The sequence below is a fragment of the Streptomyces sp. YIM 130001 genome (assembly GCF_003574445.1).
GTDB lineage: Bacteria > Actinomycetota > Actinomycetes > Streptomycetales > Streptomycetaceae > Streptomyces.
On the sequence record NZ_KZ984554.1, the window covers coordinates 165,498 to 277,369 of the forward strand.

At 71.5% G+C, this 111,872-nt stretch carries 101 protein-coding genes, 1 other RNA gene, 1 pseudogene and 1 riboswitch (1 of these 104 only partly in view); of the genes and pseudogenes, 47 read left to right on the forward strand and 56 right to left on the reverse strand.

The features are described 5' to 3' along the window. The 5 genes from DSC45_RS14465 to DSC45_RS14490 all read right to left on the reverse strand — a co-directional run. Positions 1–150 (reverse strand): mobile element transfer protein (locus DSC45_RS14465; RefSeq protein WP_119290854.1); only part of this gene is annotated, 150 nt, incomplete at its 3' end. Positions 151–171: 21 nt separating this feature from the next. Further along, on the reverse strand, positions 172–810 hold the full coding sequence (locus DSC45_RS14470) for a DUF2637 domain-containing protein (protein WP_119291237.1): 639 nt from the start codon (positions 808–810) through the stop codon (positions 172–174). A gap of 259 nt (positions 811–1,069) precedes the next feature. Then, positions 1,070–1,258: a hypothetical protein gene (locus DSC45_RS14480; protein ID WP_119290858.1), complete on the reverse strand. Its 189-nt coding sequence runs from the start codon at positions 1,256–1,258 to the stop codon at positions 1,070–1,072. Positions 1,259–1,345: 87 nt separating this feature from the next. Then, entirely contained in the window at positions 1,346–2,701 is a 1,356-nt protein-coding gene (locus tag DSC45_RS14485; protein ID WP_119291239.1) for an FtsK/SpoIIIE domain-containing protein, read from the reverse strand. Between the two features lie 2 nt (positions 2,702–2,703). Further along, positions 2,704–3,063, reverse strand: coding sequence for an SCO3933 family regulatory protein (locus DSC45_RS14490; protein ID WP_119290860.1), 360 nt, complete (start codon positions 3,061–3,063; stop codon positions 2,704–2,706). A gap of 167 nt (positions 3,064–3,230) precedes the next feature. Between DSC45_RS14490 and DSC45_RS14495 the strand changes: the two genes are divergently transcribed. Both DSC45_RS14495 and DSC45_RS14500 read left to right on the forward strand, forming a co-directional pair. Beyond that, positions 3,231–3,962 (forward strand): XRE family transcriptional regulator, encoded by a 732-nt coding sequence (locus tag DSC45_RS14495; RefSeq protein ID WP_119290862.1) that lies wholly within the window; start codon positions 3,231–3,233, stop codon positions 3,960–3,962. Positions 3,963–3,996: 34 nt separating this feature from the next. After that, positions 3,997–4,467 carry an NUDIX hydrolase gene (locus tag DSC45_RS14500; protein WP_119290863.1) on the forward strand — a complete coding sequence of 157 codons (471 nt, stop codon included), beginning with the start codon at positions 3,997–3,999 and terminating at the stop codon, positions 4,465–4,467. Here DSC45_RS14500 and DSC45_RS14505 read toward each other — a convergent pair whose 3' ends face one another. Beyond that, a complete protein-coding gene (locus DSC45_RS14505; RefSeq protein WP_119290865.1) occupies positions 4,468–5,019 on the reverse strand; it encodes an HD domain-containing protein in 552 nt (183 codons plus the stop codon). 404 nt (positions 5,020–5,423) lie between these two features. Continuing rightward, positions 5,424–6,113 (reverse strand): response regulator, encoded by a 690-nt coding sequence (locus DSC45_RS14510; protein ID WP_240434635.1) that lies wholly within the window; start codon positions 6,111–6,113, stop codon positions 5,424–5,426. A gap of 806 nt (positions 6,114–6,919) precedes the next feature. Between DSC45_RS14510 and DSC45_RS14515 the strand changes: the two genes are divergently transcribed. Next, positions 6,920–7,312, forward strand: coding sequence for a hypothetical protein (locus DSC45_RS14515; protein ID WP_119290866.1), 393 nt, complete (start codon positions 6,920–6,922; stop codon positions 7,310–7,312). Positions 7,313–7,731: 419 nt separating this feature from the next. Here DSC45_RS14515 and DSC45_RS14520 read toward each other — a convergent pair whose 3' ends face one another. Further along, positions 7,732–8,301 (reverse strand): hypothetical protein, encoded by a 570-nt coding sequence (locus DSC45_RS14520; RefSeq protein WP_162929223.1) that lies wholly within the window; start codon positions 8,299–8,301, stop codon positions 7,732–7,734. Positions 8,302–8,427: 126 nt separating this feature from the next. Between DSC45_RS14520 and DSC45_RS14525 the strand changes: the two genes are divergently transcribed. Both DSC45_RS14525 and DSC45_RS14530 read left to right on the forward strand, forming a co-directional pair. After that, positions 8,428–8,982: an SET domain-containing protein gene (locus tag DSC45_RS14525; protein ID WP_346426661.1), complete on the forward strand. Its 555-nt coding sequence runs from the start codon at positions 8,428–8,430 to the stop codon at positions 8,980–8,982. A 108-nt stretch (positions 8,983–9,090) separates the two neighbouring features. After that, positions 9,091–9,555 carry a hypothetical protein gene (locus DSC45_RS14530; RefSeq protein ID WP_119290873.1) on the forward strand — a complete coding sequence of 155 codons (465 nt, stop codon included), beginning with the start codon at positions 9,091–9,093 and terminating at the stop codon, positions 9,553–9,555. Between the two features lie 24 nt (positions 9,556–9,579). On the opposite strand, the gene DSC45_RS14535 is transcribed toward DSC45_RS14530, so the two are convergent. Continuing rightward, positions 9,580–9,963 carry a hypothetical protein gene (locus tag DSC45_RS14535; protein WP_119290875.1) on the reverse strand — a complete coding sequence of 128 codons (384 nt, stop codon included), beginning with the start codon at positions 9,961–9,963 and terminating at the stop codon, positions 9,580–9,582. 186 nt (positions 9,964–10,149) lie between these two features. On the opposite strand from DSC45_RS14535, the gene DSC45_RS14540 reads away from it, so the two are divergent. Together DSC45_RS14540 and DSC45_RS14545 are read left to right on the forward strand one after the other, a co-directional pair. Beyond that, complete coding sequence (locus DSC45_RS14540; RefSeq protein ID WP_119290877.1) at positions 10,150–12,207, forward strand: oxidoreductase; 2,058 nt, start codon at positions 10,150–10,152, stop codon at positions 12,205–12,207. 75 nt (positions 12,208–12,282) lie between these two features. Further along, positions 12,283–12,855: a PadR family transcriptional regulator gene (locus DSC45_RS14545; protein ID WP_119290878.1), complete on the forward strand. Its 573-nt coding sequence runs from the start codon at positions 12,283–12,285 to the stop codon at positions 12,853–12,855. Between the two features lie 54 nt (positions 12,856–12,909). Here the strand turns inward: DSC45_RS14545 and DSC45_RS14550 are convergent, their stop codons facing one another. Both DSC45_RS14550 and DSC45_RS14555 read right to left on the reverse strand, forming a co-directional pair. Then, entirely contained in the window at positions 12,910–13,539 is a 630-nt protein-coding gene (locus DSC45_RS14550; RefSeq protein WP_119290880.1) for a histidine phosphatase family protein, read from the reverse strand. A 55-nt stretch (positions 13,540–13,594) separates the two neighbouring features. After that, positions 13,595–13,939, reverse strand: coding sequence for a hypothetical protein (locus tag DSC45_RS14555; RefSeq protein ID WP_119290882.1), 345 nt, complete (start codon positions 13,937–13,939; stop codon positions 13,595–13,597). 179 nt (positions 13,940–14,118) lie between these two features. Between DSC45_RS14555 and DSC45_RS14560 the strand changes: the two genes are divergently transcribed. Continuing rightward, on the forward strand, positions 14,119–14,364 hold the full coding sequence (locus tag DSC45_RS14560) for a DUF2277 domain-containing protein (RefSeq protein ID WP_119290885.1): 246 nt from the start codon (positions 14,119–14,121) through the stop codon (positions 14,362–14,364). On the opposite strand, the gene DSC45_RS14565 is transcribed toward DSC45_RS14560, so the two are convergent. Then, positions 14,333–14,950, reverse strand: coding sequence for a DedA family protein (locus DSC45_RS14565; protein ID WP_119290886.1), 618 nt, complete (start codon positions 14,948–14,950; stop codon positions 14,333–14,335). The two genes, DSC45_RS14560 and DSC45_RS14565, sit on opposite strands and share 32 nt — an antisense overlap. Positions 14,951–15,214: 264 nt before the next feature. Here DSC45_RS14565 and DSC45_RS14570 point away from each other — a divergent pair, with 264 nt between their 5' ends. Continuing rightward, entirely contained in the window at positions 15,215–15,769 is a 555-nt protein-coding gene (locus DSC45_RS14570; protein ID WP_119290888.1) for a superoxide dismutase family protein, read from the forward strand. Here DSC45_RS14570 and DSC45_RS14575 read toward each other — a convergent pair. From DSC45_RS14575 to DSC45_RS14585, 3 genes are all read right to left on the reverse strand, one after another. After that, positions 15,738–16,202 (reverse strand): DoxX family protein, encoded by a 465-nt coding sequence (locus tag DSC45_RS14575; RefSeq protein WP_119290890.1) that lies wholly within the window; start codon positions 16,200–16,202, stop codon positions 15,738–15,740. The two genes, DSC45_RS14570 and DSC45_RS14575, sit on opposite strands and share 32 nt — an antisense overlap. A 214-nt stretch (positions 16,203–16,416) precedes the next feature. Next, on the reverse strand, positions 16,417–18,054 hold the full coding sequence (locus DSC45_RS14580; protein WP_119291242.1) for an alkaline phosphatase D family protein: 1,638 nt from the start codon (positions 18,052–18,054) through the stop codon (positions 16,417–16,419). 145 nt (positions 18,055–18,199) lie between these two features. Beyond that, a complete protein-coding gene (locus DSC45_RS14585) occupies positions 18,200–18,859 on the reverse strand; it encodes an HNH endonuclease family protein (protein ID WP_119290892.1) in 660 nt (219 codons plus the stop codon). Between the two features lie 429 nt (positions 18,860–19,288). Here DSC45_RS14585 and DSC45_RS14590 point away from each other — a divergent pair, with 429 nt between their 5' ends. The 3 genes from DSC45_RS14590 (at position 19,289) to DSC45_RS14600 (ending at position 22,631) form a co-directional block, all read left to right on the forward strand. Beyond that, a complete protein-coding gene (locus tag DSC45_RS14590) occupies positions 19,289–19,945 on the forward strand; it encodes an HAD-IA family hydrolase (RefSeq protein WP_119290894.1) in 657 nt (218 codons plus the stop codon). Positions 19,946–20,196: 251 nt separating this feature from the next. Continuing rightward, a complete protein-coding gene (locus tag DSC45_RS14595) occupies positions 20,197–20,886 on the forward strand; it encodes a TetR/AcrR family transcriptional regulator (protein ID WP_119290896.1) in 690 nt (229 codons plus the stop codon). A 203-nt stretch (positions 20,887–21,089) separates the two neighbouring features. After that, positions 21,090–22,631, forward strand: coding sequence for an MDR family MFS transporter (locus DSC45_RS14600; protein WP_119290898.1), 1,542 nt, complete (start codon positions 21,090–21,092; stop codon positions 22,629–22,631). A gap of 58 nt (positions 22,632–22,689) precedes the next feature. Here the strand turns inward: DSC45_RS14600 and DSC45_RS14605 are convergent, their stop codons facing one another. Continuing rightward, a complete protein-coding gene (locus DSC45_RS14605; RefSeq protein ID WP_162929224.1) occupies positions 22,690–23,655 on the reverse strand; it encodes a peptidoglycan-binding domain-containing protein in 966 nt (321 codons plus the stop codon). 451 nt (positions 23,656–24,106) lie between these two features. On the opposite strand from DSC45_RS14605, the gene DSC45_RS14610 reads away from it, so the two are divergent. Further along, positions 24,107–26,158 carry an MDR family MFS transporter gene (locus DSC45_RS14610; protein WP_119290901.1) on the forward strand — a complete coding sequence of 684 codons (2,052 nt, stop codon included), beginning with the start codon at positions 24,107–24,109 and terminating at the stop codon, positions 26,156–26,158. A gap of 205 nt (positions 26,159–26,363) precedes the next feature. Continuing rightward, positions 26,364–26,873, forward strand: a complete 510-nt coding sequence (locus DSC45_RS14615) for a DinB family protein (RefSeq protein WP_119290903.1) — start codon at positions 26,364–26,366, stop codon at positions 26,871–26,873. Between the two features lie 79 nt (positions 26,874–26,952). Here DSC45_RS14615 and DSC45_RS14620 read toward each other — a convergent pair whose 3' ends face one another. Beyond that, positions 26,953–27,270, reverse strand: coding sequence for an antibiotic biosynthesis monooxygenase family protein (locus DSC45_RS14620; protein ID WP_119290905.1), 318 nt, complete (start codon positions 27,268–27,270; stop codon positions 26,953–26,955). Positions 27,271–27,321: 51 nt separating this feature from the next. After that, positions 27,322–27,726, reverse strand: coding sequence for a DnaJ family domain-containing protein (locus tag DSC45_RS14625; protein WP_119290907.1), 405 nt, complete (start codon positions 27,724–27,726; stop codon positions 27,322–27,324). A gap of 148 nt (positions 27,727–27,874) precedes the next feature. Here DSC45_RS14625 and DSC45_RS14630 point away from each other — a divergent pair, with 148 nt between their 5' ends. The 3 genes from DSC45_RS14630 (at position 27,875) to DSC45_RS14640 (ending at position 32,211) form a co-directional block, all read left to right on the forward strand. Continuing rightward, the gene (locus DSC45_RS14630; RefSeq protein ID WP_119290909.1) at positions 27,875–28,267 is read left to right on the forward strand and encodes an FHA domain-containing protein; all 393 of its coding nucleotides are present in this window, start codon (positions 27,875–27,877) and stop codon (positions 28,265–28,267) included. Positions 28,268–28,571: 304 nt separating this feature from the next. Beyond that, positions 28,572–29,645: a serpin family protein gene (locus tag DSC45_RS14635; RefSeq protein ID WP_119291243.1), complete on the forward strand. Its 1,074-nt coding sequence runs from the start codon at positions 28,572–28,574 to the stop codon at positions 29,643–29,645. Between the two features lie 475 nt (positions 29,646–30,120). Beyond that, a complete protein-coding gene (locus tag DSC45_RS14640; protein WP_119291245.1) occupies positions 30,121–32,211 on the forward strand; it encodes a bifunctional glycosyltransferase 87/phosphatase PAP2 family protein in 2,091 nt (696 codons plus the stop codon). Here the strand turns inward: DSC45_RS14640 and DSC45_RS14645 are convergent. Both DSC45_RS14645 and DSC45_RS14650 read right to left on the reverse strand, forming a co-directional pair. Continuing rightward, positions 32,177–33,778, reverse strand: a complete 1,602-nt coding sequence (locus DSC45_RS14645; protein WP_119291247.1) for a glycosyltransferase family 87 protein — start codon at positions 33,776–33,778, stop codon at positions 32,177–32,179. The two genes, DSC45_RS14640 and DSC45_RS14645, sit on opposite strands and share 35 nt — an antisense overlap. Positions 33,779–33,938: 160 nt before the next feature. Beyond that, on the reverse strand, positions 33,939–35,177 hold the full coding sequence (locus DSC45_RS14650) for a cytochrome P450 (protein WP_119291249.1): 1,239 nt from the start codon (positions 35,175–35,177) through the stop codon (positions 33,939–33,941). Positions 35,178–35,518: 341 nt separating this feature from the next. Between DSC45_RS14650 and DSC45_RS14655 the strand changes: the two genes are divergently transcribed. Both DSC45_RS14655 and DSC45_RS14660 read left to right on the forward strand, forming a co-directional pair. Continuing rightward, entirely contained in the window at positions 35,519–36,688 is a 1,170-nt protein-coding gene (locus tag DSC45_RS14655) for a steroid 3-ketoacyl-CoA thiolase (protein WP_119290911.1), read from the forward strand. 157 nt (positions 36,689–36,845) lie between these two features. Then, complete coding sequence (locus DSC45_RS14660) at positions 36,846–38,207, forward strand: alpha/beta hydrolase (RefSeq protein ID WP_240434636.1); 1,362 nt, start codon at positions 36,846–36,848, stop codon at positions 38,205–38,207. A 109-nt stretch (positions 38,208–38,316) separates the two neighbouring features. On the opposite strand, the gene DSC45_RS14665 is transcribed toward DSC45_RS14660, so the two are convergent. The 7 genes from DSC45_RS14665 to DSC45_RS14695 all read right to left on the reverse strand — a co-directional run bounded on the left by DSC45_RS14665 (position 38,317) and on the right by DSC45_RS14695 (position 46,435). After that, on the reverse strand, positions 38,317–38,769 hold the full coding sequence (locus tag DSC45_RS14665) for an aggregation-promoting factor C-terminal-like domain-containing protein (protein WP_119290913.1): 453 nt from the start codon (positions 38,767–38,769) through the stop codon (positions 38,317–38,319). A gap of 434 nt (positions 38,770–39,203) precedes the next feature. Further along, entirely contained in the window at positions 39,204–40,121 is a 918-nt protein-coding gene (locus tag DSC45_RS14670; protein WP_119290915.1) for an ECF transporter S component, read from the reverse strand. After that, positions 40,118–41,860, reverse strand: coding sequence for an ABC transporter ATP-binding protein (locus tag DSC45_RS14675; protein WP_119291253.1), 1,743 nt, complete (start codon positions 41,858–41,860; stop codon positions 40,118–40,120). The genes DSC45_RS14670 and DSC45_RS14675 overlap by 4 nt, the downstream gene beginning before the upstream one ends. Further along, entirely contained in the window at positions 41,857–43,098 is a 1,242-nt protein-coding gene (locus tag DSC45_RS14680; protein ID WP_119290917.1) for an energy-coupling factor transporter transmembrane component T, read from the reverse strand. Before DSC45_RS14680 ends, DSC45_RS14675 begins: the two co-directional genes overlap by 4 nt. A 16-nt stretch (positions 43,099–43,114) precedes the next feature. After that, positions 43,115–43,804: an SCO2322 family protein gene (locus DSC45_RS14685; RefSeq protein ID WP_119290919.1), complete on the reverse strand. Its 690-nt coding sequence runs from the start codon at positions 43,802–43,804 to the stop codon at positions 43,115–43,117. 5 nt (positions 43,805–43,809) lie between these two features. Then, entirely contained in the window at positions 43,810–45,021 is a 1,212-nt protein-coding gene (locus DSC45_RS14690; protein WP_119290921.1) for an SCO2321 family membrane protein, read from the reverse strand. Positions 45,022–45,147: 126 nt separating this feature from the next. Continuing rightward, positions 45,148–45,238: riboswitch (cobalamin riboswitch) on the reverse strand. Positions 45,239–45,394: 156 nt separating this feature from the next. Then, entirely contained in the window at positions 45,395–46,435 is a 1,041-nt protein-coding gene (locus tag DSC45_RS14695; RefSeq protein WP_119290923.1) for a Strvi_7410 family MBL fold metallo-hydrolase, read from the reverse strand. 394 nt (positions 46,436–46,829) lie between these two features. Here DSC45_RS14695 and DSC45_RS14705 point away from each other — a divergent pair, with 394 nt between their 5' ends. Next, positions 46,830–48,287 carry an aldehyde dehydrogenase gene (locus tag DSC45_RS14705; protein ID WP_119290925.1) on the forward strand — a complete coding sequence of 486 codons (1,458 nt, stop codon included), beginning with the start codon at positions 46,830–46,832 and terminating at the stop codon, positions 48,285–48,287. A 10-nt stretch (positions 48,288–48,297) separates the two neighbouring features. After that, entirely contained in the window at positions 48,298–48,531 is a 234-nt protein-coding gene (locus DSC45_RS14710; protein ID WP_119290927.1) for a ferredoxin, read from the forward strand. Positions 48,532–48,771: 240 nt separating this feature from the next. Here the strand turns inward: DSC45_RS14710 and DSC45_RS14715 are convergent, their stop codons facing one another. Further along, entirely contained in the window at positions 48,772–49,398 is a 627-nt protein-coding gene (locus DSC45_RS14715) for a TetR family transcriptional regulator (RefSeq protein ID WP_119290928.1), read from the reverse strand. A 274-nt stretch (positions 49,399–49,672) separates the two neighbouring features. On the opposite strand from DSC45_RS14715, the gene DSC45_RS14720 reads away from it, so the two are divergent. The 3 genes from DSC45_RS14720 to DSC45_RS14730 are packed head-to-tail and all read left to right on the forward strand — an operon-like array spanning position 49,673 to position 52,868. After that, entirely contained in the window at positions 49,673–51,025 is a 1,353-nt protein-coding gene (locus tag DSC45_RS14720; protein WP_119290930.1) for a glycosyltransferase family 4 protein, read from the forward strand. Next, the gene (locus DSC45_RS14725; RefSeq protein ID WP_119290932.1) at positions 51,025–51,798 is read left to right on the forward strand and encodes a class I SAM-dependent methyltransferase; all 774 of its coding nucleotides are present in this window, start codon (positions 51,025–51,027) and stop codon (positions 51,796–51,798) included. The genes DSC45_RS14720 and DSC45_RS14725 overlap by 1 nt, the downstream gene beginning before the upstream one ends. Beyond that, positions 51,795–52,868 (forward strand): prenyltransferase/squalene oxidase repeat-containing protein, encoded by a 1,074-nt coding sequence (locus DSC45_RS14730; protein WP_119290934.1) that lies wholly within the window; start codon positions 51,795–51,797, stop codon positions 52,866–52,868. The genes DSC45_RS14725 and DSC45_RS14730 overlap by 4 nt, the downstream gene beginning before the upstream one ends. A gap of 21 nt (positions 52,869–52,889) precedes the next feature. Here DSC45_RS14730 and DSC45_RS14735 read toward each other — a convergent pair whose 3' ends face one another. Then, positions 52,890–53,180, reverse strand: coding sequence for a hypothetical protein (locus DSC45_RS14735; RefSeq protein WP_119290936.1), 291 nt, complete (start codon positions 53,178–53,180; stop codon positions 52,890–52,892). Between the two features lie 200 nt (positions 53,181–53,380). Between DSC45_RS14735 and DSC45_RS14740 the strand changes: the two genes are divergently transcribed. Next, complete coding sequence (locus tag DSC45_RS14740) at positions 53,381–53,965, forward strand: hypothetical protein (protein WP_119290938.1); 585 nt, start codon at positions 53,381–53,383, stop codon at positions 53,963–53,965. A 34-nt stretch (positions 53,966–53,999) separates the two neighbouring features. On the opposite strand, the gene DSC45_RS14745 is transcribed toward DSC45_RS14740, so the two are convergent. The 4 genes from DSC45_RS14745 to DSC45_RS14760 all read right to left on the reverse strand — a co-directional run bounded on the left by DSC45_RS14745 (position 54,000) and on the right by DSC45_RS14760 (position 57,881). Next, a complete protein-coding gene (locus DSC45_RS14745) occupies positions 54,000–55,010 on the reverse strand; it encodes an LLM class F420-dependent oxidoreductase (RefSeq protein WP_119290940.1) in 1,011 nt (336 codons plus the stop codon). 174 nt (positions 55,011–55,184) lie between these two features. Beyond that, entirely contained in the window at positions 55,185–56,063 is an 879-nt protein-coding gene (locus DSC45_RS14750; RefSeq protein WP_119290941.1) for a hypothetical protein, read from the reverse strand. A 147-nt stretch (positions 56,064–56,210) separates the two neighbouring features. Next, a complete protein-coding gene (locus tag DSC45_RS14755; protein ID WP_119290943.1) occupies positions 56,211–57,191 on the reverse strand; it encodes an N-acetylmuramoyl-L-alanine amidase in 981 nt (326 codons plus the stop codon). Positions 57,192–57,236: 45 nt separating this feature from the next. Then, positions 57,237–57,881 carry a class I SAM-dependent methyltransferase gene (locus DSC45_RS14760; protein ID WP_119290945.1) on the reverse strand — a complete coding sequence of 215 codons (645 nt, stop codon included), beginning with the start codon at positions 57,879–57,881 and terminating at the stop codon, positions 57,237–57,239. Positions 57,882–58,016: 135 nt separating this feature from the next. Between DSC45_RS14760 and DSC45_RS14765 the strand changes: the two genes are divergently transcribed. From DSC45_RS14765 to DSC45_RS14775, 3 genes are all read left to right on the forward strand, one after another. Then, on the forward strand, positions 58,017–60,170 hold the full coding sequence (locus DSC45_RS14765) for an acyl-CoA dehydrogenase family protein (protein ID WP_119290947.1): 2,154 nt from the start codon (positions 58,017–58,019) through the stop codon (positions 60,168–60,170). A 5-nt stretch (positions 60,171–60,175) separates the two neighbouring features. Next, positions 60,176–61,363 carry a lipid-transfer protein gene (locus DSC45_RS14770; RefSeq protein ID WP_119290948.1) on the forward strand — a complete coding sequence of 396 codons (1,188 nt, stop codon included), beginning with the start codon at positions 60,176–60,178 and terminating at the stop codon, positions 61,361–61,363. A 97-nt stretch (positions 61,364–61,460) separates the two neighbouring features. Continuing rightward, on the forward strand, positions 61,461–62,900 hold the full coding sequence (locus DSC45_RS14775; protein ID WP_119291255.1) for an MFS transporter: 1,440 nt from the start codon (positions 61,461–61,463) through the stop codon (positions 62,898–62,900). A gap of 20 nt (positions 62,901–62,920) precedes the next feature. Here the strand turns inward: DSC45_RS14775 and DSC45_RS14780 are convergent, their stop codons facing one another. Both DSC45_RS14780 and DSC45_RS14785 read right to left on the reverse strand, forming a co-directional pair. Beyond that, complete coding sequence (locus DSC45_RS14780; protein WP_119291257.1) at positions 62,921–63,553, reverse strand: response regulator transcription factor; 633 nt, start codon at positions 63,551–63,553, stop codon at positions 62,921–62,923. 45 nt (positions 63,554–63,598) lie between these two features. Further along, positions 63,599–64,771 carry a sensor histidine kinase gene (locus DSC45_RS14785; RefSeq protein WP_119291259.1) on the reverse strand — a complete coding sequence of 391 codons (1,173 nt, stop codon included), beginning with the start codon at positions 64,769–64,771 and terminating at the stop codon, positions 63,599–63,601. Positions 64,772–65,362: 591 nt separating this feature from the next. Between DSC45_RS14785 and DSC45_RS14790 the strand changes: the two genes are divergently transcribed. The 3 genes from DSC45_RS14790 to DSC45_RS14800 all read left to right on the forward strand — a co-directional run bounded on the left by DSC45_RS14790 (position 65,363) and on the right by DSC45_RS14800 (position 68,377). Then, positions 65,363–66,217 carry a MaoC family dehydratase gene (locus DSC45_RS14790; RefSeq protein WP_119290949.1) on the forward strand — a complete coding sequence of 285 codons (855 nt, stop codon included), beginning with the start codon at positions 65,363–65,365 and terminating at the stop codon, positions 66,215–66,217. A 76-nt stretch (positions 66,218–66,293) separates the two neighbouring features. Further along, entirely contained in the window at positions 66,294–67,370 is a 1,077-nt protein-coding gene (locus DSC45_RS14795) for a Zn-dependent alcohol dehydrogenase (protein ID WP_119290951.1), read from the forward strand. Positions 67,371–67,426: 56 nt separating this feature from the next. Next, positions 67,427–68,377 carry a 3-oxoacyl-ACP reductase gene (locus DSC45_RS14800; RefSeq protein ID WP_119290953.1) on the forward strand — a complete coding sequence of 317 codons (951 nt, stop codon included), beginning with the start codon at positions 67,427–67,429 and terminating at the stop codon, positions 68,375–68,377. A 135-nt stretch (positions 68,378–68,512) separates the two neighbouring features. Here DSC45_RS14800 and DSC45_RS35725 read toward each other — a convergent pair whose 3' ends face one another. Then, entirely contained in the window at positions 68,513–68,674 is a 162-nt protein-coding gene (locus DSC45_RS35725; protein ID WP_162929226.1) for a hypothetical protein, read from the reverse strand. 47 nt (positions 68,675–68,721) lie between these two features. Continuing rightward, positions 68,722–70,014 carry a hypothetical protein gene (locus DSC45_RS14805; RefSeq protein WP_119290955.1) on the reverse strand — a complete coding sequence of 431 codons (1,293 nt, stop codon included), beginning with the start codon at positions 70,012–70,014 and terminating at the stop codon, positions 68,722–68,724. A 251-nt stretch (positions 70,015–70,265) separates the two neighbouring features. Between DSC45_RS14805 and DSC45_RS14810 the strand changes: the two genes are divergently transcribed. From DSC45_RS14810 to DSC45_RS14820, 3 genes are read left to right on the forward strand one after another with little or no spacing between them, the layout of a single operon-like run. Continuing rightward, positions 70,266–71,174: a Nif3-like dinuclear metal center hexameric protein gene (locus DSC45_RS14810; protein WP_119290957.1), complete on the forward strand. Its 909-nt coding sequence runs from the start codon at positions 70,266–70,268 to the stop codon at positions 71,172–71,174. Further along, a complete protein-coding gene (locus DSC45_RS35730) occupies positions 71,171–71,914 on the forward strand; it encodes a zinc ribbon domain-containing protein (protein WP_205571338.1) in 744 nt (247 codons plus the stop codon). Before DSC45_RS14810 ends, DSC45_RS35730 begins: the two co-directional genes overlap by 4 nt. A gap of 11 nt (positions 71,915–71,925) precedes the next feature. Further along, the gene (locus DSC45_RS14820) at positions 71,926–73,197 is read left to right on the forward strand and encodes a bifunctional RNase H/acid phosphatase (protein WP_119290961.1); all 1,272 of its coding nucleotides are present in this window, start codon (positions 71,926–71,928) and stop codon (positions 73,195–73,197) included. A gap of 13 nt (positions 73,198–73,210) precedes the next feature. Here DSC45_RS14820 and eda read toward each other — a convergent pair whose 3' ends face one another. The 3 genes from eda to yaaA form a co-directional block, all read right to left on the reverse strand. Beyond that, positions 73,211–73,834 (reverse strand): bifunctional 4-hydroxy-2-oxoglutarate aldolase/2-dehydro-3-deoxy-phosphogluconate aldolase, encoded by a 624-nt coding sequence (eda, locus tag DSC45_RS14825; RefSeq protein WP_119290962.1) that lies wholly within the window; start codon positions 73,832–73,834, stop codon positions 73,211–73,213. 78 nt (positions 73,835–73,912) lie between these two features. Further along, positions 73,913–74,920, reverse strand: a complete 1,008-nt coding sequence (locus tag DSC45_RS14830) for an alpha/beta fold hydrolase (protein ID WP_119290964.1) — start codon at positions 74,918–74,920, stop codon at positions 73,913–73,915. 159 nt (positions 74,921–75,079) lie between these two features. Next, positions 75,080–75,880, reverse strand: coding sequence for a peroxide stress protein YaaA (gene yaaA, locus DSC45_RS14835; RefSeq protein WP_119290966.1), 801 nt, complete (start codon positions 75,878–75,880; stop codon positions 75,080–75,082). A 199-nt stretch (positions 75,881–76,079) separates the two neighbouring features. Between yaaA and DSC45_RS14840 the strand changes: the two are divergent. Next, positions 76,080–77,520 (forward strand): annotated as a pseudogene (locus tag DSC45_RS14840) (RNB domain-containing ribonuclease). 636 nt (positions 77,521–78,156) lie between these two features. Here DSC45_RS14840 and DSC45_RS14845 read toward each other — a convergent pair. Further along, positions 78,157–78,927 (reverse strand): MerR family transcriptional regulator, encoded by a 771-nt coding sequence (locus tag DSC45_RS14845; RefSeq protein WP_119290970.1) that lies wholly within the window; start codon positions 78,925–78,927, stop codon positions 78,157–78,159. Between the two features lie 188 nt (positions 78,928–79,115). Here DSC45_RS14845 and rnpB point away from each other — a divergent pair. Beyond that, an RNA gene (gene rnpB / locus DSC45_RS14850) (RNase P RNA component class A) lies at positions 79,116–79,527 on the forward strand. Positions 79,528–79,732: 205 nt separating this feature from the next. Here rnpB and DSC45_RS14855 read toward each other — a convergent pair. Further along, on the reverse strand, positions 79,733–80,656 hold the full coding sequence (locus tag DSC45_RS14855; RefSeq protein ID WP_119290971.1) for a S41 family peptidase: 924 nt from the start codon (positions 80,654–80,656) through the stop codon (positions 79,733–79,735). A gap of 57 nt (positions 80,657–80,713) precedes the next feature. Here DSC45_RS14855 and DSC45_RS14860 point away from each other — a divergent pair, with 57 nt between their 5' ends. Then, on the forward strand, positions 80,714–81,256 hold the full coding sequence (locus tag DSC45_RS14860; protein ID WP_119290973.1) for an ArsR/SmtB family transcription factor: 543 nt from the start codon (positions 80,714–80,716) through the stop codon (positions 81,254–81,256). Positions 81,257–81,913: 657 nt separating this feature from the next. Here DSC45_RS14860 and DSC45_RS14870 read toward each other — a convergent pair. Beyond that, positions 81,914–82,363: a GNAT family N-acetyltransferase gene (locus DSC45_RS14870; RefSeq protein ID WP_119290975.1), complete on the reverse strand. Its 450-nt coding sequence runs from the start codon at positions 82,361–82,363 to the stop codon at positions 81,914–81,916. A gap of 193 nt (positions 82,364–82,556) precedes the next feature. Here DSC45_RS14870 and DSC45_RS36815 point away from each other — a divergent pair, with 193 nt between their 5' ends. Together DSC45_RS36815 and DSC45_RS14880 are read left to right on the forward strand one after the other, a co-directional pair. Further along, positions 82,557–85,640: a helix-turn-helix transcriptional regulator gene (locus DSC45_RS36815; protein ID WP_276145460.1), complete on the forward strand. Its 3,084-nt coding sequence runs from the start codon at positions 82,557–82,559 to the stop codon at positions 85,638–85,640. Positions 85,641–85,937: 297 nt separating this feature from the next. Continuing rightward, entirely contained in the window at positions 85,938–87,188 is a 1,251-nt protein-coding gene (locus DSC45_RS14880) for an MFS transporter (protein WP_240434637.1), read from the forward strand. 75 nt (positions 87,189–87,263) lie between these two features. Here DSC45_RS14880 and DSC45_RS14885 read toward each other — a convergent pair whose 3' ends face one another. From DSC45_RS14885 to DSC45_RS14910, 6 genes are all read right to left on the reverse strand, one after another. Beyond that, on the reverse strand, positions 87,264–88,166 hold the full coding sequence (locus DSC45_RS14885) for an ABC transporter ATP-binding protein (RefSeq protein ID WP_119290979.1): 903 nt from the start codon (positions 88,164–88,166) through the stop codon (positions 87,264–87,266). Continuing rightward, positions 88,163–89,215: a FecCD family ABC transporter permease gene (locus tag DSC45_RS14890; protein WP_119290981.1), complete on the reverse strand. Its 1,053-nt coding sequence runs from the start codon at positions 89,213–89,215 to the stop codon at positions 88,163–88,165. The genes DSC45_RS14885 and DSC45_RS14890 overlap by 4 nt, the downstream gene beginning before the upstream one ends. Further along, positions 89,212–90,255, reverse strand: a complete 1,044-nt coding sequence (locus tag DSC45_RS14895; RefSeq protein WP_119290983.1) for a FecCD family ABC transporter permease — start codon at positions 90,253–90,255, stop codon at positions 89,212–89,214. The genes DSC45_RS14890 and DSC45_RS14895 overlap by 4 nt, the downstream gene beginning before the upstream one ends. After that, positions 90,252–91,307, reverse strand: a complete 1,056-nt coding sequence (locus DSC45_RS14900; RefSeq protein ID WP_119290985.1) for an iron-siderophore ABC transporter substrate-binding protein — start codon at positions 91,305–91,307, stop codon at positions 90,252–90,254. Before DSC45_RS14900 ends, DSC45_RS14895 begins: the two co-directional genes overlap by 4 nt. A 228-nt stretch (positions 91,308–91,535) precedes the next feature. Beyond that, complete coding sequence (locus DSC45_RS14905; protein ID WP_119290987.1) at positions 91,536–92,306, reverse strand: helix-turn-helix transcriptional regulator; 771 nt, start codon at positions 92,304–92,306, stop codon at positions 91,536–91,538. 20 nt (positions 92,307–92,326) lie between these two features. Further along, complete coding sequence (locus DSC45_RS14910) at positions 92,327–94,240, reverse strand: serine hydrolase domain-containing protein (protein ID WP_119290989.1); 1,914 nt, start codon at positions 94,238–94,240, stop codon at positions 92,327–92,329. Positions 94,241–94,416: 176 nt separating this feature from the next. Here DSC45_RS14910 and DSC45_RS14915 point away from each other — a divergent pair, with 176 nt between their 5' ends. The 3 genes from DSC45_RS14915 (at position 94,417) to DSC45_RS14925 (ending at position 97,098) form a co-directional block, all read left to right on the forward strand. Further along, positions 94,417–95,661 (forward strand): sensor histidine kinase, encoded by a 1,245-nt coding sequence (locus tag DSC45_RS14915; RefSeq protein ID WP_119290991.1) that lies wholly within the window; start codon positions 94,417–94,419, stop codon positions 95,659–95,661. Continuing rightward, positions 95,646–96,290, forward strand: a complete 645-nt coding sequence (locus DSC45_RS14920) for a LuxR C-terminal-related transcriptional regulator (protein WP_119290993.1) — start codon at positions 95,646–95,648, stop codon at positions 96,288–96,290. Before DSC45_RS14915 ends, DSC45_RS14920 begins: the two co-directional genes overlap by 16 nt. Before the next feature lie 76 nt (positions 96,291–96,366). Continuing rightward, positions 96,367–97,098 (forward strand): DUF7873 family protein, encoded by a 732-nt coding sequence (locus tag DSC45_RS14925; protein ID WP_119290995.1) that lies wholly within the window; start codon positions 96,367–96,369, stop codon positions 97,096–97,098. 386 nt (positions 97,099–97,484) lie between these two features. Here the strand turns inward: DSC45_RS14925 and DSC45_RS14930 are convergent, their stop codons facing one another. Beyond that, positions 97,485–98,483 (reverse strand): DUF4436 family protein, encoded by a 999-nt coding sequence (locus DSC45_RS14930; RefSeq protein WP_162929229.1) that lies wholly within the window; start codon positions 98,481–98,483, stop codon positions 97,485–97,487. A gap of 248 nt (positions 98,484–98,731) precedes the next feature. Between DSC45_RS14930 and DSC45_RS14935 the strand changes: the two genes are divergently transcribed. After that, positions 98,732–100,759 (forward strand): elongation factor G, encoded by a 2,028-nt coding sequence (locus DSC45_RS14935; RefSeq protein ID WP_119290999.1) that lies wholly within the window; start codon positions 98,732–98,734, stop codon positions 100,757–100,759. A 7-nt stretch (positions 100,760–100,766) separates the two neighbouring features. Here DSC45_RS14935 and DSC45_RS14940 read toward each other — a convergent pair whose 3' ends face one another. The 3 genes from DSC45_RS14940 to DSC45_RS14950 form a co-directional block, all read right to left on the reverse strand. Next, complete coding sequence (locus DSC45_RS14940) at positions 100,767–101,684, reverse strand: PhzF family phenazine biosynthesis protein (RefSeq protein ID WP_119291001.1); 918 nt, start codon at positions 101,682–101,684, stop codon at positions 100,767–100,769. Between the two features lie 105 nt (positions 101,685–101,789). Further along, positions 101,790–102,272 (reverse strand): lamin tail domain-containing protein, encoded by a 483-nt coding sequence (locus DSC45_RS14945; RefSeq protein WP_119291002.1) that lies wholly within the window; start codon positions 102,270–102,272, stop codon positions 101,790–101,792. Positions 102,273–102,401: 129 nt separating this feature from the next. Then, positions 102,402–103,172, reverse strand: a complete 771-nt coding sequence (locus DSC45_RS14950; protein WP_119291004.1) for an SDR family oxidoreductase — start codon at positions 103,170–103,172, stop codon at positions 102,402–102,404. A 133-nt stretch (positions 103,173–103,305) separates the two neighbouring features. Between DSC45_RS14950 and DSC45_RS14955 the strand changes: the two genes are divergently transcribed. After that, on the forward strand, positions 103,306–104,949 hold the full coding sequence (locus DSC45_RS14955; RefSeq protein WP_119291006.1) for an alkaline phosphatase D family protein: 1,644 nt from the start codon (positions 103,306–103,308) through the stop codon (positions 104,947–104,949). Positions 104,950–105,034: 85 nt separating this feature from the next. On the opposite strand, the gene DSC45_RS14960 is transcribed toward DSC45_RS14955, so the two are convergent. After that, the gene (locus tag DSC45_RS14960) at positions 105,035–106,048 is read right to left on the reverse strand and encodes a Gfo/Idh/MocA family protein (RefSeq protein WP_119291008.1); all 1,014 of its coding nucleotides are present in this window, start codon (positions 106,046–106,048) and stop codon (positions 105,035–105,037) included. 220 nt (positions 106,049–106,268) lie between these two features. On the opposite strand from DSC45_RS14960, the gene DSC45_RS14965 reads away from it, so the two are divergent. Both DSC45_RS14965 and DSC45_RS14970 read left to right on the forward strand, forming a co-directional pair. Next, positions 106,269–107,492 carry a multidrug effflux MFS transporter gene (locus DSC45_RS14965; RefSeq protein WP_240434651.1) on the forward strand — a complete coding sequence of 408 codons (1,224 nt, stop codon included), beginning with the start codon at positions 106,269–106,271 and terminating at the stop codon, positions 107,490–107,492. Next, positions 107,447–108,586, forward strand: a complete 1,140-nt coding sequence (locus DSC45_RS14970) for a serine hydrolase domain-containing protein (RefSeq protein WP_240434638.1) — start codon at positions 107,447–107,449, stop codon at positions 108,584–108,586. The genes DSC45_RS14965 and DSC45_RS14970 overlap by 46 nt, the downstream gene beginning before the upstream one ends. Positions 108,587–108,620: 34 nt before the next feature. Here the strand turns inward: DSC45_RS14970 and DSC45_RS14975 are convergent, their stop codons facing one another. Then, positions 108,621–109,940: a hypothetical protein gene (locus tag DSC45_RS14975; protein WP_119291011.1), complete on the reverse strand. Its 1,320-nt coding sequence runs from the start codon at positions 109,938–109,940 to the stop codon at positions 108,621–108,623. Positions 109,941–110,200: 260 nt separating this feature from the next. Between DSC45_RS14975 and DSC45_RS14980 the strand changes: the two genes are divergently transcribed. Continuing rightward, on the forward strand, positions 110,201–111,214 hold the full coding sequence (locus DSC45_RS14980; RefSeq protein ID WP_119291013.1) for a small ribosomal subunit Rsm22 family protein: 1,014 nt from the start codon (positions 110,201–110,203) through the stop codon (positions 111,212–111,214). On the opposite strand, the gene ddaH is transcribed toward DSC45_RS14980, so the two are convergent. Beyond that, positions 111,211–111,872, reverse strand: partial view of a dimethylargininase gene (ddaH, locus tag DSC45_RS14985; protein WP_346426662.1) — the 3' portion only. It continues 229 nt past the right edge of the window; 662 of the gene's 891 nt are visible here — the last part of the coding sequence; the start codon falls outside the window, past its right edge — the gene reads right to left on this strand; its stop codon occupies positions 111,211–111,213. The two genes, DSC45_RS14980 and ddaH, sit on opposite strands and share 4 nt — an antisense overlap.

The window sequence follows — 111,872 nt, forward strand, 5'->3', positions numbered from 1 at the left end:
GGCCGACGACGAGGAGTAGTCGGCGGACCAGCCACAGCGGTCGGATGTGCAGACGGCGGAGTGTTTGGTGTGGCCGTGGCGGTCGCGACGGATGCCGATCTGGACCGGGCCGATGCGCATCACGGAGTGGAAGTGATCGCGAGCAGGCATAGCGGTATCTCCCTTTGCTGGTCAGGTGAGTTGGGCGGCGATGGCGTCGGCCATCGGGGCAGGGACGCCGAGGCGGGCGCGCAGGGTGTCGGTGTCGATCCGTGTGCCGGTGCGGGTGTGGTGGTCGTCGGCGACCTTGCGGGCGTGCGTCACCAACGCTTCCGGGACCGCGACCGGCGCAGCGGCCGGGGGCAGTTCCGGAGCGGGATCAGGCGCAGGAGCCGATTCCGGCATGACGGCTGGTGCGGGGTCATCCGCAGTGGGCGCCGTCGTTTCGGCCGGCATAACGGGTTCCCGGTCGGGGGTGGTGTGGGCGAGGAGGGTTCCGCCGAGGAAGGCGAGGGCGGGCCATCCTGCGACGCCGAACCGGAGCCAGGCGGGCGGGTGTTGGAGGTCGAGGAATCCGGCGGTCGCGACGTTCGCACCGAGCGAGGCGACCAGGGCGATCACGAACCAGCACCACGCCAGACGGTTCGGACCGCCGTGGCGGAGTCGGCGCCAGGCGACGACGAGGAGCAGGTCAACGCTGATCGGATACGCCCAGGCTTTCCATCCGTTCTGCCCCGCAGCGGCGGCGACTTCCTGGAGGTGGGCGAAGGAGAGGGCACCGGCGATCACGGCCTGAACGAGTACGGCGTCGAGACGGAACCTGCGGACCATGACGGTCACCTCCTTGATCGGGGTGTGGGGGCCGGGACGGGGCGGGGATGCGATGTCCGGCCGCCCGGTCCCGGCGAGTGGGATCACTCGGGGGCGTGGCCGGTGCCGAGGCAGGCCAGGCACATGCCGGTCTGCTCACCGACGACGCGCCGGAGGGGGCCGGTGCGGATGAGGCGGGAAGCCTCTCCGGTGCCCTTGCACGTCGGGCACGGCGTGGGCTGCGGGCGACGGGTCCGGGGCTTCTTCGCGGTGGCCACGGTCACCACCCGCCCAGGTAGTCGGGACCGTCAGCCGGGTCGTTGCCGGTCGGAGGCTCGGGCAGGGATGCGGCCAGGGCCGGGGCGACGGTGATGATGAACGCGTCGTCGCAGTCGTGGCGGTCGCTGTAGAGAGCCAGGTCGGCGAGCAGTGCCACGGTGCGGGCGAAGTCCGCGCAGTCCTCACACATCACGCAGTCCTTTCCAGGGATTCAGGCATGGCAGGGGTAGGGACCCGGCGCGAAACGGTCACGCCAACCGGTGGGAACAGAGGCGACTCAGGCGGCGGCGGGGGTCTTCTCGACCGCCGGGGCAGGCACCGGTGTCAGATGCGGCACCACGGGCCGGAACTCGGCGAGTGCGGGAACGTCAGGGGTGCGGTGCGCGTGCCGGTTGCAGGCGTTCACGGCCTGCCGCAGCGTCGTATGCGGAGCCCGTATACGAGACCAGCCACCCGCCATATCCGCCGCCACAGCCACCCCCGGCGTCTCGGTAGCAATCTGGATCGCAGCCAAGACCGCGTCGGGGGCGATGTCACCGAACGCCATGTTCGCCGACGTTTCATCGTTCACGCGGTGGGCGGTACGGCCGGTGAGCTGGGCCCGCAGCATCGTGATGCCCTTACCGAGTTCGGAGCCGAAGCGCTGACCACAGATCTCCAGATACACCCCCGCAGCCCTGCCGAGCTGAGCCAGCCGGACCAGGCTCGTGATGATCCGGTCCCGGCGCTTCTCCTCATCCCGCGAGGCATACAGGGCAAGTTCGGCGACCTCATCCACGATCACCACCACCGGCACCGGACGGATGTCGTCGGGCAGGTCCCAGATGTCAGCGGCGATCTCCGCATCCGGGATGTCGGCGCTGATCCGCTGGTGCGCCCGGATCAGTTGGTACACGTCCTGCATGTGCCCCACCAACGCCGCCAGCAGATCATGCGCCGTATCCGGATCATCGGCCAGCGCGGTGAAGCGACGGGCCATCGGAGCTTGCTCGACCCCTTGCTTGCAGTCGATCCCGACCAACGCCACCTCGTGTGGGGCGAGTTCGGTGATCAAGTTGCGCTGATACACGGACTTGCCGGACTCCGTGGCACCCAAGGTCAACGCGTGGGGAACACGGCGGTAGTCGCGGTAGTGCACGCCACCGTCTTCCCGCATCGCGACCGGCACACGCACCGCAGACCGTTCCGCCTTCGCGGGCATCTGGACACGCTTCAGCACGTCGTAGCCGGTCATCGCGATCTCCACGACACCCGACCGCAGCTCACGCGACGACACCCCATACATCCCGAACGAATGCCGCAACCGGTCCGTCGAAGCTGACACATCGAAAGCATCCTGACCAGCACGAAGCTTGATCCGCAGCACCAGCCCGGTCCGCGTCGGCCGCAGCCGCAGGATGCGCGGGGATCGCGGGCCAGGCATGCCATGGTTCGCCGCACGAGCCAGGGTCAGCCGCCACCGAGCAGGCGGCACGGTCAGCCCACAGGCATCCATCACCGAGCGGTAGCGAACCAGCGTCCGCAGCCCGGCGAACGTGACCCCGAAGCTCATCCAGTACCAAGCCGGACGCCGCCACCGAAGCACCACCGCGACCACGACCACGAACCCGACGACGATCACTAACCGGCCCATGATCAAGCCGCCTTGGACTTGGCGGCGCTCGCGGACTCCGCCAGCGAGGTGACGGCGACCGCGCGGAACGCGATGCCGTGCCGCTTCTGCCCGTTGAACTCGTTCTCCCAGGGGGCTGCCACAAGCCCTGTCAGCGCGACCGGGGTGCCCATGGTCATCTCGCCGGAGAGACCAGGCTGCGGAACAGTGACCTTCAGAATCTCGACCTCGTCATTGGACGAGAACATGACCTCGACCGTCATCAACGTGACGCCCTCAGCATCCGTCGCGATCTCGCCGGTCCTGCGGTCCTTCACCTTGGGCTGCGGAGCCTTGGCCGCCATCACGGTGGCCGTCGACACGTCTACGGGAATCTGACGCATTGTCTGTTCTCCTGATTCTGCGGGGAGTTGCGCGCCGTTGTTCGGCGGTGAGATCAGGAGACCGCGAGAGGGGGTGGACGTAGTACGGTCCGCAGGGACGTTTAGGGACGTCTTTGGTTGGGGTAAAACGTCCTCAGCCGTCCACGGGTCCAAGAGAGGCACACGCCATGGCCAACGAACGCTTACGCGCAGCGATTTCAGCCCAGGGCAAGACGGTCCAAGCCGTCGCCGAACATGTCGAGGTGGACCCGAAGAGCGTGGAGCGCTGGATAACTCTCGACCGCACTCCGCACCGACGTCATCGGTGGGTGACCGCCACGTTCCTCGGAGTCGACGAGGTCTACCTCTGGCCCACCGTCGAGAAGCAGGTCGAGACCGCTAGCGCTTCCGAACTCGTCACGTACTACCCGCACCGTGGCGCCGTTCCCGCTTCCCTGTGGTCGTCGTTGATCGACCAGGCGACGAACCACGTCGAGATCCTCGTCTACGCCGGGCTGTTCTTGTTCGACGGACACCCCGACCTGCCAGACCAGTTGGCCGACAAGGCACGGGCAGGCGCTCAGGTGCGAATCCTGCTGGGCGACCCCGATTCTGAGATGGTCCGTCAGCGCGGGGTGGAGGAAGGAATCGGCGACGACTTGGCCGCGCGTGCCCGAATCACCCGGCGCTACCTCGAACCAGCCGCCGACGTGCCGGGGGTTGAGGTCCGGCTACACGACACGATCCTCTACAACTCGATCTATCGGTTCGACGACGACATCTTGGTGAACCCGCACGTCCTCGGGGCCCCGGCTGGACAGAACCCGGTCCTGCACTTCCGCTACCTCCCGGGCGCCCGCACCTTCCGTCACTACATGCGGAGCTTCGACTACGCCTGGGAGCGCGGCACGGCGTCGTAGTCGATTCGGCCGGCATACGTGCGACGCTGGAGTCATGGCCCGCGTCGACTACTTCAACGACCCGAACGCCCCCCAGGCGAACAGCATCGTCCCGTCCGTGACAGCCGTCGCCCTCAATCAGGCGGGGGAAGTCCTGCTGATCCACAAGACCGACAACGACCTGTGGGCACTGCCCGGCGGCGGGGTCGACGTCGGCGAAGCCGTCGCGGACGCGGCAGTACGGGAGACGAAGGAAGAGACCGGATTCGACGTCGAGATCACCGGCCTGGTCGGCCTCTACACGAACCCGGGTCACGTGATGGCGTACGACGACGGAGAGGTCCGGCAACAGTTCTCGATCTGCTTCACGGCACGGATCACCGGCGGTGAACTCCGTACGAGCAGCGAGAGCAAGGAAGTCGCGTTCGTGGCGCCCGCCGAGCTGGACGGACTGAACATCCACCCGTCCATGCGCATGCGGATCGATCACGGGTTGGCCAACCGGCCTCAGCCGTACATCGGTTGATCAGGAGTCGAGGCGAGCACGCGTCCGCCCCACGGCGCCACCGAGGTAGGGACGAGCTTTGCTGATCGCGGTGTGCACTTCGCTGCCCTCCTCGTAGCGGTCGAGGATCTCGTCAATCCGACGGTCGAAGTCGAAGGACTGCCCGGCGGGACCAGTCGTCATATCCGCGTAGATCAACGCGTCCAAGAGTGGCGAGTCCTCCCGCTCGTACACCGCCAACTCAACCGAGAGCCCACGCTGTTCTGCCTCGTACGTGGCGCCGGAGTGATGAGCGACCAGGCGCACCAGACGATCCGAGGCGCCCTGCTGGACCAAGTACCGCGCGCCGTCCAACGGATGAAAGCCGGTTTGCCGAAGCTCGGGTGCGTACCCGATGTCATGCAGCCAAGCCGCGGCCACGAGGAGATCCCGTTCGGCCTCAGGCACAGCGGTGACCGCTTCGCGGGCACGGGCCGCAACGGCCTGTGTGTGCAACCAGCGATTACCGAGCGGCGGCAACAGGGACTCAGCCAGTTCGGCCGCTCCCTGGGGCGTATCAACAGCAGAGGGCATACACAGCACGGTAGCCGAGTCGTCCGACGAGTCGACAGCCCAGACCGCCAGGGCAAGCCAGAGCGCGGACAGACTTTCTCTACTTCATCAAGACCCCCGCGCACGGCGCGGGGGGCGCGCCGCCTTGCGGCGCGGCCGGCCTCCATGTCTTCGCCACCGGCAGGCCGCGCCCGTCGACGCGCCAGCGTGCTCGGGGAGAGGGAAGAATAAAGACCCGCGTGGCTGGGACGGTCGGCTCCACGGCTTTAGGCAGCCACTTTGGGGCGAGCCTCGAAGATCATGGCCCCGACGTCGAGCTACAACGGGCAGGTCCACAAGACTGCCCGACGCGCAGCCAGCTTAAGGGGCCATGATCACTCGCCCCAAAGCAGCTCCAGCCCAAACCCGCTCCACCGACCGCGTTGTTACAACGCCCCCATACGGGCCCGTTCCATAAGATCAATGACGTAGTGAACGAGCTCGACGGGTGCCGTAGTGGCGGCAAAGATCCTGCGATCGACGCCTCTCTCTGGGTCGAAGCGGCCTGTATAGATCAGGACCGGAACATCGATCCCGTGGCGCTCAATGATTCGGAGCATCTTGATTCCAGCTTGAGGGTCACCGTCCCGGTTTAGATCGCTCACAATGATGTCGTATGGCCTTCGTCGAAACAGGGGCGTGGCCTGCTCGGTCGACAGAGCGAGATCGATGTGCATTCCGGCGGCGCGAAAGAGTTCGACAAGAGGGGCGTTGCCCTCCGGGAGATCATCGACCCACAGGACTCTTCCCCCTTGCAGTACGTCCGCAGCGTGCTCGAGCCTTCCCAGCGCCGTGCGCCTGGCGGTGGCAGTGACCAACGTTTGGCTTTCGTCCTGGGCTCGGTCGAGCAACTCCCCAGCTAGCTCAACTTCAACGCCCAGTGCTCTCAGGGCAGTTAACCGCGGAACCATGCGTTGGATGAGCGTTCCTCGCAAAGTGAAATACACGATGGCCGCAAACACGACCCAAAGCGTGGCAGGTACGGTCCCTATGATCTTGTTCCAAACGGCATCGGACATCTCGCCATCATCCGAGTTCTGGTCGAACTGTGCGGCCCCTTCATGGAAGAACGGCACCCGAGATGGAGCTGAGGACCGATGGAGTCTGACATCCACAGCTGACATCAACGGCGGTGGATTTCCACGGTCGTTGGGGTACCTCCCCGGAACTCAAGCGGCAGGAAGGGGCGCCCGCAGCAGGCCCCCGAGGGAACTTACAAGGCAGATGTCGGCGGTTCGAAACCGTCCGCGCCCACGAGTGCAAAGACCCCCAGTCGATCTTGGCTGGGGGTCTTTGACATGAGCAGACGGCGTGCACAACACGGTAGTCGAGTCGTTCGTCGGGTCGGCGGCCACGGACGACCAGGGCAAGCCTGAGCGCGGACAGACTTTCCCTACTTCATCAAGACCCCCGCGCACGGCGCGGCCCCGCCTCCATGTCTTCGCCGCCGGCAGGCGTGCTCGTCGACGCGCCAGCGTGCGTGCGGGCGAAGGGGGGAGATGTTGTCGGCGGTCACAAGATGATGCCTCCGGCGGGGGATCGGCCGGCACCGGGGTGGAGAAGAGGCGCCGTCGTCGGCTACCGGCTCGTAGTGGGGTGCGTGGGGAGGTTTCCAACCCGTCCGCCGTCGACTCAGGCGGAGCCGAGCAAATGTGGCCGTTGGCGTCCAGGTCGTTCGTACGGTGGCGCGCTCCACCTGGACGCCATGGACCAGGCCCGCTCCACGGTGTGGGTCGACGGCGGGCGGGATGCAATCTGAGGTAGGTGGTCGGCGAGGCTGGGAGCGCAAGCGCGGATCCGACTCCGGGGCATGGAAGGGTACTCAGCGGCGGGGAGCAGGCCGTGCGCTCCTGCAGCGATCAAGACACTGGAGAGGCTCTGTATGGCAACGCCGCTCTTTGTGCGGTTCCAGAGCACGACGCGTGGCCCAAGAGGCCGCTTTAGCGGCGTATTCGGCCTTGCGAACGGCTTGGCGCGAGCGGGCAAACTCGACGAGGCTCAGCACTGTTTCTGGAGGACCAGTAACGACTGGTACGACGCCAACTTCACCAACCCGGCAGATGTCGACCCCACCGTGTACGACGCACGCATCAACCCTGGCGCCACTGCATGGTTCAAAGCGACAGCGGTTCACCTCATCGAGCGCGTGACCGGCTATCTGGACCTGTTGGAAGCACATGGCGTGGGATGTGAACGAGTTGAGTCGTCGAATCCCGGCAGGATCATCTACGAGGACGAGGAGCAGATTGTTGTCATCCCCTGGCCGGCAGAATGACGCGGCAATTCCCGCCCTCTGCCTTGCGGGCCTCGCTTCACTGGGCTGACGATGCACGTTTCGTGCGGGTGCGTGACTGCACGATGGTGGGTTATGGCGCGGCCGCCTGCCTGATGCACTCCGCCGCGAAGCTTGAGCCACGTCGTTGACATTTACAGCTGACATCAGCGGCGGTGGATGTCGAGGGTCGTCGGGGACCTGTCCGACGCTCAAGCTGTCAGAAAAGGCCCAGGTCATCCGTTACGAAGCCGGAAGCCTGGGCCTTGGGCTTGTGGGGTGGGCTGCGGTGTCGTGCCACTTGCGTGCCTGGTGGGCAGCAGGTGTATGGGGCCGTCGGCCGGTGCTGGGTGTCGGGCGAGGCAACGGGAGTACGCGTCCCGAACTCGCTCCGGTTCGCAGTTGTTTCGCCGGTGGTGTGGCTAGGCCGTGGACTGTTTCCGGGTGGCCAGTACTCGGGATGCTGCGAACTCGAATTCCTTCTGCCTGTGCATCGCGGCGTCCCGGTGCTGGTTCACTTCGGCCTGGTGGGTGTCGGCGGGCTCGCCGAGGTTCAGTGCGTAGAGGTATTGGGTGACGGACAGGGCGTATTGCGTCAACGATCTCTGTGCCTCTGTCGCCGCCAGTGCGATCTCGGTGGGGCCTTCGATGATGACGAGCGCCTGATGGGGCTCCAGTGCCCGATGGAGCCTGTTCGCCTCCTCTTGCTCGGCCGTGATCTGTTCCTGTGACTCCTGCCGCCTCGTTTCCCCGGCGGCGTGGTAGGCGCGGACACTGAAATCGCACTGCCGGGTTGCCTGCATGGCTCTGGTCAGAGCCTCGACCAGGGCTGCGTATGCGATGCGTCGGGAGTCTCGAAGGACGCGCTCGTGCTCGGCATCCACTTGAAATCGGACTTGGGACCGGCTGAGGAGTGCGGTGATGGCGGCTGCACCGCCGGTGCCGACAGCGCCGACCGTGGCACCGAGTACAGCTGAGAGTCCTGCGTCCATGGACCGGAGTCTCACGGATCATCGTGGCTTGCGTCAGGAGTTCGGCGGCTCCCGTGCTCGTATCCGCATGACACGTGACATACGAGACGGGTGACCGGACCGTCGGTGGCGCCGCACGATGGACGTATGGAGCCCACCCCGGACCCGTGTTGCCGGCTGTATCCGCTCGCCGAGGTTCGTCCGTCTCCGCTTGCGGGGGCGGGGCTGTTCGCACGTGCGTCCATCGCTGCCGGAACGGTCGTGGCTCGGTTGGGCGGGCGGGTTGTGTCCGACTGGGAGCTGCACGGTCTGTTCGCCGCAGCTGCGCTCGAGCCGGAACATCCCTACCCGGAACATCCCTACATCGACAGCATCGCCCTGACCGAGACCGCGCATCTCGTCCTTCCGCCGCGCGACCAGCAGTCGATCGGCTACAGCAACCACCACTGTGACCCGACCCTGTGGTGGGAGGGCCCGTTCACGCTGCTCGCCCGTCGCGACATCTCGGCGGACGAGGAGTTGACCAGCGACTACGCCACCAGCACCTGGGACCCGCAGTTCGTCCTGGAATGCGCTTGCGGCCCGTCCGCCGACTGTCGGGGGACCGTCACCGGCAACGACTGGCGGCTGCCGGAGCTGCAGGCGCGGTACGGCGAGCACTGGGTACCGGCGTTGCTCTCGCGTATCGCCTCACCTGCGTAGCCAGTCGTCGAGTGCGGTGGACGCGAGTGACCCGGTGGCGGCCCGGGGTGAAGTCGTATGCCGGGAGGGGCACTTACCGCGGTGGTGAGCCTGTGGTCAGGTGGTGGGATGGAAGCGATCATTGCGAGTGCGGTGGCTGTTGCGGGGACGCTCCTGGGGTCCGCGGTCACCCTCATGGTTCAGCGGCGGATCGCGGAGCAGGCGCATCGCTTTGCGCGGGACGAGCGGCTTCGGCAGGAGCGTCTCGATGCGTACTCCGCCTATGCCGGGGCGTTGGTCGACTACCGCCGCAGCCTGGTGCATCTGTGGTTCTGTCTGCATGGTCAGCCGCCGCCGGAGGACGCGAGCGGGGCGCGGATTCGTACCTTCGAGCTTCGCTCACAGGCGCAGGAGGCGTTGTTCCGGGCGCAGATGCTGACGGATGACGTCGCGTTGGGCGGGGCTGCGGCGGATGTGCTCGATCTGGTCGCCGATCTCTACAAGGTCGAGTCCCGGGCCCTGCTCGACGGGCGCAGGTCGGCCAGTCGGGATGCGATACAGCAGCTCGTCATGGACGCGAAGCGTGTCCTGTGACAGGCGCCCGCGGCGGGTGGCGGGTCAGGCCGCGCTACGGCGTTGTTGGTTGCGGCAGGTGGGGTCGTGGTCGGTGCCGAGGGCGGTCCACCAGCGTTCGCAGCAGGCCGTGTTGAGTTCGGTGACCGTGCGGTCGACGGATGCCGTGTCGGCGGGGTGCAGCCGGCGCGGCAGGGGTGCCTTGGACCGGTCGCCGGGCCGGACGGGTTTCGCGTGGGTGTGCGTGCCGGCAGGCCGTTCCGTCCGTTCCGTCTCGCGTACGGCGGCGTCGATGGGGGCGAGGGAGGCGAGCCCGAAGAGTACGGCGATCGGCCAGGGGCCGTAGAGGACGTACTGGACGGCGACGAACGCGAGGCACGTGGTGGCCGTGCCGTGCAGGGCGATGCGGGCGCGCTGGGTGTGGGTCATGAGGTCTCCGTGTCGTGCGAGCGGCTGGCCGCGCTGTGCACAACGACGCAGACCCCCGAGACGAACGGGGTGAGACAGGGTGATTCCGGAACGCGGTGCGGGTCCTTGTGCAACCAGTTGCACAACACGCCCCGAGTGGTCTACAAACAGACTTGGCACCCCTCAGGACCGCATCAGGAGATTCCGATGACCTCCCACCCGTACCCCCGGCTCATGGCCCCCCTCGACCTGGGGTTCACCACGCTGCCCAACCGGGTCGTGATGGGCTCGATGCACGTAGGTCTGGAGGAGGCGGAGCGCGGCTTCGAGCGGATGGCGGCGTTCTACGCGGAGCGGGCGCGCGGTGGCGTCGGCCTGATCGTGACGGGCGGTATCGCGCCGAACGAGCAGGGCAGGCCCTATCCCGGAGGCGCGATGCTCACCACCTCCGAGGAAGCGGCGCGCCACCGCGTCGTCACCGATGCGGTGCACCGCGAAGGCGGGCGGATCGCGATGCAGATCCTGCACTTCGGGCGGTACGCCTACCACCCCGACCTGGTGGCGCCGAGCGCGCTGCAGGCGCCGATCAGCCCGCACGTGCCCCGCCAACTCACCGACGACGAGATCGAGTCGACGATCCAGGACTTCGTCAGGGCGGCTGCTCTCGCCCAGGAGGCCGGCTACGACGGGGTCGAGATCATGGGCTCCGAGGGCTATCTGATCAACGAGTTCATCGTCTCCGCCACCAACCGCCGCGAGGACCGCTGGGGCGGCTCGTACGAGAACCGGATGCGCTTCCCGGTGGAGATCGTCCGCCGCGTGCGTGAGCGGGTCGGGCCGGACTTCATCCTCGTCTACCGGCTGTCCATGCTCGACCTGGTGCCCGGCGGTTCGACGCTCGACGAGGTGGTGACGCTGGCCCGCGCGATCGAGGCGGCCGGTGCGACGATCATCAATACGGGCGTCGGCTGGCACGAGGCGCGGATCCCGACCATCGCGACCTCCGTCCCACGCGGCGCCTACACCTGGGTCACCCGGAAGCTGATGGGTGCGGTCTCGGTACCGCTGGTGACCACGAATCGCATCAACACCCCCGAACTCGCCGAGCAGGTCCTCGAAGACGGCGCGGCCGATCTGGTGTCGATGGCGCGGCCCTTCCTGGCGGATCCCGAGTTCGTCGCGAAGGCGCGGCAGGGCAGGGCGGATGCCATCAATACCTGTATCGGCTGCAATCAGGCCTGCCTCGACCACACCTTCAGCGGCAAGATCACGTCCTGCCTGGTCAATCCGCGGGCCTGCCACGAGACCGAACTGGTCCTGGTGCCGCTGGCGGACATGCGGCGCCGCAAGCGGGTGGCCGTGGTCGGGGCCGGGCCCGCGGGACTGGCGTTCGCGGTGTCGGCGGCCGAGCGGGGGCATCGGGTGACGCTCTTCGAATCCGCCGGCGAGATCGGCGGGCAGTTGAACGTGGCCCGGCGCGTACCGGGCAAGCAGGAGTTCGACGAGACGGTCCGCTACTTCCGTACGCAACTCGAACTGCACGGCGTGGACGTGCGGTTGAACACACGCGTCACCGCCGAGGATCTCCTCGCGGAGGACGCAAGCCTCGGAGCCTTCGACGAGTACGTGATCGCCGGCGGCGTCACACCGCGGATACCGGAGATCCCCGTCGCGGGTGAGGGCGGCCCGCGGGTGCTCACCTATCTCGACGTGCTGCGTGACGGCGCGGCGGTGGGGGACCGGGTGGCGATCGTGGGTGCCGGCGGGATCGGGTTCGATGTTGCGGAGTTCCTCACGGACGCCGGGGACAAGGCATCGCTCGACCCGGAGGTCTACTTCCGGCACTGGGGCGTCGACATGGCCTACGAGGGACGGGGCGGTCTCGGCACGCCGCAGCGTCCCGCACCGCCGCGCGCCGTCCACCTGCTGCAGCGCAAGGCGAGCAAGGTCGGCGCGGGGCTCGGCAAGACCACGGGCTGGATCCACCGCACCGAACTGCGGCACCGCGGCGTCAGCATGCGCGCGGGAGTCGGATATGACCGGATCGACGCCGAGGGCCTGCACATCACCGTCGACGGGCAGACCGAGGTGCTGGACGTCGACACCGTGGTGCTGTGCGCGGGCCAGGAGCCGGAACGAGGGCTGTACGACGCGCTGTCGGCGTCCGGCCGGACCGTGCACGTCATCGGTGGCGCCGACGTCGCGGCCGAGCTCGACGCGAAGCGGGCCGTACGCCAGGGGACGGAACTGGCGGCAGCGGTCTGAGCCGAGGGCCGCGCGGAGCGGCGCCTGTGGCCGGTGAGCCGAGAGCCCCACGGTCCACGTACTTAGGATGCCGACATGTCCCTGCCGCACGCCATCCTCACCGCCCTGCTCGAGCGGCCTTCGTCGGGGCTCGAACTGACGCGTCGTTTCGACAAGTCGATCGGCTACTTCTGGTCGGCGACGCATCAGCAGATCTACCGGGAGCTCGGCCGACTCGAGGAGTCCGGACTGATCCGCGTACTGCCTGCGGAACGTCCCGCCCGCGGGCAGAAGAAGGAGTACGAGGTGCTGCCCGCCGGCCGGGACGAACTGACCGAGTGGGTGGGCAGGGCGGAGGATCCCAAGCCGGTGCGCGACCCGCTGTTGCTGCGGTTGCGCGCGGCCGGGGTGGTCGGGACGGCCGGCCTCGTCGTCGAGATGCGACGTCACCTTGGCCTCCACCGGGCGCAGTTGGCGGAGTACACGGCCATCGAGGAGCGGGACTTCTCGCCCGGCCCGTCCAGTACGGAGGACCGGCTGCGCCATCTCGTGCTGCGCGGCGGGATCGAGCTGGAGACCTTCTGGATCACCTGGCTGACCGAGGCGCTGGACGATGTGCAGAGCGGCGCGCAGCCGCGGAGGGCCGGCGAACTCACGGGCGACGGCTGAGCGGTGGGGCAGGGCGGGCGGTCACACCCCCGGCCCGGCTCGAAAGCTGCCCGGTCAGGTGTCGAGGTGGCGAGTGCCACCGAGTTCCACGACCTGGCGGTTGTGGAAGTAGTCGTCCTCGTGCAGCACGGTGATGCTGCCGGGCGCGGCACGGAAGGCGGCCCGGCCGGTCGACTCGACGGGCATCCCGATCCAGGACGCCACCACGACCGTCAGTGATCCGCCGTGCGTCACCACGATCTGGTGCCCGCACGGCCGAGCCAGGATGTCGTCCATCGCGGCGTAGACCCGACGTACCCAGGCCGCCTTCGTCTCGGCGCCCGCTATGCCCTCGTCGTGGTCGAGGCGCTCGCCGACGGCCGGTGGCGGTACGAAGCGTTCGTCCAGCCACGCCTGCGGCCGGCCCTCGGCCTCGCCGTAGGACTTCTCCCGCAGCCGGGGGTCGAGGACGGGATCCACGCCGAACAGTGCGCCTGTCTCCTCGGCCGTCTGCCGGGTGCGGCGCAGGTCGGATGAGAACAGTTCGACCTCCGTCCCCTCGGGTATCCGGTCCCGCAGCGCGCGGGCCGCGCGGCGGGCCGCCCCTTCGCCCGCGGCGGTGAGCGACGAATCGTGCCATCCGCCGACCACGCCATCGATGTGATGGGTCGCCTCCGGGTGCGTGACGACGTACAGACTGCGCATCAGCGTCTGCCCCCTCCGCAGTGCGAGGCCCGTGCGCCCGCACCACTCGGCCCTGTCATCCCGCCTCCTGTTGCTCGTCCGGGCCCGCGCGCTTCAGGCGCATCCGGGCGTCCACCAGCTCGCCGGCGTCGAACTCACGCCAGTGCCGATGGCAGGTGATGAACACCGCCAACTCCCGCTCCCGCTCTCGTAATTTCTCCACCTCCGCCTGCTCGTCCTCGGTCCAGCCCGGCGAGGCCGGGCGCTCGATCCTGCGCCAGCCCGTCGTGTCACTGAATCCGTCCAGCGGCTCGACGGACCAGGGGAGCCGCTTCAACAGGCCCAGGAGCTCCGCCCGGACCTGGTGCAGCTCCTCCTGCCCCGCGAGGAGGTCGCTCGGAAATTCTCGGGTCGCTGCCACACGGCAATGCTACGCCTGTTCGAATTTCAAACGCGAGGTTCAACCGTCCCCGTCACCCGAAAGTGGCGTACGCGAGTTCGAAGTGGACGCCCGGCCGGGAGCTGCGGGGCCGGAGGTCCGGTCGGCGGCCAGGCTCCTCGGGCATGGGCAACAGGCGTCCCGCGCGGCACACTGGAGGTATGTGCCGCAGTATCAAGACCCTTCGCCCGCCCGTGATTCCCGAGGAAGCCACCGAGGAGGAGATGCGCGCCGCCGCCCTGCAGTACGTACGCAAGGTCTCCGGCTTCCGGCAGCCCGCAGCGCACAACCGCGAGGTCTTCGACCGCGCCGTCGACGCCGTGACCGCCGCGACCCGGGACCTGCTCAGCGAACTGGAGGTGCGCGGATCGGCCGCTAGCGCGTCGCGGCAGCAGGGCGCCGCATGACATAGGCGGCGCCGGCGCCGGCGATGACCAGGGCGGCGAGTGAGACCGCCGTCGCCAGCCAGGTGGCGCCCAGCCAGTGGCCGCCGAAGTATCCGAGGCCCACGCTGTATCCCGCCCAGACCAGACCGGCGAGCGCCGACCACGGCAGGAACTCGCGGCTGGTGCGACGGGCCGCGCCCGCTCCGATGGAGACCACCGAGCGTCCGGCGGGAGCGAAGCGGGCGATGACGACGAGCGCGCCGCCGCCCCGTGCGACGGCGACGCCGAGTCGTTCCTGCGCCGATGTCAGGCGGCGGGAGCGGGCGATGGCCCGGTCGAATCTGCCGCCGTCGCGGCGTGCCAACCGGTAGGCGACGAAGTCGCCGAGTACCGAGGCGGTCGTGGCGCACAGGATCAGCACGAGGATGTCCGGTACGTCCTGCACGTGGCGTGTGGCACCGGTGCCCGCGGCGGCCGCCGCAGTGGCTGCCATGATCACCAGAAGTCCGCTGGGCAGTACGGGCAGGAAGACGTCGAACAGGACCGAGACCGCGACGATCGCGTAGATCCAGGGGCTGCCGATCAGCGACCCCAAACTCTCCAGCACCGAAAACTCCCCGTTCCTCACTCACAACGCCGCGACGTCGCAGGGGAGCGGCAGGGGCGGCCATGACTGTCAGCCATACAGCGTACGCGGATGGTGCGGCCGCCGGGACGCAGGGGGTGCAAGTGTTCGCCGATTCACGTTCATCCACGCGTCTTGTCCCGTGTGCCGTACGGCTTCACCCGCATGCCGCGTCCCGTGCGGCGGCCGCCGCCGTTGTCCCGTACGAACGAGAAAGACTCAGGCGGGACCGAGAGGAGCGGGACGATGGTGGCAGCGATGGTGGCGGGTGCGGTGGCGGGTGCACTGCTGGCGACGGGCAGTGCGGGAGCAGGTGCGGCGGACGTGTACGCGACGCAGGTGAGCGGGGTGTTCGCGCCGCCGTCCGCGCTGGTGGCATCGTCGGCCAAGACGTACGACCTCGAGAAGGTCCCGGCGGGCGCGCGGATCACGGTCGGTGAGACCAGCACGCCGGCGGGCACCAGGGTGACCCTCGGCGTCTCGGGTCTGCAGGCGGGCTACGCGTACGGCGCCCACGTGCACCAGAAGCCGTGCGGCGCCCTGCCGGAGGCGGCGGGCGGGCACTACCAGAACCGGGTGGACCCGGTGCAGCCCTCGACGGACCCGGCGTACGTGAACCCGCGCAACGAGGTCTGGCTCGACTTCACGACCGACGCACAGGGTCGTGGTCACGCCGAGGCGCAGCACGACTGGGGCTTCCGCAAGGGCGGTGCGCGCTCGGTCGTCCTGCACCGCGAACAGGGCGGTGCAGGCGACCGGCTGGCGTGCTTCAGCGTGCCGTTCGGACCTCGTCAGGGGTGACGGCCGCGGTGGGTCGGGCCGGCTGTTCGTCGCTGCGCGAGGAGAACAGTCGGTCCACCCCCAGGGCTCCGGAGCCGGTGAAGGCGAGCAGCAGGAACGCCCAGCAGAACATCGCCGAGGCCTCCCCGCCGTTCTCCATCGGCCACAGTGCCTCCGGCTGGTGGACCTTGAAGTAGGCGTACGCCATGGAGCCGGAGGCGACGAGCGCCGCGACGCGGGTGCCGAGCCCGAGCGCCACGAGGCCGCCGCCGACCAGCTGGATCACCGCCGCGTACCAACCCGGCCAGGTGCCGGTGTCCACGGTGCCGCCGCCCATCGCTCCGCCGAGCACGCCGAAGAGCGAGGCGGCGCCGTGGCAGGCGAAGAGCAGGCCGACGACGATGCGGAACAGGCCGATCGCGTAAGGCTGGGCGTTGTTGAGACGTCCAGTCATGGGGGGTCTCCTTCGGTTCGTGTGGGGACGGGAAACCGATCGGGAAGCCCCCAGGTTAGGCAGGCCTAACCTGTACTTGCAAGTTCAACATTTAGTTGTTGTCCGGATTCCGCTTGTCTGTCCGAAGCGTGCCCTCGTTCGGTCCGGGGCGTGATCCGGGTGCTCGGACTGCCCGCCTGCACGCCCGCCCGGCAGCGGGCGTGCAAGTGCGAGTTCAGCGCGTGACCGTCGACTCCTCGACCGTTTTCAGGCGCGCCTTTCCGCCTCGCAGGGCTTGCGCCCGGTCCATCCGCAATTGCGCGGAGCGGCCCCGCAGGGTCAGGGTCATCAGGTGGTTCCCGAACCAGGGCCCGCCGGTGCGGCGCCAGTCGACCCGGGCCCGGCGGGTGCGGCCGTGCCGGGCCAGACCCCGGCCGAGCCGCCGGCCGAACCGGCTCCAGCCGAAGCGGAATCCGAGCTTGATCACCGCCGGGATCGAGTTGTGCATCGGTGAGCAGGTCAGTTGGAGCACCCGGGAGTTCGGGCCCGTGCCCGCCGGCCAGCTGGGCTCGGCGACGTAGGCGTGGTGCACGTCACCGGACAGGACGCAGACGGCGGCCGGGGCGTCCGGTCCCGTGCCCACCTCCTCGATCAAAGCGGTCAGTTCGTCGAACGAGTCGGCGAAGGCCGGCCAGTGCTCCAGGTCGCTGCGGCGCCGTATGTTCTCCGCGAACCTGGCCCAGCGCGGGCCGCGTTCGCCTGCCGCGAGGGCTGCGTTCCAGCCCTCGGCGTCGTGGATGAGGTGCGGCAGCAGCCAGGGCAGCGAGGTGCCGATCAGCAGGTGGTCGCAGGGGCCGTCGAGGGCCTGGGCACGGATCCAGGCCGCCTCCTGCGGGTCCACCATCGCGCGTCCGGACTCGTCGAGTACGCGGGCCGCGCGGGTGTCGATCATCAGCAGCCGGACGCCGCCGAAGTCGCGCCGGTAGCTCCAGCGGACGCCGTCCGGATCCTCGTCCGCCGTCGCGGCGAAGGTGCGCAGCGCGTCCGTGCCGTCCGGCTTGTCCCGCACGGCCGCGTAGACCTCGTCCTCCTCCAGCTGGGCCGGGCTCAGGTTGCCGAGGTGCTGGTACACCCAGTACGACATCAGCCCGCTGAGTATCCGCTCGCGCCACCAGGGGGTCGCGCGCATCTCGTTGACCCAGGCCTCGCTGGTGTTCCAGTCGTCGATCACGTCGTGGTCGTCGAAGATCATCAGGCTGGGCACGGTGGAGAGCAGCCAGCGGACCTCGGGGTCCAGCCAGGACTCGTAATAGAGGTGGGTGTATTCCTCGTAGTCCGCGACCTGGTCGCCCGGTGGTTCGGAGAGGTCCCGGCGGGCGGCGAGCCAGCTGCGGGTCGCCGGGGACGTCATGTCCGCGTAGATCTGGTCGCCGAGCAGCAGCAGGACGTCCGGCCGCTCGGCCTCCGGGTTCGCGGCCAGGCGTACGGCCAGGGTGTCCAGGGCGTCCGGGCCCATCGGGTCCTTCTCGCCGGTCGGTGAGATCGCCCAGCGGCAGGAACCGAAGGAGACCCGCAGTTCGGCCGGTGGATCGGCCGGGGTGCGGATCGTCGAGGGCGGGAAGCGTGCGTCCGCCTGCGGCCAGACGCGGTGGCCGTCGAGCAGTACCTCGTACGCCGTCTCCGTGCCCGGAGTCAGTCCTTCGACCGGGATCAGGGCGTAGTGGTGACCGGCGACCTGGAATGTGCGGGTCCGGCCCGAGGAGCCGTCCGCGCAGCGCACCTCGGCGGTGCTCGGCCGGTCGGACTCGACCCAGATGGTCGCCGCCCCGGCGTCCACGTGGCGCAGCAGCGGTCCCAGGCGGAGCCTGGTCATGGTGATCACTTCCCTCCGTCGCCCCGTACGGTACGGAACGACGGAGGGCAGTGGACAGGTTCCGGCCGACCGGTGGTCGCCGGCGCCGGGAGGACCTGCTCCCCGACCTGCTGTTCGGACCCGGTGCGGCGCCCGGGGCCCGGACTCAGCAGCCCTTCAGGACGCCCTCGAGGGCGGTCTTCTCCGCGGGGTCGACGGTCAGCTCGTAGTGGTGCTTCACCTCGACCCACATCCGCGCGTACACGCAGTTGTACGAGGCCAGCGGGGGCAGCCAGTCGGCCGGGTCCTTGTCGCCCTTGGACTGGTTGACGTTGTCCGTGACGGCTATGAGCTGGGGGCGCGTGAGGTCGTTGGCGAATCCCTCGCGTGCGTCGTCGGTCCAGGACGAGGCGCCCGAGCGCCAGGCCTCGGCGAGCGGGACGACATGGTCGATGTCGACATCGCCGGACGCGCTCCAGGTCTCCCCGTCGTACTCGGAGAACCAGCTGCCGGCTGTCGCGGCGCAGCTGTCGTCCTGCTCGACGTCGGTGCCGTCGCGCTCCAGGACGACCTCGCGGGTGTTGCAGGCGCCCTCCTGGGTGCTCCAGTGCGGGAACTTCTCGCGGTCGTACCCGTCGGACGAACCCTCGGCCTGCTCGGTCAGCTCCCCGAGATAGGTACGGGCGGTTTCGGCGCTGACGGGGTCCGGGGGCGAGGCCTCGGCCGTGCCGCCGGTGAGCAGGGCGGCGACCGAGACGCAGCCGGTGACGGCGGCGAGGGCGGCGAGCCGGCGGGGGGACCGGCGACGCGCGTAGACACCTGACATGCGAACTCCCTTGATGTGGGGGGATGTTGGCCTCGGGAGGCCAGGTCATGTTGGCGCCCCGGGGTTTCCGTGGGGTGAGCGCCAGATGACAGGGTCGCGTCATTGGCGCGCGCACATCAAGAGGCTGGCGGGTTGTCATGTGGGGGCGGGGGAGCGGGAGTTGGGTGCGCGGGCGCAGCAAAGGGGCATTCGGTGCGGTTTGTCCCGGTGTCGTTCGTCGCGCGGTCGACTCTTCGGTCGCGGAGGTCGAGCGTCTGGCGTGGGGTCCGGTGGTGGCCGCGCGGGGGGATCTCGGGTGTGCCCGGATCCGGGCAGGCGGGTGGCGGCGGGTGCTCTCGGTTTTGTATCGTATTGGAACAAAGTGGCCCTGCTCGTTCACCCTGACCGGCGGGCGGGGCCACTTATCACGTCTCTGTCTGGAGTCCGCCGATGACGGCCACGCCCGCCGCCCTGTCCGCCCGTGCCCTCCTGCTCGACATGGACGGCACGCTCGTCAACTCCGATGCCGTGGTGGAACGCTGCTGGCGTCGCTGGTCCGCGCGGTACGGCCTCGACTTCGACGAGGTCATCAAGGTCGTGCACGGCCGCCAGGGGTACGCGTCCATGGCTGTACTCCTGCCGGACCGCCCCATGGCCGAGAACTACGCGGAGAACCGGCAGATGCTCGCCGAGGAGACCGCGGACATGGAGGGCGTCGTACCGGTACCGGGTGCGCCCGCCTTCATGGACGCGATCGCGGATCTGCCGCATGCCCTGGTCACTTCGGCGGACCGTGCGCTCTCGGACGGCCGGATGGCGGCCGCGGGTCTGCGGATGCCGCTGACGCGGATCTCGGCGGAGTCGGTGGGAGCGAGCAAGCCCGACCCCGAGGGGTTCCTCAAGGGGGCCGCGGAATTGGGCATCGACCCGGCGGACTGCCTGGTCTTCGAGGACTCGGCCGCCGGGATCGCGGCAGGGCTGGCCGCGGGGATGCGGGTCGTGGGTGTGGGGGAGCGCGCCCCGGCGTACGAGCCCACGGTGTGCGTGCCCGATCTGCTCCGGGTGCGTGTCGTGCGGGACGGGGACGGGATCCGCGTTTCGTTCTGACGGCCGGACGACGGCCGGACGACGGCAGGGCGATGTCGGGTCGGGCCGGCTCTCACGCGGCAGTCCGTGGCTGGTTCCGGGATGCCCCGTGCGGCTTCGCGGACCTGCTGCTGAGGCACTGCCGAGGCGCCCCGGCCGCGGTCGACGACGCCCGATGGACCGCTGGGCACCGGAGGGGGTCTGGCTCCTCGGGGCCGGGTCGCGCCACGGCGCCCTCCGGTCGGTGTGCACGCGCTCGGTAGGGTCGTGGCATGACTGCCCGCCCTCAGCCCGTCAGCCGCCGCGAGCGCCCCGCCAAGCCGGCCCTGACCCGTGCCGGAATCATCTCGAGTGCGGTCCGCGTGATGCGCGCCGAGGGTCTGCAGCGGGTCACGATGCGGCGCCTGGCCAGGGAGCTCGACACCGGCCCGGCGTCGCTGTACGTCTACGTGGCCAACACCGCCGAGTTGCACGCGGCGATCCTGGACGAACTGCTCGGCGAGGTCGACCTGCAGTCGGCCGCCGGCGACGGGGACTGGCGCGAGCGGATCGAGGCCGTTCTGACGTCCTACAGCGGCCTTCTGTACCAGCACCCGAGCCTCGCGCAGTCGGCACTGGTGGCCCGCCCTTCGGGCCCCAACTACCTCAAGCTCCTCGAGGCGTTGCTCGCCCTGCTCAGCCTGGGTGGGGTGCCGGACGACCAGGCGGCCTGGGGAGTGGACGTACTGCTTCAGGTCGCCACCGCGGGTGCGGCCGAGCACGCCGGACGGGAGGGCTCGCCGGATTCCGAGGGTGAGTGGGACGCGGTGGCCGAGGCCGTGACGAACGTATCGGCGCGCGAGGCGCCCCATGTCGCCGCGCTCGGTACGGAGTTGGTGTCCGGGACTCCGCGGGGGCGGGAGTCGTGGCGGATCCGCGTGCTCCTCAACGGCATCCTGCGTACGCCGCGCGTCACGTCCTGATCGCCGAGGTGCGCAGGCGGTAGGTGCGACGCCCGCCGTCGGTGGCACTCAGCTGTTGCTCGCCGGCTGTGACCGGCTCCTTTCGTCGACCTCATCGATGCAGGTCAGCGCCGTGTGCGATGCTGCGAACTTGTTCGTAGCGAACATGTTCGTTACCGTGGATGAAGTCCACCTGCCACGTGTCCCGAAAGGGGTGAGCTGCCATGTCCGCACCCACCACACCCACGGCCGACGACCCGCCCGTCGTGCCGAAGAACATCCGCTGGGTCCTGCTCGGCGTCCTGCTGGCGATGTTGCTGTCGATGCTGGACGGCCTCATCGTCGGCACCGCGATGCCCACGGTCGTCGCGGACATCGGCGGCATCGACCACATCTCCTGGGTGGTCACCGCGTACACCCTGGCCACCGCCTGCTCGACTCCGGTGTGGGGCAAGCTCGGTGACCTGTTCAACCGCAAGCACATGTTCCTGGGCTCGATCGTGATCTTCATGATCGGATCGCTGCTGGCCGGGCAGGCGTCCTCGATGGGGGAGCTGATCGGCTTCCGTGCTCTGCAGGGCATCGGGGCCGGCGGCCTGATGGCCGGGGCCTTCGCCCTCATCGGCGTCCTGCTGCCGCCTCGCGAACGCGGCAGGTACCAGGGCATGGTGGCGATCATCCAGGCCGTCGGCAGCATCGGCGGCCCGCTGGTCGGCGGCTTCATCACCGGCCACCTCGGCTGGCGCTGGGCCTTCTACGTCAACCTCCCCCTCGGTCTGATCTGTCTGGTGTGGTGCGGATTGCTGCTGCACGTGCCCGCCGCACGCCGCGGCAAGGTCGCCATCGACTGGCTCGGCATCACCTTGATGACCGCGATGATCAGCGCCGTCGTCATGGCCGCGACCTGGGCCGGCAGCACCTACGCCTGGACCTCCTGGCAGATCCTGTCGCTGGGCGCCGTTGCCGCGCTGCTCCTGGTGGCCTTCGTCGCCTCGCAGAAGCGGGCCGCCGAACCGCTGCTCCCGCCGCGGATCTTCACCGGGCACCGCAATTTCCCGCTGGCCGCCGTGCTGCTGCTGGTCGCCGGTGTGGCCATGTTCGGCGGGACGCTGTATCTGCCGCTGTTCCAGCAGAGCGTGCAGGGTGCTTCCGCCGCCGACTCCGGGCTTCTGCTGCTGCCGATGATGGCGGGCACCGTCGTCGCGTCCACGGTCGCGGGCAAGGTGATGGCGAAGACCGGCAGGTACAAGGTCTTCCCGGTGGTCGGTGCCGCTTCGCTCGCGATCGGCATGGGGCTGCTGTCGACCATGGACATCACCACGTCCCGCTTCACCACCAGCGCCTACATGGTCCTGGTCGGTATCGGCACCGGATTCACCATCCAGATGGCCAACACCATCGCCCAGAACGCCGTAGGCCTGCGCGACATGGGTGCGGCCTCCGCGGCCACCAGCCTCTTCCGTACCCTCGGCGGTTCGCTCGGTGTCGCGGTCTTCGGTTCGCTGTTCACGCGCGCCGTCCAGGGGCACGCGGGGGCTCCGGCCGAGGGCGGCCGACCGGACGCCCCGACGGGCGAGGCCATGTCGCGGGCCGGTGACGCCTACCTGCACGCGGTGGCTCACGGCACCCAGCAGATCTTCCTGGTCGGCGCCTGCTGTGCCGCGGTCGCCTTCGTCGCTGCGCTGTTCATCCGCGAGGTCCCCCTGCGCGGCAAGCCCGGCAGCGCGCCGGCCGAGCGCAAGGCCGAGCCGGCCGAGACCGCGTGACCCGGCAACTCCCTGTCGGCCCGCACCAGTTGGGGTTCCGGAGCGGAGATCCGTACCGCTAGCCCTCCAGCGCTCGCCGGGTGGCCGGCCCGTACACCCCCCACGGGTCGTCCGTGACCCCCGTGTACTGCTGGAAGCGTCCCACCGCGTCGGCGACCCGCCAGTCGTAGTCGCCGTCGATCCGTCCGTCGTAGAGGCCGATCTGCCGCAGGCGCCCCTGGAGTTCGCGCACTTCGGAGCCGCTGTCGCCCTGGCGCAGTGTCCCGGTGTCCTCCGCCTCGACCGGGTCGTCGTCGGGCGTGGGTGGCGGTGGCGCGGGACGCTCGGTCCGCGAGGGCCGTTCGCTCGGCGTCGACGACCTGCTCGCGCGCTCGGACGGGCGGGTCGGCGAGGCCTCGGCCGAGGCCGAACCGGTGGCGGAGGCCGATGGTGAGGGCGGCGCCGACGACGTCGTGGACGCGGAGGGTGACGGGGACGCGCTCGACGTCGACGGCGACGGGGCGGGCGCCACCGTGGCCGGCCCGCGCGTCCGGTCCGGCAGCGCGCTCTCGTCCTCGGTGCCGGAGGAGAAGAGACCGGACGAGAGCGCGGCGACGGCCACGACGGCCCCTGCCGCGCCGGCGATGGCGAGTACGGCACGGCGCCGCCCCGAACCCCGCGAAGCACCCCGGCCCCTGCGATGCGTCCGCGCCGTTCCGCCCGCAGCGGTGTCGTCCGGGAACGCGGAGGCGTCGTCGAAAGTGTCGAAGTGGCGGGCGGCGCCGGAACCGTACGACCCGCCGCCGGAGCGCGAACCGGCACCCGGAACCGGGGAGACGTACGGCTCTGGTTCTGCGGTGCTCTCCGGGTACCAGGCCCCGGGGGCCGCGGCAGGCAGTTCAGCGGTGTCCGTCAGGCCGTATCCGGGCGATACGGGCCCGGCATCCGGTGCGTGGCCAGGAGCTGCGGCCGGCCGCCCGGCCTCGGCGTCGTCCGGCAGCGGCAGCGACACGTACGGCCGAATCCGCAGGCGCAGCGGATCCACGTCCTCGTCCCCGGGGCCGGGCCCCGCCGCGGCGTTCCCGGACCCCGGGGAACCCGCCGTGCCGCACCCGCAGGCCGCGGCCCCCGAGGCGCCGGGCACCGGCCATGGCGCACCGCAGTCAGGACATATCCGTCCGCTCACCTTTCGGGTCCCCTCCCTCGAGCCTGGAGCGATTATGCCGTCGGGCCCCAGGGCGTCCCGAAGCGGGCCCGAGGCTACTCGACAGGCCATACCCGCCCGTACCTACCAGGATGGACAGGGACGGACCACGCCCTGCGAGGGCCGCCCGGGCCGTACTGCCCGAGCGACAGCGCGACCGCGTAGCGGCACAGGACGGCGGAAGCGGCGGGGTCGGCGGCGACGGGCCACGAGGTCGCCACCGGCAGCCCCGTGGCACCAGACAACACAACACCCCAGCGCCCACCCCCAGGAGGGCGTCGAGGAGGCCTCGATGGCGCAGGATGTGAGCGACCGGCCGGTCGCGCCGGGAGAGGGGCAGTCCCAGCGGGCCGTGCTCGTCTCGATCGGAGCGCTGCTCCTCGGGATGCTGCTCGCCGCACTCGACCAGACGATCGTCTCCACCGCACTGCCGACGATCGTCAGCGAGCTCGGTGGTATGAAACACCTGTCGTGGGTGGTCACTGCCTACCTGCTCGCCTCGACGGCCGCCACCCCGCTCTGGGGCAAGCTCGGCGACCAGTACGGGCGCAAGAAGCTCTTCCAGGCCGCCATCGTGATCTTCCTGATCGGCTCCGCGCTCTGCGGCATGGCACAGAACATGCCGCAGCTCATCGGCTTCCGGGCGCTCCAGGGGCTCGGCGGTGGCGGCCTGATGGTGCTGTCGATGGCCATCGTCGGCGACCTCGTGCCGCCGCGGGACCGCGGCAAGTACCAGGGCCTGTTCGGCGCCGTGTTCGGTGCGACCAGTGTGCTCGGGCCGCTGCTCGGGGGTCTCTTCGTCGACCACCTGAGCTGGCGCTGGGTCTTCTACGTCAACCTGCCGCTCGGCGTCATCGCGCTCGCCGTGATCGCCGGAGCGCTGCACATTCCGGTGCGCCGGCAGAAGCACAGGATCGACTACCTGGGCACGTTCCTGATCGCCTCCGTGGCGACCTGTCTGATCCTCGTCACCTCGCTCGGCGGCACCACCTGGGCCTGGGCGTCGTTCCAGATCATCGGTCTCGCGGTACTCGCCGTGGTGCTCCTTCTCGCCTTCGTGGCGGCGGAGCGGCGGGCCGCGGAGCCCGTGATTCCGCTGAAGCTGTTCCGGATCCGCACCTTCTCGCTGTCCGCGGTGATCAGTTTCGTCATCGGGTTCGCGATGTTCGGCGCGATGACGTATCTGCCGACGTTCCTGCAGGTCGTGCACGGCATCTCGCCGACCATGTCCGGCGTCCACATGCTGCCGATGGTGCTCGGACTGCTGCTCTCCACGACGACGTCCGGGCAGATCGTCAGCCGGACCGGGCGCTGGAAGGTGTTCCCGATTCTCGGCACGGCCGTCACCGCACTCGGCCTCCTGCTCCTCCATCAACTGACCGAGCACAGCAGCACCCTGGAGATGAGCGCCTTCTTGTTCGTCTTCGGTCTCGGTCTGGGCCTGGTCATGCAGGTCCTGGTGCTGATCGTGCAGAACGCCGTCTCGTACGAGGATCTGGGCGTCGCCACCTCGGGGGCCACGTTCTTCCGGTCGATCGGCTCCGCCTTCGGCGTCGCGATCTTCGGCACGATCTTCGCGAACCGGCTCGACGGAGCCCTCACGGATGCCCTTGCCGGTCAGAACCTGCCGCCCGGTGTCACCGCCGCCGCCCTCGAGGCCGACCCGCGTCTGATGGCCCAACTCCCCCCGCAGGCACGGCCCGACGCCCTGCACGCGTACTCGGAGTCGATCACCGACATGTTCCTGTACGCGGCGCCGGTGGTGCTCGTCGCGTTCGTCCTGTCGTGGCTGCTGCACGAGGACAAGCTGCGCGGGTCGGTGACCGCGCCGGAACTCACCGAGACGCTGGCCAGCAACCCCGTGGAGCGTTCCTCGGACGACGAGGCGCTCAGAGCCCTGTCCGTGCTGGGCAGCCGGGAGGGACGCCGCGAGGTCTACCGCAGCATCACCGAGCGGGCGGGGTACGACCTGCTGCCTGCGGCCAGTTGGATGCTGCTCAGGATCCGGCACCGGGGTTCGGTGGAACCGGCCGTCCTCGCGGAGCGCAGCACGGTGCCGCTGCACGTCGTCCAGGCGGCGGCCATCCAGGTCGAGGAGCGGCACCTGGCCACACGTGAAGGACTCGGTCTGACCCTCACCGACCAGGGACGGAAGGTCGCCGACAAGCTCTTCAAGGCTCGCGAGGAGTCCCTCGCCGACCTCCTCGGCGACTGGTGGGGACCGAACCGTCCGCGCAACCTGATCGCCCTGGTCCAGGAACTCAACGCCGAACTGTGCGGCTCTGACGACGAACGCCCCCACGAAGACGCCCCACGTGAGAGGGGCGGCCGGGCGAGGGCGTAGCTGTCGGCCCGCTGTGTGCGGCCTCCACGCGCGCGTGAAGGCCGCACACAGCGGACCACCCCGGACCACCCCGGAACTGAACCGCCCGCTACGCGCGCGTGCCCGTCGCTTCGACCCGGAGGTCGAGCCGCGGCCGGCCGTAGACTCCGGCGCCTGATGCCCGCGTGCGGGGCAGGCGCGGACGACGAGCGAAGGAGTGTGGCCGGTGACCGGGGACGAACGCACGGGACCGCCCAAGTGCGGCAGCGAGCGGGAGACGTTGCGCGCATTCCTCGACTACCACCGGGCCACCCTCGCCCTGAAGTGCGCAGGCCTGGACGACGAGGAGCTGCGACGGCAGTCGATGCCGCCGTCGACGCTGTCCCTGCTCGGTCTTGTGCGGCACATGGCGGAGGTCGAGCGGACCTGGTTCCGCCGCGTCTTCGAGGACCACGACGTGCCCCTGGTCTGGTCCGACAGGATCGACTTCCAGGCGGCGTACGACGCGAGCAGGTCCACGAGGGGCGAGGCCTTCGCCGCCTGGGAGGCCGAGGTGGAGCACGCGCGCCGCATCGAGCGGGAGGCGGATTCGCTGGACCTGACCGGCTATCAGCCGAGGTGGGACGAGCGCGTCTCGCTGCGCATGGTGATGGTCCACGTGCTCCTGGAGTACGGCCGCCACAACGGCCACGCGGACTTCCTGCGCGAGGGAATCGACGGAACCGTCGGCGCCTGAGCGGGGCTCGTCATCCGGCCGCTGCGGCCCCACCGGGGGCCATGCAGCGGCCACATGACACGACTCCTGCGGTGAGCTGTCAGGCGCCCTTCGGCGCCGCCTGCTGCGCGACCTCGAAGGACCAGACCGTGGATCCGCTCGCGGCGGGCTTCGGGCGGTCGGCGCCGCCCTGGTGGGCCGACTTCATCGGACCCTCCATCCAGGCCTGGAACGACTCCTCGTCACGCCACCGCGTGTACACCAGGTAGTCGTCCGTGCCCTCGACCGGGCGGAGAAGCTCGAACCACTCGAATCCGTCCGAGTTCTCCACCGCGCCCGCGCGGGCGCCGAAGCGCTGCTCCAGAGTTTCCCGCTGCTCGGCGGGGACGGACAGGACGTTGATCTTCACGATGCTCATGCGTCCCATCGTCCCCCATGAGATGGGCGAGCGGGCGGGCGGTGGGGTCCTTCAGCGTTCGTCGCGGGACTCGTGCCAGCGGGCGACGATCTCGTCCGCGTCGTACGGGGTGAGGCCGAGGGGCGGGCCGGCCGGGGGCCTGCGGAGGTTGGCGGAGATCTTCGCGTTGAGGTCGGCGATCGCCTCGCGCACCGCGCGTTCCGAGGGGGCGTCCGGGACCGCCGCGAGGGTGTCCTCGGCCTCCTTGCGCAGGGCCAGCGTGGGCGGCAGCTGGGAGTAGCCCTCGCGGGCCATCTTCTGCTTGATCCACCACAATTCGTCGTAGGGCTGGTCAAGACTGGGCAAGGGCTTGCCCGCGCCGGTCAGATGCGCGAAGTCGCCGCGTTCCTCGGCTTCGCGGATCTGCCGGTCGACCCAGGTCTCGACGTCGATTCCAGGGGGCTTCCGCTCGGTCATGGGGTCATTGTCGCAAAGCGGTCGGCCTGGCGGGCGGGGGTCTGTCGGGCTGCGTCCTGTGCCGGTGTGTGCGGTCGAACTATCATGCGGCGGCGTGTGTCCACGCGCGCGTACTCGTCGGCGGAACCCGTGACTTGAAGGAGCCCACGTGCTCGAGCTCACCATGGCCACTGTCTCGGAGGTGAACGCCGGTGCCACGGCGGGCATGCTCATGGCCGACCACGACAGCGAGCCCGGAGCGGTGCTCCGGGTGGGCCGCGACCGCAGTGTCTGCCGGCTCTCGGCGCCGGACGACTGGCTGTTCGTCTCGCGTACGCATCTGGAGTTTCGCTGCGAGCCGGACCGGGCCTGGTCGGTGACCTGGGTGCGGGGTTCGCAGGCCGCGCCGTCGTCCGAGGTACGACTGATCACCGGCGGGCAGACCTACCCGCTGCAGTACGGCGGCACGGTCCGGCTGCCCGCCGGTGGATCGGGCGAGCTGGTCATCCAGGACCGTTCGGCGCCCCGCACCGTCAACGTGGGCTTCTACCACGAGGCGTGACCTGACCGCCGCGTGCGTGTGGCCGGCCGGCGGTTCCACCGGGCGGTGGCGGGCGCCGACGCCGATTGTCAGTGACGGCTTGCATACTGGCCGGGCTGCTGGGGGTACGGGCGTGCGGTCGGAACGGAGGGCCGGGCTGACGGCACCCGGGGGACCGACGGAGCGGCAGGGACGACGGGGGATTCGGGGGATGGACATGGCGAGGGAGCAGGGGCGCGAGGCGACCGGAGCGAGCGGCACCACCGCACCGGCACGCGGCGGAGGCGGAGTATCGGGGTCCGGCGGAGCGCCGGACGACGGCGCCATGGCGACCTGGCCGCGCGGGGCCGTGCGGACGCTCGCGGAGCGCTGGCTGCCCGGCGTCGCCGAAGGGGAGGACGACTTCGTCTGCTCGCCGGCCGGACTCTGGCTCGCGCTCGCGGCGGTCGCGGCGGGATCCGGCGGGGAAACGGCCACGGAGTTCGAGCAGTTGCTCGGTGTGGCCGGTGACGGGGCGGCGCAGGGCGTCACGGCAGGAGCGCGAGCGCTGGCGGCGACCGACGCCCTGGAGGTCGCCACCGGCGTCTGGAGTTCGGTGCCGGTGTACCGCGCGTACCGAGAGGCGCTGCCCGACGTCGGATTCGGGCCGCTCGACCCGGCACGGATCGACGCCTGGGTGCGGGAGTCGACGGGTGGGCTCGTCGAGCGCCTCCCGGTGGAGCTCTCCGCGGAGACCCTTTTGGTGCTGGTCAACGCTCTGGCGCTGAAGGCCCGTTGGGATGAACCGTTCACCGGCCTGTCCACGCGCTCCCGGCCGTTCACCGACGTACGCGGGCAGGTCCGTCGCGTACCGACGATGCACCGGTCCGTGCCACTCGCCGACGCCTGGCGCATCGGCGCGACACGGGTCGTGGAACTGCGCTGCCGAGGCGCGGCTCCCGCGCGCGTGCGCTTCATCCTCGGCCCGCCGGGACAGCCGCCGCACGAGGTGCTGCCGGCGGCCTGGGCGCCGGACGCGCAGCGCGTGGCGCTCGATGCCGAGCAGGTCGTGATGGCGCTGCCCCGGCTGGCGCTGCGTACCCGTATCGAGGCGGCCGGCCAGATCCGCGCTCTCGGGATCCGCACCGCGTTCCAGGGACGCGCGGATCTCTCCGGCATCTCGCCCGAGCCGCTCGCGATATCGGACGTGGTGCAGGAGTCGGTGCTCAGGATCGCCGAGGAGGGCGTGGAAGCCGCAGCGGTCACCGCGGTTCCCACCCGCGCCGGGTCCGCGTACCGGCCGGCGCGGGTGGAACGGATCGAGTACGACCGGCCGTTCGGTGTGGTCGTACTCTCCGACGCCGTCGACGACGTTCCGCTCTTCGTGGCTTGGCAGGCGCTGGCTCCGGACGGCGGTTGAGTCGCGCGGCGGGGTGCCGGCCGTCGCCGAGAGCCGGCCGCGGACCTCCCGGGGGCTTTGGCCGTCCCGAAGGGGGCCGAAACCCCGCAGGGACAAGACGCCGGCCGCGCAGCACGATGGAGAGGGAACGGGGCCCGCACAGGCGCCCGGGGCGGAGCGGCGGCTCGTGGTGGAGCCGCCGGATGTGACCGATCTCGCGCCGCCGCGGAGCAACGCTTGCGCGGGAACACGCGTCCTTGTGCGCAGGCACCGGCGTCATCCGGTGGAAGAGCCGCGGGCGAGCAGGTGAAGCAGGGGTTGCCTGCGTCTTGGGGACGGGGGGCTGCGAGCCTCATAGGATCCGTGGACGACTCCGGGACGCACACCGGGTCGGACAACGGGGATGAACATTGGGACGGGCGGAGGGCCGCGAGGCGTGGCGAATGCGGAGCACGGTGGACCGGGTGGTGCCTTCGGCACCAGCCCGGGCACCAAGATGGCGGCAGTCAGGGTGGGGCTGTGGCTGATCGCCGCTGCACTGGCGGTACGGCAGGTCGCGGCGGTACTCACCACACCGCGCGGCGAGCGACTGACCGATCTGGAGACATGGATCGGTGAGAACGGCGTGCTGCACGTGCGGGGTTCGTTCTACGACACGGACACCTTCACCGGCACCCCGCTGGCCGGACTCGTCCTGCGGCCACTGACCCGCTCCGCCGAGCAGGCGCTCGGTGTGGGCTGGACGTTCGGGACGCTGCTGCTCGTCGTCGCGCTCGGTATCGTCGCCGCACGCTCCCTGCCGAGCCCCGTCTCCCGGCGCACCGCCCTGCTCGCGGCGCCGGTGGCCGTCTCGCTCCTGATCCTGTCGCTGCCCGTGCGCAACACCCTTGACCTGGGCCAGACCAGCATCATCCCGGTCCTGCTCGTCCTCGTCGGATGCCTGGCCGCGCGCGGAGAGCGCACCAGCGGTGTGCTGATCGGAGTCGCCGCGGCGCTGCAGCCCACGGTGCTGCTCTTCGCGCCCCTGCTGTGGCTGACCGGACGCAAGCGGGCGGCCGTGTCCACGGGCGTGACCTTCGCGGCCTGTACGGCGCTCGCCTGGGCCGCCATGCCCAAGGACTCCTGGACGTTCTGGGTGCACCACTTCGCCGGCACCGGTCTCGGCGACCGGCCCGACGGGGTGGGGAACCAGTCGCTGCACGGCGCACTGCTGCGCCTCGGCCTCGAGGGCACGGCGGAGAAGGCCCTGTTCTTCGCCCTGGGCGCGGCCGTCGTGTACGTCGGCCTGCGCCGTGCCGTGCGCTACGCCCGCGACGGCCAGCTGCTGCTCGCCGTGGCCGTCACCGGCTGTGTGTCCGCCGTGGTGTCGCCGACCGCCTGGCAGCACCAGCTCCTGTGGGTGCTGCTCGCGGTGGTCGGCCGGGTCGGCAAGCGCCGCTCGGACCGCCTGGTGTGGCCGGTCGCCGTGGTCATCGTGATGACCCTGCCGGCCAAGATGATGCTGCCGAACATGTCCGCCCTGTACCCGGTCCGGGACAACGCCCTGCTGATCGCCGCGCTCGCGGCGGCCTGTGTGGTGCCGTTCGTGCTGCGTACCGCGCCGCACTTCGACGACCCGGTGCCGACGGAGTACGGGGCCCCGGTGCCCGCGCGCTTCAAGTGGGTTCCGCTGCTGCCGTTCTGGAAGCGTGCGCTGAGCCGGCCGAACCTGCTGCTCGAGCTGCTGCTGATCCGGGTGGGGTACTCGATCTACCAGCAGACCCGGCTCGTCGCGGCAGGCAGCCGCGCCACCGCCGAGGAGCACGGCAGCCAGATCCACGCGATCGAGCAGGCCCTGTTCATCGACATCGAGCACTGGGCGAACCACGCCACCGCGAAGCTGCCCTGGCTCGAGGAGTTCCTGAACTTCTACTACACGTCCTTCCACTTCGTGGTGCCGCTGACGGTGCTCGCCGTGCTCTACATCCGGCGCCCGGTGGACTTCCGTTGGGCGCGCGGTGCGCTCGGCTTCGCCACCGTTCTCGCCCTGCTCGGTTTCTGGCTGTACCCGCTGGCTCCGCCCAGACTGATGCCGGACCTCGGGTTCATCGACACCGTGCACGGCGTCCAGGACTTCAGCCAGCCCGACTACGGCACGCTGACCGCGGTCACCAACCAGTACGCCGCGATGCCGTCGCTGCACTTCGGCTGGTCCCTGTGGTGCGGGGTGGTCATCGCGATCCTGGCGCCGAAGGGCTGGATGAAGCTGCTCGGTCTGCTGCACCCGGCCTTCACTCTGTGCGCGATCGTCGGCACCGGCAATCACTGGATCCTCGACGCGGTGGGCGGCGCGGCCGTCGTCGGAGCGGGCTTCGGCCTGGTCTACGTCCTGGCCGGCCCGCGGCCGAAGAGCAGCGCGGCCCAGGAGACGGACCCCGGGACCGCGAAGCCACCGACGCCCCCCGAACCTGAAGCAAGCGATCCGGACGGCTCGCACGCTTCCGGCGGCGATGACGCCTCGGGCGTCCCGCACGCCGCGGACGGCGACCACGACCGCGACAAGGCCGAGGCCCTCAGCAGCGCGAAGCCGACACCTCGGCAGGGTTGAACGAGGACCCGATCCGGTACGTGCCGGGTTCGGTCACCGTGAGCCGGGTGAAGTCCCCGTCCCGGCTCAGGCAGCCACCGTCCGCCCGCAGCCACGGCGAATAGGCGATCCGCACGGTGGCCGACCCGGACTCGGGCACGCGCACCACGACCGAGGAGTCGTCGGACCGTGACACCGACGCCGGCGCCTCGACCAGCGGCGTCGGGTCCTTGACGCGGTAGATCCGCCAGTGCTCGTCGCTCCACACCGGCTCGAGCCAGTCGGGCCGGCTGCGGATCAGATCCCGCTCGTGCCAGGCGGGCGAGTCGGGCACGGCGTCGGGTACGACGACGAGCCCGACCGCCCAACGGTCGAGCCAGGCGCGGTAGGCGGTGGGCGTGAAGGAGCCGCGAGGGACGTCGGTGCCGTCGTATCCGTCGTAGAAGAGGCGGCCGCGTTCGACGTCGGCCTGCCGGTTCCAGCCGCGGGCGAGGGTGACATGGGGCGCGAGGACCGCGGCCTCGCGGTGGTCGCGCGAGGGCACCACCTCGACGCGGGTGCGGTCGGCGTCGAGCCGGTCGAGCGCCTCGACCACGCCGTCCGTGTGCCGGGCCCAGGCAGGGACCTTGGTGTACACGACGATGTCGTCGAGGGTCTTGTCGGTGACCCAGCCGAGCGACAGGACCAGCGCGAGAGCCAGCGCCGTCCGCCGCGCACGCCGCAGGCCCTGGGCGAGGAGAGCCGCCAGCAGGGCCGCCGGTGCGAGGAGTTGGGCGAGGCGTTCCACATTGGTGCCGATCGGCGACGCGATCAGGTACGTGAGCGCGCAGCCGAGGGCGTAGACCGCGGCGCCGATCCTGAGCACCCGCCACTCGCGGGGCGCGAGCACCGCCACCGCGAGGGCGAGCAGCGCGGGCGCCCAGATCCGCCCGAACTGCATGGGCTGTTCACCCGAGAACGGGAACAGCAAGGTGGTCGCGCCGACGACGAGCACCGGAGGCAGCAGCAGTGCGGCGGCCCGGCCCCGGTCGCGTACCAGCAGATACCCGGCACCGGCGACGACGAGGAACAGGCCGGCGAGCGGACTCGCCAGTGTGGCGAGCGCGTTGAGCAGGCCCGCCCACCACGGCCGGTGCCGGCCGACGAGCAGCAGGCAGGTGCCGAGCCCGAGGGCGGCGCCGAGCGCGAAGGTGGTGCGCCCCGACACGACGTTGCACCACAGGGCGAACGCCGCGAGCAGCGCCGGCCACAGCGGCCGTGCCAGTCCGCTGCGCACGCACAGCGCCGCCGCGGCCCATGTCCCCGCGATTCCGGACGCCGCGGTCACGGCGACCACCCCGAACGCGGCCATCAAATAGGGCGAGATCAGGCTGTAGTTGGCGGTGTGCAGGCCGCCGTACCAGGAGAGGTTGTACGGGGACCCCGGGTGGCGCGAGACGAACCCGGACCAGGCCTGCTGCGCGGCCAGATCGCCGCCGCCGGTGGCCAGGAACGCCGCCCACAGCGCGTAGAGCGGCAGGGCCACGACGGTGGCGACGAGCGGGACGCGATGCCGCAGGTGCCACGGTTCGGCGGGGGCCGGCGACACGGCGTCCGGGCGCAGCGGGACGGACAGCTCGGGGGAGTGCACGGGTGGCGCTTTCCGGTCGGCGTACGGCGGACAAGTCCGGGTCCGGCGGCGCGCCCGTACCGGCGCTCCGCCGTGTCATTGTCCTCGACATGCGGCCCCGCGACCAGGGGTGATCAGGTCAGGCGGGGGCGACTCGGAGCTCCTTGATGCCGTTGATCCAGGCCGAGCGCAGTCGGCGGGGGTCGCTGACCAGACGGAGGTCGGGCAGCGTGTCGGCGAGCGCGTTGAAGATCAGGTCGATCTCCTTGACGGCCAGCGATTTGCCGAGGCAGAAGTGCGGGCCCCCGCCGCCGAATCCGATGTGCGGATTGGGATCGCGGGTGATGTCGAAACGCTCGGGGTGCTCGAAGACCTCGGGGTCGTTGTTCGCGGAGGAGTAGAACATGCCGACCCGGTCGCCCTGCCGAATCGTCACGCCGCCGATCTCGGTGTCCTGGGTGGCGGTGCGCTGGAAGGCGGTCACCGGGGTCGCCCAGCGGACGATCTCCTCGGCGGTCGTCGCGGGCCGTTCGCGTTTGTAGAGCTCCCACTGCTCGGGGTGGGTGAGGAAGGCGTACATGCCGTGGCTGATGGCGTTCCGGGTGGTCTCGTTGCCGGCGACGGCGAGCAGCAGGACGAAGAAGCCGAACTCGTCGGTGGACAGGTTGCCTTCGTCCTCGGCCGCCACGAGCTGGCTGACGATGTCCTTGGCCGGGCACTCCTTGCGGGCCGCCGCCATGTTCATGGAGTAGCCGATGAGTTCCATCGCGGCCTCGGCGCCGACCTCCTCGGTGATCGCGTACTCCGGGTCGTCGTAGGCGACCATCTTGTTCGACCAGTCGAAGATGCGCGAGCGGTCCTCCTGCGGGACGCCGATGAGCTCGGCGATCGCCTGCAGCGGAAGCTCGACGGCGATGTCGGTGACGAAGTCGAAGTCTGAGCCGGGCCGCTTGCCGGCCTCGTCGACGATGCGGGCGGCCCGCTCCCGCAGCGTCGTCTCGAGCCCGCGTATCGCGCGCGGGGTGAAGCCGCGCTGGACGATCTGACGGACCCGGGTGTGCTCCGGCGGGTCCATGTTCAGCATGATCAGCTTCTGGACCTCGATCTGGTCCCGGCCGATGTGCTCGTTGAAGCGCACCACGGCCGTGTTGGGAGTCGAGGAGAACAACTCCGGGTGCGTGGACACGTACTTGACGTCCTCGTGCCGGGTCACCGCCCAGTAGCCGTCGTCGTCGAATCCGGTGGTGCCGCGTTCCTGCGGGCACCACCACACCGGCGCGGTCCGCCGGAGCTCGGCGAACTCCGGGTGGGGTACGCCGGATTGGAGCACATCGGGGTCCGTGGCGTCGAAGCCGTCAGGCAGGGCGGGGCAGGGCATCGGCAACTCCATCGTCTGACGGTCCATCAGAAGTTGCTCGCAAGGTAGTAACGGGTTCTACAAGTGGCAAGAGCCGCGGGCGTATCGGTTCTGAGTACACCGAGTGAAGGGGCATGCGTGATGCGTGCAAGACCCTTGCGGTGGACGGGGTGCACTCATAAGACTGCTGGGAGAACTAGAACGCGTACTAGTTATCCCGCGCGGGCTGGTTCTGGAGCTGGTTCGGTCGGTGGGGCGCCGGGACGCCGTGCCGCAAGGACGCAACGACCAACTGACGAACAGGTGCCCTGCGCGCGCGCCCGGGACGGCGTGCGGCCCGGTGCCGCAGGAGGGACGAGCTCATGGCCGCGGAACCCGTCATCGTCGAAGCCGTACGCACCCCGATCGGCAAGCGGGGAGGTGCGCTCGCCAACCTGCATCCGGCCTATCTGCTCGGCGAGACGTACCGCGAACTCCTCGCCCGCACGGCAATCCACGCCGACTGCGTCGAACAGGTCGTCGGCGGCACCGTCACACACGCCGGCGAGCAGTCCATGAACCCGGCGCGCACCGCCTGGCTCACCGTGGGGCTGCCCTACGAGACCGCCGCGACCACCGTGGACTGTCAGTGCGGCTCGTCGCAGCAGGCGAGCCACATGGTGGCCAACATGATCGCGGCCGGCGCCATCGACGTCGGCATCTCCTGCGGCGTCGAGGCCATGTCGAGGGTGCCGCTGGGCAGCGGATCCAAGCACGGTCCGGGCAAGCCCTTCCCCGACGAGTGGAACGTCGACCTGCCCAACCAGTTCGAGGCGGCCGAACGCATCGCGCGCCGCCGCGGGTTGACCCGGGAGAACGTGGACTCGCTCGGACTGATCTCGCAGGAGCGGGCGGCGCTCGCCTGGGCCGAGGAACGCTTCAAGCGCGAGACGTTCGCCGTCCAGGTGCCGACCACCGAGGAGGAGCAGGCCTCCGGGCAGGGCATGTGGCGGCTCGTCGACCGCGACGAGGGGCTTCGCGACACCTCGATGGAGGCGCTCGGGGGGCTCAAGCCGGTGATGCCGACCGCGGTGCACACGGCGGGCAACTCCTCGCAGATATCGGACGGTTCGGCCGCCATCATGTGGGCCTCCAAGCGGATGGCGCGCGCCCTCAAGCTCAAGCCGCGCGCCCGCATCGTGGCCCAGGCCCTGGTGGGCGCGGACCCGCACTTCCACCTGGACGGGCCCGTGGACGCCACCCGGGCCGTGCTCGGCAAGGCGGGCATGTCGCTGCGGGACATCGATCTCGTCGAGATCAACGAGGCCTTCGCCTCCGTCGTCCTGAGCTGGGCGCAGGTCTTCGAGCAGGACCTGGAGAAGGTCAACGTCAACGGCGGCGGCATCGCACTCGGCCACCCCGTCGGCGCCACCGGGGCCCGGCTCATCACCACCGCACTCCACGAACTGGAGCGCAGGGACAAGGAGTTCGCCCTGATCACGATGTGCGCCGGAGGTGCGCTCGCCACCGGGACGATCATCCAGCGGCTCTGAGCGGGGCCGTCCGCGCGGCGTCGCCGTCGGGGGCCCGTCCCCGCGGACCGGACCGGCCGACGGCCCGGGTGTGCCCGTAGGGGTGCACCCAGCAACACCCCCGGATCCGGGGGCGGGCCGGATGGCTCGCCCCCGTACGGCGGGCGATGCTCCCAGCATGACGAAAAGCATCGCAAGGACGGCTGGGGAGCACGCCGGGTCGACGGGCGGGCGGCGTGGTTCACGGATGGGCCGCGGTGCGGTCGCCGCCTGCGCGGCGGCCGCACTCGCGCTCGGCGCGGCATCCGAGGCAGTGGGCGCGGGCGCCCTCGCGGCACCCGGCGACGCGTCCTCGCGAACCGCCGGGTCCACGCGGTCCGGTGCGACCGTGCACGGAGACGGCGCCCGGTCCCATCCGCACGCCGGCCGGGGCGCGCTCGTCCGGATCGCCCCGCTCGGCCGGTTCAGCCCGGCCGAGGTGCGGGACTTCCTCACCGGAGTGGAGGTCGATGACAGCACGGTCCGGCTCGGTGTGCGGCTGTACCGCCTGACCTACCGCACCGTCGACGCAGGCGGTGAACCGACCACGGCCACCGGCCTGTTCGCGCTCCCGTCCGGCGGCCCGCGCAAGGTCGCCCTGGTCTCCGACACGCACGGCACGATGGTGCACCGCGACTACGCCCCCTCGATGGAGGCCGACAGTCCCTCGCGGTCCGGCGCCTTCCTCCACGCCTCCGCGGGCCGCGCCGTCGCCGCCCCCGACTACCTCGGCCTCGGCGAAGGTCCCGGCACCCACCCGTACATGGACACCCGCTCCACTGTGACCGCCTCGGTGGACATGCTGCGCGCCGCACGCAGCGCTGCCGGCCGGCTCGGCGGGCAGCTGACCTCCGATGTCTATGCCACCGGCTTCTCGCAGGGCGGGCAGGCCGCCATGGCGCTCGGCCGTGAACTGTCCGACGGCAGGTCGTACGGATTCCGGCTGCGCGGGCTCGCGCCGGTCGCCGGGCCGTACGACATCGAGGGTGAGGAGCTGCCCGCGCTGTTCGACGGCCGGGTCAACGACACCAGCGGACTCCTCTACGCCTCGTACTTCCTGGTGGCGCAGAACCGCCTGCGCCCGCTCTACGCCGACCCCTCGGAAGCCTTCCGGGCGCCTTACGCGCACGAGGTCGAGGGCCTCTTCGACTCCGAGCACACCGAGGAGGACGTGATCGGCACCCTGCCGGCGAACGCGACCGAACTGCTCACTCCCGAGTACCGCGCCCTGATGGAGAAGCCGCGCGGCCCGCTCCTGGACGCGGTGCGAGCCAATGACGGCTCCTGCGACTGGCGGCCCGAGGTGCCGGTCGGGCTCTACGCGAGCGGCGCCGACACCGACGTGCCGATCGGCAACGCCGAGAGCTGCGCCGAGGACCTGGCCGCTCACGGTGTGCGGGCGCCCGTTCTCGACCAGGGGCCGGTCGATCACTTCGGGTCGTTCCGGGCGGCAGCGCCGAAGATCGTGCGGTGGTTCGACCGGCTGCAGCACCAGGAGTGAGTGGGCCGGGTCCGCCGGCACATGCGCGAGCGGCCGCCCCCGGAAGGGGCGGCCGCTCGAAGTCGCGGGTGCGGTGGGCCCGTTCGGAGCGTCACCGCGTGGGGACGGCTCAGTACCAGCCGTTCGACTCCCAGAACTGCAGGGCCTCGGCCGGGCTGCCGTAGCGGTCGTTCATGTAGTCCAGGCCCCACTTGATCTGGGTGGCCGGGTTGGTCTTCCAGTCCGAGCCGGCCGAAGACATCTTCGAGCCGGGCAGCGCCTGGACCAGGCCGTAGGCGCCGGACGGGTTGCTGGCCGTGGTGTCCCAGCCGCTCTCGTGCTCGACGATCTTGCTGAACGCCTGGTACTGCTTCGCGTTCGGGATCAGCTTCTTCGCGATCGTCTTCGCCGAGCCGGTGGCCGCCTGCGGAGCCGAGGCCTTCTCGGCCGCCGGGGCGGCTGCGGGGGCCGCGGCCTGAGCGGGAGCCGCGATCGTCACCAGACCGGCCGTGGCGAGGCCGACGGCGGCACCGGTGAGGGCCTTCTTCGGGGTGGCGATACGGCGGATGCGGGAGACAGTCACAGAGGGCCTTCCATGGGGAACATGACAGTCGCGGGCACGCCGGAACCGCTCGTGAGGAGTGGGGGAGTGCGAGAGCGCCACCGGCCGTGCGGCCCGGGCGGCGCCCTGCGACACCTCCACAGAAACAGGACGGATCGGGCGCCGCAATGCCCCCTTGCTACTAGTCGGGGTCGCACCCGATGACGTTCGGAGGTTGATCCGGACTCTCCGGTCATGTCCGCACAAGACGGACGAGCCGTGCAGGGCCCGGTGTGCGAGGGGCGGCACAGGGGCGGAGGGTGTCTACGAAGATGCCTAGGACGGGACGAAAGTACTGTGTGGGCCCTCACTCCTGGATCCCACGGATCTCACGCAGCGTGTCCGGCCCTGCGTGGTCCGCGGTCACCGGATGTGACGTGGATCAATCCGCGCCGGGCGTCGACCGTGATGCGGATCTACTCGGAGGTGTGCCGCACTTCACCCGACGGCTCTCCATCGGGCGCCGCGGAACTGCCGCTCCGCCCGGCACGGCCGTCGGGCCCGGAGCTGTCGAACGCGACCGGCGCCTCGAAGGCGGCTCGTCGCGTCGCCCGGCGCAGCGCCTTGAGTACGACCGCGCCCGCCAGAGCCGTCAGGACCACGGTGATCGCGGCCCGTCCCAGGTCCCAGCCGAGCGAGGTGGCCATGCAGTACGCCAGGAAGCGCACCAGGTTCTCGTGCAGCGGGTCACCGGGGCGGAAGGAGACGCCGGAGCCGAGGCCCGGCACGATCGTCCAGCCGTACAGGTTCATCACCGTGCCGTAGGCGAGCGCGGACAGTGCCCCGTACAGGGCCAGGAGCGCCAACTCGGCCCGGCCGCGCAGCCGTTCAGGGCCCGGCAGCAGCCCGGCGCCCATCGCGACCCAGCCCATCGACAGCATCTGGAACGGCATCCACGGGCCGACGCCCCCGGTCAGCAGCGCAGAGGCGAACATCGTCACCGATCCGAGGACGAACCCGAACCCCGGCCCGAGCACCCGCCCCGCGAGGACCATCAGGAAGAACATCGGCTCGAGCCCGGCCGTGCCCGCGCCGAGCGGACGCAGCGCCGCCCCGACCGCCGCGAGCACTCCCAGCATCGCCACCGCCTTCGCGCCGAGCCCGCTCTCCGCGATGGTCGCGGCCACCACGCCGACGAGCAGCGGAAGCAGCGCGGCGAACAGCCACGGCGCGTCCCGGGCGTGCGCGGTCAGCCCCGAACCGCTGTCGGCGAGCAGCGGCCAGCCGAAACCCACCACGCCGACCGCACTCACCAGGACGAGCGCGGCAACCGACTTGGGGCCGAGGCGTACCGCCCGGGCCCGCACCGCCGTTGCCGTGACGCCACCCTTCATCGCGCGTCCCCGAGCGCCGTGCGCACCTGGCCGAGGGTGAGCCAGCGCAGCGGCGCGAGCACCTTGGTGATCTGCGGGGCGAACGCGGGCGACGACACCACGACATCCGCCGTCGGCCCGTCCGCCACCACCTCGCCCTCGGCCAGGATCACCACCCGGTGGGCCAGTTCGGCGGCCAGCTCCACGTCGTGGGTGGCGAGTACGATCGCGTGTCCCTCGGCCGCGAGACCGCGCAACACCGTCACCAGACGGGCCTTCGCCGCGTAGTCGAGCCCTCGTGTCGGCTCGTCCAGGAGCAGCAGCGGCGGCCGCGCGGTGAGGACCACGGCCAGGGCGAGCGCCAGCCGCTGCCCCTCGGACAGGTCCCGCGGATGCACCTCGTCCGCGATGCCCGGAATCAGCTCGGACACCAGAGCGCGGCAGCGGCCCGGTTCGGCGCCTGCGTCCTGGTCGGCGGCCGCGCACTCGCCGGACACCGTGTCCGCGTACAGCAGATCCCTGGGCTCCTGCGGTACCAGGCCGACGCGGCGGATCAGATCACGGGGCTCGGTGCGGTGCGGTACGGCGCCACCGACCCGGACCGAACCGGAGGACGGTTCGACCAGGCCCACGAAGGCCGAGAGGAGGGTGGACTTGCCGGCGCCGTTGCGGCCCATCAGGGCGATCGTCTCGCCCGGTTCGACGGTGAGCCCCACCCGGCGCAGCGCCTCGACCCGGCCGCGCCGTACGGCGAGCGAGGAGGCGACGGCGACCGGCCCGTCCACGGGCTCGGAGGTGGCCGGTGCCCGCTCCTCGGCGCGGGACTTCGCCGCGGAGGCCGTGACGAGCCCGCGCAGGGTGAACCGCCGCGCCTTCGGCGGCCGTCGGGAGGCCGGAGCCGCGGGCGGAAGGGAAGCCGCCCGCACGGGCTCCTGCGCCGGCGCGTCCGCCAGACGCTCGCGCAGCCCCGCCGCCCGCCGCCGGGCGTCGCGCACCGTCAGCGGCAGCGGCGACCAGCCGGTCAGCCGTCCGAGCCCCACCACCGGCGGAAACACGGGAGACACGGCCATCACCTCGGCCGGCGCTCCCACCACCGGTGCCGCACCGGGTTCGGGCAGCAGTACGACCTGGTCGGCGTACTGCACGACCCGCTCCAGGCGGTGTTCGGCCATCAGGACGGTCGTGCCCAGGTCGTGCACCAGGCGCTGCAGTACCGCGAGCACCTCCTCGGCGGCTGCCGGGTCGAGCGCCGAGGTCGGCTCGTCGAGCACCAGCACCTTCGGGTGCGGCGTGAGCACGGAGCCGATCGCGACCCGCTGCTGCTGGCCTCCGGAGAGCGTGGCGATCGGCCGGTCCCGCAGTTCGGCCAGGCCGAGCAGGTCCAGGGTCTCCTCCACGCGGCGGCGCATCACGTCCGGAGCGAGACCGAGCGACTCCATGCCGTACGCCAGCTCGTCCTCGACGGTGTCGGTGACGAAGTGCGAGAGCGGGTCCTGGCCCACCGTGCCGACCACATCGGCCAGTTCGCGCGGCTTGTGGGTACGGGTGTCGCGGCCGGCGACGGTGACCCGGCCGCGCAGGGTACCGCCGGTGAAGTGCGGCACGAGACCGCTCACGGTGCCGAGCAAGGTCGATTTGCCGACCCCCGACGGGCCGACGAGCAGCACCAGTTCGCCCTCCGGCACGGTCATGGTGACGTCGGCCACGGACGGGGTGTCCACGCCGTCGTAGGTGACCGTGACGTTCTCGAACCGGATCACGGGAGCTCCTTCGTCTTCGGTGCGGCGGTGGTCGCCGGCGCCGCGGGGGCCCGGCCGGATGCGGTACCGGCCCGCGGCGGTACCGGTGCCGCCACCGCCGGCAGCAGTCCGATCAGCACGCCGAGCGCGGGCCACAGCGGGAGTTCCGGCGCCACCAGCGGTACGACACCGGGGGTGAGGGCTCCCGGATCGGCGGATGCCGCCCAGATCATCAGGCCCGCCACGGCGACCCCCGAACCGGACACGAGCCAGGCCCGGACACCCCAGCGGTCCGGCCGGTACCGGGTGCGCACGCTGCGCCGACCGCCGAGCCACAGACCGGCGAGCGCTGCCGCGACACCCGCGCCGAGCACGGGCAGCCCGAAACCGGCGCCCTGCGCCGCGAGCAGTCCGTAACTTCCGGCGCACACGCCGAGCAGGCCGCCGAGCGTGAGTACGGCCGTGGTGCGGCGCACCCGCGCCGGCACCGCTGCCGTCCGGCCGTAACCACGGGCGTCCATCGCGGCCGCCAGCGCCACGGACCGCTCCAACGCGCCCTCGAGGACGGGCAGTCCGACCTGGACCAGGCCGCGCACTCCACGGTCGGGCCGGCCGCGCAGCCGCCTGGCGGCCCGCAGCCGCTGCACGTCCGCGATCAGCTGCGGGGCGAAGGTCATCGCCACGACGACGGCCACGCCGGCCTCGTACAGCGCACCCGGCAGCGACTTGAGCAGCCGGGCGGGATTGGCGAGCGCGTTCGCCGCGCCCACACAGATCAGCAGTGTGGCCAGGCGCAGACCGTCGTAGAACGCGAACAGCAGTCCCTCCGCGGTGACCCGGCCACCGATCCGCACCCCCTGCGCCCAGTCGGGCAACGGCACTTCGGGCAGCGTGAACACGGTGTGCGTGCCGGGAATCGCCGAGCCGAGGAACACGGTGAAGCCGAGCCGGATCGCGATCACCAGCAGGCCCAGCTTGACGAACGCGCCGTAACTGCGGGCCCACGGCGCATCGCTGCGACGCGCGGCCACCACATATCCGGCCACCACGACGAGCAGCGCGAGCATCAGCGGATTGCTGGTGCGGGACGCGGCCGCGCCGAGCCCGAGCGCCCACACCCACCAGGCGCCGGGGTGCAGGGCGTCCGCGCGCCGGGCCTCGGGTGCGCGCAGTACCGCCGACGGAACCCTCGCGGTGTCGCCGGTGCGTGTGCCGGGCGCTCCGGTGCCGTGCCCGGCGCGTTCGCCGTCGTGTGTCATTCGGGGCCGCCCGCCGTCAGCCGCGCCGCCGCCGTGCCTGCCAGACGGCACCGGCGCCGAGTACCAGCACTGCCCCCACGCCGACGACGATGCCCACGGCCGGACCGCCGCCGCCCCCGTCGTCCTCCGCCTCCGTGCCGGACGCGGAAGCGGAGGCGTCGGGGGAGCCGGTCGCCTCGCCCTCGCCCGCGACCTGCTCGCCGCAGCCGGTCCTCGGGTAGCCGGCGATCGCGCAGAGCAGGGCGTTGTTGTCGTAGCGCAGCGGCTTCGCCACCGCGGCCAGCGCGTCGGCGGAGGTGCCGTCCTCGGCGATCCGGGCGCAGGCGGTGCGCCGGCCCGGCGGCTTCGCGCCGCCGGGGGCGTCCTTCGCGGTGCCGAAATCGATGACCAGGGCGATGCGTTTACGGCCGTCCTGCGCCGGGGTGCCGTCGCAGATCGTGCCGAAGCCGGCGGTTCCGCGCGGCTTCGCGGCGTCCGCGGAGTCCTCGCTCACGGAGAACCGGAAGCCCTGCACCGCGCCGTCGTCGGGCTGTGCGACGGAGGGCCCCTGCGAGGCGTAGGCCCACGCGCCGTCGTCGCCGCGGTCCCAGAACGACCAGTACCGGTAGCCGGCGGCCTGCGCGGGCATCGCGCAGAGCACGGCGAGCAGCCCGGCCGCGAGGAGCGCGGCGAGCAGTCCGACGGCGCGGGTACGAGTGCGGGTCACAGGTTCTACTTGTTCCGGCCGCTGAAGAGGAAGCCGATGCCCGCGCCCGCCACGAGCCCCACGCCGACGATCCACCAGACGCTGATCGACATGCCGTCGTCGTCCTTCTCGTCCTCGGACCGTCCGGCCACGGAGGCCTTCTCGGGCTTGGGGCCGGTCGCGTTCAGGGCCGCGACCAGGTCCGTGCCGCCGAAGTCGCGCGGGTTGCCGCCGGTGGCGTGCGCGGCGAAGACCAGCTGCGCGTACGCGGCGGGGCCGGCCCCCTTCGCCCAGGCGGGGCCGTTCTTCTCCAGCCAGGTGTACGGCTTCTCGGCCTGCTCGGTGAGCCCGGCGGCTGCCAGGGCGACCACGGCGTCAGCGGTGTTGCCGACGTCCGGCTGATCCTTCGAACCGGGCATCGAGGAGGTGAGGTGGCCGTCCTTGCGCAGTGTCTTCGCCAGGTACGAGGAACCGTTCGCCGCGGCCTGCTTGACGTCGGTGGCCTTGTTGCAGGCGGTCAGGGAGCGCTTCTCGCCGGCCTCGACGACGAGTCCCTTGCCGAGTGAGCCGGTGACACCGGCCGCGGTGGCGTCCGCGTTGGCCACGAGCTTCTTGCTCTTCATGTCCTGCAGGCCGAAGGCGCCGCCGCCGTCCTTGTCGCAGGGGATGGTCAGCGAGGGCAGTGCGTCGTAGGGCGACTTGCCCTTCTGGGAGGTGAAGGAGGCGGGCTTCTCACCGGCCGCGGAGAGCGCGCCCACGACGATGCCGGTGGAGTTGGCGTCGCTGGGCAGGCCCGGGTTGTAGCCCCAGCCGCCGTCCTGGTTCTGTACGGACTTCAGCCAGGCGACGGCCTTGTCGACCGTCTTGTCCTGGCCACCGAGGGTGGCGAGCGCCTGCACGGCCGAGGCGGTGGAGTTGGAGTCGACCGGCGTCTTGGCGTCGCAGGGCTCGGACGGGTCCGCACGGAAGGCGGCGAATCCGCCACTGCTGCACTGCTGGCCGGTCAGCCAGTCCACGGCCTTGGCGGCGGGCTCGAAGCCTTCGCTGGTCTGGGCGAGCAGGGCGTAGGACTGGCGGAAGACCCCGTCGAACTTCGGGTCGGCCTTGCCGTAGAGACCGGACGGCAGGCTCGCGGAGGCAGCGGGCGACGGAGCGTCGTCCGCTGCGGCGAGCGGGGCTGCGGCCATGGTGAGGACGGCGGTGGCGGCCAGCGCGGCCGCGCTGCGGCGGGCGTTCATGATCGGGCGGGTGCCTCTCCTGCGGGGAACCGCGCACGGGCCCGCGAAGGCACCGGGCTCCGGATCCGTATACCTCGACGGGGCCGATCGCCGGGTTCGGCGACTGGAGCCACGCACGCCCGACGAGGTGTTCCGACTCACCGTCGGTCACGTACGACACGTACGCGTAGCGACGGTTCACGGCTGCGGGTCAGTGCCGGATTCGCACCGGCTTCCCCCCGCGGGTGTGGTGATGACCCGGCCACTGTACCGGGCGGTCGAAAGCACGCCCGAGTTCGCCCGTACGAGCGGCCCCCGCGCCCCGCCGGGCAGGCCCCATTCCGCCTCTCCGCTTCATGACCGGCGCTCCGACGGTGCCGTGCCTCCGCGCCCCTCACACCGTCTGATAGCGCACCGGATCGCTGCCCGGCACGGTCTCCACGTGCCCGAGCTTCACCAGACGCCGCAGATGCGCCTCGGCCTCGGATACGGCGATGTTCTTGGAGCCGTACGGGATGCGGTCCCAGGGGCGGTTCCACTCCATCCGCTCGGTGGTCTGCCACAGGGTGAGCGGCTCGGCGAGCAGGACGAGCAGGTCCCTGAGCCGGGCCTCGTGGTGGTCGAGCAGGGCGCGGACCCGGCCGGCCGAGTCGGTGAACGCGTACTGGTGCGCGGGCAGCACCTCGGCCACGCCCAGCCGCCCGATGCGTTCGAGCGAGTCGAGGTAGTCGCCGAGCGGATCGGCGGACCCGGTGGGTTCGGCCGGGTCCTCGTACAGGCCGATGTGCGGAGAGATCTCCGGCAGCAGATGGTCGCCGGAGAAGAGCCGGCCGCGGCCGGGCAGAGCGGCCGGATGGTCCTCCTCCAGGTGCAGGCAGACATGGCCCGGGGTGTGGCCGGGAGTCCAGATCGCGCGCAGCCGGCGGCCCGGCAGGTCGAGCAGGTCGCCGGGGGTGATCTCGCGGTCGGGCAGGGCCGCGTCCAGGCCGGGCACCGTGCGTAGCCGGCCCCCGTCGCGGGCGGTGACGAGCGGGGCCAGATGCTCGGGCGGCGCACCGGCCAGGGCGAGGCGCTCGACCAGATAGCCGGCCCAGCCGCCGGCGGTCTGCTCCCGGGTGCGGCGGACCACCTCGGTGTCCGCCGCGTGCATGGCGATCCAGGCGCCGGACGCCTCGCGGACCCGGCCGGAGAGACCGTGGTGGTCCGGATGGTGGTGAGTGATCACCATGCCGTGCAGCTCGGTGACGGAGACGCCGCAGGCGGCGAGCCCGGCCACCAGGGTGTCCCAGGACTCGGCGTCGTCCCAGCCGGTGTCGATCAGCACCGGGCCGAGGTCGGTGTCGACGAGGTGGACCAGGGTGTGGCCCAGCGGGTTGTCCGGGATGGGCACCCGGATGCTCCATACGCCGCCGCCGTGCTCGGTCACCTGTGTCATGGACGGTCCTCGTCTCTGCGCCGTCGGATCCCGTGGCCCCGGCCTCCACGAACCAGGGGGTGTTCGGGAAGTCCCGCACGGCACCCACGGCGCCCGGCACGCACGCTCGCCGCACCGGCCGCATGTCCGAGCAGACTCACTGCAAGGACGGGCGGCCCACACGCCGAGAGCACGCACCGGACACCGCGGGCATCGCACAGGACTTCCCGGACGCCCACTAGAACTAGTTTCAATAGTCGCCCAAGTCCATCGTTCCGCCTGAGGCGTTGATCACGCGACGGTACGCGCCCCAGCCGGGGATGTCGTCTCCCTCGACTCCTCCAACTAGAACTGGTATCAGTTCCGGTGAAGCCTGAAACGGTGTCAGAAACCGCCCCGCAGGAGGCAGTCGGCCATGACGGAGCTCGTGGAACACGGAAAGCTGTTCATCGGCGGAGAGCTGACCGACCCCTTGGGCCGGGACGTGATCGAAGTGATCTCCCCGCACACCGAGGAGGTCATCGGCCGCGTCCCGCACGCGGCGCCCGCGGACGTCGACCGGGCGGTCGCCGCCGCGCGCAAGGCCTTCGACGAAGGGCCGTGGCCCCGTACGACGCTCGAGGAGCGGATCGAGGTGGTGACCAGGATCAAGGACGCCTTCACCGCCCGCCACGAGGAGTTCGCCCGGGTCATCAGCTCCGAGAACGGCACGCCCTACAGCTCGAGCGTCATGGTCCAGGCCCTCGCCGCGATGATGGTCTGGGACTCCGCGATCGCCACGGCACGGGACTTCACCTACGAGGAGCAGCGCGACGGCGCCCTCGGCAAACTCCTGCTGCGCCGCGAACCGGTCGGAGTCGTGGCCGCCGTAGTGCCGTGGAACGTCCCGCAGTTCACCGCCGCCGCCAAGCTCGCCCCGGCACTCCTGGCCGGCTGCACCGCGGTCCTGAAGGTGTCGCCCGAGACCCCGCTCGACGCGTATCTGCTCGCCGAGATCGCCGCCGAGGCGGGGCTGCCGGAGGGCGTCCTGTCGATCATCCCGGCGGACCGCGAGGTCAGCGAGTACCTGGTCGGTCACCCGGACGTGGACAAGGTCTCGTTCACCGGCTCGGTCGCCGCGGGCAAGCGCGTGATGGAGGTCGCCGCCCGCAACCTCAGCCGGGTCACCCTCGAACTGGGCGGCAAGTCCGCCGCGATCGTGCTGCCGGACGCCGACGCCGCGACCGCGGTCGGCGGCATCGTCCCCTTCGCCTGGATGATCAACGGACAGGCCTGCGTCGCGCAGACCCGCATCCTCGTCCCGCGCAGTCGCTACGACGAGTTCGCCGAGGCCTTCGCCGCCGCGGCCGGTGCCCTGAGGACCGGCGACCCGCTCGACCCCGCGACCGAACTCGGCCCGCTCGTCGCCCGGCGCCAGCAGCAGCGCTCGCTCGACTACATCCGTATCGGCCAGGAGGAGGGCGCGAAGATCCTCACCGGCGGGGGTCGTCCGACCGGCCTCGACCGGGGCTGGTACGTCGAGCCGACCCTGTTCGGCGACGTGGACAACGGGATGCGGATCGCCCGCGAGGAGATCTTCGGCCCGGTGATCTGCCTGCTCCCGTACGGCGACGAGGACGAGGCGGTACGCATCGCCGACGACTCCGAGTACGGGCTCTCCGGCAGCGTCTGGACCGCGGACACCGAACGCGGCGTGGACATCGCCCGGCGGGTGCGCACCGGTACCTACAGCGTCAACACCTTCAGCCTCGACATGCTCGGCCCGTTCGGCGGCTACAAGAACTCCGGTATCGGGCGCGAGTTCGGCCCCGAGGGGTACGGCGAGTTCTTCGAGCACAAGATGATCCACCTGCCGGCCGACTACGAGGGATGAGGTGGGGGCGATGGGTGACCGCTGGCAGGTCGAGGTGGACCGGGGCGTGTGCATCGGCTCGGGGATGTGCGTGAACACCGCTCCGGAGGCCTTCGCCCTCGACACCGCTCGCCAGTCCCGGCCCAAGGATCCGGAGCCGGACGCGGCCGAGGAGATCCTCACCGCGGCGGAGGGCTGCCCGGTGGAGGCGATCACGATCGCGCTCCTGGGGTCGGGGGATCCGGTGTTCCCGCCGGAGGACTGAGCGCCGCCGCACCAGTGCCGAGTGCCGCTGACGGCGGTTCACCCGTTGAGCGCGCCGCGCGCACCCGGACCGGCTCCGATGCTCAACTCCGGTACACGTACGGCCCTTTGGCCGAGTACGGGTTGACGTGCGGTGGCCGCGGCCGCGGTGATCGGGGTGCCCGAGGAGGAGGTGGGTGAGTGCCCAGGTGTACGCGGTGGTGCAGCCCGCCCCGGGTGTCCGATCCGGCCCGGACCCGGCCTAGGACTCGTCCGGTGCCTGTGACGTCAGGTCGATCAGTCGGCACACCGTCGCGATGTCGATCTTGACTTGGGCGATCGAGGCGCGCCCCGACAGCCAGGTGATCAGGGCCGAGTGCCAGGTGTGCTCGATCACCCGGACCGCGGAGAGCTGCTCGGGGCTCGGGCCGTCCTCCAGGCCCATCGCGTCCAGGATGATCGCGGTGGTCAGGCGGGAGACGGTGTCCACCTCGGGGCTGACACTGCGGTCGGCGAAGGTCAGGGCGCGCACCATGGCGTCCGCGAGATGCGGCTCGCGCTGCAGTGCCCTGAAGGCCCGCATCAGCGTCTCGGCCACCCGTTCGGCCGCGGTGTCGCCGCCCGGCGGACGCTTGCGGATCGTGCCGTGCATATGGCCGAGCTGGTCCTGCATGGTCGCGACCAGGAGGTGCACCTTGGAGGGGAAGTAGCGGTACAGGGTGCCGAGCGCGACCCCGGACGACTCCGCCACCTCACGCATCTGCACGGCGTCGAAGCCGCCCTTGCTGGCCAGCTGGGCGCTCGCATGGAGAATGCGCCGCCGGCGCGCTTCTTGACGCTCCGTCAGGGCAGGGGTGGTGGCACCGGAGTTCTTCGCGTCTGCAGTCATCTGTCCCGTTCCGCGGTTCTCGCTCGGGGGTTCCAGTGGTGGGACAGGGGGCGGGTGTGCTTCCCGCACTGCGCCCCCCGGCCGCGCAGGGCCCAGGATGACAGGGCGTCGCGCCGTGGCGCGAATCACCCGACCCCGGGCGCCCGGCCGGGCTACCAGCCGGTAGATTCGGAGCTCCTCGAACGATCAAGTCTGTAACTTGTTCTAGGTTAGCGTCCCGCGTAATCTCACGGGAACCGCAGGAAGAAGGGGGCCGTGAGTGACCGCTGAGGCCATGGAGTCAGGCCCCGGAACGGGCTCGCCGCCCGACGGCCGGCGTCCGCTGCGGATCGCGCTCCTGTCGTACAAGGGAAACCCGTTCTGCGGGGGCCAGGGCGTCTACGTACGCCATCTGTCCCGTGAGCTCGCGCGGCTCGGCCACCAGGTCGAGGTGATCGGTGCGCAGCCCTACCCGGTGCTCGACGAGGGCGTCACCCTTACCGAACTGCCGAGCCTCGACCTCTACCGCAGCCCCGACCCGTTCCGCACCCCGCGCCGCGGCGAGTTCCGCGACTGGGTGGACGCCGTCGAGTTCGCCACCATGCGCACCGGCGGCTTCCCGGAGCCGCTGACGTTCTCGCTGCGCGCCAAGCGCCATCTGGCCGCCCGCAGTGGGCAGTTCGACGTCGTGCACGACAACCAGACCCTCGGATACGGGCTGCTCGGTGAACTCGGCGCCCCCCTGGTCACCACCATCCACCACCCCATCACCGTCGACCGCAAGCTCGAACTCGACGCCGCCACCGGGTGGTTGGGACGTGCCTCGGTACGCCGCTGGTACGGCTTCACGCGGATGCAGCGCCGGGTGGCCCGCAGACTGCCGTCCGTGCTCACCGTCTCCGGAACCTCCCGCAAGGAGATCATCGACCACCTCGGCGTACGCGACGACCGCATCGACGTCGTCCACATCGGCGCCGACACCGACCTCTTCTCGCCCGACCCCTCCGTCCCCCAGGTACCGGGCCGGATCGTCACCACCTCGAGCGCCGACGTCCCCCTCAAAGGCCTGGTGTACCTGGTCGAGGCCCTCGCCAAGCTGCGCACCGAGCACCCCGACGCCCATCTCGTGGTGGTGGGCAAGCGTGCCGAGGACGGCCCGGTCGCCCAGGCCATCGAACGCTACGGACTGCAGGACGCCGTCGAGTTCGTGAAGGGGATCTCGGACGCCGAACTCGTCGACCTGGTCCGCTCCGCCGAAGTGTCCTGCGTGCCCTCGCTGTACGAGGGCTTCTCGCTGCCCGCCGCCGAGGCCATGGCGACCGGCACCCCGCTGGTCGCGACCACCGGCGGCGCCATCCCCGAAGTCGCCGGGACCGACGGCGAGAGCTGTCTCGCGGTGTCGCCGGGCGACGCCGGCGCACTGGCCACCGCGCTCGGCCGCCTCCTCGGGGATCCCGAGTTGCGCGCGCGGCTCGGCAGGGCGGGCCGCGACCGCGTGCTGAGCCGCTTCACCTGGGCCCGCGCCGCCGAAGGCACCGCCGAGCGCTACCGCGAGGCCATCGACCGCCACTCGTCCGCGCGCCGTGCACCGGCGCGCCCCTCAGGTCCTGCTTTGGCAGCAGGGACGCCCACCAGGAGCAACTACTGATGCTGACCGTCGACTTCTCCCGCTTCCCGCTGGCCGCCGGCGACCGTGTGCTCGATCTTGGCTGCGGCGCCGGACGGCACGCCTTCGAGTGCTACCGGCGGGGCGCCCAGGTCGTCGCACTCGACCAGAACGCGGAGGAGATCCGCGAGGTCGCCACCTGGTTCGCCGCGATGAAGGAGGCGGGCGAAGCGCCGGCAGGTGCCACCGCCACCGCGATGGAGGGCGACGCGCTCGCCCTGCCTTTCCCGGACGCCTCCTTCGACGTGGTGATCATCTCCGAGGTCATGGAGCACATCCCCGACGACAAGGGCGTCCTCGCCGAGATGGTCCGCGTCCTGCGGCCCGGCGGCCGCATCGCGGTGACCGTCCCCCGCTACGGCCCGGAGAAGGTCTGCTGGACGCTCAGCGACGCGTACCACGAGGTCGAGGGCGGGCACATCCGCATCTACAAGGCCGAGCAGCTCCTCGGCCGGATGCGCGAGGCCGGCCTGCGGCCGTACGGCACCCACCACGCGCACGCACTGCACTCCCCGTACTGGTGGCTGAAGTGCGCCTTCGGCGTGGACAACGACAAGGCGCTGCCGGTGCGGGCGTACCACAAGCTCCTGGTCTGGGACATCATGAAGAAGCCGCTGGCCACCAAGGTCGCCGAGCAGGCGCTCAACCCCCTGATCGGCAAGAGCTTCGTCGCCTACGCCACCAAGCCGAAGCTCCCCGAGGCCGCGGCCAGGCCCGAGCCCGCTCCCGAGACCGCCCAGGTGGCCGCCCAGTGACGACACCCCGGACGGACCATCTCGTACTGCCCGGAGTCCTCACTCCCGACCAGGCCGCACGGACCGTGCGCGGCATCCTCGAAGTCCAGCGCGAGGACGGTGCCATCCCGTGGTTCCGCGGTCATCACCTCGACCCGTGGGATCACACCGAGGCCGCCATGGCGCTCGACGCGGCCGGCGAGCACGCCGCCGCCGAGCGCGCCTACGACTGGCTGGCCCGGCACCAGAACCCCGACGGCTCCTGGTACGCGGCCTACGCCGACGGCGACGCCAACGAACCCACCGACCGCAGCGCGGAGTCCAACTTCTGTGCGTACCTCGCCGTCGGCGTCTGGCACCACTACCTGGCCACCGGCGACGAGCCCTTCCTCGACCGCCTCTGGCCTTCCGTACGCCGCGCCGTCGCCTGGGTGCTGGCCCTGCAGCAGCCCGGCGGCGAGATCGGCTGGAAGCGGGAGCCGGACGGCACGGCCGTCACCGACGCCCTGCTGACCGGCTGCTCCTCCGTCTACCAGGCCCTGCGGTGCGCCCTCGCCATCGCCGAGGAACGCGAAGAACCCCAGCCCGACTGGGAGTTGGCGGCCGGCACGCTCGGGCACGCGATCCGCGAGCACCCCGAGCGCTTCCTCGACAAGGGCCGCTACTCGATGGACTGGTACTACCCGGTCCTCGGCGGCGCCCTGACCGGCGAGAGCGCCAAGGCGCGGATCGCCGAGGGCTGGGACCGCTTCGTGGTACCCGGCCGTGGCGTGCGCTGTGTGGTGCCCAACCCCTGGGTCACCGGCGGTGAGAGTGCCGAACTCGCCCTGGCCCTGTGGGTGGTGGGGGAGTCCGACCGCTCCCTGGAGATCCTGCGGTCCATCCAGCGGCTGCGCCACGAGCCCTCCGGTCTGTACTGGACGGGCTACGTCTTCGACGCGGACGCCGTCTGGCCCGAGGAGCTCACCACCTGGACCGCGGGCGCGGTGCTGCTCGCCGCGGCAGCCCTCGGCGGGGACGAGGCGACCTGCGCCGTCTTCGGCGCCGGCCGCCTGCCCACCGGGCTCCACCCGGAGTGCTGCACGGTGTGAGGCACACGTGGGCCCCCGGGCTCAGTGGCGGCGTACTCGTCCGGCCACCGCGTGCCCGATGAACAGATAGACCACGGCCGCGAGGCCGTAACCGGCCACGACGCGGGCCCACTCCTCGTCGAAGGTGAACAGGTCGTGCGACCAGCCCGCCAGCCAGCGGGCCGAGTCATGGGCGAACTGCACCAGTTCGTTGGCGGGGTTGGCGTCCAGGAGGTACATCAGGATCCACAGCAGGATGACGGCCGCGAGGATGTCGGCGACCAGCGCGATGACTTTTCCGGCCTTGTGGGTGCCGCTGCGATGCGAGGACATATACGGCGGGTAACCGTTCCGGACCGGAGGGAAACGCGGCGGTCGCGGATCGGCTGATTCACCTACGGCCCTTGCGGTAGGCGGCGCGTACCCCGGACGGGCTCGCCCGAGTGGCGGAGCGAGGGGCGCCGGGCGAGGCTGCGAACTGTGCCCGGCCGGCGAGTGCCGGCCCGGGTCTTCCCGTTCCCAGGAGGTCCGTCGTGCCCAGTGCTGTGCCGATACGCAGGCTCTTCGTCGCTCTCACCCTGTGCTGTGCCCTGCTCGCGGGCACCACCGCCTGCGGCGGGGGCAGTGGGGGAACCAAGGCCGAGGGCCGCACCGCGAAGGTGGCGGCGGTCGCCGAGCCCACTCCGACGCCCAGCGCTTCGGTGAAGCGGCAGAAGCTCGCCAAGACCCGCTTCGTGGCGAACGCGGGGCTCGCCGCCGGGGCCGCGTACCAGTGGATCATCAAGCCCGCGAAGGCCGGCAAGTTCAAGAAGGGCGCGAGCGGCCGCAGGTTCGCCATGATCAAGGCAGGTCTCGCCGGCGCGTTCACGTACAACCGCCTGAAGGCGGCCTCGAAGAACGCGAAGGGTGACCCGACGCTCTCCAAGGCGGTGGCGCCGCTGACCGCCGGCATCGAGTCCCTCAAGGACCTGCCGTCCAAGCTCCGCAAGGGGCAGGGCACCGACTCGGCGGCCGGAATCTTCGACGATGTGATCAACAAGGTCAAGGGCGCGGGCAAGGACGCGGGCGCCGAGGTCGTCGACAAGGTCCCGTCGACCAAGCAGCTCACCGGCGGCTGACCGGGCCGCACGGCGTCACGCCGCTGGGAACGGCCTACGAGTTCAGCTCGGCCAGAACGCGCAGCGAGTGCGGATCGGGAGACAGGGCGAGCAGGTCGGTGACCGGTCCCTTGCGCCACAACTCCAGGCGCTCCGCGATCCGTTCACGAGGTCCGACCAGCGAGATCTCGTCCGCGAAGGCGTCCGGGACGGCCAGTACGGCCTCCTCCCGGCGCCCTTCGGCGAACAGCTGCTGCACCCGCCGCGCCTCCTCCTCGAATCCCATCCGGGCCATCAGGTCGGCGTGGAAATTGCGCGCCGCGTGCCCCATCCCGCCGATGTAGAAGCCGAGCATCGCCTTCACCGGCAGCAGCCCCTCCGCCACGTCGTCGCAGACCGTGACCCGCGCCATGGGGGCGATACGGAAGCCCTCGCGCAGGTCGGTCAGGGACGCCTCGTACACGTCGGCGCGCATCGGCGACCAGTACAGCGGCAGCCAGCCGTCCGCGATACGGGTGGTCTGGGCGATGTTCTTCGGGCCCTCCGCGCCGAGCAGGACGGGCAGTTCGCGGCGGAGCGGGTGGGTGATCGGCTTGAGGGGTTTGCCGAGGCCGGTGCCGTCGGGGCCGTTGTAGGGGTGGGAGTGGAAGCGGCCGTCGAGCGCCACCGGCCCCTCGCGGTCAAGGACTTGGCGGATCACGTCGACGTACTCGCGGGTCGCGGTCAGCGGGCTCTTCGGGAACGGCCGCCCGTACCAGCCCTCCACCACCTGCGGCCCGGACAGGCCGAGACCGAGGGCCGCCCGGCCGCCCGAGAGGTGGTCGAGGGTGAGCGCGTGCATCGCGGTCGCGGTGGGGGTGCGGGCCGCCATCTGGGCCACGGCGGTGCCCAGTTCGATCCGCGAGGTGTGTGCGGCGATCCAGGTGAGCGGGGTGAAGGCGTCGGAGCCCCAGGCCTCGGCCGTCCACACCGAGTGATAGCCCAACCGCTCGGCCTCCTGGGCCAGTTCGAGGTGACCGGGGTCCGGTCCCCGGCCCCAGTAGCCGAGTGCGAGGCCTAGCCGCATGAGTCCTCCCTGGTCGGTCGCTGGACCGGCATCCGATTCTGACGCCCCGTCAATTCGCCCGAACTGTACGGCGGGGTACGGGACATGGCAACGGTGTCCCGGTGCCGGGAACGGCCGAAGGCCCCGTCCGCAGGGGACGGGGCCTTCGGTGTGCTGCTGAGCGGGCGTCGGCAATCAGCCGCGCTGGATGCCCGTGGTGTCCTGCAGGACACCACGACGGCCGTCCTGGGTCTGGGCGACGAGGCCGGGGCCGCGCTGCTCGACCGCGAGGTACCAGGTGCCGGGCGCCAGCTCGGCGATCGGCGCCGGGTTGCCGTCCTCGGCGTACAGCGGACGCGGGACGGGGACCGCGAACCAGAACGGGGAGAAGTCGCCCTGCGGGGGCGCCGGCTGCTGCTGCGCCTGCTGCGGAGCCTGCTGGCCCATCGGCTGGGGACCGCCCTGCGGGCCGGGCCCGCCGAACGACTGGCCACCCTGCTGCGGCTGGCCGCCGAAGGGCTGGCCCTGCTGCTGGGCACCCGGGTAGCCGTAACCGCCCTGCGGCTGACCGCCGTAGGGCGGCTGGCCACCCTGCGGGCCGGCCGGGCGCGGGGCGCCCAGGAGGCCGGCCTTGAGGGCGGGGACCAGCGGGGTGGCGACCGCGGCGGCGGCCAGCACGAGCGCGGCGATCAGGCCGAGGATGAGGCCGATGCCGAGGTCCGGGCCGTCGGCGCTGGAGCCGCCGACGTTGTTGGCGCCGCCGCTCGGGTCGAGGGCGTTGGCGATCGCGCTCCAGGCCGAGAACACGGCGAAGGCGATGCCCAGCTGGCCGAGGTCGAGGCCGGCCACCTTACGAGGCTGCGGCGTCGCGCGGCCCACGATGATGAGCGCGGCACCGATGATTCCGGCGAGGGTGACGCCCATCAGTACGGGAGCGCTTTCCCAGGCGTTGGGGAGCTCGAAGTCGCTCGGGGCGTCCTCGACTGCGTAGATGTCGAGGAAGGAGGCGATCAACAGCAACACCGCTGCTGCGATCACCGCGCCGTCGCCTCGCGTGAGAGAGCGGAAATTCACTTCGGATCCTTTGTCGTCGGTCGTCGGTTCGTAAGGCGTCGCTGTCGCCGTCACAGGGTGCGAAGCGCGGGGGTGGCCACCCATGCTACGGATGACACTATCGCCCGGTCGGCTGGGGTGTCTGCTCTGTATAAAGACCTCGGAGCACTACCCCTCGAGGAACCCGGCGATGCCCGAGGAGATGCCGTTCGCCGCCTTCTGGCGCCAGTCGGCGCTCTTCACGAGAGCGGCATCCTTCGGGTCGCGCATATTGCCGCATTCGACGAACACCTTGGGCACCTTGGACAGATTGAGCCCGCCGAGGTCGTCGCGGACGTCAAGTCCCGTACCCGAACCGATGTAGTTGGACGGTTTGCTGCCCGTGCTACGGACGAAACCGCCCGCGATGCGCGCGCCCAGGTCGCGCGAAGGCCCGGCGATCCTACCGGTGTCGGCGGCGCCTCCGCTCACCTTTGCCGGGGTGATCACGTGGAAGCCGCGGTTGCCCGCGCCGGAGCCGTCCGCGTGCAGGGAGACGACGGCGTCCGCGTTCGCCTCGTTGCCGATGCGGGCGCGCTCGTCCACGCAGGGGCCGTGATTCCGGTCGCCGTCGTGCGTCAGGCGGACCGAGGCGCCCTGCTCGCGGAGGGCGTCGCGCAGGCGGTGCGCCACGTCGAGGGTGAACTCGGCTTCCGTGTAACCGTCATTGGTGGAGGTGCCCGTCGTGTCGCACTCCTTGCGGTTCGTCCCGATGTCGACGAGGCGGGCGATGTCCTTCGGATGCCGGAAGTTGTTCGGATTGTGACCCGGGTCGATGACGACGACCCTGCCCTTGAGGGGGCCGTCCTTCTCCGGCGACTCCGCGCCCGCTTTGTCGCCCTTGTTGTCGTCCTCGCCCTTGTCTCCGGAATGTTCCCGGGACGGTGACGGGCTGCGGCTTCCGGGGGCCTCGGTGCTGTCCGCGGTCGGGCTCGCCGTGGACTGCGCCCCGGTGGATGCGCCCTGCTCTTCGGACCCGCTCGTCACCTGCCACAGGAGCCACCCCGCGAGGCCGGCCGGCACCAGCGCGGCCACGGCCACATAGGCGCCACCACGGCGGAACGGACGGCGACCGGTGGGGGGCGGGCTGTCGGGATCGTCGTACGACACGCCTCAGAGGGTAGGCCCTGGCCGCTCGACCGGTGCGAAGAGTTCTCAGATCCCGGGCCGCGTACGCCTCAGTACGCGCAGGGAGTTCGTGACGGAGATCTCATCGAAGGCACCGGATTCCAGAGCGCGCCGATAGATCCGGTACGGGGCCTGGCCGCCGTCCGCCGGGTCGGGGAAGACGTCGTGGATGACGAGCAGGCCGCCCTGCGCGAGGTGCGGCGCCCAGCCCTCGTAGTCGCCGGCCGCGTGCTCGTCGGTGTGGCCGCCGTCGATGAAGACGAGGCCGAGCGGGCTGTTCCAGACACGGGCGATCGCGGGGGAGCGGCCGACCATCGCGATCACGTGGTCCTCGAGGCCGGCCCGGTGCAGCGTGCGGCGGAAGGTGGGCAGGGTGTCCATCAGGCCGAGCTCGGGGTCCACCACGGTCGGATCGTGGTACTCCCAGCCGGGCTGCTGCTCCTCGCTGCCCCGGTGGTGGTCGACGGTGACGGCGCTCACGCCGCCGCTCCGGGCGGCATCGGCCAGCAGGATCGTGGAACGTCCGCAGTACGTGCCGACCTCGAGCAGCGGCAGGCCGAGTGCGGCGGCCTCGGTGGCCGCGGCGTGCAGAGCGAGGCCCTCGTCGGCGGGCATGAACCCCTTGGCGGCCTCGAAGGCGGCGAGAACTTCCGGCCCGGTCCCCAGGTTCATGGCGTTCCTCCTGGTCGTACGCGTATGAGGAGGCCCCATGCTGCCGTACGGCCGGGGCGGTCCCGAGGTGGGGGCGGCCGAGCGGCCGTGCATCTGACCTTCCGTCAGAATGAAACGTGTTCTACTCTGCGCCGCATGGGGATCGGAATCACGCAGGAACACCGTGAACTGGCCGATGCCGTACGCGGCTGGGCCGCCCGCGCCATGCCACCCGAAGAGACCCGTAAACTGCTCGACTCCGCCGCGCCGCCGGGCCGGCCCGGCTACTGGGACCAGGCCGTCGCCCAGGGGCTCACCGGCATCCACCTGCCGGATCAACTGGGCGGCCAGGGCGGTGACATGACCGATCTGGCCGTCGTCGTCGAGGAGGCCGCCCGGGGCGCACTGCCCGGCCCGTTCCTCGCGCATGTGCTGGCCGCGGCACTGCTCGCCCGCGCCGGAGCGGGAGAGCTCGCCACCGTGGAGCGCATCGCCGCCGTGGCGCTCGGCCCCGGCTCCCTCACGGCCGTCGTGGACGGTGACGGGCTCGTACTCGACGGCACCGCCCCGCCCGTACTCTCCGGCGCCGAGGCCGATCTGCTGCTGCTCGCCGCGGAGAGTGCCGAGGGGACTGTGTGGGCCGCGGTCGACGCCGGGACGCTCGCCGTACGCGCTCAGGAGAGCGCCGACCCGACCCGGCCGACCGCCGAGGTGCGCGCGGACGGCGTCCGGGTACCGCGGTCCCGGCTCCTGGACCTCGACACGGCTCTCGTACGGGACTTCGCCGGCGTACTCCTCGCCGCCGACGCCTGCGGCACGGCCGACTGGGCGCTCGCCACCGCCACCGAACACGCCAAGGTGCGCGAGCAGTTCGGACGCCCCATCGGCCGCTTCCAGGCCGTCAAGCACCTCTGCGCCGACATGCTGGTCCGCCTGGAAGCGGCCCGCGCCCTGGTCTGGGACGCGAGCCGGGCGCTCGACGACGCGGCCCCGGACGTCCGCGGACTCACCGCGGCACTCGCGGCCGGCAGTGCTCTGGACGCCGCGTACTCCTGCGCCAAGGACTGCGTGCAGGTCCTCGGCGGTATCGGATTCACCTGGGAGCACGACGCCCATCTGTATCTGCGCCGTGCCGTGGTCGCCCGGCAGCTGCTCGGCGCCGGTGACACCCACCGGCTGCGCGCCGTACGACTCGCCGCGTCCGGAACGCGACGTGCTCTCACCCTCGAACTCCCCCCGGAGGCGAGCGAGTTCCGCGCCGGTGCCCGGGAGGCCATCGCCCCCGCCGCGGGCCTCGCCCCGGCCGCCGCCCGCCGTCTGCTCGCGCCCACCGGGTACGCGGCCCCGCACCTGCCCGAGCCGTACGGACTCGGCGCGGGGCCCGTCGAACAACTCGCCGTACAACAGGAGTTGGCCGAGGCCGGAGTCCGGCCGAGTGAACTGGGCATCGCCACCTGGGTGGTCCCGTCACTGATCGCCTACGGCACCGCCGAGCAGCAGGACCGCTACCTCGGCCCGACCCTGCGCGGGGAACTCCTGTGGTGCCAGCTGTTCAGCGAGCCGGGCGCGGGTTCCGACCTGGCGTCCCTGACCACCCGGGCCGAACGCACCGCGGACGGGCGCTGGCGGATCAACGGCCAGAAGGTGTGGACGAGCGCCGCCCAGTGGGCCGACCACGGCATCCTGCTCGCCCGCACCGACCCCGATGCCCCGAAGCACAAGGGGCTCACCTACTTCGTCATCGACATGAAGCGCACCGACGGCATCGACATCAGGCCGCTCAAGGAGATGACCGGCGACTCCCTCTTCAACGAGGTCTACTTCGACGACGCGCTGCTGCCCGCGGACGCCGTCGTCGGCGAGGTGAACGACGGCTGGCGGGTCGCCCGCAACACGCTCGGCAACGAACGGGTGCACATGGCCGACCAGTTGACGTTCGACACCGGACTCGAGGCGCTCATCGACCGCTCGGGCGACCTGGACGGCGCCTGCCGGGCGCGGATCGGTGCACTCGCTGCCGACGCCCACGCGCTCGGCTGCATCTCGCTGCGCACCACGCTCCGGCAGGTCGAAGGCGCCGATCCAGGGCCGGGAGCCTCCGTGCGCAAGCTCGTACAGACCGTCCACCAGCAGCAGGTCGCCGAGCTGGCGCTCGAACTCCTCGGTCCGGAAGGGGCGTTGCGCGAGGGGCCCGGCGAGCGGGCCGTGCACGGCTTCCTGCTCGCCCGCTGCCTGACCATCGCGGGCGGCACCACCCAGGTTCAGCTCAATGTCGTCGCCGAGCGCATCCTCGGCCTGCCAAGGGACTGAGACTTATGAAGGCGTACCTCGTCGGTGTGGGCATGACGAAGTTCGAGAAGCCCGAATCGCGCGACTGGCAGTACTGGGACATGGCCGAGGAGGCCGGCGGCAAGGCGCTCGACGACGCGGGCATCGCCTACGACCTGGTGGAGCAGGCCGCCGTCGGCTACTGCTTCCAGGCTTCCACCGCAGGTCAGCGCGCGGTCTACACACTGGGCCTCACCGGCGTGCCCGTCTACAACGTCAACAACAACTGCGCGACCGGCTCCACCGCCCTGATGATGGCCCGCCAGTTCGTCGAGGGCGGCAACGACTGCGTACTGGCCCTCGGCTTCGAGGAGATGGCGCGCGGCGCGCTCGGGGGCGGCGGCGACGGCGGGGACTTCAAGACCTCTCCCGTCGCCCGCCACTACGGCATCATGGCCGCCGGGCACGGCTTCGAGATGACCCCGCCCACCGCGCAGATCTTCGGCGACGCGGCCCGCGAACACATGGAGCTCTACGGAACGACGCCCGCGCAGCTCGCCGCGGTCGGCGCCAAGAACCACCGGCACTCGGCGGGCAACCCGTACGCCCAGTTCCAGGACGTCTACGAGGTCGACGAGATCCTCGCGGCCAGGACCGTCCACGAACCCCTCACCAAACTCCAGTGCTCGCCGACGTCCGACGGAGCCGCGGCCGCCGTGGTCGCCTCCGAACGCTTCGTGGAACGCCACGGACTCGGCGATCGTGCGATCGAGATCGCCGCACAGGCCATGACGACCGACACCGAGGAGTCGTTCGCCTCCGGGACCTGCATCGACGTCGTCGGCAAACCCATGTCTCGCGCCGCGGCCCGGCAGGTCTACGAGCGTGCGGGCCTCGGCATCGAGGACGTGGACGTCGTCGAACTGCACGACTGCTTCTCCATCAACGAGCTGCTCACCTACGAGGCGCTCGGCATGTGCGCCGACGGCGAGTCCGGCAAACTCGTCGAGTCCGGCGCGACGACGTACGGCGGACGCTGGGTGGTCAACCCCTCAGGCGGGCTGATCTCCAAGGGCCATCCGCTCGGCGCGACCGGTCTCGCGCAGGCGGCCGAACTGACCTGGCAACTGCGCGGAACCGCCGGACCACGGCAGGTGACGGGAGCCAGGACCGGCCTCGCGCACAACATCGGGCTCGGCGGCGCCGCGGTGGTGACCCTGCTGCGCAAGGCGTAACAGGGGTGCGGGACCGGGGTCCTAGGCCCGACGTCGTACAGCGGCTGCGTCGAAACCCCGATGCACCGCGAGGCCGGTGCCTGGGACCATGTCCGTCATGGTCCAGACGCCCACAGACACTTACCTCGCCGCGCCCGTGAAGTCCCCGCCCCTGTGGGCGGTCGTCCTCGCAGCCTGCGCAGGGCAGTTCCTGGTCGTCCTCGACGTGTCCGTGGTCAACACCGCGCTGCCGTCGATGCGGGCCGACCTCGCGATGAGTGCCGTGGGCCTGCAGTGGGTCGTCAACGCCTACTCCATAGCCTTCGCCGGCTTCATGCTGCTCGGCGGCAGGGCCGGCGATCTCTTCGGACGCAAGCGGATGTTCCTGGTCGGTCTCGGCCTGTTCACCGCCGCCTCGCTCGCGGGCGGGCTCGCGCAGGAGGGCTGGCAGCTGCTCGCCGCCCGCGCCGTGCAGGGGCTCGGGGCCGCCGTGCTCGCCCCCTCCACCCTGGCGCTGCTGACCTCGGCGGTGCCCGAAGGGCCGGCGCGGGTGCGGGCGATAGGGACCTGGTCGGCGGTCGGCGCCGGTGGTGGTGCGGCCGGCGGTCTGGTCGGAGGCGTGCTGACCGATCTGCTGTCCTGGCGCTGGGTGCTCCTCATCAACGTGCCGATCGGCGTGCTCGTACTCGCCGCGGGTGTCGCCTGGCTGAGCGAGGGCGCCACCGACCGCGGCAGGCGCCTGGACCTGCCCGGCGCGGTCCTCGTCACCGCAGGACTCGCCACCCTCGCCTACGGCATCGTGCAGACCGAGATCGAGGGCTGGACGTCCACCACCACCCTGGTGCCGTTGATCGCCGGGCTCCTGCTGCTAGGCGGCTTCCTGCTCGTCGAGGCGCGTACCAGGTCACCGCTGATGCCCCTGAAACTGTTCCGGGTGCGGTCGGTGTCGGCGGCGAACGCGGCGATGTTCGTGTGCGGCGGCGCCATGTTCTCCATGTGGTTCTTCATGACGCTCTACTCCCAGAACGTCCTCGGCTACTCGGCCATGATCGCGGGCCTCGCCCTGATCCCCAGCTCGCTCAGTGTGGTCGTCGGCTCCAAGGTCGCCCCGCGTCTGATGCCCGTCGTCGGCGCCAAGAACGTCTCCATGATCGGCATCGTGGTGGCGGCGGCCGGATTCGGCTGGCAGTCGACGATGACCGCCGACGGTGCCTACGTCACCTCGATCATGCTGCCCGGCGTCCTGATGATGCTCGGTGCCGGACTGGCCTCCACCCCGCTCGCCTCGCTGGCCACCTCGGGCGCGGCCCCCGGCGACGCGGGTCTCGTCTCGGGACTGATCAACACCTCCAGGACGATGGGCGGTGCGCTCGGCCTCGCCGTGCTCTCCACGGTGGCCGCGTCGGTGAGCGCCGGGTCCGACAGCGGCCAGGCGCTGACCGACGGCTACGCGGCCGCCTTCCGCACCAGCGGAATCATCCTCGTCGTCGGAGTCGTCCTGATGCTCTTGTGGATGCCGGGCACCCGCTCCGACCGGGCCACGGTCCGCAAGGACTGACGCACGACCCGTCCGCGGGCTCAGAGCCAGCCCTGGCTGCGCGCTTCGCGGAGGGCCTCCATGCGGTTGCGGGTGCCGGTCTTGCCGATCGCCGACGAGAAGTAGTTGCGGACCGTCGACTCCGACAGGTGCAGGCGGCCGGCGACGTCGGCGACCGTCGCTCCGTCCGCCGCTGCCTTCAGCACGTCGCACTCCCGCTCGGTGAGCGGGTTCGGTCCTGCGCTCAGGGCCGCCTTCGCGAGCGCCGGGTCGATCACCGTCTCGCCGCGCAGCACCTGCCTGATCGCCTCGGCGAGATCCTCGACGGGGCCGTCCTTGACCAGGAAACCGGCCGCCCCCGCGTCCATCGCGCGGCGCAGATAGCCCGGCCGCCCGAAGGTGGTGAGGATCAGGACCCGGCAGTCCGGGCACTCGTCGCGCAGGTCGGCCGCCGCCTCGAGGCCGGTGCGGCCCGGCAGTTCGATGTCCAGGAGCGCGACGTCCGGCCGGTGCGTGAGCGCCGCGTCCACGATGGCGTCACCCGTGCCGACCTGGGCCACGACCTCGATGTCCGGCTCCATGCCGAGGAGCAGGGCGAGTGCGCCGCGCATCATTCCCTGGTCCTCGGCGAGCAGGACTCTCAACGATTTCCTCGGGGGCCGTTCCTCGGGCATCTCGTCCACGGGGTCAGCGTACGGGCGCCGGGCGGACCGTGCAGGTCACCGCAGATCCGGGGTGCTGTCCACCGGCACGTCCGCGGTGACCCGGAAGCCGCGTTCCGGGGCGGCGCCGGACTCGAGCGTGCCGCCGACCGCGGCGAGCCGTTCGGCGAGCCCGCGCAGTCCACTGCCCGGGTGCCCGGTGGCGGCGTCCTCCCAGGCCGTCACCGGGTCCGGGCCGCGGCCGTCGTCCGTGAACACCAGGCGGATCCGGTCGTCGGTCCTGGACACCTCGATCTCGCAGCGTTCGGCACCGGAGTGCCGTACCGCGTTGGTCACCGACTCGCGCACCACCCAGCCGAGCAGGGCCGCGATGCCGGAGGGGAGCGGCGGACCCGACTGGCGTACGACGGTGGCGATCCCGGCGGCGCCCAAGGCGTCGCGGGCGCGGTCGAGTTCGGAGCCGAGACTGCCCTCGCGGTAGCCGGTGACCGCCTCGCGGATCTCGGCCAGCGCGTTCCGGCCGACGGTCTCGATGTCGGCGACCTGGTCCATCGCTGCGTCCAGGTCGCGCGGGCCGAGGCGGCGGGCGGCCTCCGACTTCACCACGATCACGGACAGGGTGTGCCCGAGCAGATCGTGCAGGTCGCGGGAGAAGCGCAGCCGCTCCTTCTCCACGGCGCTGCGGGCCAACGCCTGGCGGGTCTCGCGCAGTTCGACGATGGTCTCGGAGAGGCTGAGCAGGGCGGCCGCGACCAGTCCGCTGATCAAGCTGCCGTAGCCGATGGTGACCGCGTCGAGCGGGCCGTTGCGTAGTCCCGCGACGGTGGCTCCGGCCCCCGCGAGGAGTACGAGGGTGCCGGCCAGCCACCTGCCGCGCAGTACCGCACCGCAGGCGAGCGAGAGCAGCGGGATGAACATCAGCCAGCCGCCGCCGTGCATGGTGATCGCGAGGGAGAACGTCACGATGCCCATGGCGGCGAGGGCCGCGATGGTGAGGGGATGGCTGCGGCGTTCCGGGTCGAAGGAGCGGAACACCACGAAGATGTACAGGGTGTTGAAGACGAACAGGCCGACGCCGCCGACGACCGGGTTCGGCGTCTCGCTGCGCAGCACGTTCGAGACCGCGCCCATGCAGAGCAGCAGGAACGGCAGGTAGGCGAACGCGGTACGCGGCGCGCCGGGGCCTGGTGGTCGGCGCAGCAGACCGCCGAGCCGGCCTGTTCCCTTCATGCAGTCCATCGACCCCATTGAAGCGCTGTCCGGCGCGGTGGTCGCGCAGGGGGCGTCGGTGTGTGCGGCGGGGGCCGTTCCGAGGGTCTTCGTGGGACGCCGGCCGTCCGTGGTCCGGGGCGTGGCGTCCGCTGTCGCGGCCGGGGTGGTGTGGGCGGTCTGCTTTTTCGCTTCGGTCGGTTCGGTCGGTTCGGTCGGTTCGGTCGTTCCAGGGCGGATGTCCGTGGTCCAGGTCATGTCCACGACGCTACGGAGCCCGGCGGGCGGCGCGGCAGATCCGGCCGTCCGGTCCTCGGCAGGACAAATGTCCTGGGCGGCCGGGCAGCGGGAGCCCGGTGTGCGCGGCGATTGCCGTCAGCAGGACCAGATCTGACATCCAGTCAGGAGTATTCACAACTGCCGGGCGCTGCGTTATACATGGGGCCAACCGGCCTAGAACGCGTTCTAGAACCAGGCGGACGGCGGACCGGGCCGGTCCAGGACGACCTCGGTGCGACCGACGGTGCGGACGGCCGCACCGAGGTCTTGGACCAACCCGCACACCCGCACGCCGCCGGCAGCCTCGCCGCCTCACCAAGGAGCAGCGTCCACATGCCCATCGATGCCGCCAAGGCCGTAGCCGCCGCGCCCCGTCGTGCCGAACTCGTCTGGGGCCACAAGGACATTCAGCTCTACCACCTGGGCCTCGGCGCCGGCACGCCCGCCACCGACCCGGACGAACTGCGGTACACCCTCGAGTCCCGGCTGCACGTACTGCCGAGCTTCGCCGCCGTCGCGGGCGGCGGCATGGCCAGCCAGGGCGGACTGGCCGCCCCCGGTATCGACGTCGACCTCGCCAAGGTCCTGCACGGCGGCCAGAAGGTCACGCTGCACCGCCCGATTCCCGTACAGGGCAAGGCGGTTCAGGAGGCGAGCGTCGCCGCCGTGTACGACAAGGGCAGTGCGGCCGTGGTCGTGCTGCGCGCCGAGGCCCACGACGACGACGGCCCCCTGTGGACCTGCGACAGCCAGATCTTCGTACGTGGCGAGGGCGGCTTCGGCGGTGAACGCGGCAGCTCGCAGCGCCAGGACCCGCCCGACCGTGCACCGGACCGTACCGTCGACGTCCCCGTGCGCGAGGACCTCGCCCAGCTCTACCGCCTCTCCGGCGACTGGAACCCGCTGCACGCCGACCCCGAGTTCGCCGAGCTGGCCGGCTTCGACAAGCCGATCCTGCACGGCCTGTGCACGTACGGGATCACCCTGAAGGCCGTGGTGGACACCGAACTCGGCGCGGACGTCTCCCGAGTCCTGTCGTACGGCACCCGCTTCACCGGAATCGTCTTCCCCGGCGAGACCCTGCGGGTGCGCATGTGGCGCTCCGACGGCCGGGTGCAGGTCACGGTCACCGCCGTGGAGCGCGAGGACGCGGCCGTCCTGTCCGACACCGTCGTCGAGCACAGCTGACCCATGCAGGCCTGTCGTCCGGACCGGCGCGGGGCCGCGTCTCGGACGACCATCCCGATCCGAAGGAGCCGCACCGATGCGCGCAGCCGTACTGCACGAGACAGGCCAGGACAAGCTCGAGGTCGTGGATGATCTGGAGGCGGTGGGCTTCGGCCCCGGGAAGGTGCGGATCCGCGTCCGCGCCACCGGGCTCTGCCACTCCGACCTCTCCGCGATGAACGGCGTACTGCCCCAGCCGGCCCCCTTCGTCCCCGGACACGAGGGTGCGGGCGAGATCCTCGACGTCGGCGACGGCGTCACCTCCCTGAAGCCGGGCGACCGGGTTCTGATGTGCTGGTTGCCGGCCTGCGGAGCGTGCCCGTCCTGTCTGCGCGGTCAGACCCAGCTCTGTCTGGCCGGCTTCATGAACGCCGGGGTGCCCAACTTCAAGCGTTCCGGCAGTGACGTCTTCGGCTTCGCCGGGACCGGGACGTTCGCCGAGGAGGTCGTCGTCGATGCGGCCTGCGCGGTGCCGATTCCCGACGACGTGCCCTTCGACATCGCCGCCCTGATCGGCTGCGGAGTCACCACCGGGCTCGGCGCCGCCGTCAACACCGCTGATGTGCAAGCCGGTTCGTCGGTGGTGGTGATCGGCTGCGGCGGAGTCGGGATCTCCGCGATCCAGGGTGCGCGGCTCAAGGGGGCGGCCCAGATCGTGGCCGTGGACCCCGTCGCGTCGCGGCGCGAGGCCGCACTGCGCTTCGGTGCGACCGAGGCGGTGGCCCCCGACGCCCTCGACGACGCCAAACAGCGGATCACCGCCGGTGAAGGCTTCGACTACGTCTTCGAGGTGGTCGGCAAATCGGCCACCGCACGCGTCGCGTACGACACCACGCGGCGCGGCGGCACGCTCTGCGTCGTCGGCGCGGGCGCCCTCGACGACTTCCTGCAGCTCAATATGTTCGAGCTGTTCTTCGACGAGAAGCGGATCCTGCCCTCGATGTACGGCGGCGGGGACGTCCTCACCTCGTACCGGCGCTCGATCGCGCTGTGGCGGGCCGGCCGTATCGATCTGGCCGGACTGATCACGCACCGGGTGCGGCTGCCGGAGATCAACGAGGCCCTCGACCAGATGCGCACCGGCGTGAGCCTGCGGACCTGTATCGAGCTCTGAACCGTCCGACCGCGCCACCGCTGCCGTGCTTCCTGCTGAAAGGACCCGGATCCGCCATGTCACTTCCGCTTGAAGGCCGTTCGGCCGTCGTCACCGGTGCCGGCCGCGGCCTCGGCAGGGCCGAGGCGCTCGAACTCGCCCGCCTCGGCGCGAGCGTCGTCGTCAACGACTTCGGACAGCCGGGCCGCGACGGTTCGGGCGCCGCATCGGAGGGTCCCGCCGAGGAGGTGGCGGCCGAGATCCGCGCCTCCGGCGGCCGGGCCGTCGCCCACCGGGGAGACGTCGCCGACCACGAACAGGCCCGCGCCCTGGTGCAGTTGGCGGTCGACACGTACGGCGGGCTCGACGTCCTGGTCAACAACGCGGGCATCCTGCGCGACCGGATGGTCTTCTCGATGAGCGAGGAGGAGTGGGACTCGGTGATCCGGGTCCACCTCAAGGGCCACTTCAACACCACCCACTTCGCCGCCGCGCACTGGCGGTCCCGCTCCAAGGAGGCGGGCGGCCCGGTCTACGGACGGATCGTCAACACCTCGTCCGAGGCCTACCTCGCCGGGTCCGCAGGCCAGCCCAACTACGCGGCGGCCAAGGGCGGCATCGTCGGCCTCACCACCTCGACCGCGCTGGCCCTCGGCAAGTACGGGGTGACCGCCAACGCGATCTGCCCGCGCGCCCGGACCCGGATGACCGAGGACGTCTTCGCCGGCTTCGCCGAGCCCTCCGACGACGGGCTCGACCCGCTCGCGCCCGAGCACGTCGCCCCGCTGGTCGGCTATCTCGCGGCGCCCGCGGCCGACCGGGTCACCGGCCAACTCCTCGTCGTGCACGGCGGGTTGGTCGCCGTGATGGAGCGCCCCCGGGTGGCGGCCAGGTTCGACACCGCCAAGGAGGCCTTCACGTACGAGGAGTTGGACGAGCTGCTCTCCCCGTACTACGCGCAGCGGCTGCCGCAGGAGACCTTCGCGGCGGCCGAGGTACTGGGCCTGAAGCACGAGCCGCAGGGCTGACCCGAGGCGTCCGCGCCGACGAAGCGGGGGCCCGTACCGCCGGTCACGCGGTACGGGCCCCGGCCCGGTCGGGTCGTCCCGACTCCCTTTGTACGTACGGCAGTTGTCCGGCCCGCACGGACCGGTGGCGCCGGCTCAGGCGGCCCGGCTCTCCTGCTCGTCCCGGTCCTCGGTACGCCGGTGCCGGCCGCGCGGGCCCTCGGCGGGAGCCGCGTCCTGGGAAGCGGCCGGACCCCGGTGCTTGCCCTGGCCGCCGGGTGTGTCCGGCTCGGCCGGTGTGGTGCTGTTCTCGGTCATGGATCGGTCACCCCGTAAGAAGATCGTCTGACAACAGGCCGGTGATTCTAACCGGCCGTCACCCGCCCGGTGAGGGGTGCCTGCTGCAGGGGAACAGGGCGTGTCCCACCGTCGGGGGCGGAGTCCGGGACTCCGTCGGGGAGGGCTTCACCGGGCGGTACGGGATCCGGCCCGAGGGCCTGGTCACCGGGGTCGCCCGACCCCTCGTGCGACGGGTGCTCCGGAGCGGTATCGGAGGCGCTGCCCCGCGCATGTTCCAGCTCCCGGCCCACGGCGCCGGGAGCCGGAGAACCGGGCGCCGCGGCCGGCGGCGCCGTGATCGTCGCCACCCCGCACGGCACCGCCTCGGTCGCGTACGGCAGGCGCAGCACCCCCTCGGGGGAGAACAGTCCGGTTCCGCACAGCCACCCGTGCGGCGCGGCGATCTGGTGCAACTGCCGCTGCGCGGGCCGCCACAGACCGATCCAGCTCCCCGCGGCGCCGTCGATCCGGAAGGCCACCGCGCAGCTCTCCGGCAGCAGCGGCTGACCGCCCTGCACGGCGAACGGCGTGACCGCGCAGTCCGGCAGCCGCAGAGCGTCGGGGAACCGGACCGGCAGCGTGCTGTCGAGCACGCCCCAGCCGAGCCGGTCGTACCCCGCCGCGTCCGAGCGCACCAGGATCAGGCCGCTGTCGGGGTCGGCGAGCAGCAGACGGTCGTTGCTCTCCTCGGTGATCTCCAGGAGCGGCGCGACCTCGCCGCCCCGCTCCAGGTCCACCGACACCGTCTTGGTGCGCCCGGCCAGCTCCTGGTCGAGGGCGAGCATCCGGCCCGCACGGTCGAGCCAGACCCCGCCCGTGCAGTGCCCGGGGATGTCGGCCACGTACTCGGGCCCGCAGGCGCTGCCCGCGACCTGCCACACGGCTGTCGAATCGGGGCCGGGCGCGAGCGCGTAGGCGCACGACCCGCCGGGCGTGGGAGCGAGCAGGGTGAGCGAATCCGCCTCCACCGAACCGAGCGGCACCTCGCCGGTCCCCGGGCCGGTCGGATAGAGCAGCGAGAACCGGTGGCGTACGGCGGAGCTCTCGGGCGGCCCCGACCGAGCGTCCGGGACACCTGTCTCGCGGTGCACGAGCACTCTCCCGTCGGCCATCGGCAGCACCTCGGTGCCCGGTTCCTCCGGCTGGTCGAGGGGGAGCGGTACGACATAGGGCTCGGGCCCGTCGAGTGTCCAGCGCTCCGGGCGCCAGGCGTCACCGACGGGAGCGAGCCGCGCGGCGTACGAACCGTCCGCGGCGATCGTGAACTCCCGCCGCACGGCGCCGTCCGCCGCAGCACTCTCCATGGCACAGACCGTCATCGGGTGGTCACCTCCGGCGATGAAGCTAGTTTTCGTACGCGCGGTCGTAGCACCCCCTGCCGCCGACTTCACACATAAGGGTGGCGATGCTCCGGTTCACCTGAGGGCCCTGGGGTGTTTGTGCTGCACCGCATCGTTTCTGCACTCCGAGCGGCCGCCACGGCCCAGGCCCCCGGCCGCGCCCGGCCCGCTCCCGCATCGGGGGCTCCCGACCGGTGCGTGCGCACAGAACGGCCAGGTAGCCTTTCCCCGTGCCCAGCCTCAGTGAAGTAACCACCGCGCTCGACGCCCTGTGGCCCCCGGAGCGGGCCGAGCAGTGGGACGCGGTGGGTACGGTCTGCGGCGATCCCGACGCCCCCGTCGCACGCGTCCTGTTCGCCGTGGACCCGGTGCGGGAGATCGTCGACGAGGCCGTCTCGCTCGGCGCCGACCTCCTGGTCACCCACCACCCGCTCTACCTGCGAGGGACGACCACGGTCGCGGCCTCGCACTTCAAGGGCCGCGCGGTGCACACCCTGATCAGGAACGACATCGCCCTGCACGTGGCCCACACCAACGCCGACACCGCCGACCCCGGCGTCTCGGACGCGCTCGCCGGCGCCCTCGACCTGCGGGTCGTCGGCCCGCTCGTGCCGGACCCCACCGACCCGGCAGGACGCCGCGGACTCGGCCGGATCTGCGAGCTCGACCAGCCGATGCCCCTGCGTGAACTGGCCGCGCACGCCGCGAAGCGGCTGCCCGCCACCGCGCAGGGCATCCGCGCGGCCGGCGACCCGGACGCCCCCGTGCGCAGGGTCGCGGTCAGCGGCGGCTCCGGCGACAGCCTCTTCGACTCCGTGCGCGCCGCGGGCGTGGACGCGTTCCTCACGGCCGACCTGCGCCACCACCCGGTCTCCGAGGCGACGCAGCAGACTCCACTCGGCCTGCTCGACGCGGCCCACTGGGCCACCGAGTGGCCCTGGTGCGAGCTGGCCGCAGCACAGCTCGACGAGATCTCCGACCGGCACGGCTGGGACCTCAGGGTCCACGTGTCGACGGCGGTCACCGACCCCTGGACCGCCCACGCGGCGTCCGCCTCCTTCGAGCCCGGCGCCCCCGCGGGCCCCTCGGAGCCCCCGCAGTATCCCGACACCCACGACTCATCTGGAGCCCCCAACTGAACGCCGCGCCCGCCGACCAGATCCGACTCCTCGACGTCCAGGCCCTCGACGTACGGCTGCAGCAGCTGACGCACCGGCGCGGCGCGCTGCCCGAGCACGCCGAGATCGACTCGCTCACCAAGGACCTCACCCAGCTGCGCGACCTCCTCGTCGCCTCGCAGACCGAGGAGAGCGACTGCGCCCGCGAGCAGACCAAGGCCGAGCAGGACGTGGACCAGGTGCGCCAGCGCGCCGCCCGCAACCAGCAGCGCATGGACTCCGGCGCCATCACCTCGCCGAAGGACCTGGAGAACCTGCAGCACGAGGTCGCCTCCCTCGCCAAGCGCCAGGGCGACCTGGAGGACGTGGTGCTCGAGGTCATGGAGCGCCGCGAGTCCGCGCAGGAGCGCGTCGGCGAGCTCACCGAGCGCGTGTCGTCCGTCGAGGCGAAGATCACCGACGCCACCGCGCGCCGTGACGCCGCCGTCGCGGAGATCGACGAGGAGGCCGGCTCGGTCACCAAGGAGCGCTCGGTGGTGGCCGGTTCGGTGCCCGCGGACCTCCTGAAGCTCTACGACAAGCTGCGCGAGCAGCAGGGCGGTATCGGCGCCGCGCGCCTCTTCCAGCGCCGCTGCGAGGGCTGCCGCCTGGAGCTCAACATCACCGAGGTCAACGAGGTCCGCGCGGCCGCCCCCGACGCGGTGCTGCGCTGCGAGAACTGCCGCCGCATCCTGGTGCGCACCTCCGAGTCCGGCCTCTAGCCGCCCTCGCCGTGCGGACGTTCATCGTCGAGGCGGACGGCGGCTCCCGGGGGAATCCGGGTCCCGCCGGCTACGGCGCGGTGGTCCTCGACGCGGAGAGCGGCGAGACCCTCGCGGAGGTCGCCGAGTATCTCGGCGTCGTCACCAACAACGTCGCGGAGTACCGCGGTCTGCTCGCCGGACTGCGGGCCGCCCGCGACCTGGATCCGAACGCGGCGGTCTCGGTCCGGATGGACTCCAAGCTGGTCGTCGAGCAGATGTCGGGTCGCTGGCAGATCAAGCACCCGGATCTCAGGCCGCTGGCCGCCGAGGCCGCGCGGATCCTGCCGGCCGGCCAGGTGTCCTACGCCTGGATCCCGCGCGCCGAGAACAAGCACGCCGACCGGCTCGCCAACGAGGCGATGGACGCGGGCGGCCGCGGCGAACAGTGGTCGCCGTCCGTCTCCACCGCCGATCTGGACACCCGGGCCGCCCGTAACCTGGCGAGCCCGAAACCGGCGGACGGGAGCGACCGGGCGCCCCTGACCGCTTCGGAGACGCCGGCCCCGGAGACGCCGGCCCCGGAGACGCCGGCCCCGGACACGTCCGTACCGACTGCGGAGGCCCGCTTCCCGGCTGCCGTGAAGGCACCCGTGCCGGCTGCCGTGCCGCCCGATCTCGGGACACCCACCACGTTCGTGCTGCTGCGGCACGGCGAGACGGCGCTCACTGCCCGGAAGCGGTTCTCCGGCAGCGGTGGCGACGATCCCGCGCTCTCCGACGCGGGCCGCGAGCAGGCCGAGCGGGTCGCCGACGCGCTTGTCGCGCGCGGCACCATCCAGGCGGTGGTCAGTTCGCCGCTGGCCCGCTGCCGGCAGACCGCGGCCGCCGTCGCGGCCCGTACCGGACTCGACGTGGTGACCGAACCGGGCCTGCGCGAGACGGACTTCGGCGCCTGGGAGGGCCTGACCTTCGGCCAGGTCTCCGAACTCCACCCGGACGACCTGTCCGCCTGGCTCGGCTCGCAGGACGTGGCGCCGACCGGCGGGGGTGAGTCCTTCGCGACGGTGGCGCGGCGGGTCGCCGAGGCCAGGGACCGGATCATCGAGCGGTACGCGGGCCGTACGGTGCTCGTCGTCTCCCATGTCACGCCGGTCAAGACACTGGTGCGCCTCGCCCTCGGGGCGCCGCCGGACTCGATGTTCCGGATGGACCTCGCGGCCGCGTCACTGTCGGCCGTCGCGTACTACGCCGACGGCAACGCCGCCGTACGCCTCCTCAACGACACCTCGCACCTGCGCTGACCGGGCGGCGGCGTCATCCCCTCAGCGCGGCCGCCTCGCGTGCCAGCGACTCGATCCGGCCCCAGTCGCGGTCCGCGACCGCCTGTGCCGGGAGCATCCAACTGCCGCCCACGCAGCCGACGTTGGGCAGAGCGAGGTACGAGGGCGCCGAGTCGAGGCCGATCCCGCCCGTCGGGCAGAAGCGGGCCTGCGGCAGCGGCCCCGCGAGGGACTTCAGATACGCGGTGCCGCCCGCGGCCGCGGCGGGGAAGAACTTCATCTCCCGTACGCCGCGTTCGAGCAGGGCGACCACCTCGGAGGTGGTGGAGACGCCCGGCAGGAACGGCACCCCGGACGCCTTCATCGAGTCGAGCAGCCGGTCCGTCCAGCCGGGGCTGACCAGGAACCGGGCGCCGGCGGCGACCGAGTCCGTGACGTTCTGCGGCGAGATGACGGTACCGGCGCCGACCACCGCGTCCGGCACCTCGGCGGCGACGGCACGGATCGCGTCGAGCGCGGCAGGAGTGCGCAGGGTGACCTCGATCGCGGGCAGGCCGCCCGCGACCAGGGCGCGGGCGAGCGGGACGGCGTCCGAGGCGTCCTCCACCACGACGACGGGGACGACGGGAGCCAGTTCGAGGACCGAGGGCGAAGTCATGGGGTCATCCTGCCGTGTGCGGAGCACTCTGCGCAAAGAGCGTTGCGCAGAGTGCAACGTCGGCGATGGTCCTGGCTGTCACTCGGGCAGCGAGTCCAGCCAATCCGTCACGAGCGCGTTCACCTCGTCCGGGCGTTCCTGCTGGATCCAGTGCCCGCAGCCGTCCAGAAGGTGCGAGGAGACCAGGCCCGGCAGGGGCTTCGGGTACGCCTCGATGGCGTCGGACAGCCAGGTCGTGGAGGCGTCGAGCGAGCCGCCTGCGAAGAACGACGGCTGGGTGACGGGCGCGCCCTCCAGTTCGGCGAGATCGCTCCAGTCGCGGTCCATGTTCCGGTAGCGGTTCAGCGCCCCGGTCAGGCCCGTGCGTTCGAACTCGGCGGCGTAGGCGTCCAGTTCGGACTCGCCGAGCCAGCCGGGGCGCGCGTCGGGGAAGCGCTCGCGCAGCGTCCCGCCCGCCGTCACGAAATGCGGGTCAGGCGCCTGGGGCCCGGGCATCGTGTCCGCGGACAGCGCCGCGTAGAAGCCGGCGAGCCAGCCCCGAACATCGGGTTCGATCTCCCGCTCGGCCCGGCCCGGCTCCTGGAAGTACGAGACGTAGAACTCCTCCGTCCCGCCCATCCTGGCGAAGATCTCACCGGGGCGCGGCCCGCCGTGCGGACTGAACGGCACGCTGAGCAGCCCCACCGCGCGGAACACATCGGGCCTGAGCAGCGCCGAGTCAGCCGCGATCGTCGAACCCCAGTCGTGGCCCACCACGACGGCCGTCCGCTCGCCGAGTGCGCGGACCACGGCGACGTTGTCCTCGACCAACTCCCGCATGCGGTACGCGGCCGGGTCGGCGGGCCGCGACGAACGGCCGTACCCGCGCACATCGATGGCGACGGCCCGATAGCCGGCCGCTGCCAGCGCGGGCAGCTGCCGGCGCCAGGAGTACCAGGACTCCGGGAACCCGTGCAGGAGCAGCACCAGCGGGCCCGAGCCCTGCTCCACCAGGTGGATCCGGCCCGCGGGGGAGGGGATCAGCCGGTGCCGGGCGCTGCCGGGCGCGGTCGGTGAGGTGTCCTGCGGCCGGTCCTGCTGCGTCATCGCGTCTCCCTCGGGTGCGTGGAGTCCCGGGACGCCGGCGCGCTCCGGTCGCCGGAGCCCGCCCGAGCGTCCGGGCCTTCTCCGGATCATGCGGCAGGGGAGGGCCGGCCCGCGAGGGATGTTGCCGGACCGGCAAACGGCGTCCGCCAGGCGTGGGCGTCAGTGGATCTCGGTCACCACGATGTCGAGCTGCCAGGGCCGGCCGGCCTTCGCCGGAGGCTCGGCCTCCACCACATGGCCGAGGTCCCGCAGCGCCTCCACGAGCTCGGCCGGACCGGCGGGACGGACGCCGCGCTGCAGCAGGTCACGGACCAGCCGGCCCTTGGTCGCCTTGTTGAAGTGGCTGACCACCGACCGCTTCTCGACGCCGTCGACCAGTTGCGAGTGCAGCACCCGGACGGTGGCCGTCCGCCCGGCCGGTTCCCCCGTCGGCTTCCACGCCGACGCGTACGACGAGGAGCGCAGATCCAGTACGAGGCCGCTCCCCGCGGCCTCGGGCAGCGCCTCGGCCATCGGCCCGCGCCAGTACGCACCGAGCGCTCCGAGTCCGGGAAGCTTCACGCCCATCGAGCAGCGGTACGACGGAATCCGGTCGCCGACGCGCACCGCGCCCCACAGGCCGGAGAAGATCAGCAGCGACTTGCCCGCCCGTCGCTTCGCGGCTGCGTCGAGGGTGGACAGGTCGAGCGCGTCGTAGAGGACGCCCGTGTAGATGTCGCCGGCCGGGCGTGTACCCGAGGTGCGCAGGGCCGCGTTCTTCGCGATCTCGCCGCGCAGGCCCTCGCTCAGGCCGAGCACCTCGCGCGCCTTGTCCTCGTCGGCGGCGCACAGCTCGACCAGCTCGTCCAGGACGGCCGTCCGGTACGGCGTGAGCGCGGGCAGCGAGAGGGACTCGGGCTTGAGCGGGGCGCCGCGGCCGGGCGCCGCCTTTCCCTCGGACGGCGGCAGCAGGACGAGCACCTTCGCCTCTTTCTACGGGTTCTCGGAGCAGTTTCGAGCGCGTACGGCGACCGGCTTCGCGCAGCTCCGGGCCGTCGGCCGAGCCGCATCGCGCACGGTCGTTCGCCGTCGAAGCCTATCCGGCCGGGGAGTGCCGGCAGCACCGGCGGTCCCGGCCGCCGACAGGCCGCGACCGGGCCCCGGCCCTACGCTCAGGACTGTGCCGCGCCGACCGATGCATGTGACGGGTGCAGCGCAGGAGCCGCTGGGCGCCGCGCTGCGCGAACTGCGCGCCGGACTCGAGCTGCCCGACGCCTTCCCGCCCGACGTCGTCGAGGAGGCCAAGACGGCGGCAGCCGCTCCACGCCTGCCGGACGAGGACGCCACGGACATCCCGTTCTTCACCATCGATCCGCCCGGGTCGATGGACCTGGACCAGGCGATGTTCCTGGAGCGCACCGACACGGGCTACCGGGTCCGCTACGCCATCGCCGACGTGGCCGCGTACGTGACTCCCGGCGGCCGACTGGACACCGAGGCTCACGCGCGCGTGGTGACCCTCTACTGCCCCGACGGCCGGATCCCGTTGCATCCGCCGGCCCTCTCCGAGGGCGCGGCAAGCCTGCTGCCCGACGAGACCCGCCCCGCCGTCCTGTGGACCATCGACCTGGACCCCGAGGGCCACCGCACCGCGACCGACGCCCGTCGCGCGCTCGTCCGCAGCCGGGCCCGGCTCGACTACGACACGGTGCAGCGCACCATCGACGCGAGGACGGCGGAGGAGCCACTGGCGCTGCTCGAGGAGATCGGCCGGCACCGGGAACGCATCGAGACGGAACGCGGCGGCATCTCCCTCAATGTGCCGGAACAGGAGATCGAGACCGTCGACGGCGGCTTCCGCCTCGCCTACCGCGCACCCGTACCGGCCGAGGGCTGGAACGCACAGATCTCCCTGCTCACCGGCATGGCCGCCGCCGACCTGATGCTCCAGGCCGGGACCGGCGTCCTGCGTACCCTGCCCGCAGCCCCGGACGGCGCCGTCGGCCGGCTGCGCCGCTCCGCCCGGGCGCTCGGCGTCGACTGGCCGCACCACGTCTCGTACGCCGAGGTGGTGCGCTCGCTCGACCCCACGGTGGGCCGCAACGCCGCGTTCCTGCAGGAGTGCACCACGCTCCTTCGGGGCGCCGGCTACACGGCGTTCACCGGAGGCGACATCCCGGAGCCGCATCTGCACGCGGCCGTGGCCGCCCCGTACGCGCACTGCACCGCCCCGCTGCGGCGGCTCGTCGACCGCTACGCCCTGGAGATCTGCCTGGCGGCAGCGGCGGGCGAACAGCCGCCGGTATGGGTGCTCGAGGCACTCGACGCGCTGCCCGACGAGATGGCCGACGGCACCCGCCGGGCCGGCGCGGTGGAGCGCGCGAGCATCGACCTGATCGAGGCCGCGTTGCTCGAGAACCGCGTCGGCGAGATCTTCGACGCGTATGTCATCGAGGTGCGCGACGGTGAACGCCCGGTCGGGACCGTGCACTTGGAGGAGCCCGCCGTGGTCGGCCGGGTCGAGGGCGGCACGGCCCCGCTGCCCCTCGGTGAACGCCTGCGGGTGCGGCTCACGCAGGCCGGGCCGGCGGCGGGGGAAGGTGCTGTTCGCTCCCGCCTGAGGGCTGCCACCAGGGCACCCGGATCGTCGGCGTTGAACCGCACCACGCGCGCGTGCCCGACGCGACCGAGCGGCCGTACGAAGCGGACGGGCTCGGTGAGTTCGACCTTGACGGTGGTCTGGCCGCCGACGACCACGTCCAGGACGCCGTCGTTCATGGAGAACGTGCCACCGTCCGGGTAACGCCGGTCCACGCGCGCGTGGAGGATGGATTCGGCCGGGATCCGCAGATCGAAGAGCGCACCATGGCGCACCCGCAACGAACCGTCTGCGCCTGCCACATGGGGCCGGGTCACACAGGACGCGTGCAGGGCGACGACCTGCACCACCGTGTAGACGTCCACGACGAGCAGGATGGCGTGGGCGACGGGCCAGGGCACGAGCACGGCGAGCGCGACGGTCTCGACGACGGCCACGAACAGCAGGCCGTAGAGCATCGCGGTCTGCGGTGCGGTGTACGCGGCGGCGTGGTCGTCGGGGCCGATGCCGTCCTGGCGCCGGGTGACCCAGAGCAGCAGGCTGCGCAAGGAGGTGGCCTCGTGCCGGGCCACGCGGCGCAGCGCTGTCCTGCGCCGGCCGGGGGCCTGGGGCGAGGGAGGGGTCGGGTCCGGCTTCGTGGGCGGCGTCGACTCGGACATCACAGTTCCTGGGCTCGGCGGAGGAGGTCGGCCATGAGGCGGGCCACGACCTCGGCCTGGGCCGGGGCGAAGTCGCCGAGCAGGGCCTCCCCGAAGGGGTGGTCGGCTGCGGGCAGCTCGGAGGCGATCATGCGCAGCACGGCGTCCGGTACCGCGGCGGAGGCCTCGGCGGCGAGCGGGGCGATCCTGGGGTCGTCCGCGGGTGCGTCGGCCAGCTCGTCGAGTGCGGTGTACAACTGCGTGGTCCGAGCGGCGAGTTCGGGGTCTTCGGCGAGTGGCCGCAGGGCACCGAGGAACACTTCGCGCTGCTCGTCGTCGACCATCGAGTCGAGCAGCGCGAGGTGGCCGCGGTCCTTGCGGGCCATCGCCGAATCGCTCGGTGCGATGGCCTGCAGCAACTCCGCCAGGGCGGGCGACACCGGGCCCTCCGGCGGGATCCCGCCGCTGCGAGCCTGGTCGAGCACTGTGGCGAGGCGCTCGCGGCGGCTGCGGATCTCGACTTCCTGCCGCGCCAGATCCTGGTCCAACTCGTCCAGTACTTCGGCGAGTTCGCGGCCCTCGTCGTCGGCGAGGACGTCCCGGATCTCGACCAGCGCGAGACCGAGTTCGGTCAGCCGCCTGATCCGGGCCAGCTCCACGGCGTGCCGTACGCCGTAGGCGCGGTAGCCGTTGGGCAGCCGCTCGGGCTCGGGCAACAGTCCGAGGTGGTGGTAGTGCCGCACGGCCCGTGGGGTGACCCCGGCGAGGGCGGCGATCTCTCCGATCCGCATGGGCCCAGTAGAAACCTTGACGCTGCGGCAAGGTCAAGCGACGGGCCCACGGCCCTTCGGCGGCCCTGCCGGGCGCGTGTATCCGCTCTCGCTCCCGCAGTCCGCGACCGCATCCTGACTGTTCCGTTCGCCGTGATCACCGGGTCGGCCGGCCCCTTCGCGGCGGGTAGCATGGTCGCCACGGCGGACGAGCCGGCCGGACGGCCGCGGCGTCGATCTCCGGATCGATGTCGAGGAACGTCCGGGCTCCACAGGGCAGGGTGGTGGGTAACGCCCACCCGGGGTGACCCGCGGGAAAGTGCCACAGAAAACAGACCGCCGGGGACCGTACGCGTACGGCTCCCGGTAAGGGTGAAACGGTGGTGTAAGAGACCACCAGCGCCTGAGGCGACTCAGGCGGCTAGGTAAACCCCACCCGGAGCAAGGTCAAGAGGGACCCTCGACAGAGGATCCTGCGCGGACGACCGAGGGCTGCCCGCCCGAGTCCGCGGGTAGACCGCACGAGGCCGGCAGCAATGCCGGTCCCAGATGGATGGCCGTCTCCTCCCGGGCCGCAAGACCCCGGAGCGACAGAACCCGGCGTACAGGCCGACTCGTCCGCCCCTCAGGCCTCTGACCTGGAAGTTTTCCGCTTCCCTGTCGGGGGGCTTGTCCGTTTCTTGTCGCGCTGCGTCCTGCAGGTTCTCGCTTGGTCGCCCAAGTGCCCGCCGTGTTCTCCGCGTCCCGCGCTCGCTCGTCGCGCAGCGCCTCGCGGGGCACGTCGCCCGGCGGGCCCGGGGGCGGGAAGCCGTGAGCCGGGGTGGGGTCAGTGGTCGAGGCGGGCGAAGGCCAGTTCGTGTGCGTGGTCGAGGGCGGCGGGAGCTGTGCAGGGGATGTCCGGTTGTACGCCCGTGCCCTCCCAGTTCGTGCCGGACACGGGATTGACGGCGCGGCCGACGGGGACGGTGGCTTCCAGGTGTGGGTGCACGGTCCAGCCCTGGCACGGGTGAGCGCCGCCGCGGGTGGGTTCGCCGACGACAACGGCTCGGCCGAGCTGCTGGAGGTCGTACGCCAGCTCCTCGGCGGCGGAGAAGGTGCGGTCGCTGGAGAGCACGTACAGCGGCTTGCTGCCGCCGAAGCGTGTGCCGGGGACGTGCGGCAGGCTCCAGGACTGTTCGCCGTGCCGGCCGCCGTGCCAGTGCATGGTGTTGAGGTGGGTGCGCTCGTCGAGCAGGTAGCTGCAGACGAAGGCGACCGCCTCCGGGTCGCCGCCCCGGTTGGAGCGGAGGTCCACGATCAGCGCCCGGGCGCTGGAGGCCAGGGTGAGTGCGGCGCTCAGTGGTTCGGCGGCCCACTCCAGCGGAAAGAGCATCGGGGCCAGCTCGACCACGGCGACCCCTCCGTCGAGCAACTCCACGCGGGGTGCACCGCCCAGTGAGGTGTCGAAGTCCCGGCGCATGGCGTCCAGGGTGGCTGCACCTTCCTGCGGCGGCACCGGGTGTGCGTGGTGCTTCAGTCTCAGGTGCCGGTCGCCGTTGACGGACTGCAGGTCCGCGGTGACGCGTCGGGCGAGCTCCTCGGTGCTGTCGACGTCGTAGGCGCCCTGGGTGAGACGTCGTTGCAGCAGGTCGGTGAGCTGCCCGGCTGTCTCGGGGAACACGTAGTGCTCGGTGAGCAGTCGGGTCGTCTCGTCGATGACCGGGGCAGGGTGAGGCTTCGGCAGGTTCGGCAACTTCGGCAGGGTCGTCATGGTCAGGAGTAGAGCACTGCCCTTGCGAAAGCGTCAAAGAGTTTAGACACTTTCCGTATGTCTGATCAGCCTTCCCGACTGCCGCCTCCCGAGGACGTCCTGGAGATCGGTGCGCCCGAGCAATTCGCGGCGCTCGCCCACCCGTTGCGTCAGCGGTTGCTCTTCGCCCTGGGCCACCAGGCGGCCACCGTCGGCCAACTTGCGGCGCAGCTCGACGGGAAGAAGGGCAATGTGGCCCACCACCTCAAGGTGCTCCGCGACGCCGGTCTGGTGCACGTCGCCGAGACCCGTCAGGTTCGCGGCGGCACGGAGCAGTACTACCGGCGCACGGCCCGCCGCATGGTCGTCGCCGAGCCACAGGCCGCGGGCACCGCCGCGATGCTCGCGGCGGTCGCCCAGGAGCTGGACCTGTCTCCGGTCGAGCCCCAACTGACCCTGCGCCATCTGCGGCTCAGTCCTGCGAAGGCGAGGGAACTGGGCGAGACCCTCGCCGGGCTGGTCGACGAGGCCGAGGAGAGTGCCGAGGAGCAGCCCCTGCACGGTGTGCTGGTCGCGCTGTATCAGCAGGCTCCGCCGGCCGGCGCCAGCAGTTCGGGATAGGAGTTGTCCTTCCGGACAGGAGTTGTCGCTTGGGTCGGCGTGGAATGGGCCCTGCCGGGCTCAGCTGCTCAGCGGTGCTGAGTGGCCCCGCGGCCCCGCGGCGCTCCAGGTGAGGGTCGGTTGGCGGGGGAGCCGGGCGTGGAGGCGCTCGGCGATGGTCCGGACGCCGCCGCTGCCCTGGTCGGTCGGCGTCCTCGGCCCACGGCGGGGCCACGTCGTCCGGCCGGGGCTGGTCGGCGCGGGTGGCGTCTGGCCGTGGAAGCGCAGAAGATCGGGCGGCGCAGCACTGCAGCCTGCTTGTGCAGCGTGGGGGTGTAAGCCTCGACGCCGAACGCCGAACGCCGAACGCCGAACGCCGAACGCCGAACGCCGAACGCCGAACGCCGAACGCCGAACGCCGAACGGCGAAACGGCGGAGGTCGGCGGTCCCTGGTCGTGCGTGCATCATGTGCCGACCGCCGCCATTGAAGTGCTCGACGACCGCCGGTACTTCGTCGAGCCGGCGACGCGGCACCGTCACTCGGTGCGCTCCAGCGACTCCGCCCGCGCTTCGGAGAGCTCGGCTCGTACGGCATGGACGTCTCCCGGCCGCATGGACGTTCATGGCCGCGCGGACCGGCGGGACATCTCTCGCGGACCCGGTCGCCCGGTGGTGCCTCAAGCGGTGTCGAACCGCAGTTCAGGGCGCTCCCAGGTGACCTTCGGTGGCGTCGGGGCGACGGTGCCGGTCCGCTGGGCACCCAGGCGCCGGTAGAAGTCCGTCGCCGGCGGATGGGCCACCACACGTACGCCGGTCAGACCGGCGGCCCGCGCGCGGGCGAGCATGTGCCGCACGAGGCGCCGGCCGATGCCCGTGCCTTGCGCAGGGTCGGCGACGAACGCCAGGTCCAGCTCCGGTGGATCGAGCACGAGGCCGTAGAAGCCCAGCAGCTCGCCGTGCTCGCCGTCAGCGACGAAGACCTGATGCCGGGCCACGTAGTCGGCCGTGACCCGGTACCCGGCGATGATCGAGGCGTACCTGCCCCGGTAGGCGCCGGAAGCGTGCATCAGCTCGGTGAGGGACGCCGCGTCCTCGCCGGTGGCGCGTCTGATCGTCACGTTTTTCATCCCTCGGAGTATAGGGGCGCCATGGGGTTTCACCTCTTACGCTCCCGTGCGAGGGGTGGGGTGTGCGGGCACCGTGCGGGTGTCGTCGTCCGGTGGGTACGCGGCGGGCCCGTACCTGTTGAGGCGGCGCCGAAGTCGGTGCTCGGGTGGAACGCGCTGTGAGCTTCGAACGGGTCGTGCGATGCTCGGCGGCGTGTACAGCAGTCACATCAGTCCCGTCCTCGTGGGACGCAGCGCCGAACTGGCCGCTCTCGGGGAAGCGCTGGCCCGGGCGGACGCCGGGGAACCACGTGCGCTGTTCGTGGGTGGTGAAGCCGGTGTCGGCAAGAGCCGGCTGATCGAGGAGTTCCTCGGACGGGCTGCCGCGGACGGCGCCGTCGTCGCCCTCGGCGGCTGTGTCGAGACCGGCGCCGACGCGCTGCCGTACCACCCCGTGTCGACGGCCCTGCGCACCCTGCGCCGCCGGCTCGGCGCGGAGGTCGACGCCGCTGTCGCCGGCCAGGAGGGCGAGCTCGCCCGGCTGTTGCCCGAACTCGGCGAGATGGACCGGGGCCGCCCCGAGACCGACAGTCGCGCCCGGCTCTTCGAGCTCACCGTCCGCCTCCTCGAGCGGCTCGCCGCGGACCGGACAGTCGTCATCGCCCTGGAAGACCTGCACTGGGCCGACCGCTCCACCCGCGAACTGCTCAGCTATCTGCTGCGCGCACTCGGTGACGGCCGCCTGCTGCTCGTCGCCACCTACCGCGCCGACGATCTGCACCGCCGCCACCCCCTGCGACCCGCCCTCGCCGAGTACGAGCGGCTGCGTACCGTCACCCGTATCGAGCTGTCCCGCTTCGACCGCACCGAGGTCCAGCGGCAACTCACCGCCATCCGCGGCGATGCCCCGCCGGACGAAGTCCTCGAGCGGGTCTTCGAACGCTCCGAGGGCAACGCGTTCTTCGTCGAGGAGCTGGCCCGTGCCCTCGCCGACGGCTCGCCGGGCGGGATCAGCGACTCGCTGCGCGACCTGCTGCTCGTACGGACCGAGGCGCTGCCGGACCCGGTGCAGCGGGTGGTGCGGATCGCCGCCGAGGGGGGTTCGCAGGTGGAGTTCCGGCTTCTGGCGACCGTCACGGGCCTGGACGAGGACGAGTTGATCGAGACGCTGCGTGCCGCTGTCGGGGCCGCCGTCCTGCAGCCCTCGGACGAGGGCGAGTCCTACCGCTTCCGGCACGCTCTGATGCGTGAGGCGGTGGCCGGCGACCTGCTGCCCGGTGAGCGTTCCCGGATCAGCCGCCGTTACGCCGAGGCGCTGGAGGCCGACCCCGCGCTCGTACGCTCGGAGGAGCGGGCCGGGCGGCTGGCCGGCTACTGGTTCGACGCCCGTGAACCGGCCAGGGCGCTGCCCGCCGTGATCGCGGCAGCGGCGGCCGCCCGCGGCCGGCACGCGTTCGCCGAGCAGCACCGGCTGCTCGAGCGGGCGCTGGAACTGTGGGACGACACTCCCGACGAACTGCGCCGCCGGACGATGCGGCAAGGCGTCGACGACGGCTTGGGACAGGCCATCTCCCCCGATACGGCCGGGGACTTCGTGGACCTGCTCGCCGCGATCACGGTGGCCGCGCGCCTCTCGGGAGAACGGGAGCGGGCGATCGCCCTGTGCAAACGGGCACTGCGCATTCTGGAGAACGCCGCTGCACCTTCGCCGAGCGATGCGGGCTCCCCGAGCGATGCGGACTCCCCGAACCAAGAGGGTGCCCCGAACACGCCCAACTCCCCGGCGGACCCCCTCCGGACCGCCTGGTTCTGGACCGAGCGCTACCAGCTGATGCGCGACCTCTCCCGGTCCGACGGCTGGGACGAGATCAGCCACGCACAGCAGCTCGTGCAGAACCTGCCCCCGTCCGCCGTGCACGCCGATGTCCTCGCGCAGGCGGCGCAATGGTACGCGGTGCACCAGCCGGGCCCGATCGCCATCGAGACCGCTCAACAGGCCGTGGAACTCTGCCGGTTGACCGGTGCCGAGGTCACCGCCCTCGCTGTGCGGCTCACCCTGGCGTGGCTGGTCATCAACGACGGCGACGTCGAGCCGGGACTCGAGCAGGCCCGCTCCGTGATCGCCCGCGACCTCGTACCGGACAACGCCAAGGTCCTCCTGCACGGCTACGGCAACCTGTCCACGGCGCTGCACGGCATCGGCCGCTACGCCGAAGCCGTCGAGGTCGCCGAGCAGGGCAGCGAACTGGCCGACCGGCACGGACTGCCGGACACCGCCTCCTTCATCGACGGCAACCTCGCCGAGTCCCTCACCCAGCTGGGCCGTTGGGACGACGCCGCGGCCGTACTCCAACGGGCCGGCCGGCGCCGCGGCGCGAGTGTCCGCACCCAGGGCCAACTCGCCGGGCAGTGGGCCGAACTGGCCCTGGCCCGCGGTGACCACGACGAGGCGCGGCGCCAGATGTCGGAGTCCGACAGCTGGATCACCGGCCGGTACCCGGAGCCGCAGCACTCCCTGGCCATGGCCCGGGTCGCCATCCGCCTGGCGGCTGCCGACGGAAGGATCCTCGACGTCCGCTCCCTCTTCGACACGGCGGTGGGTGAGGGCATCGCACCTGGGCATCAGCGCTACGGCTGGCCGCTGGTGTACGAGGCCGCGGCGGCGGAGGCCCGGGCCGGTGCCCTTGCGGTGGCGGAGCCGGGGCGTGGGGCCGCGCTGGAGCGGATCCGCGAGGCGGCGAAGAGCCAGCCCCGGTTCGCGCCGCTGTGGTCCGCGCAAGCGCTCATGATCGAGGCCGAGTTGCTCACCGCGGAAGGGCGGGACGCCGTCGCCGGCTGGCAGCGGGCCGTTGCCGCCGTCGAGCCGGAGGAGGAGCCGCTGCTGCGGGCCACCGCCTGGTCCCGGCTCGCCGAGGCGCTGATCGTCCAGGGCCGTGCCGGGGCCCGCGAAGCGGCCGGTGAACTGCTGCGGCAGGCGCGGGCGGTGGCCCGCGAACTGGGCGCCGTACCGCTCGATACGGAGATCGTCGCGCTGGCCGGCCGTGCCAGGCTCGCGCTGGAGTCGGGCGGTGCCCGGGCGGACCGGCCCGCTGCGCAGGCGCTGGGGCTGACCGCCAGGGAACGGGACGTGCTGCGGCTCGTCGCCGCGGGGCGGAGCAACCGGGGTATCGCCGAGGAACTCTTCATCTCGCCGAAGACGGCGAGCGTGCATGTCTCCAACATCCTGGCGAAACTGGGCGCTTCGGGCCGAGGAGAGGCCGCGGCCATCGCCCACCGCCTCGGAGCCTTCGACGAGTGACGCGCGAGCGCGGAGCCGTGACGTCAGGGCAGGTCACCTCACCTCACGTGATGTGACGCGAGGGCGCGGGTGTGACGGCGCACGTCGCGTGAGGTCTCCCGTGGGACGAGCGCCGCGCCAGGACTCGGCGGCCCTCGGGCCCTGCGGAGGCGGGCGCGCCAACTCGGCCGGCCCAGCAGCCGAGTTGGTCGCCCCCGTGTGTCGTGGCGCTCCCCGCATCTATTCCGTTGACCGAGCGGCCGTGGGGCAGGAAAGTGTCGCCTCGGACGGGGATCAGGAGCACAGGGGGAACGCACAGTGGGCGGCGCCAAGACGGCCGGTGGTCTGCACGTCGAAGAGCAGTCGCCCGATCCACCGCTGTGGACACGGGACTTCCGGCTGTTCTTCACCGCCCGCACCACCTCCTTGCTGGGCGACTCGATGCTGCCCATCGCGGTCACGGCGGCGGTCATCCGGGCCGGGTTCGGGACGAGTGGTGTGGGCTATGCGCTGGCGGCCCTCGTGGGGCCGTTCGCCGCGCTGATCATCTTCGGCGGCGTCCTGTCCGACCGCTTCGGCGCCCGGCGGCTGATGGTCGTGTCCGACGCGGCCCGGCTGTGCTCCCAAGGGGCGCTCGCCCTGCTGTTCCTCCTCGGGACGCCGCAGTTGTGGCAGATCCTGGTGCTCCTGGCCCTGATCGGGGCGGGTGGCGCGATCTTCCAGCCGGGAGTCGCCAGCATCACCCCGCGTATCGCCCACGACGTGCAGAAGGCGAACGCCACGCTGCGTATCGCGGAGTCCGTCACCGTCGTCATCGGACCGTCGCTGGCCGGGCTGCTCCTGGTGGTGTCCGCACCGGCCACAGTGGTCGCCCTGGACGCACTGACCTATGCGGCCAGCGGCGCCTGCCTGTTGAAGCTCCGGTCGGTCCCGATGGGCCCGGCCCCGCGCGACGGAGCGACGTCGTTCCGGGCCGATCTCGTCGAGGGATGGCGGGAGTTCCGGTCGAGGACGTGGCTGTGGAGCGTCATCGTCGTCTTCATGCTCTGGCAACTGGCCGGCGCAGGGCCCACCTTGACCCTCGGAAACAGCACCCTCGTCACCGACTACGGCGAATCCGTGTTCGGCCTCGTCATGTCGGCCCTGGGCGTGGGCAGCGTGCTGGGCGGGATCGTCGCGATCCGGCTCCGCCCACGCCACCCCCTGCGGGCCGGAGCGGTCGCCATGACCCTGTGGGCCCTGATGCCGCTGTCCGTCGCTCTCGGCCTTCCCGCACCGGTCATCGCCGCCTGCTACGCGGGCAGCGGCGTGGGCATGGCGTTCTGGAGCGTCATGTTCCACACCAGTGTGCAGACGCACGTCCCGCAGGACGTACTCGGCCGCGTCCACGCGTACGACGCGGCCGGTTCGCTGGTCATGAAGCCGATCGGGCAGGCGGTGGCGGGACCGCTCGCCGTCGTCGTCGGTACGGTGCCGCTGCTGAGCGTGGCCGCCGTCCTGGCACTGGTCACCTGTGCCCTGATGCTGGCGATCCCTTCGGTGCGGGGGCTGACGCGGGCGGACCACTGAACACGCCTGCCACCGGGGGCGGTTCGGCCGCGCGTGGTGCGGCGGGACCGGGCCGGCCATACGCCCGGACGTGCCTCAGCGACTCCCGCCCGACGGTGCGTGCTGCCGACCGACCGTGTCCTTCGCCTGTGTGTCCCCCGCAGCCGCGTCCTGCGCTGTCGTCTCCTCAGGCTCCCCGGCCGAGGAATGGTGGCGGCCGATCGGCAGGACGAGGGGCTTGCCGGAGACCGGATCCTCGATGACGCGGCTCTCCATGCCGTACAGAGTCCGTACGGTCTCCTCGGTCATCACCTCGCCGGTGGTGCCGGCCGCGTGCAGCCTCCCCGCGGCGAGGGCGACGAGCCGGTCCGCATAACGCGCGGCCAGATTCAGGTCGTGCAGGACCATGACGATCGTCGTCCCACGGGTCCGGTTCAGGTCGGTCAGCAGGTCGAGCACCTCGACCTGGTGGCTGATGTCGAGGAACGTGGTCGGCTCGTCGAGCAGCAGCAGATCCGTCTGCTGGGCCAACGCCATCGCGATCCACACGCGTTGGCGCTGGCCGCCGGAGAGCTCGTCGACGGAACGGTCCGCCAGGTCGGTGGTGTGGGTGGCCTCCAGGGCCGCGGCGACCGCCTCGTCGTCCTTCGTCGTCCAGCGGGAGAAGGCGCGTTGGTGCGGGTGGCGGCCCCGGCCGACCAGGTCGAGGACGGTGATGCCCTCGGGCGTGACCGGTGACTGGGGCAACAGGCCCAGGGTGCGGGCGAGTTCCTTGGCCGGTATCCGGTGCACCTGCTTGCCGTCCAGGAGGACCCGTCCCGTACGCGGAGCCAGTAGCCGGGACATCGAGCGCAACAGGGTGGACTTTCCACAGGCGTTGGCGCCGACGATCACCGTGATGCGCCCGGAAGCGAGCGTCAGGTCGAGGCCTTCGATGACGTCACGGTCGCCGTAGCCGAGCGTGAGGTCCTCGGTGGACAGGGAGTGGGACGCGGTCACAGCGAGCCTCCGGCCCGGTTGGTACGGACGAGCAGATAGACGAGGTAGGGCGCACCGAGCACCCCGGTGACGACACCGACCGGGTACCGGGTGTCGAAGGCGTACTGGCCGGTGAAGTCGGCGGACAGCACGAGAAGCGAGCCGACGAGCCCGGCGGGGATCAGCAGCGATCCGCCGGTCCCGACGAGCCGGGCGGCGATCGGCCCGGACAGGAACGCGACGAAGGCGATGGGTCCTGCGGCGGCCGTCGCGAAGGCGATCAGGCCGACGGCCGCGATGATCACCGTGAGGCGGGTGCGTTCGACGCGGACGCCGAGCGCGGAAGCCGTGTCGTCGCCCAGGCTCAGCGCACTGAGATTGCGGCCCTGGTGCAGCAGGACCGGCCCGAGTACGAGCAGGGCGAGGGCGGCGGGCGCGGTCTCCTCCCAGGTGGTGCCGTTGAGCGAGCCGGTGAGCCAGCGCATCGCCTCCTGGAGGTCCCATTCGCCGGCCTGCGACAGGACGTACGAGGTGATGCTGTCGAGGAGGGCGGCGATGCCGATGCCGATGAGGATCAGCCGGGTGCCCGCGACACCGTCGCGGAACGCGAGGGTGTAGACGAGCAGTGCCACCGCCAGTGCGGCGACGATCGCCACCACCGAAACGTCGGTGCCGCCGAGCGAGAAGGTCACGATGGCGATGGCCGCCGCCGCTCCGGCCCCGGAGGTGATGCCGATGATGTCGGGGCTCGCCAGCGGGTTGCGCAGCATGGTCTGGAAGGTGACACCCGCCATGCCGAAGCTGAAGCCCGCGGCCATGCCGAGGACCGCACGCGGCAGGCGCAGTGTGCCGACGGTGAAGGACGCGCCCGGCACGTCCTCGCCCATGACGACCCGCAGTACGTCGCCGGCCGGGTAGTAGGTGTGCCCGGCCATCAGGGAGACCAGGAACGCGGCGACGACGAGGACGAGCAGCGTCAGGGCGATCAGCCGTCGCCGGTAGGCGCCGCGGACCCGGGCCCGGGTGACGTTCCGCAGCGTCGACGGCGCGCTGACGGCGGGGGCGCTCACAGGGACCTGACCTTCTGTCGGCGGACGACATGGATGAAGAAGGGGGCGCCGATGATCGCGGTGACGATCCCGACGTCGATCTCGGACGGCCGTGCCACGATCCGGCCCACCACGTCCGCGGCGGTGAGCAGGGCGGCACCGCCGAGCGCGGCGAACGGCAGCAGCCAGCGGTGGTCGACACCCACGAGGAGCCGGCAGGCGTGCGGCACGACGAGGCCGACGAAGCCGATCGGTCCGGCGACCGCGGTGGACGCGCCGCACAGCACCACGGCGCCGAGCGCGGCGACGGCCCGTACGAGCGCCACCCGCTCACCGAGACCGGCGGCCATGTCGTCGCCCAGAGCAAGGGAGTTGAGGGCCCGTGCGGACGCGAGGCAGAGCACGATGCCGACGGCGAGGAACGGCAGCACTCCGCCGAGTTGCGCGTAGGAGGTGCCCCCGACGCCGCCGACCTGCCACATCCGGAAGGTGCCGGAGATATCGGCGCGCGGCAGTACGACGGCGCTGACCAGCGAGGCGAGCGCGGCCGAGATCGCGGCGCCGGCGAGCGCCAGCTTGAGCGGTGTGGCGCCGCCACGTCCCAGCGAACCGACGGCGTACACGAAGGCCGCGCTCACCGCCGCCCCGGCCATCGCCACCCAGATGTATCCGGATGCCGACGCGAGGCCGAAGTACGCGATGGCGGTGACCACGGCGAGCGAGGCGCCCATGTTGACGCCGAGGATCCCCGGGTCGGCGAGCGGATTGCGGGTCACTCCCTGCATGACCGCACCGGCCAGGGCGAGCGAGGCACCCACGGCGACGGCGAGCAGCGTGCGCGGTACGCGCTTGGCGACCGCGGCCTCCGCCAGGGTCTGGTCCGCGCCGCCGAGCGCCGACCACACGTCGGCCCAGCCGACTCCGCGCGAGCCGAGAGCGAGCGAGGCCGTCATGACCGCGAGCAGCACCGCGAGGACCACGAGCAGCCAGATCACGCGCACACGCGCCGGACGCCGCACGGGGGCGGCGTCCGACGGGCGTGCTGTTTCGGTGAGAGTCACCCCTTCTTTTCCGCCTTGTCCACCTTGTCCGCGGCCTTGGCGAGTGCCTTCACGTAGTCGTCGAGGACGTACGGGATCGACAGCGGCGTCGGGTTGGCAGCGGTCGCCAGCGGGGTGGCGCCGGGCAGCAGGTAGATCGAGTCCCGCTTGACGGCGGACAGCTTCGAGGTGAGCGGGTCGCCCTTGAGCGCCTTGAGGAGCTTGCCCTTGTCGTCGCCGTAGCCGGTGACGATGTCGACGTCGTCGAAGGCGTCGATGTGCTCGGCGCTCTTGGTGAGCACGAACTTCTTCGTCGACTTGGACGGCCCGGAGACGCTGGCCGGGATCTTCATGCCGAGGTCGGTGAAGAACTGGGTGCGGGTGTCATGGGTCGTGTAGAAGCCGACCTCGCTGACGTCCTTGGAGGTCACGTGCGTCATGAACATCGCCGACTTCCCCTTGATCTGGGGGTACTTGGCGACGGTCTTGTCGATCCGCCCCTCGAGGTCGGTGATCAGCTCGTCACCCTTGTCGGCCAGGCCGATGGCCTTGCTGTTCATCCGGATGATGTCGCGCCACGGGGTCGCCCAGGCCGCTTCCGGGTAGGCCACCACGGGTGCGATCTGGCTGAGGGTTTCGTAGTCCTGCTCGGTGAGGCCGGAGTACGAGGCGAGGATGACGTCCGGCTTGGTGTCGGCGACGGCCTCGAAGTCGATGCCGTCGGTCTCGTCGAACAGGACCGGTGTCTTGGCGCCGAGCTTCTTGAGGCGGTCCTCGGTCCAGGGCAGTACGCCGTTGCCGTTGTCGTCGCCGAAGGTGGCCTTGGCCATGCCGACGGGTACGACGCCCAGGGCGAGCGGCACCTCGTCGTTGGCCCAGTTCACGGTGGCGACGCGCTTGGGCTTCTCCGGCACCGTGGTGGTGCCGAGCGCGTGCTTGATCTTCATCGGGAACTGGCCGGAGGAGCCGGCGGCCTTGGTGTCGGCCTCGTCTCCGCTGTCGCCGCCACAGGCGGTGAGGCCGAACAGGAGGGCTGCCGCGAGGGCGAGCACGCGAAGGCGGGGTGTTCTCATCGACCCGGGTTTCACTCTCGGTCCGGATGCCGTCGACGCTCACGCCCGAGGACCCGCGTGGGTCCGGCTCGGGGCGTGGGAGCAGGGCACCACACGTGTAAAGGGGGTTAGGTAAGCCTTACCTCGGTAGCGTAAGGATCGGGTGTCCGCGTTTCAATCAAGCCTTCGTGACAGGCTTTGTAGCGATCGGGACACCGGTGGTCGCCCGGCGTCCGCGCGAGCTGCCGCTCAGGACGACCGGAACCTGCCGGGCGTCGTCCCGGTCGTCCGCCGGAAGGCGGCCCCGAACGCGCTCGCCGAGCGGTAGCCCACGGCGTCGGCCACCACGTCCACCTCGTGCCCGCGGGACAGGAGTTGTACGGCGTGCTGGGCGCGGACCGAGGCGACCCAGCGGGCGAAACTCGTGCCCGTCTCGGTCCGGAAAGCGCGGGTCAGCGTGCGCGTACTGCACCCCAGCGCGGTGGCCCAGCCGGTCAGCGTCCGCTGGTCGGAGGGGTCGGACCGCACCGCGTCCACGATCGGCCGCAGCAGTGACGAGGTGGGCAGCTGCACCAGCAGGCCCCGCTGCGACGGCCGCAGGACGTCGACCACCATGGCCTCCGTCCGGGCCCGCGAGTCCGGCGACAGGTCCTCCTCCTCGAGTCGCTCGAGGAGGAGGCGCAGAAGCGGAGTGATGTCCACGGCCACCGGAGCATCGGGCAGTGCCGACACCGTGCCGTGCCGGAAGAAGTGGGCCCGGAAGGTGGTGCCCGAGACCGCCGAGCCGGAGTGCAGCTGCCCCGCCGGCATCCACAGACCGAGGGCCGGAGTGATGCACCACACCTTCGAGCCCACCACGGCCGTGGACGCGCCGTTCTCGTTCCAGAGCAGTTCGTGCCACGGGTGCGAGTGCTCGTTCCACGCGATGTCGGTGACCGCGACTTCCTCGTAGCTCTTGATCACGAAGGGGACGTCCACCTCGCCGGCGGCGAGAGTCGGCAGTTCCCTGGTCACGCGCATGCCGACCAGGGTAGGGCGGGTCAGCCCAGCCAGACGAGCCGGTACGAGGCGCACAGTCCGAGGAAGACCAGCGAGGCCAGGGTGAGGCAGGTGTAGTGCAGACGGCCCGTGAGGCGCCACCAGCGGCGGCGCCAGGCCAGGACCGCGCAGACGATCATCGCGGCCGTGGTGGCGAGCGCAACGGCGGTGAGCGCGGGCACCAGTGTCAGGAGCGGCGAATCGCCCAGGATGATCGCCTCGTCGAGCGCGTTCCCGTCGGCGATCAGGAGGACGAAGCACACCGTCGACGCCGTGAGCAGTGCCCCGGTGACCCAGCCGACGATACGGGCCGCGCGGGCACCGGCCGGCTGGCGCCCCGAGCGCCGGCGCACCAGCACGATGACGGGAAGCAGGACCACGGTGAGCGCCGGCACGGCGAGGGAGACGATCAGTGCCCACTGGTGCAGGGTCGGAGACTCGTACCAGGGCAGCCGCTCGTACGCCACGGACGCGTCGGAGGATACGGACAGGGTGCCGTCGTGGAAGGCGATCCGCTCCTGGCCGCCCTTCTCCTGGAACAGACCGGGGCGCACCTGCACCCAGTGCTGCTCGACGACGTCCGGGTCGCTCGACAGCGGGCCTTCGGTGGTCAAGGTGGCGTCCGGGCCGGCGCTCACCCGCACCGATCCGGTGAGCGCGGCCGCCCGGCTCAGGTCCGATGAACTGGTGCGCGTGGAGCGGTAGTTGCCCGCGTACCGGCCCACGTCCGCCAAGGACGCCGAGCGCCGGGCGGTGTCGCCGTCGCGCGCGCCGTGGTGATCGGCGAACAGCTCGGCCACCTGCCGGCCGGCGTGGAAGGCGCGGCCGTCCTCGCCGTCGCCGTTGTAGACCACGTACACACCGGCCCTGCGCTCCGGAAGCAGCGCGAGGTTCCCGTGGAAGCCCGGCAGGTCGCCGTCCTTGACCAGCATCCGCTGCCCGCCGCGTACGCGCTCCTCGAGCAGGTAGCCGAGGCCCGGGAGGCGCTTGTCGTTGCCGAACTGCCGCTTCAGCAAAGACGCGTTGGAGCCCGGCCGCAGCACCCCGCCGCCGCCCGACAGCAGTGCGTTCATCAGCCGCCCCATGTCGGAGGCCGTGGTGACGGCACCCGCGCCGGTCGGGGACCAGGCGCCGTACTGGCCGCGCTGAGTGGCCTGCCCGTCGCCGTCCGGCCGGTGGCCGCGGGCCAGCGCCGCGTCGATCGCTCGCGGGTGCGGCTGGGCGAAGCTGGTGCGGTCCATGCCGAGCGGGCGCAGGATCGAGCGGTCCACGTAACGGGCGAACGGCGTACCGGAGACCGTCTCCACCAGGTGGCCGGCGAGCGCCGCACCGTAGTTGTCGTAGCTGGCGGTCTCACCGGGCGGGCGTACCCGCCGCGGCTGGTTCTCGGCGAGACTCTCACCCAGCGAGGTGCCGGTCTCCGGCTCCCGCGCGGCCAGCCCGACGACGGCGTTGTCGAAGCCCGCCGTGTGCATCAGGAGGTCGCGTACGGTCACCGGGCGGCCGGGGTAACTGTCCTTGATCCGGAAGCCCTTGAGGTACCGGTTGACGTCCGAGCCGAGGTCGAGCCGGCCCTTCTCCACCTGCTGCAGCACCGCGACGGCGGTGAACACCTTGGCGTCGGAGGCCATGAAGAAGCCGGTGCCCGCCGGGTCCACCTTCGCGCCCCGACTGGCGTCGGCGACCCCGAAGCCCTTGGCGTACACCTGGCGGCCGTCCTCGACGACCACGACGGCCGCGCCAGGGATCCGGTAGTCGGCGAGCTGGCGCCGCACGAGGCGGTCGAGCGCGCCGGACAGCGACCCGTCGGCCGGGTCCGCCTCCGCCGCCCGCGCCGTGCCCGCGGTGCCCAGTGCCACGAGAGTGACGAGGAGAAGCGCCTGCAGAGCGGCCGTGAGCCGCTGTCGATTCGTCATGCCGTCGAGTCAAGCCCGCGCCGCCGCGGCGCAGAATGGCCCTCGGTGGTGTCCGTAGGGGACTTGGGTACACCCTCCGCATCGGGTACCGAGGTCCCGTGTGCGGTGTGCGGTCGACCCGACAGAATCATCATCCGGGAAACGGCGGCGCGCCGTTCGGGGAGGGGACTGGGACGATGACACTCGGCACACGCATCCGCACCGCGGTCAGGGGGCTGCCCGCAGTGCCCGTCGCACTGGCGGAACTCGTCCTCCTCATCCTCTTCGTCACGGGGGTCGCGTTGCTGGGCATCGGCCTCGGCGTGCTGCTCGTGCCGGTTCTCGCGGTGGCTCTGCGCGCCACGGTGAACGTCTCGCGCCGGATGGCCGGGCGCTGGTCGGGGACCGCGATCCCCGAGCCGTACCTGCCGGCGCCCGAGCGCGGTCCGGGCCTCAAGGGCCGGTTGCAGTACACCCGTTGGGTCCTCACCGACCCCGCGACCTGGCGCGACCTCGGCTGGACGCTGGTCAACCCGGTGGCCGGGATCCTCCTCGCCCTGCTGCCGGTCTCGCTGGTCCTCGGCGGACTCGCCGGGGTGCTGATGCCCGCGATCTACCGGCCCATCATCGACGCGAACGGGGGCGAGAACTGGTACCTGTTCGTCCGGGTCACCGACCTCACCACCGCCTGGTACGCCGCCGGCGTCGGACTTCTCGGCCTGCTCGCCGGATTCGCCATCGGCCCCTGGACGCTGCGCTCGCACGCCGCGCTCGCCCGCAAGCTGCTCGCGCCCACCCTGACCACCCGGCGGGTCCAGCAGCTCACCGAGACGCGCAGCGACGCGGTCAACAGCTCGGCCGCCGAACTGCGCCGTATCGAGCGGGACCTGCACGACGGCGCGCAGGCCCGCCTGGTCGCCCTCGGCATGAACCTCGGCGTCGCGGAGCAGCTCCTCGCCAAGGACCCCGAAGCGGTGGGCGCGATCCTCGCCGACACCCGCAAGGCCTCGGCCACCGCGCTGACCGAACTGCGCGACCTGATCCGCGGCATCCACCCGCCGGTACTCGCCGACCGCGGCCTCGCGGACGCCGTCCGGGCCCTCGCCCTCGACAGCCCGCTCGAGGTCACGGTCAACGCCGACCTGTCCGGGCGCCCCGAGGCACCGGTCGAGTCCGCGATCTACTTCGCCGTCTCCGAGACCCTCACCAACGCGGCCAAGCACGCCGCCCCGGACACCGTCATCATCGACCTCTGGTACGCGGACGGCACGCTGCACGGCAGGGTCACCGACGACGGCCGCGGCGGCGCGGACCCGAGCCGGGGCACCGGGATCCGCGGCATCCAGCGCCGTCTGGCGAGCTTCGACGGCGTACTCTCCGTCATCAGTCCGGCCGGCGGACCGACCACTGTGACGATGGAAGTGCGATGCGCGTTGTCCTAGCCGAAGACCTGTTCCTGCTGCGGGACGGCCTGGTGCGGCTCCTGGAGTCGTACGACTTCGAGGTGGTCGCCGCCGTGGACAACGGCCCTGCCCTGCTGCAGGCGCTGATCGAGCACCGGCCGGACGTGGCGGTGGTCGACGTACGGTTGCCGCCGACCTTCACCGACGAAGGGCTGCAGGCGGCCCTCGAGGCCCGGCGCCAGGTGCCGGGCCTCCCGGTGCTCGTCCTGTCGCAGTACGTGGAACAGCTCTATGCGCGCGAACTGCTCGCCGACGGCAGCGGCGGCATCGGATATCTCCTCAAGGACCGGGTGTTCGAACCCGGACAGTTCATCGACGCGGTGCGGCGGGTCGCCGGCGGCGGCACCGCGATGGACCCGGACGTGGTGGCCCGGCTGTTCGCCAAGGACACACACCGCAGCGGGCCGATGGCACGGCTCACCCCGCGCGAGCGGGAGGTGCTGGCGCTCATGGCCGAGGGCCGGTCGAACGCGGCGATCGCGCAACGCCTGGTGATCACGGAGCGAGCGGTCATCAAGCACACGTCCAACATGTTCGCCAAGCTCGACCTGTCGCCGTCCGACGACGACAACCGGCGGGTGCTCGCGGTGCTCGCGTATCTGCGGTGAGGTCTGAGGCTCCGCCGTGCCGGGTGGCGCGGAAAACCTGATGTGGTCCGTACACCGCGGCTGTTAGGTTCGGCGTGTGCCGAAGCTGAATCAGATAATCGCCGTGGAGAAGGGCGTCAAGTCCAAGTCTCTGCAGGAGTTGACCCAGGCCCACCACGACGTCCAGAAGCCCGCGCTGCTCGCCGGGATCTCGCGGACGTACCAGCCGAAGGACGAGGAGGGCGAGCAACTGCCGCCCGAGTCCACCCGGGTGCAGGTCAAGGCGGAGGACGTGCTGCGCGCGACGGCGACGACGCTGACGCGGCTCTTCGACGTCACGGCCACCAAGGACTGGGCGAACCGCACCGCCGCCGCCGACATCGTCGTGGACGGCACGGTGCTGCTGCCGCAGGTCCCCGTGCCGTATCTGCTCTTCCTCGAGAAGCAGCTCACCGATCTGCACACCTTCGTGCGCAAGCTCCCGGTGCTCGACGCCTCCGAGTCCTGGAACCTCGACCCGTCGACGGACTCCTGGAAGACCGACGCGGTGCGCACCATCCGCACCAAGAAGGTCCCGCGCAACCACGTCAAGGCCGAGGCCACGGAGCAGCACCCGGCGCAGGTCGAGGTGTACTACGAGGACATCCCGGTCGGGTACTGGACGACCGTGAAGTTCTCCGGCGCACTGCCGGCCCGCCGGGTGAACGAACTGCTCGGCCGCGTCGAGAAGTTGCAGCAGGCGGTCAAGTTCGCCCGCGAGGAGGCCAACGGCGTGGAGGTCACCGACCAGCGGATCGGCGACGCGGTCTTCGGCTACCTCTTCGGGTAGCCCCGCATTCCCCCTCCTTTTGAGCGAGGAGGGTGCGCGAAATGCGCAAGCTGAAACTGAAGTTGAAGCTGAAAAGGGGTGTCAGTTGGGGGTTCGAGTCCCTCTCCCGGCACACAGGCCGGGGTGGCCCAATCGGTAGAGGCGGCCCCATGAATCTCAGATTCTCGCTCCAGTCTCAGTATTCGCTGCCGAACACCGGATCGACCGAGCGTGGACGAACATCGACGGATGGGGGTTCAAGTCCCTCCTGCGCCTCTTACGTGGCGCGGTAGTTCAAAGGCAGAACACGTCGGTCTCAGCATGATCCGCGGCTCTTTAAAGCCGCCGGTGTGTGCAATTGGGTGGCAACTCAGGAGCCCGGAAGCTGGATATGCTTCCGGGCTCCGTCACGTTCTCCCGCGCCGCTTGTCATGGGCTCGCGGGCGCATCCCGGGCGGGACCCGGCGGGGGCGTGGCCGCGGGCGGCGCGGCGCGGGATCCGCCGGCGCCGCCGGGAGCGGTACCGGACCGCCGATGCGGTGCTCGACCAGCACCCCGTGCAGGACCAGACGGGTCAGACTCAGCGCGATCAGGGCCTCCGCCCAGTAGAAGGCGGCGTAGTCCAGGATGCAGCCGTTGGGCGGATTGCCGGGGGCTGCGTTACGGAGGCCGACCAGGGCGAAGAGGCTCGCGGCCATCCAGCCGAGGGCCGGCCAGAGCAGACCGCGGCGCTGTCGTACGACCAGCCAGCAGGCGCCCACGACCGCGAGGGCCACCGCCCACATCGCCGCGATCATGAACCAGGCGAGGATGAACGTGCTGCGTGACCGCTGCACCACACTGTCCACCGCCGCGACCTGCTCGGTGTAGTACGTCGAGTCGGGGCCGACGAGGAACGCCGGGTCCAGGTCGCGGATGTGCAGCGTCACGGGAATCTGCCGCCCGTGGACCGTCGCCCCCACGGCGAGCGCCGTGCGGTAGCGGTCGAACGGGTAGTCCGACGCCGTGCCTTCGCTCAGCGGCAGCGTGACGCCCTTGCGCCAGGCGGCGGTCTTCGCGGGCACCTCGAGCTTTTCGTGGTCGGGGGAGTCGGTGATCAGGGTGATGTCGTCGGCCGGGCCGCCGGAGCCGTCCCCGTAGCGGCCCCTGGCGTCCAGGGTCAGCTCGAGCGTGACGGTCCGCGTCTCCGGGTCGGTGCGCTGCACGTCCGCGTTGACCTCGACGCGGTCCCGGGTGCCGGGGCCCGCGCCCACGGTGACCGACTTCTGCCGGGTGTCGCGTTCGTTCAGGTACAGCAGGATCCCGGTGGCGCACACCAGGAGCAGCACCAGGAGCCCGATGATCCCGCGCGACCAGGCGGCCCCACTGGCGGGGACGGGCGGGCCGCGACGGGGACGCAAGGGCATGCCAAGATCCTCGGCCACACAGGGCCGGTCCGCCATGTCCGCTGCTCCGGCGGCGTGAGGGGCGAGCGGCGGGCCGCGGCCCAAATCCGCTTGCCGCGCATCGGCGAATCCTGCTGCAATATCCCGGCCGCCGGCGATGTGCCGGGGCACTTACCGTCGGGTTCCCGCCCACCAGGAGCGTGTCATGCGAGCAGCGTCCATGTCCCCCCAGCAGGCAATGACCAGCCACGCAAAGGACATGTCGCTTCGTGCAGACGCTCAATCTCGGAATTCTCGCCCATGTCGACGCCGGTAAGACAAGCCTGACCGAACGCCTGCTGCATTTCGCCGGGGTGACCGGGGAGATCGGCAGCGTCGACCGGGGAAGCACACTCACCGATTCGCTGGATCTTGAACGCCGGCGCGGTATCACCATCAGATCCGCGGTCGTCTCGTTCGCTCTCGGCGGCCGTACGGTCAATCTGATCGACACCCCGGGGCACCCGGATTTCATCGCGGAGGTCGAGCGGGTGCTCAGCCTGCTCGACGGCGCCGTGCTCGTGGTGTCCGCGGTGGAGGGCGTACAGGCCCAGACCCGCATCCTGCACCGCACCCTGCGCCGTCTCGGCATCCCGTCGCTGATCTTCGTGAACAAGATCGACCGCCGCGGCGCGCGCCCCGACGAGGTGCGGCGGGAGATCACCGAGCGACTGCGGACACCGGTCGTCGCGATGGGAGCCGTCGCCGGCGCGGGCACGGCCGATGCCACCTGCGCGCCCTACGAGCAGGACGACGCCGCCTTCCACGAGCGACTGACCGAGGTGTTGGCCGAGCGGGACGACGAACTGCTCGCCGCCTATGCGGAGGGCAGGCGCGTTCCGTACGACCGTCTGCGCGACGGCTTGGCGGCGGGCACCGGGCGCTGCGAGGTGCATCCGCTCTACGCGGGCTCCGCGGTCACCGGCGCGGGAACCGCCGAACTGGCCGCCGGAATCCGTACGTTGCTGCCCGCCGGTGACGGTGACCCGGTCGCCCCGCTGGACGGCAGCGTGTTCAAGATCGAGCGCGGCCCGGCCGGCGAGAAGATCGCCTGCGTCCGGGTCGCGGCCGGCACCGTACGGGTACGCGACCGCGTACGGCTGCGCGGCGCCCACGCACCGGGAGGCACGCCCCGGCCGTCCGGCGGGGAGGCGAAGGTCACCGCGCTCGCGGTCTTCGAGCAGGGCGCGGTGGTGCCACGGCGCGAGGCGGACGCCGGCCGGATCGCACAGCTGTGGGGACTGGCCGACGCGCGGATCGGCGACCGCCTGCAATCGGCGCGCGCCCGCCCCGGACACCACGAGCCGTCCGAGCCGGACGACGTCGTCGAGGCGCAGCACTTCGCGCCGCCCACCCTGGAGACCGTCGTACAGCCACTGCGCCGCGAGGACCGCGGCGCGTTGCATCTGGCGCTCAGCAGACTGGCCGAGCAGGACCCGCTGATCGACCTCCGGCGGGACGACGTACGCGACGAGATGTCCCTCTCGCTGTACGGCGAGGTGCAGAAGGAGGTCGTCCAGGCCACGCTCGCCGACGAGTTCGGGATCGGCGTGCGGTTCTGTGAGTCGGCGACCCTGTGCATCGAGCGACCGGCCGGCACGGGCAGCGCGCTCGAGGTGCCGCACCAGGATTCCCATCCGTTCCTCGCCACCGTGGGACTGCGGGTCGAGCCGGGGCCCGACGGGTCGGGCGTGACGTTCGGTCTTGGCGTGGAACTGGGCTCGATGCCGTACTCGTTCTTCCGGGCGGTCGAGGAGACCGTGCACGAGACGTTCCGGCAGGGGCTGTACGGCTGGCAGGTCACGGACTGCCGGGTGACGATGACGCACTGCGCGTACGACAGCGTGTCGACCACCTCCGGCGACTTCCGGAACCTCACGCCGCTGGTCCTGATGGAGGCGCTGCGGCGGGCGGGGACCGTGGTGCACGAGCCGCTGCTGAGATTCCGTGTCGAACTGCCCGCGGACTGTGTCGGGCCGCTGCTCCCGGTACTCGGGCGGCTCGGCGCGGTGCCCGGCGCACCGGAGCTCGCGGGCGCCCTCGGCATGGTGGAGGGGGAGGTGCCGGCAGCCCGGGTGCATGAGCTCGAGCAGCGGCTGCCGGGCCTGACCCGCGGCGAGGGCGTGATCGATTCGTCGTTCGCACGCTACGCGCCGGTGTGTGGGCCGCGCCCCGAGCGGCCCCGCACCGACCACAATCCGCTGGACCGCAAGGAGTACCTGCTCCAGCGCGTCCGCCGGGTGACGGGCGGCCGGTGACCGCCGGTCAGTCGAGCGCGGTGGCCGCGCCGCTCACCCGCACCCGAGGGTCTCCGGCGCGCAGGGTCACGGTGAGCAGTCCTGGACGGCCCAGGTCCTCGCCCTGGTGCAGGGTCAGCTCCGACTCCTCGGCGGTGTGCCCGAGTTCACGCAGATAGGCGCCGAAGGCGGCGGCAGCGGCACCCGTCGCCGGGTCCTCGACGACACCGCCGACGGGGAACGGATCCCGTACGTGGAAGACCGACGCCGAGGCACGCCAGACCAGCTGCAGCGTGGTGAGGCCGAGCCGCTGCATCAGGGCCTCGAGGCGGGCGAAGTCGTAGTCCAGATCGGCGAGCCGCTCCCGGGTCGCGGCGGCGAGCACCAGATGGGAGGCACCGGCGTAGGCGATTCGCGGTGCGAAGGCGGGGTCGAGGTCGGTCACCGCCCAGTCGAGTGCGGCGAGCGCCTCGGTGAGGTCCTGCGGTGCGACGTCGCGCACCTCGGGTTCCACGCTGGTGAGGGTGGCGCGCAGCTCCCCGTCCACCTCGGCGACCGTGACGGGTACCGGACCGGCCTGGGTGGCGAACAGGAAGTCGCCGGGCCCGGCACCGTGCTCGGCCAGAGCCACGGCCGCGGCGACCGTCGCGTGCCCGCAGAAGGAGACCTCCGCCTTCGGGCTGAAGTACCGCAGGGTGTACGAGCGGCCGGGCTCGCCTCCGAGCCCCGCGGGCGGCGGGGTGAGGAACGAGCTCTCGCTGTAACCGAGTTCGGCCGCGATGGCGAGCATCCGGTCGTCGTCGAGCGGGGACGCGTCGAGCACCACGCCGGCGCCGTTGCCGCCGGCCGGGTCGGAGCTGAAGGCGGTGTACCGCAGCACGTCCACCTCTGATTCGGCCAGGGCGGAGGTCTGCTGAGGGGCCGCGGGCCCGGAAGGGGCATTCATGCTGCGGAGAACCGTCCGGTACGCGTGAGCATTCCCGTGGATCGGTGGTACGTCCCGCGCGCGCTCGGGACGTACCACCGGGCGGGCCGGTCAGGCCCTCGGAGCTCAGTGGCAGTTGACGCCGCTGCGGCCGGGCTTCTTCTTCCAGCTGCACGAGTCGGCCGTCGCGCCGCTCGGTTTGATCAGGCGGGCCTTGTCGCCGGCGTTGTTCCACACGTACCAGCCGCGGCCCCAGTAGCGGACGCCGGAGGCGTTGGTGCCCTTGCCCGTGCGGACCTTCACCGTCTTGCCGGCGCCGATGCGGTAGCTGCCGAAGCTGTAGGTGTACCCGGTGTTGTCCTTGATCTTGTAGCCCTTGAGCTGGATACGGGAGCGGGTGTTGTTGTGGATGTTCACCCACTCCGCGTTCAGCGAGCTCTTCGAGCCGCGGTCCGCGCCCGGGCTGTCGTACTGGATGTGACCGAAGTGCAGGCCGCCCTGGTGGGCCTTGGCCGCGGCCGGTGCTGCGGCCGCCGGGGAGACGGCGAGCAGTGAGGCCGAGAGCGCCGAGACCGCGAGCAGAGCGGTGCCGGTCGAGCGTATGCGCATAGTGTGCCCCTCCTGTGGAGCTTCTGTGAAGAGGACAGGAATATACGGCATGTCCGGGCAGGGCTGAGCGCCCTTCGGGTCAATTGCTCCCGAAGGGCGCCGTATTGCTGGAAGTCCGGCCGCGGCCGGTCAGCCGCGGCCGATGAACGGCATGTTCGTGGCGAGGACCGTGGCGAACTGGATGTTGGCCTCGAGCGGCAGGTCCGCCATGTGCCGGACGGTGCGGGCGACGTCGTCCGCGTCCATGGTCGGCTCGACGGCGGTCTCACCGTTCGCCTGCGGGATCCCGGTCTGCATCCGCTCGGTCATGTCCGTCGCGGCGTTGCCGATGTCGATCTGACCGCAGGCGATCCGGTACGGGCGGCCGTCCAGTGAAAGGGACTTGGTCAGGCCCGTCATGGCGTGCTTGGTGGCGGTGTAGGGCGCGGAGTCCGGGCGCGGCGCGTGGGCCGAGATCGACCCGTTGTTGATGATCCGGCCGCCCTGCGGCGCCTGGTCCTTGAACTGCCGGAACGCGGCCTGGGCGCACAGGAACGCGCCGTTCAGGTTGGTGTCCACCACGTGGCGCCAGGCCCCGTACTCGAGGTCCTCGAAGGGCACGCCGCCGGGACCGAACGTCCCCGCGTTGTTGAACAGCAGGTCGATCCGCCCGAATCGCTCGCGTGCGGCGGTGAACAGTGCCTGGACCGAGTCCGGGTCGGTGACGTCGGTGGCCACCGCGAGCGTCGCGCCGGCCGACGCGTCCCCCGCCGTGACCCGGGCCGTCTCCTCCAGGCGCTCCGCCCGCCGCCCCGCGAGCGCCACCGACCAGCCGTGGCGCAGGAGTTCGACGGCGACCGCCCGGCCGATCCCGGAGCCCGCCCCGGTGACCACCGCTACTGGTGTACGTACGTCATTCATGGCCCGGCAGCGTACGGGACCGGCAGGCACGCAGGGATCATCTGTCCGCCATCCGAGTGTTGTGTACGCGCCAAGCCGTCGCCTTCTCCTCGCACTGCAATGCAGCTGACAACAGCCGTCAGGGGAGGGGCAGATGACACCCGCAGCACCGGACACCCGGCACAGCGACGAACTGCGAGCCGCCGCACGCCACTTGGGCCGCCGCAGATTTCTCACCGGCACCGCAGCGGCCGCAGCACTCGCCTTCGCCACCAACCTTCCGGGCACCGCGCAGGCCGCCGAGCTCGACGCCCGCCGCATCACCGAGGACCCGTTCACGCTCGGCATCGCCTCCGGCGACCCCGCGCCGGACTCCGCGCTGCTGTGGACGCGGCTCGCGCCGAAGCCGTTCGAGCCGGACGGCGGACTGCCCGCCGCACGCGTCCCCGTCGAATGGGAGATCGCCCGCGACGAGGGCTTCCGGCGGATCGCACGCCGCGGCCGCGCCACCGCACACCCCGAGTTCGGCCACTCCGTCCACGTGGAGGCGCGAGGCCTCGACCCGGACCGGGTCTACTACTACCGCTTCCGTACGGGCCGTTGGGTCTCCCCGGCCGGTCGGACCCGCACCGCACCCGCCGCCGGCGCCCGCACCGGCGAACTGCGGCTCGGCGCGGTCTCCTGCCAGGCGTACCACGACGGCTACTTCACCGCGTACAAGCACCTCGCCGACGAGGACCTCGACGTCGTCTTCCACCTCGGTGACTACCTCTACGAGTACGCCGTCGACGCGGTGGGCGGCGCCCGCAAGTACACCGACCGCACCCTGCCCGCGCACTTCAACCGCGAGACCGTCACCCTCGACGACTACCGGATGCGCTACGGCCTCTACAAGAGCGACCCGGACCTGAGGGCCGCGCACGCCGCCCACCCCTTCGTCGTCACCTGGGACGACCACGAGACCGAGAACAACTACGCGGGCGGAATCCCCGAGAACCCCGAGAACAACGTGCCGCCCGAGGAGTTCCTGCTGCGCAGGGCCGCCGCGTACCGCGCGTACTGGGAGAACCAGCCGCTGCGCCTGCCCCAGCGGCCCGAGGGCCCCGACATGCAGCTCTACCGGCGCCTGCGGTTCGGCCGGCTCGCCCAGTTCGACGTGCTCGACACCCGCCAGTACCGCTCCGACCAGGCCTACGGAGACAAGGCGCACGTGCCGGGACCCGAGTCCCAGGACCCCGCACGGACCATCACCGGCGCCGCCCAGGAACGCTGGCTGGTCGACGGCTGGCGGCGCTCCGGCGCACTGTGGAACGTGGTGCCCCAGCAGGTCGTCTTCTCCGAGCGCCGCCTCGACCTCAACGCCGAGGCGAAGGTCAGCATGGACGCCTGGGACGGCTACTCCGCCTCCCGCGAGCGGGTGCTCGCGGGCGCCCGGGCCGCCGGTGTGGAGAACCTGATGGTGCTCACCGGCGACGTGCACGTCGGCTACGCCTTCGACATCAAGGCGGACTTCGCCGACCAGGACTCCCGCACCGTCGGCACCGAGATCGTCGCCACCTCCGTCGCCAGCGGCAAGGACGGCGCCGAGAAGCCCGACACCTGGGACACGTACATGAAGGCCAACCCGCATCTGAAGTTCTTCAACGGGCGGCGCGGCTACGTGGCGGTGACGCTCGGCACCGAGAGCGCGCGGGCCGACTTCCACACGGTCCCCGCCGTCACCACACCCGGTGCGCCGATCAGCACCGCGGCCTCCTTCGTCACCGAGGCCGGCGACCCGGGTCTCAAGCCGGCCTGAAAGCCGGTCACTTGACAAGGCCGGGCACTTGGCAGGGCCGGGCACTTGGCAGGGCTGGGCATTCGGCGGGCCCGGGGGCCGTCCCTCACTCGCCGGGATAGCGGACGCCGATGCGGTCACGTACCGCATCGAGCGTCCGCATCACCGCGAGCGTGCCGTCCAGCGGCACGAGCGGCGACTCGCTCTCACCCGCGCGCAGGCAGCGCATCACCTCGGCCGCCTCGTGCCGCAGCGTGTCCCGGGGCCCCTGCGCGTGGAACACCTCCGGATCGCGGCCGGGGCGGTGCAGGACGAAACGGCCGGGGCTGAAGAACCCGTCCGGCAGATCGATCCGTCCCTGCGAACCCGTCACCGACCCGCCGACCCCGGTGGCCCCGGTCAGTGAGCAGTGCAGCACCGCCTGCGCGCCACCGCCGAAGGAGAGCAGCATCCCCGTCTGCAGATCCACACCCTCGTCGGAGAGCACCGCTCGCGCCGTCACATCCGACGGCTCCCCGAGGAACAGCTGCGCGAACGACACCGGATACACCCCGAGGTCGAGCAGCGCGCCACCGCCCTGCGCGGGATCCCGCAGCCGGTGCGAGGGCGGGAAGGGACCGGCGAGACCGAAGTCCGCCTGCACGGTCCGCACGTCACCGATCGCCCCGTCCGCGACCAGGTCGAGTGCCCGCCGGATCAGCGGGTTGCAGTACATCCACATGGCCTCCATCAGGAAGGTGCCGCGTTCCCGAGCGAGGGTGACCAGCTCGCCCGCCTCCCGCGCGTTCACCGTGAAGGCCTTCTCGCACAGCACCGGCCGGCCCGCCTCGAGACACAGGCCCGCCGCCTCGCGGTGCGCCGAGTGCGGGGTGGCCACGTACACCACGTCGACGCCGTCGTCCGCGGCGAGCGACGCCCAGTCCCCGTACGCCCGCTCGATGCCGAAGCGGTCCGCGAAGGCCTTCGCGGACGCCTCGTTGCGGGAGGCGACCGCGACCACCTCGGCGTCCGACGGCATGTCGAGCAGGTCGGAGGTGAAGCGGGCGGCCATCGACCCGGTCGCGAGAACCCCCCACCGCACCCGCTCCGCCGCCGCGCGCTCCGTACCGCGTTCCGCCATCCCGATCCCCGCCTGTCCTGATAAATGGTCTCGACCACAACCTGCAAGCTGAGAGCATAGGGAGCGGTACGACAATCCGGGAGGGGAAGCAGACGTGGCGGCGGTAGGCAGACGTTCCGCAGGGAGCACGCCGGAGCAATCACAGACACCACCCCTTCCCGAGCCATCACTCGCCGAGCCACCTCTCGAGGCGGCCGTCGCGGACACCCGGCGCCCGTCGATCCCCGGCCGCACCACGGGGCTCCTGGTGACCCTGGTGCTGGGCGGGCTCACCGCCGTACCGCCGCTGTCCATGGACATGTACCTGGCGGCCCTGCCGCAGGTCGCCGACGCGTTCTCCGCGCCTGCCGCCACCGTCCAGCTCACCCTCACCGCCTGCCTCGCCGGCATGGCGCTCGGCCAGCTCGTGGTCGGACCGATGAGCGACAAGTGGGGCCGCCGACGGCCGCTGCTCATCGGACTGCTCGTCTACATCGCCGCGACCGCCATCTGCGCGTTCGCCCCCACCGTCGAACTCCTCGTCGCCTTCCGCCTGTTGCAGGGCCTCGCCGGAGCGGCTGGCATCGTGATCGCCCGCGCCGTGGTCCGTGACCTCTACGACGGCGTGGACATGGCACGGTTCTTCTCCACGCTGATGCTGATCTCCGGAGTGGCGCCCGTCGTGGCGCCGGTCATCGGAGGACAGGTGCTGCAGTTCACCGACTGGCGGGGCATCTTCGTCGTCCTCACCGCGATCGGAGTGCTGCTCACCTTCGTCGTCTGGCGGAAACTCCCCGAGACGCTGGCGCCCGAGCGGCGGCACGACGGCGGCGTCGGCCAGGCCCTGCGCACCATGCGCTCACTGCTCGCCGACCGGGTCTTCTCCGGCTACCTGCTCGCGGGGGGCTTCGCCTTCGCCACGCTGTTCTCCTACGTGTCGGCGTCGCCGTTCGTGGTCCAGGAGATCTACGGCGCCTCGCCGCAGATGTTCAGCATCCTCTTCGGCGTGAACTCGATCGGCCTGATCGCCGTCGGGCAGATCAACGGCCGGCTCCTGGTCGGCCGGGTCAGCCTCGACAAGGCGCTCGGCGTCGGCCTCGGCGTCACCACGCTCGCCGCGTTCGCCCTGCTCCTGATGACGACCGGAGTGTTCGGCGAGGTCGGGCTGCTGCCGGTGGCCACCGCCCTGTTCGTGCTGATGTCCTCGATGGGCCTCGCGATGCCGAACACCAACACACAGGCCCTGATGCGCACGCCGAACGCCGCGGGATCCGCCTCCGCGCTGCTCGGCACCTCCCAGTTCCTGATCGGTGCGATCGCCTCGCCGCTGGTGGGGATCGCCGGTGAGAACACGGCCGTTCCGATGGCCGTCGTCCAGCTGAGCTGCGCCTTGGTGTCCGTCGGCTGCTTCGTCGGACTGTGCCGCCCCTGGCAGGCCTCGCGCACGGAGGGAGCGGAGCACTGAGCCCACCACGGCTGCGCCCCGGCTCCCCGGAGCGGGCCGGGCTCGACCCCGAGGAACTGCGGCTGCTCGTCCGCGAGGTGCGCGCCCTGACCGAGCACTGGTGCTCGGGTGCGGTCGTCGTCGCCGGACGCGGCCCGGTCCTCGCCGTGCACGAGGCCGTCGGCTGGGCCGTGCGGTACGCGTCCGGTGACCGCGAGCTGCCCCTGGAGCGCCGGGTTCCGACGGCGCTCGGCACCCCCTTCGACCTCGCCTCGCTCACCAAACTCTTCACCTCGGTCGCCGTGCTGCAGCAGATCGAGCGCGGCACACTCGGCATCGACACCCTGATCGGCGCCTACCTGCCCGATTTCACCGCGGCGGTCGAGCACGGCATCACCGTGCGCCGGCTGCTCACCCACACCTCCGGCCTGCGCCCCGAACTCCCGCTGTACGACCTGCCGGACGACGCCGCGCGGATCGCCGCACTACGCCGCGAAGAACCGGTGGCCGAGGGCGGAACGTATCTCTACTCGGACCTGAACATGCTGCTCGCCCAGCATCTGCTCGAGCGGATCACCGGCCGCCGTCTGGACGTGCTGATCCGCGAGGGCATCACCCGGCCGCTCGGTATGACTCAGACCGGCTTCGGCCCCTGTCCGTTCGCCGCGGCCACCGAGGACCAGCGCCGCCCGCTCGCCAAACTCGACCGCGGCATGGTCCGCGGCCGGGTGCACGACGAGAACGCCTACGCGCTCGGCGGTGTCGCCGGACACGCGGGACTCTTCTCCACCGGCCACGATCTGGCGGTGTTCTGCCGCGCCCTGCTCGGCGGCGGGGCGTACGGTCCCGCGCGCATACTCGGCCCGGACTTCGTCGATCTGATGCTGCGCGAGCCGGGGCTCGGGTTCCGGGTCGACCAGCCGTGGTTCATGGGGGAGCTGGCGGGCAGCGGCGCGGCCGGGCACTGCGGATTCACGGGTACGAGCCTGGTCGTCGACCGCGCCACCGACACCTTCCTGGTGCTGCTCGCCAACACGGTGCACCCGCGCCGCAGGCCACCGGACAGCGCGCCCCGCGCGGCCGCCGCGACCCGGCTGAGACGGGCGGTGCGCTGACCGCGTCCCCGCAGCACCGCGCCTCCGGCGGAGCTCAGCCCGCCCGGCGGTACCCGAGCAGGTGGGGCACGTCCTTGCCGTCGGTGTACTGGAAGAGGCCGATGCCCGCGAGGTCGAAGCTGGGCAGCCGCAGGCTGGGCGAGAGCGCCTGCGGCTCACCCGTGGAGATCTGCACCTCGACCGGGGTGCCGCCGCCCTTCAGGGCGTCCTGCGGGCTGCGGGCTCCGGTCGCTCCGTAGGCCAGGCCCTCGTCGGTGACCGTGGTGAGGGCGAGGGGCTTGGCGCCCTCGTCCTCCTCGAAGCAGTGCCCCTTCTTCTCCTCCAGATCGAAGGCGAGGTTGCCGGCGACCAGGTAGCGGCCCTCGGCCGACATCGTCGCGTCCGGGTAGCGGCCGGGCACGATCGCGGGCTTGCGGCACTCGACCGTGGCGACGGTCTTGCCGTTGTCCGCGTCGTGCACCGCCCAGACGTCCTTCTCCCCGGCGCCCTTGGACCCGCGCTTCTTGTCCCACTTGGCCAGGACGTACTCGCCGGCCGCGGTGGTCACGGTGCCGGTTCCGGGGTCGGTGCCCTTCGGTGCCGTCTTGCGCGCGTGCCAGCCGCCCTGCACCCAGAACTCCCCGGCGCCGCTGACCAGTACGCCCTTGTCCGTGTACCCGACGACCTCGGTGAGCCGCTTGCAGTTCTTGCAGCCCTTCGGGTACTTGAGGTCCTTGCCCTCCACGTTGGTGACGCGTCCGGTCACCGGGTCGACGACGGCGGCGCGGGTGGTGCCCTTGCCGATCAGGATGCCGGGGCCCGCGCCCGAGACCGTCGGGGACACGGACCACGGCAGCTCGATCCGCTGGCGCGATCCGTCCCGGGCGTCGTAGACGTCGAGGGAAATCAGCCGGTCGGCCTCGGTCAGCGGGTCCTCGGCGGTCTTGCCGTACGACCAGGTGACGAAGTACTCGCGGTCGTCCTTGGTGAGCGAGAGCAGGTGCGGATACTCGCCGGGCTTGTCGCTCAGCGGACGCCAGGCGTCGCTGCGCCACCGCGGCTTGCCGGTGGCCGCGTCGACCGTCCTGATCCGGAACCGCGTCTCGTCCGCCCGCTCGAGGAACGCGATCCGGCCGAGGTCCTTGGCCAGTGCGTACTCGGAGGTCAGCCCGGTGATCTCCCAGCCCTTGGAGGTGGTGTACGCGGACGGCACACCGAGCTTGGTCGCCGGGCCCTGGCTCTTCCTGGGCGGCTTCTTGGGCTTGTCGTCCTTCTTGTCGTCACCCTTGCCGCCACCACAGGTCGCGAGCAGAAGCAGTAGTGCGAGAACGACGACACCCGCGACGAGTGCCGTTCGCACGATCTTCTGTCCCACTGATCCCCCTGCGCACGAAAGTCTTCGGCGTGCCGACGGCCGTGGTGGCCGCGGACGAGCGCCAGCGTAGCAACGCCGTTCGAGTGCGTAGCCGTTCCCGTGTCACCGTTCGGCACCAGGCCGGTCGGCTCCCGGTGAAGACGCGGTGACCGGACGGGAACGGCTCGGGGCGGGCACCGCCGGGCGGCCGGAGGCGCTTCGTCCGGAGCCCCCGGAGGCTCCCGGTCCGCACGGCCTCCGGCCGCCAGTAGGCTTTCCCGGTGAACGCGCCCCATTCGCCGGCGGACGCCCTGCGTACCGCCCTCGCCGAGCTGCTCGACGGACTGCCGCCGAGCCAGGCGGCCCGTGCCGTCGACCGGCTGATCGCCAACTACCGGGGCCGTACCCCGACCGACGCCCCCGTGCTCCGGGACCGCTCCGACGTCGCCGCCTACGCCGCGTACCGGATGCCCGCGACCTTCGAGGCCGTACGGTCCGCCCTCGACGCGCTCGCCGCGGCTCTGCCCGCCGACTGGGCGCCGGAGAGCCACACCGACATCGGCGGCGGAACCGGCGCGGCCACCTGGGCGGTCGGCGCGACCTGGCCCGCGCCGCGGCCCGTCACCGTCCTCGACTGGGCGGAGCCGGCCCTCGACCTGGGCCGCGAACTCGCGTCGGCCAACGGCCTCCTGGACGGGGCGAGCTGGCGGCGCTCCCGGATCGGAGCAGCGCTCCACGTCGAGAGCACTGCTCTCGTCACCATCTCCTACGTACTCGGGGAGCTCGCCGAGGACGACCGCCGCAGCGTCGTGGAGACCGCCGCACGATCCGCGACGGACGCCATCGTCGTCGTGGAACCGGGCACCCCGGAGGGCTACGGCCGCATCATCGAGGCCCGCGACCGGCTGCTCGCGGCGGGTCTGCGTATCGCCGCCCCCTGCCCGCACAGCGCCGCCTGCCCCATCGAGCCGGGCACCGACTGGTGCCACTTCTCCGCCCGGGTCAGCCGATCCTCGTTGCACCGCCGGGTCAAGGGCGGCTCCCTGCCGTACGAGGACGAGAAGTTCAGCTACGTCGCGGCCGTACGGCCCGACGCGGTGCCCGTGCCGTCCCGGATCACCCGCAAACCGCAGATCCGCAAGGGCCAGGTGCTGCTCGACCTGTGCACCGCCGACGAGGGCCTGCGCCGCGAGACGGTCACCAAGCGGCACGGTGCCCGCTACAAGGCGGCCCGCGACGCGGAATGGGGCGACGCATGGCCGCCGCCCCACACCGATCCGTACGACAAGCCCTAGATCCGCAGCTCCTGGGTGCAGCACTTCACGCTGCCGCCGCCCTTGAGCAGCTCGCCCAGATCCATCCCGACCGGCTCGAATCCGCGCTCCCGCAGCGGCTCGAAGAGACCGGTCGCGCTCTGCGGGAGCAGCACGTTCCGGCCGTCGGAGACCGCGTTCAGGCCGAACGCGGTCGCGTCCGCCTCGGTCGCGATCAGTGCGTCGGGAAAGAGCCGCCGCAGGACTTCGCGGCTGCCGGGGGAGAAGGCGCCCGGGTAGTACATGACCTCGTCGCGGGCGTCGTCGAGGACCGCGAGCGCGGTGTCCAGGTGGTAGTAGCGGGGATCCACCAGGTCGAGCCCGAGCACCGGCCGGCCGAAGAACTCCTGGGCCTCACCGTGCGACAGCGGGCTGGCGCGGAAGCCGCGACCGGCCAGGATCCAGGAGGCGGTGACGGCGAAGTCGCCCTCGCCCTCGTTGATGTGGTCCGGTTCCACGACCCGCTCGTAGCCGCGTCCGCGGAACCAGTCGAGGTGCTCGGCGGCCTCCGCGGCGCGTTCCGGATGGGCGAAGCGGGCGCCGAGCACCCGGCCGCCGATCACCGTGGCGCCGTTCGCCGCGAAGACCATGTCCGGCAGTCCGGGGCGGGGAGTGAGCTCCTCGACGGTGTGGCCGAGCG

Excerpts from the sequence above, each read along its gene's own strand:
- DSC45_RS14955 (WP_119291006.1), top strand. The coding sequence starts at position 103,306 with ATGACACCCGCAGCACCGGACACCCGGCACAGCGACGAACTGCGAGCC.
- DSC45_RS14915 (WP_119290991.1), top strand. The coding sequence starts at position 94,417 with ATGACACTCGGCACACGCATCCGCACCGCGGTCAGGGGGCTGCCCGCA.
- DSC45_RS14520 (WP_162929223.1), bottom strand. The coding sequence starts at position 8,301 with ATGGACGCAGGACTCTCAGCTGTACTCGGTGCCACGGTCGGCGCTGTC.
- DSC45_RS14500 (WP_119290863.1), top strand. The coding sequence starts at position 3,997 with ATGGCCCGCGTCGACTACTTCAACGACCCGAACGCCCCCCAGGCGAAC.
- DSC45_RS14720 (WP_119290930.1), top strand. The coding sequence starts at position 49,673 with ATGGAGTCAGGCCCCGGAACGGGCTCGCCGCCCGACGGCCGGCGTCCG.
- DSC45_RS14570 (WP_119290888.1), top strand. The coding sequence starts at position 15,215 with ATGGTGGCAGCGATGGTGGCGGGTGCGGTGGCGGGTGCACTGCTGGCG.
- DSC45_RS14905 (WP_119290987.1), bottom strand. The coding sequence starts at position 92,306 with ATGCGCGTGACCAGGGAACTGCCGACTCTCGCCGCCGGCGAGGTGGAC.
- DSC45_RS14785 (WP_119291259.1), bottom strand. The coding sequence starts at position 64,771 with ATGAAGGGAACAGGCCGGCTCGGCGGTCTGCTGCGCCGACCACCAGGC.
- DSC45_RS14620 (WP_119290905.1), bottom strand. The coding sequence starts at position 27,270 with ATGAGCATCGTGAAGATCAACGTCCTGTCCGTCCCCGCCGAGCAGCGG.
- DSC45_RS14765 (WP_119290947.1), top strand. The coding sequence starts at position 58,017 with ATGGGGATCGGAATCACGCAGGAACACCGTGAACTGGCCGATGCCGTA.
- DSC45_RS14770 (WP_119290948.1), top strand. The coding sequence starts at position 60,176 with ATGAAGGCGTACCTCGTCGGTGTGGGCATGACGAAGTTCGAGAAGCCC.
- DSC45_RS14940 (WP_119291001.1), bottom strand. The coding sequence starts at position 101,684 with ATGAATGCCCCTTCCGGGCCCGCGGCCCCTCAGCAGACCTCCGCCCTG.
- DSC45_RS14635 (WP_119291243.1), top strand. The coding sequence starts at position 28,572 with ATGGCGACCTGGCCGCGCGGGGCCGTGCGGACGCTCGCGGAGCGCTGG.
- DSC45_RS14795 (WP_119290951.1), top strand. The coding sequence starts at position 66,294 with ATGCGCGCAGCCGTACTGCACGAGACAGGCCAGGACAAGCTCGAGGTC.
- DSC45_RS14610 (WP_119290901.1), top strand. The coding sequence starts at position 24,107 with ATGGCGCAGGATGTGAGCGACCGGCCGGTCGCGCCGGGAGAGGGGCAG.
- DSC45_RS14870 (WP_119290975.1), bottom strand. The coding sequence starts at position 82,363 with ATGAAAAACGTGACGATCAGACGCGCCACCGGCGAGGACGCGGCGTCC.
- DSC45_RS14950 (WP_119291004.1), bottom strand. The coding sequence starts at position 103,172 with ATGAATGACGTACGTACACCAGTAGCGGTGGTCACCGGGGCGGGCTCC.
- DSC45_RS14725 (WP_119290932.1), top strand. The coding sequence starts at position 51,025 with ATGCTGACCGTCGACTTCTCCCGCTTCCCGCTGGCCGCCGGCGACCGT.
- DSC45_RS14525 (WP_346426661.1), top strand. The coding sequence starts at position 8,428 with ATGGAGCCCACCCCGGACCCGTGTTGCCGGCTGTATCCGCTCGCCGAG.
- eda (WP_119290962.1), bottom strand. The coding sequence starts at position 73,834 with ATGACTTCGCCCTCGGTCCTCGAACTGGCTCCCGTCGTCCCCGTCGTC.
- DSC45_RS14690 (WP_119290921.1), bottom strand. The coding sequence starts at position 45,021 with ATGAACGCCCGCCGCAGCGCGGCCGCGCTGGCCGCCACCGCCGTCCTC.
- DSC45_RS14860 (WP_119290973.1), top strand. The coding sequence starts at position 80,714 with ATGTCTGATCAGCCTTCCCGACTGCCGCCTCCCGAGGACGTCCTGGAG.
- DSC45_RS14575 (WP_119290890.1), bottom strand. The coding sequence starts at position 16,202 with ATGACTGGACGTCTCAACAACGCCCAGCCTTACGCGATCGGCCTGTTC.
- DSC45_RS14670 (WP_119290915.1), bottom strand. The coding sequence starts at position 40,121 with ATGAAGGGTGGCGTCACGGCAACGGCGGTGCGGGCCCGGGCGGTACGC.
- DSC45_RS14855 (WP_119290971.1), bottom strand. The coding sequence starts at position 80,656 with ATGACGACCCTGCCGAAGTTGCCGAACCTGCCGAAGCCTCACCCTGCC.
- DSC45_RS14945 (WP_119291002.1), bottom strand. The coding sequence starts at position 102,272 with ATGCGCATACGCTCGACCGGCACCGCTCTGCTCGCGGTCTCGGCGCTC.
- DSC45_RS14760 (WP_119290945.1), bottom strand. The coding sequence starts at position 57,881 with ATGAACCTGGGGACCGGGCCGGAAGTTCTCGCCGCCTTCGAGGCCGCC.
- DSC45_RS14710 (WP_119290927.1), top strand. The coding sequence starts at position 48,298 with ATGGGTGACCGCTGGCAGGTCGAGGTGGACCGGGGCGTGTGCATCGGC.
- DSC45_RS14560 (WP_119290885.1), top strand. The coding sequence starts at position 14,119 with ATGTGCCGCAGTATCAAGACCCTTCGCCCGCCCGTGATTCCCGAGGAA.
- DSC45_RS35725 (WP_162929226.1), bottom strand. The coding sequence starts at position 68,674 with ATGACCGAGAACAGCACCACACCGGCCGAGCCGGACACACCCGGCGGC.
- DSC45_RS14660 (WP_240434636.1), top strand. The coding sequence starts at position 36,846 with ATGACGAAAAGCATCGCAAGGACGGCTGGGGAGCACGCCGGGTCGACG.
- DSC45_RS14735 (WP_119290936.1), bottom strand. The coding sequence starts at position 53,180 with ATGTCCTCGCATCGCAGCGGCACCCACAAGGCCGGAAAAGTCATCGCG.
- DSC45_RS14495 (WP_119290862.1), top strand. The coding sequence starts at position 3,231 with ATGGCCAACGAACGCTTACGCGCAGCGATTTCAGCCCAGGGCAAGACG.
- DSC45_RS14830 (WP_119290964.1), bottom strand. The coding sequence starts at position 74,920 with ATGACGCAGCAGGACCGGCCGCAGGACACCTCACCGACCGCGCCCGGC.
- DSC45_RS14600 (WP_119290898.1), top strand. The coding sequence starts at position 21,090 with ATGTCCGCACCCACCACACCCACGGCCGACGACCCGCCCGTCGTGCCG.
- DSC45_RS14800 (WP_119290953.1), top strand. The coding sequence starts at position 67,427 with ATGTCACTTCCGCTTGAAGGCCGTTCGGCCGTCGTCACCGGTGCCGGC.
- DSC45_RS14545 (WP_119290878.1), top strand. The coding sequence starts at position 12,283 with ATGTCCCTGCCGCACGCCATCCTCACCGCCCTGCTCGAGCGGCCTTCG.
- DSC45_RS14550 (WP_119290880.1), bottom strand. The coding sequence starts at position 13,539 with ATGCGCAGTCTGTACGTCGTCACGCACCCGGAGGCGACCCATCACATC.
- DSC45_RS14505 (WP_119290865.1), bottom strand. The coding sequence starts at position 5,019 with ATGCCCTCTGCTGTTGATACGCCCCAGGGAGCGGCCGAACTGGCTGAG.
- DSC45_RS14480 (WP_119290858.1), bottom strand. The coding sequence starts at position 1,258 with ATGTGTGAGGACTGCGCGGACTTCGCCCGCACCGTGGCACTGCTCGCC.
- DSC45_RS14930 (WP_162929229.1), bottom strand. The coding sequence starts at position 98,483 with ATGCCCTTGCGTCCCCGTCGCGGCCCGCCCGTCCCCGCCAGTGGGGCC.
- DSC45_RS14625 (WP_119290907.1), bottom strand. The coding sequence starts at position 27,726 with ATGACCGAGCGGAAGCCCCCTGGAATCGACGTCGAGACCTGGGTCGAC.
- DSC45_RS14535 (WP_119290875.1), bottom strand. The coding sequence starts at position 9,963 with ATGACCCACACCCAGCGCGCCCGCATCGCCCTGCACGGCACGGCCACC.
- DSC45_RS14695 (WP_119290923.1), bottom strand. The coding sequence starts at position 46,435 with ATGACACAGGTGACCGAGCACGGCGGCGGCGTATGGAGCATCCGGGTG.
- DSC45_RS14490 (WP_119290860.1), bottom strand. The coding sequence starts at position 3,063 with ATGCGTCAGATTCCCGTAGACGTGTCGACGGCCACCGTGATGGCGGCC.
- DSC45_RS14680 (WP_119290917.1), bottom strand. The coding sequence starts at position 43,098 with ATGACACACGACGGCGAACGCGCCGGGCACGGCACCGGAGCGCCCGGC.
- DSC45_RS14745 (WP_119290940.1), bottom strand. The coding sequence starts at position 55,010 with ATGCGGCTAGGCCTCGCACTCGGCTACTGGGGCCGGGGACCGGACCCC.
- DSC45_RS14910 (WP_119290989.1), bottom strand. The coding sequence starts at position 94,240 with ATGACGAATCGACAGCGGCTCACGGCCGCTCTGCAGGCGCTTCTCCTC.
- DSC45_RS14470 (WP_119291237.1), bottom strand. The coding sequence starts at position 810 with ATGGTCCGCAGGTTCCGTCTCGACGCCGTACTCGTTCAGGCCGTGATC.
- DSC45_RS14920 (WP_119290993.1), top strand. The coding sequence starts at position 95,646 with ATGCGCGTTGTCCTAGCCGAAGACCTGTTCCTGCTGCGGGACGGCCTG.
- DSC45_RS14485 (WP_119291239.1), bottom strand. The coding sequence starts at position 2,701 with ATGGGCCGGTTAGTGATCGTCGTCGGGTTCGTGGTCGTGGTCGCGGTG.
- DSC45_RS14540 (WP_119290877.1), top strand. The coding sequence starts at position 10,150 with ATGACCTCCCACCCGTACCCCCGGCTCATGGCCCCCCTCGACCTGGGG.
- DSC45_RS14530 (WP_119290873.1), top strand. The coding sequence starts at position 9,091 with ATGGAAGCGATCATTGCGAGTGCGGTGGCTGTTGCGGGGACGCTCCTG.
- DSC45_RS14580 (WP_119291242.1), bottom strand. The coding sequence starts at position 18,054 with ATGACCAGGCTCCGCCTGGGACCGCTGCTGCGCCACGTGGACGCCGGG.
- DSC45_RS14960 (WP_119291008.1), bottom strand. The coding sequence starts at position 106,048 with ATGGCGGAACGCGGTACGGAGCGCGCGGCGGCGGAGCGGGTGCGGTGG.
- DSC45_RS14655 (WP_119290911.1), top strand. The coding sequence starts at position 35,519 with ATGGCCGCGGAACCCGTCATCGTCGAAGCCGTACGCACCCCGATCGGC.
- DSC45_RS14650 (WP_119291249.1), bottom strand. The coding sequence starts at position 35,177 with ATGCCCTGCCCCGCCCTGCCTGACGGCTTCGACGCCACGGACCCCGAT.
- DSC45_RS14845 (WP_119290970.1), bottom strand. The coding sequence starts at position 78,927 with ATGCGGATCGGAGAGATCGCCGCCCTCGCCGGGGTCACCCCACGGGCC.
- DSC45_RS14640 (WP_119291245.1), top strand. The coding sequence starts at position 30,121 with ATGGCGGCAGTCAGGGTGGGGCTGTGGCTGATCGCCGCTGCACTGGCG.
- DSC45_RS14585 (WP_119290892.1), bottom strand. The coding sequence starts at position 18,859 with ATGTCAGGTGTCTACGCGCGTCGCCGGTCCCCCCGCCGGCTCGCCGCC.
- DSC45_RS14715 (WP_119290928.1), bottom strand. The coding sequence starts at position 49,398 with ATGACTGCAGACGCGAAGAACTCCGGTGCCACCACCCCTGCCCTGACG.
- DSC45_RS14805 (WP_119290955.1), bottom strand. The coding sequence starts at position 70,014 with ATGACGGTCTGTGCCATGGAGAGTGCTGCGGCGGACGGCGCCGTGCGG.
- DSC45_RS14705 (WP_119290925.1), top strand. The coding sequence starts at position 46,830 with ATGACGGAGCTCGTGGAACACGGAAAGCTGTTCATCGGCGGAGAGCTG.
- DSC45_RS14595 (WP_119290896.1), top strand. The coding sequence starts at position 20,197 with ATGACTGCCCGCCCTCAGCCCGTCAGCCGCCGCGAGCGCCCCGCCAAG.
- DSC45_RS14775 (WP_119291255.1), top strand. The coding sequence starts at position 61,461 with ATGGTCCAGACGCCCACAGACACTTACCTCGCCGCGCCCGTGAAGTCC.
- DSC45_RS14790 (WP_119290949.1), top strand. The coding sequence starts at position 65,363 with ATGCCCATCGATGCCGCCAAGGCCGTAGCCGCCGCGCCCCGTCGTGCC.
- DSC45_RS14590 (WP_119290894.1), top strand. The coding sequence starts at position 19,289 with ATGACGGCCACGCCCGCCGCCCTGTCCGCCCGTGCCCTCCTGCTCGAC.
- DSC45_RS14900 (WP_119290985.1), bottom strand. The coding sequence starts at position 91,307 with ATGAGAACACCCCGCCTTCGCGTGCTCGCCCTCGCGGCAGCCCTCCTG.
- DSC45_RS14780 (WP_119291257.1), bottom strand. The coding sequence starts at position 63,553 with ATGCCCGAGGAACGGCCCCCGAGGAAATCGTTGAGAGTCCTGCTCGCC.
- DSC45_RS14515 (WP_119290866.1), top strand. The coding sequence starts at position 6,920 with ATGGCAACGCCGCTCTTTGTGCGGTTCCAGAGCACGACGCGTGGCCCA.